Raw genomic sequence first — 114,338 nt, forward strand, 5'->3', positions numbered from 1 at the left:
AAGAGCCTGCAAACTTTTTGCCTGACTCACCGGATGTTTTTGCCAAAAATGAAGAGGTAGTGACTGCAACTACTTCTCAACCGGTTCAAAGAACGAATAGTAAAAAGTTTTTGATCTATTCTTTAGTCGTCATTATTTTTATATGCTTTTTAGTATGGTTAGGGTTGTTTTTTATTAATGCACCTTCTAGCGAAAAGATTAAACAGATCACGGTTAATAAGGTAGCAAGCACGTGGAATATTGGCAGCGAGGTTCACCCCGAGGTATCTTCTGATAAACAGTTTTTAGCTTACACTAATATAGAACCTGAAAATGACGTAATGCATGCATTTGTTAAGCGTCTTTCAGATCAGCGAGAGATTGAAATTACCTATCCAGGCTTTCAGGTGTCTATTTTATCATGGCAGTTAAACCAGCACTCAGTGCTATTACAAGCTACCAATTTAAAGCAGCAAAAGTGCGAAATGGTACTTGTTGATTTAAGCCAGTTTCCTGTTATAGGGGAGGCTACCTCTATTAAAAAGTGTGACCTTAGATATACAGGTTATGCGCAAGTAGACGAAAGTGGTGAACATATTTATTACACCGAATATAAAAATGAGCATGAAGGTTCAGGTTTATATAAATTTGATTTAGAACTTAAAAAAGAATTCATAGTGATCCCACCACCAGGGGTAATGTATGGCGTAATCATGCCGCGTTTATCTCATTCTGGTAATAAAATAGCATATATACTTAGTCAAAAGGATAAGCCTTTTTCTGTATTTAGTTATAACTTTGAGACCCATGAAACCAAGCGGTTATTTAAAGCAGAAAAAAGCACGATTAGCTTTGCATTTGATTGGCTTGCTGACGATAAAGGCGTGATTGTATTTGAAGGTTCTGAGCTTTCAACCATTATGTTTGATGAAAAAAACATTGTTAAACATACGCTAACAGTAACCCCAAAGATAAATCCTTATTATATAGCGGTTCACTCTGCCAATAGTCTTTTTTATTCAGAGAATAAAACCCAATCATACTCGCTAATTAAAGCAACAGACCCTTTTGGCGATACACCTAAGTATGAAACACTCTATAAAAGTGATAAAGACGACTACAACATTATTGAAATAGTTAATAAAGAAGGGCCTGCGCATGTTTTCGTATCTGAGCGTTCTGGCAGCAGTCAATTATGGCTCTCTCAAAATGGTTTTACAAAGCAACTTAGCTTTTTTAATTATGATGATGCCCCTTCGATTTTTGCATTAGGAATGCTCAGAGCTTCTCCCAATAAGCAGCTCATAATGTTCATAAAAAATAAAAGCTATTCACTTTATGACGTAAACGCTCAAAAATTTTATCCGTTAGAAGAATTTAATAAGCATAAAATAATAAGCTATATTTGGTCAAAAAATAACGAAAGCATTATTTATATTAAGCGACTTGGTTCAAAAAATATATTGGCAGAATTTAATTTACTCACCCGCGATACACGCGTGATAGAAGGAATAAAAGCGAATAAACTCATTTCAGATAGTAAAGGTAACGGATACGTAACTAATGATAATCAATTAATTCGCCTTTCAGATAGGCAAAGCTGGGAATTACCTAAAAATGCCAAAAAGTCAGTTGCATATGGCATTAGCAAAAACTATTTCTATTATTCAGATTCTATTTCTAGAATCGCTAGGCTAAATTTACAAGATCAAACCATACAAGATACACACGTGGACTTTCGACCTATTGGTTTTGAGGTAAACGAAAGCAATGAAATATTGTTTACGGGATCTAAGTATAAAGATATGCAAATAGTACAAATTAGTTGGGGCGAATAGCGCTATTCATTATGCCGAAAAAGCCAGCGCGCGTGCAGAAACTACATTAAAAGCAGTTTATGATGCGGTTGGGTTTATTCCACGCCCATAAGCGCGTTTATTTGCAGATACAAAAATGCCGCTAATTTAGCGGCATTTTTTATATTTTAATGTTTTGTAGCAGAAATACCGGCAGACTCACAGGCTCTAACTATAAATTGATAACCGTAAGGCATGCTTTGATCAGGCGTTATTTCAATAATTTCGTAATCATTGAGCTCGATTGACTTACTCTCTGTTGATTTCTTACAACGTGAATAACTGTCTGCTTCATAACTATAGGCAAACATGGCAATTAAGCGCTTACTACGTTCAAAGTAGCCTTTAGTATCTAAAAACTGCCTAACCGTTTGAGTGTTCTCATCTTCGCCTTCTAAGTGAATACCAAATGTTTTTGTCTGAGCGCCGTCATTGTCTGAAGAGGGGAGTTTTTTCTCTATTTGCTCACTCAATTTTTCTATGGCTTGCTCTTGTTCAGCGGGGGATTTATTTGCGAGCGATTGGCTATTTTCAAAGCTATTTACTATATCGTTTAATACTTTTTCAGGCGGTTTTTCATCAATAAATGCAATCAGACTTACAAACACTACCGTCGCTAAAAAAAAGCGGGTTAATGCAGTTAGAAGTGGTGAGTAGCTTTGGCTAATAAACTTTATGCGATCAGATCCAAATGGCTTGATTAGTAATAACACTATGATGTAAAAAGGAAAAATAAGTTGTAAGCCGAGCAGTGTTGCCAGAGTTATTCCTAGTGTCCAAGGCGGTAAATATAATAAAGTGGCAAAGTTATGGGTGTAATTAAAGTGATTAGCTGATACCTGAGTGACTTCATTTACAATGCCACTAGCACTTGCTAAAACAAAGTTAGCAATACTGGCATAAAATACCAAAATAAGTGCTTTACCGGCGAGTGAATTCCATAGTTGATTAAACTTAGGCCAAAATTCTATGATCAGCGCAATAATAGTAATAGTGGCACATAGCCACGTTAACTTAAAAATGGCTAGAGTTATAAACGCAAGCAGATAAAGTTTTTGCGCGGTGTTAAGGTTAAACCATATGCTTTTTATATGGCTAAGCAGTTTAACTTGGTGTGGTTGCCAGCTTTTTTGCTGTTGCTTAAACTGCTTATTAGCACGCCATTTTGCAATTTTTAAATACCTTAACACCGACTTTCCTTATCTAAAGCGTATTACCGTTATTTATTTAATAACGGTTTTAAGTAGTGCCCAGTATGAGAGCGCTGGCATTCAGCCACTTCTTCTGGTGTACCTGCAATCAGTATTTCACCGCCGCCAGCACCACCTTCAGGGCCTAAATCAACGATCCAGTCGGCTGTTTTGATTACATCTAAATTGTGCTCAATCACTACAATGGTATTGCCATGATCGCGCAGACGATGCAGTACTACTAATAACTGCTCTATATCTGCAAAGTGCAGGCCTGTTGTTGGCTCATCTAATATGTATAGCGTTTTACCGGTATCACGCTTAGAAAGCTCACGTGCTAACTTAATTCGCTGTGCTTCACCACCAGAAAGTGTTGTAGCGGCTTGGCCTAAGCGGATATAAGAAAGTCCAACATCCATTAGGGTTTTAAGTTTGCGTGCTATGGCCGGTATTTTATCAAAGTAGTCATGGGCATCTTCAACGGTCATATCGAGCACTTGGTTGATGTTTTTGCCTTTATATTGTACTTCTAAGGTTTCGCGGTTATAACGTTTACCTTTACATACATCACACGGCACATATACGTCAGGTAAAAAGTGCATTTCTACTTTAATAACGCCATCACCTTGGCATGCCTCACAACGCCCACCTTTAACATTAAAGCTAAAGCGACCTACTTTGTAACCACGTGAACGGGCTTCTTGAGTACCCGCAAACAGTTCACGAATACCGGTGAAAATACCGGTATAAGTTGCAGGATTTGAACGCGGTGTGCGGCCAATAGGACTTTGGTCAATATCAATCACTTTATCAAAGTGCTCAAGGCCTGCAATTGACTTGTAAGGGGCCGCTTCTGCGGTTGTGGCACCATTAAGCTCAGTGTGAGCGAGTTTAAATAAGGTGTCGTTAATGAGTGTAGATTTACCTGAGCCCGATACACCGGTAATACAGGTCATTAAGCCAAAGGGTATTTTTAAATCAACATTTTTTAAGTTATTACCGGTAGCGCCAAACAGCTCTAACCATTTATCGTTAGTAGCATGGCGCTCTTTAGGTACTTCAATTTTACGCACCCCCGATAAAAACTGACCGGTAACCGAGTCTTTGCTCGCTAAAATATCATCGCGTGTACCTTGAGCAATAACATGGCCGCCATGGACACCAGCACCCGGACCAATATCAATAATATGATCTGCCGCGCGGATCGCGTCTTCATCATGCTCTACAACAATAACGGTGTTACCTAAATCACGTAAATGCACTAAGGTTTTTAATAAACGGTCGTTATCACGTTGGTGTAAACCAATTGAAGGTTCATCCAGTACATACATAACACCCACTAATCCAGCGCCAATTTGACTCGCTAAACGAATACGCTGTGCTTCACCGCCAGAGAGCGTGTCGGCGCTGCGCTCAAGTGATAAGTAATTTAGGCCAACATTTATTAAGAAAGATAAACGATCGCGAATTTCTTTTAGAATTTTTTCGGCGATTTGGCCTTTTTGCCCAGTCAAATGCAAACCTTCAAAAAAGCTCATTGCCTCACCAATACTCATATGTGTGATGGTTGGTAAGTTAGTTTGACCAATAAATACGTTACGTGCTTCTTGGCGAAGGCGCGAACCTTTACAACTAGGACACGCTTGACTAGTTTGATACTTAGCTAGCTCTTCACGCACAGAGTTTGATTCAGTTTCGCGGTAGCGGCGGTTCATATTATTTAACACGCCTTCAAATACATGATTACGTGTAATTAAATCACCGCGGTCATTACGGTAATTAAATGCAATTTTAGTATCACCCGAGCCATCTAAGATAATTTTCTTATGTTCTTTTGCAAGCTCTTGATAAGGAACATCTAAATCAAAGTCGTAATGTTGTGCAACTGCTTGCAACATTTGATAGTAGTAAAAGCTGCGTTTATCCCAACCTTTAATTGCACCGCCAGCTAAACTTATCTCAGGGTTATGAACCACGCGATTAGGGTCAAAGTATTGCCTTACACCTAAACCGTCACAGCTTTGACAAGCCCCGGCTGGGTTGTTGAACGAAAATAGACGCGGTTCAAGCTCTGTCATCGCATAGCCACAGGTTGGACAGGCAAAATTTGCTGAAAACAGCATTTCTTCAGCATTGCTATCGTCCATAAACGCAATGTTGGCAACGCCGCCTGACATTTCAAGTGCTGTTTCGAATGATTCCGCGAGACGTTGTTGCTGGCCGTCTTTGACTTTAAAGCGATCAACCACGACTTCAATTGTGTGCTTTTTATGTAGATCTAGTGGTGGTGGATCAGATAGGTCGCACACTTCGCCATCAATACGTGCGCGAATGTAGCCTTGGCTTGCAAGCTGCTCTAATAGCTTTACATGTTCGCCTTTACGGTCTTTAACAACAGGGGCCAAGAGCATTAGCTTTGTGCCCTCAGGCAGCGCCAGTGCGGTATCGACCATTTGGCTGATTGTTTGCGCCGCGAGCGGTAAATCATGAGTCGGACAGCGAGGTTCGCCAACGCGTGCAAACATCAAGCGTAAATAATCATAGATTTCAGTAATAGTTCCCACGGTTGAACGTGGGTTATGCGAGGTTGATTTTTGTTCTATGGAAATAGCAGGAGAAAGGCCTTCAATATGATCTACATCGGGCTTTTCCATTAATGACAAAAACTGCCTTGCATAAGCAGAGAGTGATTCAACATACCGGCGTTGCCCTTCTGCATACAGCGTATCAAATGCAAGTGATGACTTTCCTGAACCAGATAAGCCAGTAATAACAATTAGTTTATCACGTGGGATGGTTAGGCTGATGTCTTTTAAATTGTGCGTGCGGGCGCCTCGGACTTCAATGTTTTCCATGCTATCTCGTTTATTGCCAAAATTATTTGCTCAGTATCGCATAATACGCTGCAATATTAATCCTTGATCATCGAAAAAATCCTTAGTTATAGACGATTAATTATTGCCAAGCTTGTGATAGAATCCTTGCCTAATTTTTTAACACAGTAAGATCACGCAAATAATGACCGCATCTTCACTTAATTCACGAGAAAAACGCGCCGCCGTATCGTTAGCGAGTGTGTTTGCATTTAGAATGCTCGGCTTGTTTATGCTGATGCCTGTTTTAGCTATTTATGGTCAAGAGCTTGAAGGCTTTTCACCTATTTGGATTGGTTTTGCAATTGGTGCGTATGGTTTAACTCAGGCCGTATTACAAATCCCAATGGGGAGACTTTCCGATAAAATAGGTCGTAAAAAAGTCATAGTCGGTGGTTTGGCGGTATTTGCTTTAGGTTCGGTAATTGCCGCTTTGGCAGAGTCTATTCAAATGGTGACGGTAGGGCGCGCATTACAAGGCATGGGAGCTATAGCCAGCGCATTATTAGCGTTTGCATCAGATTTAAGCCGTGATGAACAGCGCCCCAAAGTTATGGCGGTGATTGGCATGAGCATCGGTATGAGCTTTGCGTTTGCGATGTTATTAGGGCCTATAGTGGCAGCTTCGTGGGGCATTGCAGGCGTATTTTGGCTAACGGCTATTTTGGCTGTGTGTGGTATTTTTATAGTCACTATGCTCGTTCCCAGTGCAATAAATAAAGCCCCTAAAGGCGATACGCTTGCCAGTTTTAGTGACATCAAAAAATTGATTAAACACCCACAGCTGGCACGTTTAAATGCAGGCGTATTATTGCTGCATCTAACATTAACGACTATTTTTGTAGTATTACCAAGCCAATTAATTAAAGATGGCTTAGTGGCCGAAAACCATTGGCAGCTTTATATTCCGGTTTTATTTTTGGCGTTTTTTTTAATGGTGCCAGTAATGATAGTGGCGATTAAAAAAGAGAAAGAAAAACAAGCCTTTATTGGTTCTGTTATGGTTTTAATAGTCAGCATGTTAAGTATGTCTATGTGGGCAAACAGCGTTGTTGGTATTGCGGTTTGTATGCTGTTATATTTTGTTGCGTTTAACTTTTTAGAAGCCACTATGCCGGCTCTTGTGTCGCGTATTGCTCCAGCAAGCCAAAAAGGCTCAGCCATGGGGGGGTATTCATCGAGCCAGTTTTTAGGCGCTTTTTTAGGCGGCATGCTTGGCGGGTATGTAGCACAAACAACTAGTACGCAAGCTGTGTTTGCGGCGGCGGCACTTGTTGGGGTAATATGGCTTATTATTGCGTGGAAAATGCAAGTCCCACCGAAAAGCAAAGTTATTAGTTTAATGACCCAATTAGATTCTGAAGAGCAGGCACAAACACTGGCTTCTCAGTTAGTTGCTTTACCCGGCGTAATAGAAGCAACCGTAGTTCGCGATGAAAGTCGTAGCTACTTAAAGATTAATGATAAAGAATTTGACCTAGACCAAGCCCGAAGAGTGGCTGGTTTAATCTAACGTTTATAGGAGATGGTTCCATGGCACGCGGTGTGAACAAAGTAATTTTGGTTGGTAATTTAGGGCAAGATCCTGAAGTTCGTTACATGCCTAATGGTAATGGTGTAGCAAATATTACCTTAGCAACTTCAGATAGCTATAAAGATAAAAACACTGGCCAAATGGTTGATAAAACTGAGTGGCACCGTGTGGTATTTTTTGGCAAGTTAGCTGAAATTGTGGGTGAATACTGCCGCAAGGGATCACAAATTTACGTAGAAGGTAAACTTCAAACCCGTAAATGGACTGATCAACAAGGCCAAGAAAAATACACCACAGAAATCGTTGTCGATGGCTTTACGGGTCAAATGCAAATGCTAGGTGCACGCGGTGGCGATCAACAAAGTGGTGGCTATCAAGGTAACCAAGGTGGTCAACAAAGTAGTGGCTATCAAGGCAACCAAGGCGGGCAACAAAGCGGTGGTTATGGTCAAAATAACCAAGGCCAAAATAGCCAGCAAGGCAGTTATGCTCCACAGCAGCAATCTGCACCTGCTCAGCAGCCAGCACCGCAGCAAAACAACCAATACCAGCCACAGCAGCAAGGTGGTTTTGCACCACAACAAAATAGTGCACCACAACAGCAAGGCGGGTTTGCACCTAAGCCACAAAATGCACCGCAAGGCGGCGCATCAAACCCTATGGAACCAACAATCGACTTTGATGACGATATCCCGTTTTGACCTAAGACAAAAAGCAAAATGTTTAAAAGTTTTCTAGAAAGCCGCTATTAAGCGGCTTTTTTATTAAAAAAATGACCGTATTCCATTTCTACAGTTTTTAAATCTGAATAAACACTTCCTAAAGTAAACATATGAATGTGTAAAAAGCACTGTGATACTGGTGTTTTTATTTTTTAAGCCAAGCCCTCCTTTGTTCAAACTAATATATAAATAATGACAGCTGTTTAGTTAACTAATTGAAGGCTAAATATAATGTTTATAAACATTAAGTACTAACTTTTAAACCTTCGCTAAACTTTTATTGTTGGCTTGTACAATTGCAAATAGTAGACAACACTTTAATAACTTATTTGATGTGCCGGTGGGTTATGAAAGTCAGTAAATTTCACTTTACCAATTATTCAAATGCTTTGTTTTATGCTCTGTGTATCGCCTTGCTAGTGATTATTAATAGCGGTTTAAGTTTGGTTTTACAGCATCAAAACGAGCAAGTTGGTTTAAAGCTAGCGAAGCAATTGCAACAGCCATTGGCCAATGAAAAACAACTTATTGCAAATACGCCTTTTACGCTCGCCCCTAATAAAAACTCTATTTATATAGAAAAACAAAAACATTATTTTAGCGCTAACTCAAAAGGAATTTTGCTCTACTCATGGCCAGTTTGGTATAGCTATAGCTATTTGTTTTTAATAATAAACGCGGTTCTTTTGCTCGCTATGCTTTGTATTCGACGTTTTAAAAAGCCTAAAACAATAAAAAACAGCACAATGACCTCTAAACGTCAGCAGCACTTTAATAATAAGAAAGTACGTTATGCACCCAAAGTGAGTTCTTTACAGCTCGCTCCCATAGCGACAACTAATGTGCAGGAAGCAATTAAATATAATGTATTTGCACTTATTCAGTGTGAATGCCATTTTGATGCAAACACTGACTTACAAGCGACTCTTAAAGTCTTATTGGCAAAAGACTTTATTAATACGACTGAAATATCCGTTAAGTTATTAACTGCAGGCAATTTCGCTTTTACTCTCAAAGGGATTGATGCAATTGATAAACTCAATTGCGCTAAATATTTACATCAATGCATTGTAAGTGCCGCTCATGTATTGGCGCCAAGAACTGCACAGAGGCATGTAAAAGTAGGTTTATGTACTTATTATTCCGAGGCTGATCAGGTTATGGTGTATCAGTTGGCAAAGTCGGCACTTACTCTCTCGCAGCAAAATCGAGTTAAGCATTATCACCAATTAGCGTTAAATTATGGTCATGTCCAAAAGCTCGATAGACACTCAATATCACAACGAATTAAAAAGCAAAAATTAGCTATTTTATTTCAACCAGTATACGAGCTCGATAGCGGCGCTATTATTAAGCATTACGTATCAATTAAAAGTAATGACAGGGGAAATAAACAATTACTTAATCAAGAAAGTATCAGTCAATTTTATAGCGAAGGTGAGGCGCTGTTGCACGATCAAGCGGTAGTTATGCAAGTTAAAAAACTATTGCTTATAGATAAATCATCGTCAGTTATTAGTATTAAGTTACATCCTAAAAACTGGTTTAATAACGAGTTTTGGAGCTGGTTAACTGCTTATATCAATGACTTAAAAAACCAACATACACTGCAATTTTCTATAAATGAATCAGAATTCTTAAATAATCAATTACGTTTGCAAGGCGCTTTTGCAGCAATAGCGGCACTAAACTGCAATATTGTAATTAATGATGTGAGAAACAGTAAAAATATTTTTAAGTTTACGCTTAATAAACAAATATCAGGACTTAACTTAGCTTCTGAACTTGTCCATGGGATAGAGCGCAGTAATTCACAACAAAAATACGTTAGGGGGATTGTGCATATAAGTAGATTATTGAGCTTGTCAGTCTTTGCACTTGATGTAGAGACGCCTCAGGAGCTACAACTTTTAAAAGTAATAGGCATTAGCGGCGCGCAAGGAGGATATTTTTCTAAATTACTCCCCAATTATACTCAAGTCGCATTTCACTAATGCTAAGCAATTAACAAGTTAAATATACTCTACACTAATTTGCGATATTTTAGCCCTTCTAAACCTTGCAACCCACCAGTATGTATTGCAATAATTTTGCTGTTAGGGGCAAAGTAATCATTATTGATGAGCTGCCAAAGTGCGTACATCATTTTACCACTGTAAATAGGCTCCAAGGGTAATTGATGTTGATGCTGCATGTGTTGGCAAAACTGCCATAACTCAGCTGTAAAACGACCATATCCACCACCGTGAAATTGCGTAAGTAGTTGCCAGTTATTTTGTGATTTTGCTTTAGGGCTAAGAGCGCGTATTTCGTCCCGCAGGTAGTCGGCTTGCTTTAAAACAGCAATCCCTAGTAGGTTGATTTTATTTGAGCTGCCCTCTATCAATCCAGTCAAGGTGCCGCCACTGCCAGTTGGACAGACTAAGTAGTCGTGCTCAGGTAAACTCTGAGCAAGCTCTTTACATCCCTCTATAGCAAACTCGTTAGTGCCTCCTTCAGGTAGAATGTATGCGTTTGGAAAGCGTGCCTGTAATGCGGCTAAATAGGCTTCATCATGTCGTTGTTTGTACTCTATACGATTGACTGCATGTAACTGCATACCACATTGCTGTGCAAATTTTAGAGTAGGATTATTTAGATCAAGCTGTGGGCCGCGCACAATTGCGTGGGTTGTTAAGTTAAACTCTTTACCAGCAGCGGCGCACGCATGAATGTGATTTGAAAAAGCACCACCAAATGTAAGTAATTCAGATTTACCCAGTTGTTGCATACGAACTAAATTGTATTTGAGCTTTCGCCATTTATTACCGCTGATAAGTGGATGCAATAAATCATCGCGCTTAATAGTTAAAGTTATTTTCTTGTTTGTTAGTAATTCACTGGTAATTGTTTGTAAATAGCTATGTTCATTAATACTGAATGGTATTGGCATTATCACTCTTTTTCATTAGTTACATGATGAATGTGCTGTGTAATAGCGTTATTTTGACTCAGTTTTTATTACTTAAGCAAACTAAAAATATGAATACGCGGCTAAATTGGCATCTTAATAGCGTAAAATGCAGATAAATCTCGGTGTTGTTAAATAAATTAGCTATTTAGTACAAATGAAACGGTTATTTACTGGCATGAAACGGGATAATAGTTGTAAACTGAGATAATAAATGAACAAAGCTTGTGTTTTGTGCTTCAAGTACATAGCATAAGGTTTTATTATAAAAAATAATAATAACCAAATAATTGCCGCTTTTTTGGGACTGGAATATATGCGAATTGCTCCTTTATCTCTGTTAATTTCTGCTAGCTTTTTTGCAAGCACAGTATTTGCACAAGATACAACTACTGTAAACAGAATTGAATCAGAGATTAATACGAAACAAACAGAATACACTCGTTCAACGACGATGCTCGACAAATATTTAAAAGAAGAGAATCAACTTCAAACACAACTTGAATTGCTGAGAACGCGTTCCACACAGCTTGATAAAGAAAAAAACCAAGCGTTGGATGCGATGAATGATATGTATCGACGTTTAATTGATAATCCGTCGCTAGACATTACCTCTGCACAATCGCGTTATCAAAAAGCCGTTGTTGATCAAGAACAAAATAAAAATGATATTTCTATGCAATTGGCGGCAATTGCATCCCATCTAAAAGATATTGAGCAAATTCGCGCTGATAAACATGCACTTCAAAACACGATTGAAAGCTTAAAAGTGCAATATACTACGGCGCGTGTAGAGCGATTACGCAATGAATTTACCCGAGAGGGTACGCTTGAAGTTGACCATACCATTAACTGTAAGCGCACTGAAACACTGGCGGCATGTGAGCAGAGCGGTCAGCAAATAGGGCTGAAAAAGGCAACTAAACGTTTTTTAGATCAAATATTTGAAAATCTTACAGAAAAACGTCTTGTTGAACCTAAGCGAGACATGGCAGGGGCACAAGTACAAATTTTAAGTAGTCACGTGATTAAGAGCGCATTTAGCGGGCAAGGTGATTACAACGTCAATTTAAGCGTTACTATGCGCGGAGATGTAAACAGCAGTCGTTTATGTCACTTACTTAGTGTGAATAATAGTTTTTGTTTAGAGTATGGTACCCCGCTGGCAAATACTTATCAGCCAGCTTATAGCACTACTTTCTCTGATAGTCAGTTAACATTCAGCGATAATGGGGATAATAAAGCCGCTGCCGTTGTCGCTAAAACAGTTAATAAAAAGCCTAAAGTGGTCGCTGAGAACAAGAAAGATCAATTAGTTCAGTTAACCTTACGCTCTAATGTACACGGCGATGAAGTATTTATTAATGATATTCGAGTAGGTTCTACTCGTTTGGTGACGAACTTACCACGTGGTTTGCATAAATTAGAAATACGCAAAGAAGGTTACATCCCTTATAAAGCGCGAATTGACTTAAAGAAAACGCGAACGCTTTTTGCTCAGTTGGAAAAAAAGTCAGAGTCGATTGCTGCACCGACTAAAAAGCGAGAGCAAATAATACAAGCAGATTGCCCAAAAGGAATGGAAATTGATACACGCCCACCTATGGTGGACCCATCAGCAGTGATGATCCCCGTTGGTAAATTTAAAATGGGTGATATAAACGGCAATGGGCTTGAAAATGAACGCCCCGTGGTTGAAAAAACGATTAGTGAATCTTTTGCTATGCAGAGCAAAGAAGTGACTGTTGGCGCATTTGAAGCGTTTGTAAACGAAACGCAATATAAAACCGAAGCTGAAAAAGGCAAAGGTTGCGCATATTACCTCAACGGCGAACCTGTTTGGGAAGCAAGCTTAAATTGGCGTGCTCCAGGATTTGAACAAACCAATGAGTTTCCAGCTGTGTGTTTGACAAAAAATGACGCTATTGCTTACGCCGAGTGGTTTTCTGATAAAACAGCGCAAACGTATCGTTTACCCACTGAGGTTGAGTGGGAATATGCGGCGCGTGCAGGCACTGAGACAGAGTACCCATGGGGTAACGAAATTGGTAAAAACCTAGCTAACTGTGGTTGGTGTGGTAGCGAGTGGTCTAATAAACGCACGGCTCCGGTAGGGTCTTTTTCTGCAAATGCATTTGGCTTATACGATACTGTAGGCAATGTATGGGAATGGACTAGTAGCACAGGGAATAAAAAAGATGCCGTTGTTCGCGGAGGTGCATGGAATTTTGCCCCTAGCCTTGCTCGTGCATCAACGCGTTTAATTTTAGCGCCAGATTTTAGAGCTAATTATATTGGCTTTCGCTTAATGAGCGAACGATAATATTTTATGGGGAAGCGGTGCTTCCTCTTTTTAATGATTACAAAGACGGCTGCGCTTTACATTGCTCATTGTGTTGAGAATGTTAAAGTAAGCGCAACTACAATAAGAACGAATTTCAAAGGTCATCCAGCCTCATGTTTAAAAAACTCCGTGGTATTTTTTCAAACGATCTATCGATCGATTTAGGTACAGCCAACACACTAATTTATGTAAAAGAAGAAGGTATTGTATTAAATGAACCTTCAGTTGTTGCTATTCGTCAAGAACGTGCTGGTGGACCTAAAAGTGTTGCATCTGTAGGTACAGAAGCTAAGCAAATGTTGGGCCGTACGCCAGGTAACATAAAAGCCATACGTCCAATGAAAGACGGTGTGATTGCTGATTTTTATGTTACTGAAAAAATGTTACAGCACTTCATCAAACAAGTGCACAATAATAATTTTATGCGCCCAAGCCCACGCGTGCTTATTTGTGTTCCTTGTGGAGCCACCCAAGTTGAAAAACGTGCTATTCGTGAATCAGCGATGGGTGCAGGTGCTCGCGAAGTCTACTTAATCGAAGAGCCAATGGCAGCTGCAATTGGTGCCGGTTTACCTGTGTCTGAAGCAACGGGTTCTATGGTGGTTGATATTGGTGGCGGTACAACAGAAGTCGCTATTATTTCACTTAATGGTGTTGTGTACTCATCATCAGTACGTATTGGTGGTGATAAGTTCGATGAAGCCATTATTAATTATGTACGTCGTAACTTTGGTAGCTTAATCGGTGAAGCCACCGCTGAGAATATTAAACACCAAATTGGATCGGCATTTAAAACAGACGAGCCAGTAGAGATAGAAGTGCGTGGTCGTAACCTTGCAGAAGGCGTACCTCGTTCATTTACGCTCAACTCGCATGAAATCTTAGAAGCATTACAAGAGCCACTAATGGGGATTGTAAGCGCTGTCATGGTGGCGCTTGAGCAGTCTCCACCTGAGCTGGCATCTGATATTTCAGCGCATGGTATGGTGTTAACTGGCGGCGGCGCATTACTTAAGGATTTAGATCGCCTGCTAATGGAAGAAACGGGCATTCCAGTGGTTGTTGCTGATGATCCACTTACGTGTGTTGCACGTGGCGGCGGCAAGGCCCTTGAAATGATTGATGTGCACGGTGGTGACGTTTTTAGTTACGATTAATGAAATCAATGTTTGAAAAAACGGTTTCTTTGCAACTGCGACTTTTTGTCGCAGTGCTTTTGAGTATCGTATTGATCCTTGGAGACAAGTACACGCAAGGTGGCGAGAACATTCGTACTAGTTTGAATACGTTGGTTAGTCCACTTATTTATGTTGCTAACCTACCTTACGAAGTATTTAGCTTTAGCGCCAAAAGTTTGCATACCCGTGAGCAGTTACTAACCGAAAACGAAGCACTCAAAAAGAAGCAAGTATTGCAAAGTGAGCAAATCCAGCAGTATGAGTTTTTAGCAAAAGAGAATCAAAAACTTCGTGCATTACTTGGCTCTTCCTCTAAACACACCAATCGTAAAATTATTGCTCAAGTACTTTCTGTTCATTCAAATCCTTATAGTCACCAAGTGGTGATAAATCGGGGAACCACCGATGGTTTAAGCGAAAGCCAAGCGGTGATTGATGATATGGGGTTAGTCGGGCAGTTGACTAAAGTTGGTTCAACAACCTCGCGGGTGCTGTTAATTACAGATACCACCCATGCAACACCGGTGCGTATATTACGAAACGATGTGCGCACAGTGGTTGAAGGTATCGGTAAAATTAACGTGCTAAAGCTATCACATGTGCCGCATAGCTTAGATGTGCGTATTGGTGATGTGCTGGTGACATCTGGCCTAGGAGGTACCTTTCCTGAAGGTTATCCGGTAGCGGTGATCACCGAAATAACTCGTGATGAAGGCCAACCTTTTGCGCAAGTATTTGCTGAGCCGATAGCTCAATTAGATCGAATTCGGTTATTAGTGGTGTTATGGCTAAATCAGCAGGAGTTGATGGGTGATGATTAACCGTCATATGCTTTTAATCGCATTAAGTATTTTCTTTGCATTAGTAATGGCGCTAATGCCGTTACCTTTTTCACTTGAACCATTTCGTCCTGATTGGGTGCTATTGGTGCTTATGTACTGGTCTTTAGCTTTACCGCATAGACTAAATATAGGGACTGCTTGGGTTGTTGGGTTATTAATTGACTTAGCAACAGGCTCCTCATTGGGTGTTAATTCCTTAACTTATTCAGTGTGTATTTTTGTTACTGCAAGTAACTTCCAAAAAATTCGCAATTTTTCATTGTGGCAACAAAGCCTACTTATAGGCTTGTTCTTAACGCTTTACCACTTAATGCAGTTTTGGTTAAATCACTTTTTACTTGGCGTTTATTTTAGCCCACATTACTTATGGCCTGTATTAACAGGCATGTTGAGCTGGATATGGGTATTTTTATTACTTCGAAAATACCGTAGACATTTTAGGATCAGATAATGACTTGCGCAGTATATTTAGCCTCCGCGTCTCCCCGTCGTAAAGAGCTTCTAACCCAATTGGGTATTGAATTTTCACAGTTTAGTGTTGATGCCGATGAAAGTCAGCTTGCTAATGAGTGCCCGCATGACTATGTAGAGCGTTTAGCGCGTTTAAAGGCGCAAATGGGCGTAGAGCAAGGTTATACTGACCGGCCAGTGCTAGGTAGTGATACTGTGGTGGTGATGGATAACCAATCATTATGTAAGCCTCGAGATAAAGACGATTTTACTCAAACCTTAAAGCGCTTATCAGGGAACACGCACCAAGTGTTAACTGCCATCGCTTTTGCTACATCAGGTAAAGTACTCAGTTGTGTGGTCAGTACAGATGTCACCTTTAAAACGCTCAGTGATGAAGAAATACATGCTTATTGGCAAACGGGCGAGCCTCAAGATAAAGCCGGTGGTTACGGTATCCAAGGGTTAGGTGGGCGCTTTGTAACGCATATTTCGGGTAGCTATTTTGCCGTTGTCGGCTTACCTTTATATGAGACAGAACAATTATTAAATACATTCTTAAGAGGGTAGCATGAGTACAGAACTACTGATCAATGTCACGCCAAGTGAAAGTCGCGTTGCCCTAATCGAAAACGGTGTATTACAAGAAATTCAGCTAGAACGTATTGGTAACTTAGGTATCGTGGGTAATATTTACTTAGGTAAAATAAGCCGCGTGTTACCAGGTATGCAAGCCGCTTTTGTTGATATAGGCCTAGAGAAAGCCGCCTTTTTACACGCTTCAGATATCGTTAATAGTGCCTCTATTGTTGAGGGCGTTGACGACGAGCCGATTAAAAAAGTCCAAGATATTCGTGAACTGGTTCGCCAAGGTCAGTACATTATGGTGCAAGTGGTTAAAGACCCTTTGGGTAGCAAAGGGGCACGTTTAACCACTGATATCACGATACCTTCACGGTATTTAGTGTTTATGCCTGATGCGACACATGTTGGGGTGAGTCAGCGTATCGAAACGGAAGAAGAGCGTGCAAGGCTGAAAAAAATTGTAGCCGAATACGGCGATGAAAACGGTAGTTTTATTGTCAGAACAGCTGCTGAAGGCGCAAGTGAAGCGGAGCTGAGACACGATGCAGCTTTTTTAAAAAAGCTCTGGGATAAAATTGTCTCTAGACGCCGAAAAACCAGCAAAGCCAGTATCTTGCATGAAGATCTTACACTTGCCTTTAGAACGTTACGTGATTACGTAGGTGAAGATATGGAGCGCATTCGTGTTGACTCTAAGCTTACCTACCAAGAGCTTAAGCTGTTTACTGAAGAGTTTGTGCCTTTGTTATCACAAGTGCTTGAGTATTACCCAGGTGAGCGCCCCATTTTTGATTTATTTGATGTAGAAAGTGAAATTCAAAAAGCACTGCATCGTAAAGTTACTTTAAAATCGGGTGGTTACTTGATCATAGATCAAACTGAAGCGATGACCACTGTTGATGTAAATACCGGTGCTTTTGTTGGTCACCGTAACCTTGAAGAAACTATTTTTAATACCAATGTTGAAGCAACCTCAGCTATTGCTCGTCAACTAAGGCTGCGCAATTTGGGCGGTATTATTATTATCGACTTTATTGATATGGTAAGCGATGAGCATAAACGCCGTGTAATGCACTCATTAGAATCTGCACTCGATAAAGATCGTGCCAAATCTAATATCAATGGTTTGTCGGCATTAGGCTTAGTTGAAATGACCCGCAAACGTACCCGCGAAAGCCTAGAGCATGTATTGTGTGATGTATGCCCAGCATGTTCAGGGCGTGGCTCACAAAAAACAGTCGAGACAGTCTGCTATGAAATTCTTCGTGAAATAGTACGTGTTAATCGCGCTTACGATGCGGATAAGTTTGTAGTGTATGCTTCGCCTGCAGTATGTGAAGCGCTATTAAATGATGAGTATCATAACCTCGCCGAATTAGAACTATTTATTGGAAAGCAGGTCAATATTCAAACCGAAAGTTTATACAGCCAAGAGCAGTTTGATGTGGTAATGATGTAATGAAATTTAAAGCGGCCTGTTTTTATTGTGTAAGAAAATTATGGCAAATAAGTGCTGTAATTTTAGTACTACTGGCCGTGATTGTTTCTATTTTAAAATACACCTTACCCTACGCGAACGATTATAAAGGAGATATAGAAAGCTACCTTGATGATAAGTTTGATATTAGTTTATCTATAGGTGCTATATCAGCAAGTTGGCAAGGCAGTGGTCCCGCTTTAGTACTCGAAGAATTATCATTTAAAGACAACCAAACAGCCCCTATCTCTTTAACCATAGCTAAAACCAGTTTAGAGCTAAACCTGTGGGAAAGTTTAAAGTCGCTGCAGCTTAAATCAAATTACTTTGTGATCAATGGCTTTCATACCAAGGTTAATGTCGCTAATTTATTTGCTGGTAATCAAGATGAAGTTTCATTTGAGCAAAAAGAACTAATAGAAGGACTGTTTTTAGGCGAAACCGGTCACTTTGCAATAGAAAACTCCAGCATCAGCTTTGTACTAGAAGATAACAAAGAACGTAAACTGTTATTAGAAAACATTGTATGGCAAAACCAAGATAAACAGCATCTTGGTAGCGGTAGCCTAGCGTTACCGGGTATTTCTGTGGGTAATTTTGATGCCCGTATTGCGCTCAAAGGTGAAACCTTAGAGCAAATGGTGGGCGATTTATATGTGCAGGCTAATCAAGTTGATGTGTCAAATTGGTTGGCCCAGTATATAAATACTCAAAAGCAGCAACTGCATAGTGATTTAAACTTACAAGCATGGCTTAGGCTAGAGCAAGGCTTAGTAAGTGACGTAAAAGTACAGTGGTTACCGAGTGCGGTAAATTGGCAACTCAATGATCAAACACAAAAGGTCAGCCTAAGTGAAGGGGGATTTCATTTATACCCTGAGCAAAATAGCTGGCGGTTAAAAAGTACCGGCTTAGCGTTTAGTACCAACGAAATAACGTGGCCTAGCCTCGAATTTGAAGCTTTATTAGGCAAGCAAAATAAAATATGGCTACAGCAACTCGATTTAGCCCTATTAAATGATTTAGCAGAATTAACTAATTTTACTGATTTAACTCCTTTTTTAGTTCGCCAACCCAGTGGTGAAATAAAAAACGCGTATCTAGAGTTTGCCGATGCAAAGCAATGGCAGTTGTGGTTTGAAGCCGATGAAATTAGCTGGCAAGAAAAAAACGCCGTACCCGCCGCTCAATCTTTAAGGATTGATGGATTAGTTAATCAGCAATATGGCCGGATCACTATTTTTGGTGAAAACAGCCACTTAATTACAGGTGCTAGTTTTAGTAATAATATTGACTATAACCAGCTAAACATCGAATTAGATTTAGCTAAGCGTTCAGGCGATTGGCATATTAGCAGTGATAACCTGTGGTTTGATAACAATGAAGTGACCTTAAGCGCGCAGATGCAATTAAGTTTAGGTAAGACGCCTCGCTTAGATTTATATGCCGAAGCATTTGCCCCCGATGCCAGTATTGCCGGTCATTATTTTCCTTTAACATTAATGAGCCCTGAGTTAGTTAGTTATTTAAATGGCGCAATAAAATCAGGTGAAGTAACAAATGCTCAGGTGTTATTTTCTGGTCCATTATCAGGCTTTCCATTTGACAATGGTTCTGGGCAGTTTGATGTTTTAGCGCAAATAGATAATGCTACCTATCAATTCGATCCGGCTTGGCCAGCAGTCACAAATGCCAGTGTAAAGCTGCATTTTGCAAATGAGCGAATGGATATTTATAGCCAGCAAGGCCAACTGGTAAACCTTGACGTTGGCAGTAGTGTACACGTGAGTATTGATGACTTAATGGGCGATGCGCCATTGGTGGTTAGTATTGATAAGCAAGCTGAGCTTGAAAAAATGCACGATTTTTTTGTCGCCACGCCTTTAGCAAATCCATTAGCTGATATTTTTAATGTTGTGCAAGGACAGGGGCTTGCCAGCGCAAATATTGAATTGCTAATCGGTTCACAATTTGAGGGCGGAGCGAGTGTAACTGGTAAGGTTAATTTACTCGACTCACCTCTTTATATTTCTGCTCCCGGTATTTCGCTTGAGCATTTAAAGGGTGAACTTAGCTTTAATAATCAACAAATAAACCTCACCGATGCTACGGCTACATGGCTAGGTATGCCATTAACGATTAACTACACTAGTGACGCAAACGCAGAGGATTATCGCGCTAATATAAATATAAATGCTCAGCTTGATGCGCAAACACTCATAAACCATGGTCAAGGTATTTTAGATGGTTACTTAAGCGGGCAAAGTGACGTTGATATTGCTTTAGAGCTTAATTTTACCGAGCAAGGGTTTAACTATCGTGCCGAAGTTGAATCGCCACTTATTGGCTTAAATAGTTCCTTGCCAGGAGTATATACAAAAAGCAGTGAGCAAATTTGGCCTCTGAGTGCGGTTATTCAAGGTGATGATATCTCTAATCTGATCACTGCAAATATTAATGAGTTATTTTATTTCAATGCCATTCTAGACAATACTCAATCGCAGTTTACCAACGCTCATTTTATCATCGGTGAAAAAGACTTAGGGCTTAACTCACAAAATTTAGCGGTGAGTATTAATTTAGTGCAGAGTGAGTTATTACCTTGGATTGATTTAATTGATCAAATTATTAATGTAGCTAAAGCGCAGCCTGACAGTGCCTCGCCGGGCGTGATGCCGCCTTTACATGAAGTGGTTGCGAATATTAACTCTTTTAACGTGAGTGGCATGCAGTTTAATGATTTTGATATGCGTTTATCGCCCCTAAATAATAATTTGCAATTAAAGCTCAATGCCAAAGAGTTAAGAGCCGAAGTATTTATACCTAGCGGGCAATCAAGTCAGCCGATTCGAATTAATAGCGATTATTTAAGGCTTAATTTTTTAGATACAGAATCAGAGCAACCGAGCGAAAAATCAACCCCTGAACAACTTGCATGGCTTACAAAATTACCGGCTATTGAATTTGAATGTGCCGATTGTAAAGTAAGTCATTATCAACTTGATAAGGTAAGCGCCTCATTGTTAGGCGATGGTAAAAAGTTGCTTATTTCTGAGCTAGTGGTTGATAAGGGCGACCATATATTACGGACTAAAGGGCAATGGCAGAATGGCCTAACGGCGATGAGCGGTGAACTTAAAAGTGATGATATTGGCGCCTTATTTAATGAGTTTGATATTACCACCACTATTAAAGATTCAAACGCCAATCTAAATTATCAGCTAAATTGGCAAGCGGCACCTTATGATTTAGACATTGCCAGTTTAGATGGCGAAATTAGCTGGGATTTAGGCGAAGGTCATTTAACTGAAATCAGTGATGGAGGTGCACGCGTATTCTCATTACTGAGCCTTGATTCATTAGTGCGTAAGCTAAAGCTTGATTTTAGAGATGTATTTTCTAAAGGTTTTTTTTATAACAGCATGCAAGGCACCATGCAGATAGATAAAGGCATTGCCTATACCCAAGATACTAAAATGGATGGGGTACCTGCCGATCTCTCTATAAAAGGGTATGCAAATTTAAATACTCTCGAAATTGACTACGACTTAGCCGTGGCACCACAAGTAACCTCGAGCATTCCGGTGATTGTGGCTTGGATGGTTAATCCAGTAACGGGGCTTGCAGCTTTAGCAATTGATAAAGTGATTCATTCTGCCCGAGTGATCTCAGAGATCAACTTTAAAGTAACAGGCAAAATGAACGATCCTCAGGTACAAGAGTTAGATCGTAAGAGTCGAGAGGTGACTTTACCGCAAGCAGCACAAAACCAGCCACAAGCATCCTCAGAGTTAAAACTTAAAGATGCCGAGGTTAGCGCCACACAATGAATAAACAACACATAAACTCATCTCTTGCGATTATCGCATTGCAAATGTGCTCTGGCTTAAACCCTGATGATAACATTGCACTTTTAAAACAAGCATTAGCTGCTCTGCCAAACACGCGACCTTTGTTAGTATGTTTACCTGAAGCGTTTTTAGTGTTTAGTAAACACGCTGGTGATACGTTGTTAGTGTCTCAACGTATTGAACAATATAAACAGCAAATCAGTGAATTGTGCCGTAAACACAACATTTGGTTAAACGCTGGCACGTTACCAGAGCCCTATAACCAGCATAAGTATTACGCCGCCTCTCATTTATTTAATAATCAAGGCAATATTGTTGCAAGCTATAACAAAATACACTTGTTTGATGTTGAGGTAGATGACCAGACCGGCAGCTACCGAGAATCCGATTTTACTCAAGCCGGCGATGAGGTTGTGGTCGTTGATTCGCCCTTTGGTAAAATTGGTTTAACAGTGTGTTATGATTTGCGTTTTGCTGGTTTATTTAATGCCTTAGTTCGCAAAGGCGCCGAAATTATATTAGTACCCAGTGCGTTTACTGTTCCAACAGGTAAAGCGCATTGGCAGCCGCTACTTGCAGCGCGAGCTATAGAAACGCAATGTTATGTTATTGCTGCAGCGCAATATGGAACGCATGAAAACGGTAGGCAAACTTATGGTCACAGCCTCATGTTATCGCCTTGGGGTGAAGCATTAAGTGAAAAATCAACAGGGCTTGGTTTTATTAGTTGCACCGTAGATTTAAACCAGTTACACAAAATTAGACGAGATATGCCGCTGCAATCTCACCAACGATTTAGAGAGCCATTATTATGAATTCGGTTGAACAGCATTTATTACACGACAGCCAGCTAAATCGAGAAGAACTCGAAAAAACATTAGCTTATATTCACCAGCACAAAGTTGATTATGCCGACCTTTATTTTCAATCGAGTCATCATGAGTCTTGGGTATTAGAAGACGGCTTAGTGAAAGAAGGCTCTTATAACGTTGAGCGTGGCGTGGGGGTGCGGGCTGTAAGCGGTGAAAAAACCGGTTTCTCGTATTCAGACGCAATCAATCTTGAAGCGTTAAACAAAGCAGCCACGGCAGCACGAAGTATTGCCGATGCCGGTGAAGATAAAGCGGTTAAAGTATTTAGTGACGTGGCTGCAAAGCAGCAGTTTGCACCGCATCAACCAATTTCTAGTATGAGCGATACCGATAAAGTTAATTTGTTACGTGAGCTTGAAAATTATATTCGCGAATTAGCCCCTGATGCTGAGCAAGTTATTAGCTCAATGTCTGCGGTATACGAAGAAGTATTAATTGCAGCCAGCGATGGCACCTTTGCTACCGATATTCGCCCACTGATCCGTTTAAACTGCTCTGTATTACTTGAAAAAAATGGTCGTCGTGAACGTGGCGGTGCTGGTGGCGGCGCCCGCCTAGATTATGGTTACTTTAAAGAGCTTGTTGATGGCAAGCCGCGTTGGATGGGTTTTGCAGAAGAAGCCGTTCGTCAAGCTAAAGTAAACTTAGAAGCTATTGATGCCCCAGCGGGTACTATGGAAGTGGTATTAGGTAATGGCTGGCCAGGCGTGTTGTTGCACGAGGCCGTAGGTCATGGCCTAGAGGGAGACTTTAACCGTAAAGGCGCGTCTGCGTTTAGCGGTAAAGTAGGTCAAAAAGTTGCTTCAGAGCTATGTACTGTGGTTGATGATGGTACTATGGCTGATCGTCGTGGTTCACTTAATGTAGATGATGAAGGTACGCCTGCAGCCTATAACGTACTTATCGAAAACGGTATTTTAAAAGGCTATATGCAAGATAAAATGAACGCGCGTTTAATGGGGGTAAACCCAACAGGTAATGCTCGTCGTGAATCATACGCGCATTTACCTATGCCACGTATGACCAACACTTACATGTTAGGCGGTGAGCATAGCCAAGCTGATATTATCAGCACGGTTAAAAAAGGCGTGTTTGCTCCCAATTTTGGTGGCGGCCAAGTGGATATCACCTCGGGTAAGTTTGTATTTAGTGCCTCAGAAGCTTACTTGATTGAAAATGGTAAAATTACTCAGCCAATTAAAGGGGCAACATTAATTGGTAATGGTCCTGAGGTTATGCAACAAATCTCTATGGTAGGTAATGATTTAGCGCTTGATAAAGGCGTCGGTGTTTGTGGTAAAGACGGTCAAAGTGTACCAGTAGGCGTTGGCCAACCAAGCCTGAAAATAGATAACCTAACAGTGGGTGGCACGGCTTAATTTTATTACTGCCAAATACAATAAATAAAACCTTAGAAGTGCATGCTTTCAAGGTTTTTTTATTCTAAATTTCAGCTATTACTAGAATAGCTTGTTACATTTTTATTATTCACTTTACCTTTATCTCGCCCTAGAATAGGTACTTAGTTGAGTTTGGCTATCTTAGGAAAAATAATGTCTAGTCGTTACTTGTTTTTACTGTTTTTCATATTGCTATCAGGATGCTCTTCTTTGTCTCAGGATGAATGTATACAGGCCAATTGGACAAATTTAGGCTTTAGTCATGGTGAGCAAGGGTATACATTTGAACATGGCAGAGAAATCATATCTGCTTGTAGTGAATTTGGCATCACTGCAAAATTAGATGATTATCAAGCTGGTTACAAACAGGGGCTCGCAGCCTTTTGTGAGCCTGAAAATGGCTTTACCCTAGGTTTACGAGGCGATGCGTATAACGGGATTTGTAATGACACACAGTTTAGAAAAGCATGGCAAGAAGGTAATGAGCGTTATCAATTTGAAGCAAGGAAAGCCGAGATAGATGATCGACTTAATAATATTAATTGGCGGCTGCAATCTATTAGTGATGAATTAACGAGTGATAAACCGTCAAGTAGCCAAAGTAAAGAGTTACGCCGAGAGCGAGAACAGTTGGAGAGAGAGCGTCGTGATTTAAGAAAAGAAAAAGCACTTCTGCCATTACTCAACAAGCTTCCATCATGGCATTTTGAGTACGAACTATAATTTATAACGTGTTCTTTTAAGGTGATTAATATGAAAGTAATGTCAATTTTAATAACATTTCTGATCCTCAGTGGGTGTGCGTCAAAAGAAATGCCAGAGGGTTATGGAGATGAAGTATTTGCAGAGCATGAGTGCTTAGGTGGTGAAGTTGAAACAGACTATAGCTACACAATTTTTAGTTCTGACGAAGATGAAAGCAATAAGAGCACGGTGAAGTCGACTTGTCATCCAGTGAAAACGCAGTCTGAACTTGAACGAGATATAAGAACGGGTGGTTGATAGAACAAAATAAAAACCCACTATAGAGTGGGCTCTGTATTTTAAGAATTAAAGCTCAAAAGGAGCAACACCGACAGCTTGCATTGTGTAACCTACTTGGGCGATTTCGCCAGACCAAGTTTGCGTTTTAATAATACCCGTTACAACAATCGCATCGTATAAGCTATCGATAGGGACACCGCCTTTAATGGTCACATGAACCAGCTGATTTGGCGGCGGCGGGGGCACATGAATACAGGCACCAAAGTAAGGGACTAATAAAAACTCGGTGATAAGTTCGCTATCGCCTTCAAGAGGTACAACAAAACCAGGTAAGCTAACAGACTGCCCATCAAGTGCTTTAACAACTGGCGCGTCTAAATCAGGTTGTACCCAGTTTTGTTCACTGCCTTCGTGATTAGCTTGTGCTTGAGTATCTATTTGTACATGGCCCTCGGGTATGAGGTCTTCCCAAAAAATTTCCTTGGGTGGATTTGCAACGCTAGCAAAGCTAATTAGCACTGCGCTTAATAGCATTAAAGAGTGTGTAGTTACTTTAAACAATGTCATGATCATCCTAAAGTTTATATTTTTATACTCATACCATCACTGAGAGAATAAAAGTAAGCGCGTGTTGCGGGGATCAAACCAATAATGAATCCCGCAGCCATAATAACGCCAATCAAAGTGAGTTCATAGTCAGAGAGCATACTGATATTAATGCTAACCCCTGCTTGGCTTTGCAAGTAACCCGCCGTAGTGCCCATAAGTGCATAAAATAAAATACACCCTATCAAACAGCCTAAAAAGGTGGTGAGCAGTGATTCCATACTGATCAGCGAAAATAACTGCCAAGGGCGAGCACCCACAGAGCGTAATATTGCCAATTCTCTGCGGCGTTGATTAAGGTTAGCAAGTAGTGTGGTTAACATACCGAGCAAGCTAATAATGACCACCACAAATGAAAATAACAGCAGTATTTTTTCTATTATTGCCAGCATTTCCCAAAGCTCTTTTAAAGTGACTGTGGGCATAATCGCTAATAGAGGCTCTTGTTTATATTGGTTAATGTTGCGCCTAATTTGTAGCGTATAAAGCGGTGAGTCGAAGCCCATTAAAAAGGCGGTAATTTGTTTTGGGTGCCCAATTAATGCATGGCTCGAGTGATCATGATGATCGTCATGATCATGATGGCCGCCACCATGGATCAGCTCAATTGCCGCCAGTGGCACATGCAAGGTTTTATCCACTGGGGTACCGGTAGGCTTTAAGATACCGACCACTTTAAAAGGGTTATCATCATGATGATGAAAGCTAGTATTGCCCATACCATGAGAAATAACGATTTCATCGCCAATTTGATAAGCTAATTTTTTTGCAACCTCACTACCTATAACAACTTCATTGATGCTAGAAAAAGCCTGTCCTTGTTCAAATACTAAGGGCTGTTTTTTGGCAAATCGGTAGTGCTTAAAATAATCGAGTGTGGTGCCTAAGACTGCTTGGCCTTTGTGGCTATCTCCAAGGCTGATAGGAATGCTCCACTTAACCCCGCGCTGTTTTGTTATGTATTGATAGCTTTGCCAACTCACCCCATTGTTGGTATGGCCAATCCTAAACACCGAGGAGAGTAGTAATTGAATATCGCCAGTACGTGCGCCAACAATTAAATCGGTACCCGAAATGGTATTACTAAAACTACTTTTGGCATCCACGCGAACGCGCTCAATACTGAGTAATAACATGACGCTAATCGCGATAGTGAGCAATGTGAGTAATACGCTGGCACGTCTATTGAGCAAACTTTTATAGGCGAGTTTAAATAAAATCATACATCACCTTGTAAATTTACTAAGTCGATTGTGCGGCTGAAGAGTGGCTTTAGTGTTTCATCGTGGCTGACAAAAACAAGGGTGCTGTTACTTTTTTTTGCTTGTTCAAATAGCAGCTTGATAAAGCTTTCACGATTTTGTGTATCAAGCGCCGAAGTGGGCTCATCGGCAATGATAAGTTCAGGGCTGCCTATAAATGCCCGCGCTGCAGCAACTCGCTGTTGTTGCCCAATACTCAAAGTGGCAACATTTTGATTATGAAAGTGCGCCTCTAACCCCAGTGCATTGAGTAATCTGGCTGCTTCACTCTCTAAATTATCGGCTTGGCTGAGCACGTGTTGCTGACGTTTTTTTGAAAATTGGCACCCTAAACACACGTTTTCTAATGGGGTTAAATAAGGTAGTAAATTAAAGTTTTGGAAAATATAGCCAACATGATCAGCTCTAAATGCATCGCGCTGTGCGTTGGTGAGCGCACTGAGGTTTTGGTTTAAAACACAAAGTTGGCCGCTAGTGGTAACATTAATGCCTGCCAGTAACGCCAGTAAGGTAGATTTACCACTGCCGCTTGGACCATGTAAAAAAACATGTTCCCCGGCATTAATCGTAAGCTGCTTAATAGCGAGAGTCGGGGGGACTGCGCTTTTTTGCCATTTGAAAGAGACATTCTCAAGGTTGATCATAACGGCTTACCAACTCCAATAGTTAAGTCTTTTGCGCATTTTAAATTGTCTAATAAAATTAAGCGGTTTAGCTTTGAGCTTTTCATCACTATGCAATAGTTCATTGGTTGCGCAAAGTACTCGTTGGCTTGACTTACCATCTGTGTATGGGTGTAACTCTTGGCAAAAAGCTTCAATATTATCTACAAGTTCTTTTGGGTAAGTTAGTGCGTAGTCTATTGCGGCTTCAACGTTATTTTTATCCGTAATATCAAGTAAGTGTTTTTCAGGTGCTTTATTGCAAAACGTTACAACCGGTTTTCGTTGTACCAAAAACATCAGTAATATGGATGAAGTGTCGCACAGCATTACATCAGCAGATTGTAATAAAGGAATAACATTGTCTGTTTCAACAAAGGTTAGATTGTCATTACTCAACGCTTTGTATTTATCAACCCACTTTTGTGCCATTTTAGGATGAAACTGAACTAAGAGTCGCCATTTACCGCTTTCACTAAAGTGTTTTATTTGTTCATAAAGTTTAGGTGCAAGAGATAAGCGTTTTGAGAATGTAGAGCAGATCAATACTGTTGGGCGAGAGTCTGTTTCATCAATGTGGCTAGGCTTTGAGTTACCGTTAAAAAATTGATCTAGGGGAGGCCAACCTGTTTCTACTACCTTAAAATAACCCAATTTTTTTTGTAACGCCGTAAATGGAGCCGTTGTATTTGGGCCTTGTGTACAATATAAATCAAAGCAGCCCCGCACTTTAAAGTGATCGTTTTGGCCTTTTTTATTTAGCTTTCCAGCATCAAAGCCGTGAAAAACAGCCACTTTCTTTCCGGGAAAAAATGTAGGGATAGAGTTCGCTGGTGCAAAGGTTGCGTCAGGCGCCCATTGATTTATTTCGTGGATGGAGCTTAGCGTTTTTTCATCACTTTTTAGAAAGTCAGGATTAACATTATCGCCTTCTAAAAACCATTTAACTTCCCCTCCTTGAGCTAATATTTCTGCTTGCAAAGGTCTTAAAATAGCGTAGGAATAATTTTGAGAAATATACATTAAATATTTCTTATTCTTAGTGGCAGTTAAATAGTTCAAGCTAGCTCCTTAGGGCAAGTAATCATGCAAGTTTACCCCAATGCGCCAGCTAGATAAATATACTGAGGTGATTTGTTTTTAGCCTAAGATTGAGCTTTGTGGTTGGCTAGATTATTATAGAGCGCCTAACCCCAATTCCATACTTTGCTCTTTGAGCATGCCAAACCCCGGAGATAGCATGACTAGCTATAAAGTTTTAGACGTAAACGATGACTTACCCATTCGTACCAAAGGTAAAGTACACAGTGGTAAAGTGCGTTCAGTTTATTGGTTAACCGATGCAGATAGCAAACGCTTAATAAATGAAAAAGGCTATAACGTTCCTGCCGATACTGAATTAGCCATTATGGTTATTTCAGACAGAATTTCTGCTTTTGATTGCATATGGCAAGGTGAAAATGGCCTAAATGGCGTTCCTGGTAAAGGGATTGCATTAAACTCAGTGGCTGCTCATTGGTTTAACATGTTTAATGAAGCCGGTTTGGCGGGTAATCATATTGTTGATATTCCTCATCCCTACGTATGGATTGTTCGTAAAGCCAGTACAGTTAAAGTTGAAGCGATTGCTCGTCAATATATTACCGGCAGTATGTGGCGCGACTACGCCAAAGGCGAAAGACACTTTTGTGGTTTGCAGCTTCCCGAAGGCTTAAAAGCGAATCAAAAGCTTGAGCAAGTACTTATAACTCCCTCTACTAAGGGTATTATAGAAGGGGTTGCTGATATTCCTGCCGTTGATGATGTAAACATCACTCGTGAAAATATTACAAACAACTTAGATGTTTTCAATTTTAAATCGGCTGACGATGTCACCAAATACGAAAAATTATTGGTTGAAGGGTTCGAGCTAATTAGTAATGAGTTAGCTAAGCTCGGGCAAATTTTCGTCGATACTAAATTTGAATTTGGTTACGTAGAAGATTTAAATGGTGCGCAGCAACTTATTTATATTGATGAAGTAGGGACACCAGATTCATCGCGTATTTGGGATGAAGTATCTTATAAGAATGGCAAAATTGTTGAAAACTCAAAGGAAGGCTTCCGTCAGCTGTTAATTAATAACGTACCAGAGAGTGATGTGTTATTAAATAAAGACCGTATGGCTGAGCGTGAGCAGCTAGCAAAAGATTATATTTTATCTGAGTCAGTAATGCTTGAAGTGTCTGACACTTATGTGGGTATCGCTAGCAAAATTATCGGTAAAGAGATCGTTATACCCAATGATCCGCGCCAAGAAGTGATTGCAATTTTAGATACTGACTACGGGTTAATCGTTAATTAGCGAAGTAAGTAGACAGGCATAGCAATGCTCATTTTTACTAGTAAAAAAGTATTTATTTTAACTAACTGAGCTATAATTCTTGCAATTAGTGCTCGTCTCTAATTAACTTAACCTATAGTGAATATTTAGGTGTGATTATGTTAGAGCGGGCAATGCAAGTTATTGCAAAACGTCGTTATTTATTAGTACTGGGTGCATTGTTTAGTGTGTCGGCCTTTGGCAATACTATTAATTTGGTTATTAAAGATCAGCATGACCAAGTATTGCCTAATGCTGTCGTAGAAATAAATCATTTACCTTCTTCAAAAACTACGGGCAATTTACCCACGGCGGTAATGGATCAAGTTGATAAACAGTTTTCTCCAGAGTTGCTTATTGTGCACCAAGGTCAGTACGTCGACTTTCCAAATAGCGATAATATTCGCCACCATGTTTATTCTTTTTCAAAAGCTAAACCTTTTCAATTAAAGCTCTATTCTGGCCAGCCAGAAGAACCTATTAAGTTTGATAATCAAGGTGTTGTTGTTCTAGGCTGCAATATTCATGACTCCATGGTGGGCTATATATATGTCGCTAACAGTAGTCATGTGTATACCAGTAACGAGCAAGGCCAGATAAAGCTGCAAGTAGACACTTTTCCTGTGCAAGCCAGTGTTTGGCATTCACTGCAAACAGCTCCCTTGGATAATAAAAAAATGTTTGATATAAAATCAACCAGCCCGGTATCAATCACTATAAATACGTCTACGCCTGCACCACGTAACACCTTTGGCAGTCAATTTAGGGAAGGTAATGGGCAATAATTTACGTAGCCGTATAACAACGCTATGCGTTGGCTTGGTGTTACTTACAACTTTACTCAGCTTAGTGAGTTTTTGGTGGTCTACGAGTAAGTTTCAGGCAGAAAAAGTACAGCAAAATATAACGGTTGCGCAAAGCGTTTATAAGCAATATTTAAAATCAAAAGAGAGCTTGCTATTAACTGCTGCAAAGGTGTTAACCGCTGATTTTGGTTTTAAGCAGGCAGTTGCTACTCGCGATGCAGCCACCATTAGTAGTGTATTATACAATCATAGCCAACGGATCAATGCCGATTTAATGCTGTTGCTCGATTTATCGGGGCGGTTAGTGTCTGCTAATGTGAATGCACAAAATTTTGCAGATAACCTACAGCCCTTGATGGATGAATTATTAAATAATTCTGAACAATCGAGCTTTGTAGTATTAAATAATCAGCTCTATCAAGTAATATTATTGCCAGTTAAAACCCCCAGGACTATCGCTTACAGTTTAGTCGGGTTCAAAATCACATCGGCTGTGACTACTGAGCTGAAAAGCTTAACCGGTATGGAGGTTAGCTTTGTTGCGCAATTAGATAGTTTTGCAGCAAGCTCGTTTGCACCTCAACCTGAAAAATTTCAACCTATAGAATACTTTGAAAATAAAACTACAGCTCGTTTTTTTGCTGAATATTTGGCCTATGAAAATCAACAAATAGCTTTACCATCTTTGCAATCACACCCGGTCACCTTACTACTAAGTGCTGATTTAACCTCAAGTTATCGAGATATTGAGCAACTATTGCTAACGCTAGTTACATTGGCCGTGTTAACCATGTTATTTGGTGTGATCACCAGTAGTTTGCTTGCCAATAACTTAACCAGCGGACTTACACAGTTAGCGGTTATCGCAAGGCAATTTGCCAAAGGTGACTACCGTTTTAAATTTGAAGGTAAAAAACAAAGCAGCGAAATAGCAACGCTAGTCAGCGCCTTTAATAACATGGGTAATGATATTAATAAGCGTGAGCAGCAAATCAGTTTTCAAGCACATCACGATAACTTAACAGGGTTTTATAACCGTTCAGCTATGTTAGATTTATTGGCAAAGCAGCTCACTAAAGATAGATGCTACACGCTTGTTGCTATTGATATAAAAGGCTTAAGACACATAAACGACAAGCTTGGTCCGCAAGTAGGAGATGAGTGTTTAATTGCGGTGGCAAACCGTATTCGTCAATTTTCTGATGAGCTTGGTGGATTTCATGCACGAATTGGCGGTGATGAGTTTTTAACGGTTTACCCCAGTGTGGAGGCTGACCAAGTAAAATGTGCTGTAGCCGATTTGATTGAGCAATTACAGGCACCTTATCAGATTAAAAGCTTAAAAATAAGTTTGCGTTTTAACGCTGGGATTGTGCAGTACCCTGGACAAGGCGTTAAAGCGGACGATTTAATGCGGCGTGTACTCATTGCTGTTGATGCGGCTACAACAAGCCAACAAAGCTTACATTACTACCAAGATGGTGAAGATGAGGCGCACTTAGACCGTTTAATCATGCTTGATGAGCTCAAACAAGCGATTGATGATGATAACGGGCAACTGTTTATGACTTATCAGCCTAAGTTGAATATTAAAAGTAAGAAAATTGATAAGGTTGAGTCACTTATTCGTTGGCAACGTGATGATGGGAGCTGGGTTTCGCCTGAAGTGTTCATTGATTTAGCTGAGCAGTCAGGATTAATAGTAGAGCTGACCGCTTGGGTTGTCGAGACTGTGATTGCACAAATAGCCGATTGGTCAAAAAAGGATATTCATTTACAAGCCGCTATTAATGTTTCTGCCCAAGATATTGCTCATTCAGGTTTTCACGCTTCGTTGGTAGCCACCTTAAATAAATACCAAGTAAACCCAAGCTCTGTCACTATTGAACTGACGGAGCGCGATATGATTGAAAATGAAGCCCAAGGTATTAAAGCGTTAGAAGATTTAAAAACTATTGGCGTTAAAATCTCATTAGACGATTACGGTGTCGGGCAAACATCACTAGGACGGTTAAAAATGTTACCTATTGATGAGCTTAAGTTAGATAAATGCTTTATTTTAACCCTGCACGAATCACAAAAAGATCAATACATAGTGCGCTCTTCAATCACACTGGGTCACCAATTGGGGTTTTCTGTTGTGGCTGAAGGGGTAGAAACCGCTGAGTCTTTATCAATGCTTCACGAAATGCAATGCGATCATGCGCAAGGTTATTATTTAAGTCGTCCTTTAAAAGCACAACAATTAGAACAATGGTTAGAGGAATATCAGGGTGTACATTAAATTTTTACTGAGCATGACACTCTTACTTTGCAGTACGCTAACTGTAGCTGCAACGGGAAAGCTATTAGCAACACCGGGCGTGTCTCAAGTTGAAGGTAGTGCAGGAGGAGGGTTAGTTCCTTGGGCGCAGCTAGCAGGTTATGCTAGTGAGGACGAATGGGCTGTTAATGGCTTTTGTAGTCGTGCTGATGTAACAGATTACCGCCTAGATGCCTGTGGTGTGCAGCTTAACCTATTTAATCGTGTTGAACTGAGTTATGCAGTGCAGCAGTTTGATGTGCCTGCGCTCAATACAGAAATAGAGCAGTCAATTTCTGGGGCAAAAATTCGTTTATATGGTGATATAGTATACAGTAAGTGGCCCCAGCTAAGCATGGGTGTACAGCATAAATCACTGGATGATGGCACAGTTGCAAAGTTGGTTGGCGCAAAAAATACCAGTGGTACAGATGTGTACCTAGCAGCCAGTAAATTACATTTGGGCGCACTTGCTGGATACAACTGGTTTTGGAATGTGACCACCCGTTACAGTAAAGCCAATCAGTTAGGGCTTTTAGGATATGGAGGGGCTAATGAAGGTAGCCATATTTTACTAGAAGCAAGTAGTGCGGTGTTTGTAAGTCGTGAACTTGCTATTGGCATTGAGTATCGACAAAAAGCCAATAACCTAGGTTTAGGCGAACAAGATTGGCGCGATTTATTTATAGCGTGGATGCCTAATAAACATGTCAGTGTAACGGCGGCCTATTTAGACTTAGGGCGGATTGCTGGTGTTGATAAACAAACCGGCTGGTATTTATCCGTAACGGGGTATTGGTAATGAAAATTAGAGTATTTATTTTTTGTTGTTTAAACTTACTTGCAGGGTGTACAACCCAACCCAACACCTCTTTGTATCACCAGCTTGGCGAACAAGCTGGGCTTGAGAAACTAACTGATAGTTTTATTACACAAATAGGTAATGACAAACAAGTGTTTCATTACTTTGAGCACAGTAATATCAGTCATTTTCGACAAGGGTTTATTAGCCATTTATGTTCGCTGGTGGAGGGCCCTTGTGAATATAAAGGTGACTCTATGGTTGCTATTCATACTGGCATGAATATTAACGAAAAAGACTTCAATCACGTTGTCGATTTATTAATAAATGCAATGAACGAGCAAAATATCCCACATACAGTGCAAAATAAAATTTTAGCTAAAATGGCGCCATTGCGTGGCGAAATTATTAAGATTTAATTTTATAATCAAATGCATACATTTAAAAATATGCTTGGTATTACTCACTTGTAATTTTGACAAGATCCGCAGTTTTATATCGTCTTTGCATATGAATACTCGATCTATGAATTAAATTTCTGATAAATGTACTGCGGTTTGAGTGCGAACCTGCATTAGCGCTTGTTATTTCACTAATAAAGCTTCGATCTTCGGCAACCGGGTAGGGTTTTATGCCAATCATACTTAGCCCTACTTCTGTGTGAAATTGCATATCGACATCTACGGGTCTAAAAAATGGTTTTCTTTGCAGTAGTTTTTTAGCCCCACTTAATGAAATGATGTAGCCTTGAGTGCCATTTGGTGCTTTTTTATAATTACCGACTGTTAGATTATTTTCTAATGGGGCACTGTCAATAAATGGAAAATTTCTGTTGTCAGATAATTTTATTAAATCCCAGTTTTTCAATTTAATTGCCGCATCAACAACATCTTTAAGCGAAGCCTCAATGAAAAGGTCATCCTCTAATACAACACAAAAAGGCATGTTTTCATTAACCATTTTTTGCCAAAGGCGCATATGACTTACATAGCAACCAATTTCACCTGCAGATAGATTGCGATTGTAACGTTTTTTATTTTTTTTCGGGCAATACCACTTGAGGGTTTCTTCTTCACTAAGGTTTTTGCCAATGGTCGCTTCAAAACGTTCAGCATTTAAGTGTAGACTGGTAAGTCGCTTTAGGGTTGTTTCCCAACGGTCTTCGCAGCCTTGCATATTGATAATGTAAAAAGGGATTGGCATAATTTTATTTTATTTAGAAACCTCAAAGCAGCTATTTTAGCATTATTATAATTTGTAACCAGTCTAAATTCTGTTTATAAACAGGCTGTAATAATATATAGCTATTTCATTTCCTCAAATTTGGAAAGACGATGAAAAACATGGTCAGTGCACAATGGTTACATGCTCGCTTAGAGCAAGCTAACCTGGTTATTTTTGATGCGGGTATGTTACGTCCCTCAGCTGCGGGGGAGTACTCACCCGTTGCCATGCTTCCTAAAGCACAACGGTTTGATATCAAAAAAGAACTCGCAGATACCTCAAACCCATTGCCTAATACCTTGTGTAGTGCAGAACAATTTACTCAAGTGATGCAAAAAGCGGGAGTGAATCACGATTCACTTGTGGTGATTTATGAAGATGCAGGGTTATTCAGTGCAGCTAGAGCTTGGTGGATGTTTAAAGCCATGGGGTTTGATAACGTAAAAGTCCTCAGTGGCGGTTTAGCCAAGTGGCTTGAACTCGGGCTTCCGATTGAATCAAACTATACACAAGCATCATTAAAAGGCGATTTTATTGCTCAATACCGGCCTGATTACTTTATTAATAAAAAACAGGTGCTAAGTGCTACTGAGGATGCCAATACAGTTATTTTAGATGCACGCGCTTATGAGCGCTTTACCGGCAAAAGTAGTGAGCCAAGAGCCGGAATGCGCAGCGGCCATATTATTAATAGCTATTCGCTACCTTTAACTAGTCTATTAGAAAATGGTGAAGCAAAATCACTCGACTTTATACAGGCAAAGTTTAGTGAATTAGTCGGTAATGCAACCCACTTACAATTTAGCTGTGGCTCTGGTGTTACTGCCTGTGCGCTTGCGCTGTTTGCCGATGAATGCGGCTATAGTAATTTAAGTGTGTACGATGGCTCGTGGAGTGAATGGGGCGCTGATAACTCACTGCCTATTGCTGTGTGTGGCTAATTTAGCTATAAGGGCAATTTTTACAACCATTTTTGCAGCAAGTACCACGCTTTAAAAAATACCACTTACTAAACACCATGTAACTATTTTGCATGGTGTAATCTAACCCTTCAATTAAATTATCATGGCTTCTAAATTGTTTAGCAAAAGCGATTTGAGCTTTTATTGGTTGGGTGTATATAGTCTCTAAATAGCTATTTATTTTAGCAAGAGAACATGATCGGCATAAGCAGCTGGTTGCTGTATCATCGAGTGGTAAAATAGCGGGTAACTGATAACACCAACATGCGGTTATATCATTAACATTACAGTTAAGCGTTGTATTACATTGGCTGCAGTTTATCTGGGTCATTTTAGGTCTTATTAACAGTAGAGCAGCAAGAATAACAAACATTATGAATATACAAAAAGCATTGGCTGAATTTATTACATTTGGGGAGCAAAGAGACGAAGCAATCTCAGTAATAGTGTCAAGCTCTGCGCACAATGCTAAGCCACTTTATAAGTTAACGACACCCGTATTGATTGATGTGCTTAAGCGCTGTGTAAGTAATGAAATAGATCTCGATGATCTCGCGCTTTGGGCCAACGTCATTGAATCAAGAGCAGATATAGATAGCGCTGAGCATGAAGGGGTTATTTATGCGCTGAGCAATAGCGAACAAATGGGCGAGTTTAGCCATACAAAGCTTGAACAATTATTAGCATTATTAAAGGACTAGATTTAGGCTAACTCAACTCTTTTAGATGCGAGCTTACTGCGGTTTTATGTAACGGATAAATAATACTAAGCCGCATTTAAGTTAAATCCGGCTTAGTATTTTCTGACAACTGACAACTGACAACTGACAACTGACAACTGACAACTGACAACTTGTTTACTTATGATAGCTCAAGCAAGTTTCTACTTCGTCTTTAGAGCCTAAAATAACCGCAACACGCTGATGGATGGCATCAGGCTGAATATCCATAATACGCTCAGTGCCTGTTGAAGCAATACCACCTGCTTGCTCTACTAGCATTGCCATTGGGTTTGCTTCATAAAGTAAACGCAGTTTATTAGGCTTATTAGGATCTTTAGTATCAGTTGGGTAAGTAAATAAGCCACCACGGCTAAGTACACGGTGTACATCGCCAACCATTGCAGCAATCCAACGCATATTGAAGTTTTGAGCACGAGGGCCTGTATCTCCCGCAAGTAAATCATTAATGTAGTTTTGCATCGCCGGTTCCCAGTGGCGCTGGTTTGAGGCATTAATTGCAAATTCATTGGTTTTAGCAGGAATAGCGGCAAAATCTTGGGTAAGTAAAAAGCTACCTTGGGTTTTATCTAAGGTAAACATGCGTGTACCTTTACCCGTTGTTAGCGCAAGCATGGTCGATGGCCCATACAGTACGTAACCTGCAGCTACTTGTTGATGCCCAGGTTGCATAAAAATCTTTTCATCAGCAGCATCAGAGCCCACCGGCGCTTTCATAATAGAAAATATAGTGCCTACTAGCGAGTTAATATCGGTGTTTGACGAGCCATCAAGTGGATCAAATGCAACAATGTACTCGGCATCTGGGTTACCGGCAACAGTATAATCTTCTTCTTCAGAGGCGATCGCTTTAACTGTGCCTGACTCCAGCAATATATCTTTTAATAACTGATTAGACAGTACATCGAGTTTCTTTTGTGTTTCGCCTTGAATGTTTTCATCGAGGGTTGAGCCTAATACGCCCGATAATTCACCTTGACCGACGCGAAATGAAATTTCTTTACATGCCGCTAAAATAGTACGAATTAACGACAAAAGTTCTCTTGAACAGCCATCTTCTAGTAATACTGGTGGGAGTCTACGCATTCTTTTTTCCTGATAACGTGTTAAAACTAATCATAATGTGAGAGAGATTAGTTTAGAGCGCTGAAATTCGTCTTAAATAACTGTATTGTATAAATAACCCCCTATAATGGGATACCTACATCGCATTTAAAACGCTAATAACAAAGATAAGATTATGCAAAAAATATCACGATTAAGTTACATACTCTTTACTGTGCTGCTCTGTATGATAACTCAAGCGCACGCAGCAATTAAGTCTATTGACGAATTTACTGAAAAAATGAACCATTTCCCGGGTTATTTTTCTTTCTTTTACGATACGCAAAACGGCAATGTGTATTTAAAGGTTGATAAACTTGAACAACAATTTTTATTACAACACAGCTTACCTTATGGAGTAGGGTCTAACGATATTGGTTTAGATAGAGGCCAATTAGGCGGTACTTATTTGGTACAGTTTGAGCGCTTTGGCAATAAGGTTATGTTGCGCGCTGTAAATACTTACTACCGTGCAAACACAAGTAATCTAGCAGAGCAGCAAAGCGTTAAAGAAGCGTTTGCATCCAGTATTTTGGCGGGTTTTAAAGTTGTCGCGCAAGATGACAATGCTGCATTAATTGATTACACCCCCTATTTACTAAGCGATGTACATGGCGTAAGCCGTACTTTAGCTGCGCGCAAGCAAGGGCAGTTTAGCCTTGATGAGTCACGCAGTGCGGTATTTATGAATCGCTCAAAAGCATTTGTAAAAAATACTGAACTTGAAGCCATTCTCACCTTTAAAGGGTCTAAACCAGGTGAATATGTGCGCCAAGTGAGTGCTGATCCATACGCGCTAACCGTGCATATGCACCATTCATTAATCAAATTGCCTGATGACAATTACACGCCACGTAAATTCAGCCCGCAATCGGGTTATTGGAGTGTGGAGCATAAAAATTATGCAGCAGGGCTCGATGAGTCTATGTATGTGCGTTACATTCCACGCCATAGGTTAATAAAAAAAGATCCGAGTCTGGCTGTAAGTGAACCGGTCGAACCCATTGTGTATTACTTAGACCCTGGCGTACCTGAACCAGTAAAAACGGCTTTATTAGAAGGCGGGCAATGGTGGAATAACGCCTTTAATGCAGCAGGATATAAAAATGCATTTGAAGTTAAAGTGCTACCAGATAATGCTGATCCTATGGATGTGCGCTACAACGTTATTCAATGGGTGCATCGCGCAACTCGTGGTTGGTCTTATGGCAGTTCAATTATAGACCCACGTACAGGCGAAATTATTAAAGGCCATGTCACACTAGGATCGCTACGAGTACGCCAAGATATTTTAATTGCTGAATCACTGGCAGCGCCTTATTTAAAAGGCAATGAAGTAGCAAGTACCTTACATGCAATGGCACTTGATCGTATTCGTCAACTCAGTGCTCACGAAATTGGTCATACACTGGGTATTGCGCACAACTTTGCTGCGTCAGTAAATAATCGTGCTTCGGTGATGGACTATCCGCATCCGTTGTTAAGTTTTGCTGATAATGGTCAGTTAGATGTATCTGATGGTTATGCTAAAGGCATGGGGGCATGGGATACCCAAGTGATCAAATATGGCTACAGCGACTTTACCGGACAAGATGAAAGCGCAGCACTCGCTGCTATTTTACAGCAAAATAAAGCGCAAGGTTTGGCGTTTATTTCTGACAGTGATGCCCGTGCCAAAGGTGGGGCGCACCCTACAGCGCACCTTTGGGATAACGGCAGTAATCCAAGTGAAGAATTACTTAGAGTGCTTGATGTGCGAAAGCAGGCGCTTGGGCAGTTTGGTATTAATAATATAAAAACTGGGGTTGCGCTATCGCAATTGGAAGAAAAGCTAGTACCGCTTTATTTGTTCCACCGTTATCAAGTTGAAGCGGTTGCTAAGCTTATCGCGGGCGTTGATTATGACTATGAGATACGCAGTGATGCACCCGTTAAAGGCGCCCAAGTTGTAACTAAAGAGGCTCAACAACAAGCGGTTAATGCCATTTTAGCGACCCTAAAAGCAAGCAACTTAACGCTTCCAGAGTCGATACTTTCCTTAATCGTGCCTAAAGCGTATGGCGAGTCTAAATCACGAGAAAGTATAGTGGGGCGTACCGGCTTAACCATGGATGCACTTGCATTACCTGAAGTCGCCGCGCAGCATAGCTTATCGCTATTACTTAATGCTCAACGATTAAATCGTCTAGCGCAGCAGCAAGTGCGAGATAACCGCTTTTATGGCTTAGATGAGCTGCTTAAACAATTATATAAGCAGGTGTTTAATGTATCAGCGCCTGCCACTATGACAGGAAAAGTAACGCAACGAGTACAGTACTTAACGGCAAAAACTATGGCTGATCTTGTCGCTAGCCAAACACTAAGTCCAGAGGTGCAAGCGCAACTGCATTTTTACCTAAATAAACTAGCGGATGAGTTTAATCAACACTCTTTACTGAGCCATCCTGAAGTAGGTGACAGCGCATTTAAAGACTATTTAGCGGCGCAAATTAATCAGTTTTTAACAACAGGCCAGTGGCCTGATAACTTTAAAGCGTTACCCATACCACCAGGCTCACCTATTTAATAGTACAAGCCAGAGGATAAAGGCGCTGTATAAACGTTACGTTTCATGGTGCCTTGTTTTTAGGGTGTTACTTTTGCTTGCATAAAGTTGGTTTTTTGTTAATCTAGCCACCCCCTATTTTAGTCTTTTTGAGGTGTTTATGGCGTTTTTATCTCGTTCGATATTGGCGTTATCAATGGCACTTTTAAGCTGCAATGCAATCGCACAAAAGCAATGTGATGTTGAACTTCGTCATGGTTTAATTATTACCGATGATGTGATCCGTATTGTTGATAAAGGCCAAACTAGGGTGCAAATTAACAATAATAATCAACTGTTTATTCGAGGCTACTGGGTCGATTTAAGTACCGACGAAAGTAAAGTGCTAGAACAATTTAGCAATGGTATTCGTCAAACGGTTCCTGAGCTAGTCGATTTAGCGACTGATGGTGTAAACCTGGGACTCAGTGCTATTGAGCATGTTGTTGAGGGCATGTCAGATAAAGAACCCGAAGTGCTAAAAACGCAATTACAATATGTAGAGCGTGCACTTATGGATAAGTTTAAGCGTGGCGACGACTTCTTTTTTATAGCCCCTCAATCGCTTTCCCAAATTGATGATTTTTTTACTAAAGAAATTAGCCAAAAAATACACTCTGCAGTACATGGCTCTTTGGGTGCTATTTTAATGTCGCTCGGGGATGCGTTTAAATCTCGAGAAGGCAATATAGAAGACCGCATGAACGACATGGGGCAACGCATGGATATCATTACCAAAGAAATCGATAAGTCGTTGCAGAAAAAAGCCCACCAATTAGAACTTAAAGCTTCTGAATACTGTGAATGCTTAAATTCTCTAGATATTACTGAGTCTCGTCTGCAAGCGATTGTACCCGGAATGACAGACTTTGATTTAGTACAAATTAAATCGTAAGAGCAGGTTTTAGACGCCAGGTTTCAGAAAGGGCTGCGGTCAGTTTGAAGCTGTTTTCCTAATACCTAAACAGCCTTACAGTTTTATCTCTGCGGCGGTTAGTGGGCGGTATTCACCTGCAGCCAGATCTTCACCTAACTTTATACCCGCAATTTGTTCACGATGTAATTCAACTACCTTGTTATCTACCGCTGCTAGCATACGTTTTACTTGGTGATACTTACCCTCAGAAATAGACAAGCGTAAACCATAATTCCCTAAGCGCTCAGCAATAGCCGGGCGAGTTAAATCTTTTTCATTGTGAAGCTGCACACCGTCGCGTAATTGCTGCAGTGCAGCATCGGTAATCGGCTCTTGAGTTTCAACCAAGTAGGTTTTAAATTTATTCTTTTTAGGCGAGGTAATTTTGTGTGACCAGTCGCCATCGTTAGTAATAAGCACTAGGCCTGTCGTGTCTATGTCTAAACGCCCAGCAACATGGAAATCGCTCAAATTTGGCTCATCGAGTAAGTCAAATACGGTTTTGTGTAACTCATCCGAATTAGCGCACACATAACCTACCGGCTTATTGAGCATAAAGTAGCGTTTACCTAAAAAAACTAATGGCTCGTCATAAAACAGCACGTCATCTTGTTGGCTAACTTGAAAGTCGAATGCAGTGATCACCTCACCATTTACGGTTGCCGCCTGACTTTTTATTGCCGCACGGGCTTTTGAGCGCGGTAATTCTGCTAAATGGCTAATAAATTTATCTAAACGGCAAGGAAATTTCATGTTGTTCACATTTTTAGTCGGCTACAATGGCCGCGAGTATAGCGGATAGTGAAATACCATGACAGAGCCCAGCACAGAAATTTTAAGCCTGTACCACCGCAAAGTTTCATCAGGAGAGCTTGTTTTTGATGCGGCGCAGCACCAAGCCGTGAGTGCGTTACAGTCTTTGAGTGAGCAATTAAATCAGCCAACAAGCTGGTGGCAAAAAGCACGGTTAATCAAAGGGGTATATTTATACGGTCCTGTTGGCCGAGGTAAATCTATGCTAATGGATTTATTTTATAAAAACTTACCCACAGAAAAAAAGCAGCGCCTGCATTTTCATCACTTTATTGAAAAAATTCATGCTCAATTGGCCAAGTTACAAGGGGATAAAAATCCGCTACAAATAATAGCTAAACAGTGGGCCAAAGAGATAAAGGTACTGTGCTTTGATGAGTTTTTTGTTAGTGATATTGGTGATGCCATGATCATGGCTCGGTTATTTAACGCTTTGTTTGAACAAGGCGTGGTACTAGTCGCAACCTCTAACGCAAAACCCGAGCAACTTTATTACAACGGTTTGCAACGCGCGCGATTTTTACCAACTATCGATTTAATAAATGCGCATTGTCATGTAATTAACGTAGCGGGGGAGGAAGACCACCGCTTCAGGTACGGTAGAAGCAGTCGTCATTATTTTATTAACTTGCCCCACGCGGAATTTGAGGCTGGGTTTTTATCCGCATACCCTCAAGCAACGCGTGATAATACAATGACTGTGCATGGTCGAGCACTTCCCTATTTATTAAAAACTAACGATGCACTACTGATTGATTTTATGGCACTGTGCGCAGGTCCTCGCAGCGCCAATGACTATATGTTTTTAGCAGAACAGTTTTCGGTAGTATATATCGCGAATGTGCCAATAATGGGCAAAGAAGCAACCGGTAAGGTTATTGTGCATGGTATAGAAGATAGCTATCAGCGAGAAAAGCAGCAATTGGATGAGCATACGCTCGATGATGAAGCACGGCGTTTTATTGCCTTAGTCGATGAGTTTTACGATTGCCACAAATTACTAGTAATTAATGCCCAGGCCGACATAAACGAGTTATACCAAGGTAAAAAGTTATGTTTTGAATATGCGCGAACCCAGTCACGGATTGTAGAAATGCAAAATTGGTAAGTACAACATTAAAACACCGTATTTAATTTAAATGCGGTGTTTTAATTTTAAGCTGATAACTTAAAGAAGCCTTTATGACTTATATCCATTTGGATTATTTGATTGCCAGCGCCAAGTATCTTGCATCATGACATCAATACCACGCTCTGCTTGCCAACCTAGTTCACTAAGGGCTTTTTCTGGCGCAGCATAACAGGCTGCAATATCACCTGGGCGACGAGGTGACACCGCATAAGGGATTGCTTGGTCGCTAGCCTTAATAAACGCATTGACCATTTGTAATACTGAATAGCCGTTACCTGTACCAAGGTTATAAACAAGCGCACCGGTTTCTGCGGCTATTTTATCAAGTGCTTTTAAATGCCCTAGGGCTAAATCTACAACGTGAATGTAATCACGAACGCCAGTACCATCAACCGTATCATAATCGTCGCCAAATACAGCAAGTTGTTTTAATTTGCCAACCGCAACTTGTGAAATGAAAGGCAATAAATTATTAGGAATACCATTAGGGTCTTCACCAATCAAACCTGACTCATGTGCACCAACAGGATTAAAGTAGCGCAAAATAGCAAACGCGAAGCGCTCATCTGATTTAGCGATATCTTGCAACATCATTTCAACCATTAGTTTAGACGTACCATATGGATTGGTTGTACCGCCAACGGGGAAGTCTTCGCGTATTGGTAAGCTTGCTGGGTCGCCGTATACAGTGGCGGATGAGCTAAATACCAGTTTGAATACACCTGCATCACGCATAGCATCAACCAGTGTTAGTGTACCTTGTACATTATTTTGATAATACTCAATGGGTTTTACGACCGATTCTCCCACGGCTTTTAGGCCAGCAAAATGAATAACACTTTCAATGGTATGCTTGGCAAATACCGAGTCTAAAAAGGGTTTATCTAAAATATCACCTTGATAAAAAGTAATTGCTTTGTCAGTTATTTTTTTCACTCTTTCAAGTGACTCTTCAGAGGAGTTACTTAAGTTATCAATCACGATAACGTCGCTGCCTTGCTGTAAAAGTTCTAAAACGGTGTGTGAGCCAATATAGCCTGCGCCACCGGTTACTAAAATTGCCATGAATGCTCCTTGGAAACCTCTGTTCAATTAAGTTAATTTCACCATAAATACTGAGCTTTTACATGTATTATTTTGTTTGTTTTGCAATCGTAACATCGCAAGCTGTACTTTTGATTACATTTTGTGCAATTTTAATAACACCGCAGTAGAAAGATTAAGTTATAGTTCATATGTAATTGCTAAAGTAAGGTATAGCAATTTGTAAAATATTTAGTTGATTATAATGATCAGCATACTCGTTGGAGAAACGTATGAACTCAGTTAAAAAAATAGCAATGTTGATATTTATTGCACTACCGAGTGTTGTTTGCGCGGGTGAGGCACAAGTGAAATGGCATGACTTTAATGATTATCGCGATGTACGCCCATCAAACCAAACTAAAGGCTCATACCACAAGCAAATTGCCAAAAATATTGATGAGCACTTTGCAAAGCTCAGTGAGCAGCTTCCTAAAAATTATAGTTTAAAAATTGAAGTAACCGATTTAGATTTAGCTGGTGACGTGCGCTATGGCGGTGTTAACGAAATTCGGGTGGTTAAACCCATTCACTTTCCACGGATTGAATTTAACTATGTGCTTAGTAATGAAAGTGGTGTTGTTGCACAAGAAGACAACGTGAGCTTAAAAGATATGGGCTTTATGGATAAAATTAAAATAGGTCGAGACGAAGCATTTTACTATGAAAAACGCTTATTAACAGAGTGGTTTGGTGAGCAAATTTTACCGCGTATCTAGCTAATAATGCAAAGCATCTACTTTGGTAGATGCTTTGCAAAGAAGTCGCTCATTTTTATTTAAAGGTCGCTAACAGCGTTAGTAAATTTTGTAGTTTAATAACCGCTTTTTTTAGTTTTTCTTCATCCAAACCGTCGCTCGATAAGCTTTCTACATCAGCGGCAACGTCTAACACGTAAGGCTTAAAACGTTTAGCTTCGAAACTAAATCCAGCGTCCTCGGCAAATAAGGCTTTAAATTTTCCGTGACCTTGCTGTTGTAACTCATCGAGTTTTTTGTCAGCGTCAAGTGCCTGACGGTAAACAATTTTTAAGTTGGCGTTGAGTTGTTCAATTATAGAATCCATGGTTTTCCTAAAGCTTAGTGCAATGTTGCCGATAAATACTTAAGTGGGTTGGTAAAGTAATTTACCAATTCAGCGACTATAATACGTGTATTACAGTTAAATGTCAGGTGTGAGTTATGAATATATCAGGTGGAAATCTACCTACAATCCCTGGTGCAGGCCAAGGCGCAGAGGTTTTAACTGCTGCTTTATCTAAAAAGCAACAGCAAGCTGATGGCGCCGCTGCACTTGCGCTTATTGAAGGTGCTACACAAACCTCAAGTGCACAAACACCGGCTAAGTCGGTTACTGCAACACTTGGGAATAATGTAAACGTTTATGTTTAAACCAATTTGAGGTCAATAGGGGTTTTACTTTTTTGGCCCCCTATTTCTCTTACTAGTTTAGGCACTAAAAATCCTGGCAGGGCTTCTAAAAGCTCTGCCATTATTTTTATGGCTTGTGCCTCATCTATATCAAAATGACTTGCGCCTTCTACCTTATCCAGTAAGTGTAAGTAATAAGGCATTACGTCTGTATCAAACAAGGCTTCACTTAAGTTTATTTGCGCATCAACTGTATCGTTAACATCTTTTAAAATAACCGCCTGATTTAATAACAGTACATTGGCTTGTTTTAGCATGTTCATGGCGTTTTTAAAGTCACTATCTATTTCGTTAGCATGGTTAATATGATTCACGAATATAACTTTTAGTGGTGACTTTGCTAATCTTTCACATAATTGTTCAGTAATGCGTGCAGGGATCACAACGGGTAAGCGGCTGTGTATGCGCATCCGTTTTATTTGTGGTATTTGCTCAAGCTCATCTAAAAACCAACTAATAGCATCGTCTTTGGCCATTAGTGGATCGCCACCACTTAAAATCACTTCGTTAATATTTTTATCAGCTTGTATATAGCTCAATGCATCAATAAGGCTGCGTTTATTTAACTGGTTTTCTTGATAAGGAAAATGGCGTCTAAAGCAGTAGCGGCAATTTACCGCACAACCAGTTTTAAACATGACTAAAACACGTGATTTATATTTATGTAACAGACCTGGTTGATTGTTATCTTGCTCAAGTAGCGGATCTTTATTAAACCCCGACTTAGTTAAAAATTCTTGATGGCGAGGCATAACTTGCAGCAATAAAGGATCATTTGCATCGCCATGACGAATTTTTTTTATAAAAGGCAATGGCACACGAACAGGAAACAAGCTACGAGCTTTTATGTCGTTTTCATGGACTTGGCTCGATAAACCAACCATTTCTAACAACACTTTTGGGCAGGTAACTACATTTGCTAATTCTTTTTGCCAGTTTTTATGCAAATTTGCTTCATTTCTTTGTATCATTGGCACGTAGATTACTCGAAAAATATAAATAGAGGAAACGATGGCGAATTATAGCACCAACGAGTTCAAGGGCGGCCTAAAAATTATGATGGACGGCGAACCTTGCAGTATCTTAGAAAATGAAATGGTAAAACCGGGTAAAGGCCAAGCGTTTAACCGTGTTCGTATCCGTAAGCTTATCTCTGGCAAGGTACTTGAAAAAACCTTTAAATCGGGTGAATCGGTTGAAGGTGCTGATGTAATGGATACCGATTTAGCGTACCTATATACAGACGGTGAATTTTGGCATTTCATGAACAATGAAACATTTGAACAAATCGCTGCTGACGAAAAAGCACTGGGCGATGCTGGAAAATGGTTAGTTGAAAACGATGTATGTACTATTACATTATGGAACGGCAGCCCAATTGCTGTAACTCCACCAAACTTTGTTGAGCTTGAGATTACTGAAACTGATCCGGGCCTTAAAGGTGATACAGCGGGCACAGGTGGTAAACCAGCAACGCTTAGCACAGGTGCTGTAGTACGTGTTCCATTATTCGTACAAATTGGCGAAGTAATTAAAGTAGACACTCGTAATGGTGAATACGTGAGCCGTGTTAAGTAAGCAGCAACGCGTCTTATTAATTAAATCCCGGCTTAAGCTGGGATTTTTTTTGGAGAAAATATGTCAGCAGATCTTTGGAAGCCGAGTGCCAGCATAGAAATACTTAAGCAACGCGCAGCAATTATGCGCAGCATTCGGGAATTCTTTTATGAGCGTAATGTAATGGAAGTCGAAACACCGAGTTTAAGTGCTGCCAGTGTAACCGATGTGCATTTAGCCAGCTTTAATACTACATTTGTGGGCCCAGGCCATGCTGGTGGGCTACCCCTGTTTTTGCAAACATCTCCAGAGTTTGCGATGAAACGCTTGTTAGCGGCCGGCTCAGGCGCTATTTTTCAGCTTTGTAAGGCATTTCGAAATGAAGAAGCGGGCAGTCATCATAATCCTGAATTTACTATGCTTGAATGGTATCGGCCTGGGTTTGACGAATTTGCTTTAATGGACGAAATAGATGAGCTAATGCAGCTCATTCTTGAGGTTGCGCCTGCAGAGCGCGTTACCTACCAACAGGCATTTGAACGCGCGTTAGGGGTCGATCCATTAACTGTATCTATCACGCAGTTACAACAACTCGCATGCGAACATGGCTTTGCTGATATTGCTAAAAACGAGACTCATAAAGATACCTTGCTGCAATTATTATTTTGTATGAAAGTAGAGCCAACAATAGGACAAGATAAGCCATGTTTTGTGTATCACTTTCCGGCATCACAAGCGGCACTGGCACAAATTTGTGAGCACGATGAGCGAGTAGCAGGGCGCTTTGAGTTGTATTATAAAAATATGGAACTGGCTAACGGCTTTAATGAGCTCACTAATGCTAAAGAACAAGCAAAAAGGTTTAACGAAGACAACACCTATCGTGCTGCTAACGGCTTAAAGCAAGTTCCTATGGATACGCGTTTAATTGCGGCATTGGAACATGGTTTAGAGCAATGTGCGGGGGTTGCATTAGGGATTGATAGACTCGTGATGCTAGCAACCAATAAACAAAAAATAAAAGAAGTGATTGCGTTTGATGTGACCAGAGCTTAAAGCAGCTAATTGCTTTTAGCGGTCAGCTATCAGATAAAAAACACCGCGTTTGCATTAAACGCGGTGTTTTCTATTCTCGAACTGACAACTGGTTCGCTGTATTACAGATTAAGCGTAAACGTAACGCCGGCCACACGTGGCTCACCTAGTTGAATGTAAGTTTGACTTGTATAACCATCTAACGGGTTGTTACCAAATTCAAAACCGCGAGTTGGAACGGTTTCATCAAACACATTACGTGCCCATGCACGAACAGCCCAGTTTTCTGCTTCGTAACCAAGGCTCGCATTTACTAAGTTTGTATTTGGAGCTTGTGCATTATGGCTGTCTGAGAAGTAATAATCGTCTTTTCCTTCAACGCCTAACATTGCATATAGCTCATCAGTAACATTGTAGCGTGCACTAAATGCGTATTGGTATTTAGGCGCTTGTGCTTGCTCGCGGCCATCTTGGTTTAAGCCCGACTTAGTGACAAAGTCGTTTATTTTCGTATCTAAATAGCCAGCGCTACCGCTAATGAGTAAATTATCAGTAAGTAAGTAGCTGCCTTCAATTTCAAGACCGTAGTTGCTGCCAGAGCTGGCATTGGCGACATAACCGGTAAATTGTTGATCTGATACTTGCCACGACTTTAATTGAATATTATCGCGGTGCATATAAAATGCCGCTAAGCGCAGGGTAAACTTGTCATCTAGCGATGAACCTTTAACGCCAAACTCACCACTCCACAAGTATTCTGGATCAAAGCTGGTATGCTGTTTGAAAAAATCAGCATCTAAGCTTAAACCTTCATCTTTTGCTTTTGCTAGCGCTTCTGAATTAATACCACCAGCTTTGTAACCGCGGGTGATACTGGTGTAAATCATGGTACGGTCAATAACTTGGTATTCAAGTGCAATTTTACCACCGAGCATAATATCGTCAGTTTCTTCAATAAAACCGTTACTATCGGTGTAATCTCCTTGATATTGCTCAACTCGTAAACCAGTAATAAGCGTAGTTTTTGGGCCAATTGCTGTGGCTAATTGGCCATAAGCTGCAATGTTATTAGTTTCATAGGTTGAAGCAAACGGGTTGACTAACCACGTATATTGACGCTCTAAATCCACATCACGGTTTTGATAATAAATACCCGCAACCCAGTTACCTGCTTTACCAGTAAATTGCAGATCGAGCGCTTGATCATCACGATCGCGGCTATAAATATCTGTTGAACTATAACCATCAGGATGCAAACCGGCGGCACATAATTGCGGCTTATTAGTATCGTTACACACCCAGTCTTCATCAAAGCTATAAAAAAGTTCTGTATCAATGGCTGAAAGGTTTAAGTTGACATCAAAGGCATCAAAACCAGTGTAAGTATTATTCAGGCCAATAGCATAACTTTGTTGATTATCTTCGCCTGGTTGATCAGCAAGGCTGTTGCGAGAATTATCAAGAGTAAATGCATCGTAGCCGTTATTAATATCAATATAATGCAGGTTAAGTTCTGAATTTAAATGAGCTGTGAGTTGGCTGTTTAATTTAAAGCGTGCAACTTGCTCATCTTGATCTTGAGTGGGTTTATCTAAATAAAGGTTGTCTACGTAGCCGTCAGACTTTCTGCGAAAGTAGCTAACGCGGGCACTGGTGTCATCTGTTAAGCCTGTACTAGCGGCAAGGCCTGCTTCGTGGCTGTTATAAGTGCCAGCACCTAAATGTAATTTTAAGCTAGGATCGCTGGTTGCATTAGCTGATTGCATTTGGATCATGCCCGCCATGCCATCTGCACCAAAACGCGTACCTTGAGGACCACGGTAAATTTCTACTTGGTCAATATCAAACAATAATGAACTACCACCTAAGCCTGAATAATTAATACCGTCAATTACTAAGCCCACAGATGGGTTTATCGGGTCAACAAACTGCGAGCGTAAACCGACACCGCGAATTTGAATATAACGACCGCGAGACGCACCAGCAGCAAAGTTTACATTGGCTGCACTGGCTAACATTTCGTCTAAATACGTTGCACCACGTTGATTCATTTCATTTTCAGAAAATAAGCTGGCACTGGCGCTTAATGTTTGAATGCTTTCTTGCTGAAAGTCACCGGTAACAATGATTTTCTCTAGTTCGGTGTCATCTGCGTTAGCATATATAGGTGCTGCGAGCAGGGGTAATAACGTGGCTGTAATTAAAGACAAACGTAAGTTCATTAGGTTACTTAACTCCATTTTAGGGACTTGTATGGTAGCAATTATTTCAACACTTGTGCTATAAACGCGGCAATTATACGTTAAATAATTTGGATTACTAATATGACCTTTAAAGTAGACTTTAAGGTACGCGACTACGAATGTGACCTACAAGGTATTGTGAATAACAGTGTTTATTTTAATTATCTTGAGCACGCTCGCCACGAGTTTTTATACGCACACGGCGTTGATTTTGCACAACTTGCGAAAGATAAAATTAACTTAGTGGTGATACGCAGTGAAATGGATTACAAACATTCCCTATTGCCTGGAGATGAGTTTTATGTGGCGGTAGAGCCTGTGCGTATTAGTCGTCTTAAGTTTGCATTTAAACAAACGGTAGTGCGCAAAGAAGATGAAAAAATGATGCTCAATGCCTTAGTTATTGGTACATCGGTTAATGAGAAAGGTCGGCCATTTTTACCACCACAGATAGATAACTTATTCCAAGCAATTGCATAATTCCAAATAGCACTGCTTTTAAACTAGCTTAGAACAAAAATTTACATTTAAAACATGCATTTTTAACGGATAAACCTGACAAATATTGATACTATTACACTAATTAGACAATAAGTTAGTAGTAACATGAAATTAGCAGCAATACCGATGCTTGTAATCGGTTTATGTGTTGGTTGCGCATCAACAGGGACAGTTACCACTGAGCAGCTAAAATATACACAATGGCAATTATCAAAGGTTGATGGTTTGGCCATTCCCGCATCTTTTAAAGCATCAATGAGCTTTATAGAAGCGCTACAAATAAATGGCTTTGCCGGATGCAATAAGTTTTTTGGTGAAGGTTCGCTTGAAGATAGCAGCTTGAGCGTAAGTAAATTAGGTATGACACGCAAATCATGCGGCCCTGAACTGGATGAGTTTGAACAGCAGTTTTTACAAGCGCTTAAGCAAGGTGCCGAGCTTAACCTGCAAGACCAAAAATTGGTGATGCAAGGCGAGCAAAAATTTGTGTTTATCCCTAAGTAAATTTTACACATTTTGAAAAACAGCCCCTTGCAGGGAATTTTCAACTGGCGTACACTCATAGCAGATTTGATTAAAACATTATCAAATCAACGAACAATTTAACTACTTGTCGGAGTGCCTAAGTTTTATTTAGGCTGAGATCGCGAAAGCGGGATCCGTGAACCTGATCAGGTTAATACCTGCGTAGGGAACAAGCTGCCTAAACGGGACGCTTGTGCGTCTTTTTTTATGCGTACAACAACATCAAACCCGTCAATTTAGGCTGCAAAGTGGCATAAAGCTACTTTACGATCTTTCTCTATTCCATTGGAATATCTGGCAAGACAACCCTTAAGCAATAAGGTAAGTCATGTCAAACACTACAAACAAATCGTCGCGCCGAGAAACTCGTGCTGCTGCATCTGACTATATTTATAACCTAACGGGTCAACCATTTCCAAGCTCTCATAAAGTGTATGTTGAAGGAAGCCAGCAAGGCGTGCGTGTGGGTATGCGCGAAATAACATTAAGCGATACATTCATAGGTGGCACAGATGAAAACCCCGTGTATGAGTCGAATGAGCCGCTGCGTGTTTACGATACATCTGGCCCGTATACCGATCCTAATTTTGAATTAGATGTACGTAAAGGGCTTGATAAATACCGTGAGCAGTGGATTGAAAGCCGCGGTGATACTGAAGTACTTGAGTCAGTTACCTCACAGTTTGCGCAGCAGCGTATGGCTGACGATGGGCTTGATCATATTCGCTTTGAGCATTTACCAAAAATTCGCCGTGCAAAAGCGGGTCAAAATGTCACCCAAATGCATTATGCCCGCCAAGGGATAGTTACCCCAGAAATGGAATATGTAGCGATACGTGAAAACATGGGGCGTGCGCAAATACGTGAAGAGCTTCTCGCGGCACAACATAAAGGGGAATCGTTTGGGGCGAGTATTCCTGAGTTTATTACTCCTGAATTTGTGCGTGCTGAAATAGCGCGTGGTCGCGCTATTTTACCTAACAATATTAATCACCCAGAAACCGAACCTATGATTGTTGGTCGCAACTTTTTAGTTAAAGTAAATGCCAATATTGGTAATTCATCAGTTGGTTCATCCATAGAAGAAGAAGTTGAAAAAATGGTGTGGTCAACCCGTTGGGGTGCCGACACCGTAATGGATTTATCAACTGGGCGTTACATTCACGAAACCCGTGAATGGCTAGTGCGTAATTCGCCAGTCCCTATTGGTACCGTACCTATTTATCAAGCACTTGAAAAAGTAAACGGTGTAGCGGAAGACTTAACGTGGGAAATATTCCGCGATACTTTAATTGAACAAGCAGAGCAGGGAGTTGACTACTTTACTATTCATGCCGGCGTGCTTTTGCGCTATGTCCCTATGACAGCAAAACGCGTAACCGGTATTGTGTCGCGTGGCGGCTCTATTATGGCCAAATGGTGTTTAGCGCACCATAAAGAGAACTTTTTATACACCCACTTTGAAGATATTTGTGAAATTTTAAAACAATACGATGTGTGTTTTTCACTAGGGGACGGTCTGCGTCCGGGCTCTATTGCCGATGCTAACGATGAAGCGCAATTTAGTGAGCTTCGTACCTTAGGCGAACTGACTAAAATAGCTTGGAAGCATGATGTACAAGTGTTCATAGAAGGCCCTGGGCATGTGCCTATGCATATGATCAAAGCCAATATGGAAGAGCAACTTAAACATTGTGACGAAGCGCCGTTTTATACCTTAGGCCCACTCACCACAGATATTGCACCAGGGTATGACCATATAACCTCAGGGATTGGGGCTGCGCAAATAGCTTGGTATGGCTGTGCCATGCTGTGTTATGTAACACCGAAAGAACATTTAGGTTTGCCAAATAAAGAAGACGTTAAAGAAGGCCTTATCACCTATAAAATTGCCGCTCATGCCGCCGATTTAGCCAAAGGTCACCCCGGTGCACAAGAGCGAGACAATGCTTTATCAAAAGCACGCTTTGAATTTAGATGGCACGACCAATTCAACATTGGTTTAGACCCTGTTCGCGCTCGTGAATACCATGATGAAACACTGCCACAAGAATCAGGTAAAGTAGCCCACTTTTGCTCCATGTGTGGCCCTAAATTTTGTTCGATGAAAATAACCCAAGAAGTACGTGACTACGCCAAAGATCTAGAAGCGCGCGGTATTGATCCTAATAACGTGGGTGATGCCATTGAAATCAAAATGGTAGATGTAGAGGCCGAGATGAAAGCTAAATCTGAAGAGTTTAAACAAACAGGCTCAGAGATTTACCATAAAGCAATATAAAATAGGTTGCGAGTTGCTAGCATCGAGTAGCGAAATGTTTATCTTAACATCTTGTTGCTCGAAGCCAGAGACCCGCAGCTCGCAGCTAAATGTAGGAGTGTTTATGTTTTATGACATTGCTGTGGTGGGCTTTGGTTTAGCGGGGCGGTTGGCGGCGCTTGAGTTAAGTAAGCAGCACCGTATTACTGTATTTGAAGCTGATGATGAGCATACCCAAAATAGTGCGGGTAAAGTGGCGGCGGCTATGCTGGCACCGCTAGCTGAATCGGTTATGTGTGAACATGATTTAGCGCTATTGGGAGTAGATTCTATTGCTCGCTGGCCTGCTATTTTAGAGCAATTAAACAGTGAGGTGTTCTTTCAACAGCAGGGCACCCTAGTGGTTGCTCACCCGCAGGATAAAGGTGACTTACAAAGTTTTGCGCAGCGAATAAAGCCGTTACTAAATTTTAGTGCCAAAGCGGTTAATACGCAGCAAATAGCGGATTTAGAACCTGAGCTTACAGGGCGTTTTAATCAAGGGCTATTTTTACCCGGTGAAGCGCAAATAGATAACCAAGCCTTTTATAAAGCCAGCTTTAGGTTGCTAAATAAGCGCAAAGTAAAGTTTGTGTTTAATCAACGCGTCAGTATTTTTGATGACAAAGTCAATAATCGTCCGTTTGATTATATTATTGATTGCAGAGGGCTTGGCGCAAAAAAAGATCAGCCACTTCGAGGTGTGCGCGGGGAAGTGGCAAGGTTATACGCCCCTGAGGTTAACTTAACGCGGCCTGTGCGATTAATGCATCCGCGTTACCCTATTTATATTGCACCTAAACCTAATCATGAATATGTCATAGGGGCAACGGAGATCGAATCGCAAGATACAGGTCCTGCAACTGTACGCTCAACCCTTGAACTATTATCGGCGGCCTACACTATTCACAGTGGCTTTGCCGAAGCGCGATTATTAAATATTCAAACAGGCTTACGCCCAGCGTTTAGCGATAATCGCCCACAGATAAAAAAAACGAGCAAGGTTATCAGTATCAATGGCTTGTATCGCCACGGTTATATGTTGGCACCCGCGCTTGTGGCACAAGCATTATCGCAAATAGAGTGAGTATTAAATGAACATTACAATTAATGGTGAGCTTTTAAATGTGACTAGCCATGCGCTGCTGGAAATAGTAAAAAACGTTGGTGCAATGGCGCCTTATGCCGTGGCTGTAAATGGAGAGTTTATTCCTCAGAGTCGCCATAGCCATGTTGTTATAAATGAAGGTGACAGTATTGAGTTATTGTCACCTATCCAAGGTGGATAGTGCTATGCAAAGCAAAGACTGTTTAACAATTTATGGTGAGCCAATCAATAGTCGCTTGTTAATTGGATCTGCGTTATATCCGTCACCAGATATCATGACGCAATCGATTAAAGCCTCAGGTGCTGAGATAGTCACCGTGTCACTTAGACGACAACAAAACGCGGCGGCAGGGAATGATTTTTGGCAATTAATTAAAAACACCGGTTTAAAAATACTGCCTAATACTGCCGGATGCCACAGCGTCAAAGAGGCTATTAACCTAGCTAAAATGTGCCGAGAAGTATTTGCTACCGATTGGATAAAACTTGAATTAATAGGCGATGACTATAATTTACAGCCCGATCCCTTTGCATTACTTGAAGCCACAAAAATATTGATTGATGATGGGTTTAAAGTACTGCCTTATTGCACTGATGATTTAGTGCTGTGTCAGCGCTTGAATGGATTAGGCTGTGAGGTGCTAATGCCGTGGGGCGCGCCTATTGGCACCGGTAAAGGATTGTTAAATAGTTATAATTTAAAAACCATTAGAGAACGCCTGCCTAATACAACATTAATTGTTGATGCCGGGTTAGGTTTACCATCGCATGCCTGCCAAGCACTTGAATTAGGGTATGATGCTGTATTATTAAATTCAGCCATTGCAGGGGCGGGTTGCCCAGTGACTATGAGCCGTGCATTTAAAGCTGCGGTAGAGGCAGGGCGCTTTGCATACAATGCCAAAGCAATGCCCGAAAAAGACGTTGCAACCCCCTCAACCCCAACAATGGGTATGCCATTTTGGCATCAGCAGTAAGGAAATAAAAATATGACAAACGTAGTGTGGACAATTGCTGGCTCTGATTCTGGCGGCGGCGCGGGTATTCAAGCCGATATTAAGGCAATGCAAAGTTTTGGTGTACATGCTTGTACAGCAATCACCGCGCTTACCGCTCAAAATAGCTTAGGTGTAGAGGCTATTAATGCAGTGTCTACCGATATTATTGAATCTCAGTTGCTTGCACTTGAAAAAGACATGAAAGCCAAAGTGATAAAAATTGGCATGCTTGCCAATGTGCAGCAAATTCAGTTAATTAGTGAGCACATAAGCCACTACAAAACCAAATGGCCAACGCCGCCGGTTATTGTGTATGACCCTGTTGCTATTGCCTCAAGCGGTGACTTACTAACAGAAGAAGACACCGTAAGCGCGATAAAAGAATGTTTACTACCGCTGGTAGATGTAATTACCCCAAATACCCACGAAACACAGTTATTAACGGGTGTGTATTTAATTGGCCCTGCAGCGATTAAAGAAGCGGCGAGTAAGCTGATGGCGTGGGGCGCAAAAGCGGTGGTGATTAAAGGCGGACATTGGGATTACCCAAGCGGGTATTGCATTGATTACTGCACACAAAACGCTGAAGACTATTGGCTAGGTAATGAAAAAATTCAAGTTCCTCATAGCCATGGTACAGGGTGCAGTATGGCGTCAGTAATTGCTGCGTGTCTTGCAAAAGACTATCCGTTAAAAGATGCGTTTATTTTAGCTAAAGCCTATATAAACCAAGGTTTAAAGCAATCAGTTCGCTATGGCGAGGGCATAGGGCCAGTCGCACAAACGCAGTTTCCTACCGATTTAGCACATTACCCTCAGGTGATTGAACCGGGTAGCTGGTTAGGTGATGAGTTGGATTTTGATGTGCCGCTTGATTTTAATATGGCTGCTGATTTTGCAGCCTGTGAAAGTAAAAAGCTTGGCCTCTATGGTGTGGTTGATAGCATTGAATGGCTAGAAAAGTGCTTACAGCAAGGAATTAAAACAGCTCAGCTTCGTGTTAAAAATAAAACGCAGAATGAGCTAGATGAACTGATTGCCAAAGCGGTCACTTTGGGTGAGCAGTATAATGCGCAGGTATTTATAAATGATTACTGGCAACTTGCCATCAAACATGGCGCCTATGGGGTGCATTTAGGACAAGAAGACTTAGAGAGTGCAAACTTAGTTGCTATAAAAGAAGCAGGCCTGCGACTTGGTCTCTCTACCCATGGGTTTTATGAAATGCTACGCGCGCATAATTATCGCCCAAGCTACATGGCGTTTGGTGCTATTTACCCAACGACGACCAAAGACATGACAGGGCAAATACAAGGGCTTGAAAAGCTCAATAAATTTGTACCGCTTATGCAGAGTTACCCTACAGTCGCTATTGGCGGTATTGATTTAAGCCGCGCAACTGAAGTAGCAAATACGGGGGTTGGTAGCGTAGCTGTGGTACGTGCCATTAGTGAAGCGCCTGATCATGTTTCAGCAATTAGATCACTGCAAACCGCGATTAATACGAAACATGACTGATACGTTGCAAACGTTAAATGACAAAGAAACCTTGCGTTATAGCCGCCACATATTACTTGATGAAGTGGGGCTTGACGGGCAGTTAATGCTGAAACGCTCAACGGTTGCCGTAGTTGGTGCAGGTGGCTTAGGTAGTCCTGCGCTGCTGTATTTAGCGGCAGCTGGCATTGGGTCGCTTATTTTAATTGATGACGATGTAGTTGAACTGTCTAACTTGCAGCGCCAAGTGCTCTATAAAGTAAATCATTTGGGGCAAAACAAAGTTCGCGCGGCTGGAAAAGTGCTTGCGAGCCTTAACAATCAAATAAATATAATAACTCACACTCAAAAGCTGGATGATACCAACAGTGCGTTGCTCTTAAAAAACGCCGACATAGTGCTTGATTGCTCTGATAACTTTAGTACCCGTTATGCGGTTAATCGCTATTGCATTGCTAATAACACTCGCTTAATTACAGGGGCTGCGCTGGCAACTCAAGGGCAATTAATGGGGTTTGATTTTAGGCAAAGTGACAGCCCATGTTACGGCTGTGTTTTCCCTCAAAGTAGCGATGCACCGGTTATAAATTGTAGTAATGCCGGGGTAATTAGCCCTTTACTTGGGATTGTTGGGTCAATGCAGGCACAATTAACCCTCAATATGTTGTTAGGTCATTTTAAGGGGAATGTGTTTATAACGTTTGACGCATTAAGCTTAAAGCAACAGCATTTTAAGATGACTAAGGATTTAGCGTGTAAAGAGTGTGGCGGGTATGAGTAATGAAAAGCTTGGCTTTTAACGTGAGTAAGCTCTCCGTCTACAAGAAAAAAACACCGCGGTTATTGAAAATAAACGCGGTGTTTTTTTTAGCTCGAACTGACACTACCTATTAATCATCAATTTTTGCAAAGGCAGTGCCTAAACGAGTAACTACCTCTGGGAGTTGATCGTCTAATATTTCTGCTTTGTTCGCACCCCATGCGAGCACAACCGTTGAGCCTAATTTAAAGCGACCCATTTCTTCCCCTTTCTTAAGGGTGATCGCGTTTTCGCCTTTAGTTGGGTAGTTCCAGCTAAACACATCACTGCCAGCTGGTGGAGTCACTGTGCCAGCCCAAATAGTTTCTATGCTGGCAACAATGGTTGCGCCTACTAAAACCATAGCTAGCGGGCCAATTTCAGTTTCAAAAATAGCCACTACACGCTCGTTACGGGCAAATAAATTTGGTACGTTTTGAGCGGTAAGTGGGTTTACTGAAAATAAATCGCCCGGTACATAAATCATTTTGCTTAGCGTGCCATCAATTGGCATATGAATACGGTGGTAATCTTTTGGGGCTAAGTAAATAGTTGCAAATTTACCGCCTAAAAACGGGGTTGTGTCGTCTTGTGATCCACCTAACAATGCTTGTAAGCTGTAATCGTGGCCTTTAGCTTGAATAAGTTGACCATCAACAATGTCGCCTAGTTGGCTAATTGCGCCGTCTACTGGATGAATAATAATATCGTCATCTTCAACCATAGGACGCACACCGTCTTTTAACGGACGGGTAAAAAATTCATTAAAGCTTTTGTAATGAGCCGGATCTGAATATTTAGCTTCGCTCATATCTATTTTATATTGTTTAATAAATAATTTAATTAATGTGGTTGTTAACGCACCGGCTTTTGCTGCAGCAAGTTTACCTACCACACGAGAAATAAAGTGTTTTGGCATGGCATACTGCATGGCGATTTTAAATTTATCTAAACTCACAGGTTATTCCCTTATTATACGCGGGGCGCACGAGCGCCTGCACGGCCATCGGCCATGGTTTCTAAAATACGGTGGTAGCTTTCAAAGCGTAATTTTGAAATATCGCCATCGGCTACCGCTTGTTTAATTATACAGCCCGGATCGTTTAAATGTTTACAATCTCTAAACCGGCATCCGCCTATAAATTCTCTAAATTCTTTAAAGCACCAAGTGACGCGTTCAACATCTAAATGCCATAGGCCAAATTCACGAATTCCCGGTGAGTCAATTAAATTACCCCCGCTCGGTAAATGATGAAGACGCGATACCGTGGTGGTGTGCTGGCCAAGCCCGCTGTTTTCAGACACTTCTTTAGTCAAAATTTCAGCATCTGGCAGTACAGTGTTAACTAAGGTAGATTTACCCACGCCACTTTGACCAACAAAAATATTATTTTTGCCCGCAAGTACTTCTTTTAACTCATTAATGCCTTCGCCAGTTATATTACTAACTAGCAGCACCTGATAATTAAGCTTACGGTAAATGTCGAGGATTTGTTGTATTTCGTTTAAACCAGCTTCATCAATTAAATCAATTTTATTAAGTACTAAAATGGGTTCGATACCCATGTCTTCACAGGCAATTAAATAGCGGTCAATAATGCTCGGGGTAAACTCTGGCAGTACCGCTGAAACCATTAAAATTTGATCAATGTTAGCGGCAATCACTTTAACCCCATCATAAAAATCGGGGCGCGTGAGTTGTGAACGGCGCTCTTGAGTTGCTTCAATAACACCCGCTAAATCACCTTCACTTACTTTTGCACGGCGAAACAATACTTCATCGCCGCAAACCAAGTTCGATACGGTACGACGAATATTACAACGTAATACATCACCGTTTTGTGTTTCTACATCGGCATGTTGTCCAAAGCGGCTAATAACAATCGCATTTTCCACTTGACCTAAATTATCTGTTTGCCATTCTTGCGCGCCGACTTTTGCCGGTTTTGTATCGGCATTCGATAAGCGCTTTTGATGATTGGCCTTGATCCTACGGGATTGGCCTTTACTTAATTTTTTCTGTTTTGCCACTTGAGGCCTATAACCTGAGTTAAATGCCGAGTTTGCCAAAAAAAGCTTTAGCTCGACGGTTGATGCTAATATGATATATCGAAATGCGTTGGATCTAAAGAAAAGCACCGTTTAAGGTAATTATGACTATTAATAAATCAAATTTAATTTGGCTCGATCTGGAAATGACCGGACTTGAACCAGAGACTGACAAAATACTTGAAATTGCAACTGTTGTCACTGACGCTGATCTGAATATATTAGCCGAAGGCCCAACCATTGCCATTCATCAAAGTGATGAACTACTTGATGGTATGGATGAGTGGTGTACAACTCAGCATGGCAAATCAGGGCTTACAGCGCGTTGTAAGGCAAGTACTTTCGATGAAGCTTATGCCGTTGATCAAACCCTCGCGTTTTTAAAGCAATGGGTGCCAGCGGGTGCTTCACCTATGTGTGGTAACTCGATTGGCCAAGACCGTCGTTTTATGAATAAGTATATGCGTGAGCTTGAAGACTTTTTTCATTACCGTAATTTAGATGTAAGTACCATTAAAGAACTTGCTCGTCGTTGGAAACCAGATGTATTGGCTCAAGTGAATAAAAAAGGGTCACATTTAGCGTTAGACGACATTAAAGATTCGATTATGGAATTAAAGGTTTACCGAGAAAAGTTTTTTAATTTATAAAAAATACTTGCAAAGCACCCTAATTATTGTAGAATCCTGCCCCGCTCAAGACGATAACCCCCGCGGGGTTAGTGTGTTTGAGCTTTGACTTTTGAATGCGGCACTAGCTCAGTTGGTAGAGCGCGACCTTGCCAAGGTCGAGGTCACGAGTTCGAGCCTCGTGTGCCGCTCCAATTTCTCACCAAAGAAATTGTAGTTCAAGATGAAAAGTTAAAATTGATATAATGCGGCACTAGCTCAGTTGCCAGAATGTAGGACGCGACCTGTCGCGCACCAACGGACAAATTACTGACTATTTTGAATGCGGCACTAGCTCAGTTGCCAGAATGTAGGACGCGACCCGTCGCGCACTAACGGACGAATTACTGACTATTTTGAATGCGGCACTAGCTCAGTTGGTAGAGCGCGACCTTGCCAAGGTCGAGGTCACGAGTTCGAGCCTCGTGTGCCGCTCCAATTTCTCACCAAAAGAAATTGTAGTAGAAATAAAGATTCAAGATGAAAGGCGAAAGGAACAAGGTTTAATTTTGACAGAACCTAGGACCTAGAATCTTCATATAATGCGGTACTAGCTCAGTTGGTAGAGCGCGACCTTGCCAAGGTCGAGGTCACGAGTTCGAGCCTCGTGTACCGCTCCAATCTTATTTACTTTCCAGATATTCATTTTCAAATAGCAAACAATAATCCACATGTGAATCATTATAAATTTAATTTATATAATTTTTATTAGATTTGAAGTGCTCAATGGATGCGAACGATCTGTGTTGTAAAACCTAAAACCTAGCTCTAAAACGTTTCGCCTTGCAAAGTGGCAATAATACGCCTAGCCCCGCCATGGTCGCGATGTTCGCCTAAGTATATTCCTTGCCAAGTCCCCAGCGCTAATTGACCATCATTAATAGGTATCGTTAACTCGCAACCTAAAGTGCTGGTTTTGATATGAGCAGGCATATCATCATCGCCCTCATAGTCATGACGATAATAAGGCTGGCGCTCAGGTACAAACTGATTGAAGTGGCTTTCCATATCCATACGCACGGTCGGATCAGCATTTTCATTAATGGTTAAGCTGGCAGAGGTGTGTTGAATAAATAAGTGTAATAAACCTATTTTTAGTTGGCTCAGCTGTGGGAGTTTAGTCAGTATGTCGTTATCAATTAAGTGAAAGCCCCGCGAGCGAGGCTTTAATGTAATCGTGGTTTGCGACCAGCTCATAGCTTATCGAAGCTCACTTCAATGTTTGCATTACCTGCATCACTGGTAAATGGCATAATAATTTTTTTGCCGTCACTTTTATGCGTAATAGTATGGTTTTTACCAGACACAACAATGGGGGTTGCCATGGCAAAGTCATAGCCTTTTTCACCTAATAGGTTTTTAGCACCACCGGTGACCATATTGGTTATTTCGCCGACCATGTCAGTGACTTCTTCATTTACGCTGTCAGGTCGCTCACCTAACATACGTTCCATTATAGTCAGCGCTAAACTTTCGTCGAAGGTTATTGAAAATGAACCGCGAGTTTGGGGGCCAACCATACCAATTAATCCCGATACATCACCACAGGCTACTTCATCGGTTTTAATGCGAGGTTTACCTGGTTTTAACTGAGTTTGAGCCATGGTGCTCAATACATTCATCAAAGAAGATAAAAAGGGATTAATGAACTCTACATTCATATTATATATCCTTAAATTGGTACTGATAGAGGGTATACGTAAAGTATAGCTATAGTCGCTCAGCTATGCTCGACAAGCGTCACATTTACCGTGTGCTTCTATGGTTTGCCCAGAAACTACAAAGCCACTTTCGGCTGCTAAGTTATTGAGCTCATGTGAAATTACTGTTGAATGCAGCTCTTTAACAAACCCACATGTATCGCAAATTAGTAATTGAACAGGATGAATATGATCAAAGTGATGACACAACATGAATGCGTTAGTGCTTTCAATTTTATGAATAAAACCGAGTTCTGCTAAAAAGTCTAAAGCACGATAAATTGTCGCAGGTTTTGCGCCTGTTTCAGTGACTTTTAATTGCTCTAGCAAATCGTATGCACCCACACCACCTTGAGCGCTTGCTAATAAACGAAATACCTTTTCGCGAATAGGTGTGAATCGCGCACCACGGTTGTCGCATACTTGTTTTGCTTTACTTACGAGTGATTCTATATTCATCTTCTCTCATCCTTACTTTGCCGTGATATACTAACATACTGTATTGTAGTTGCAGCGTTTTATTAACCGCTTTTGTGAAAAGGTATTCATTAATGCATGAACTATTAGCCATATTTATTTTCTTTTTTGCAGTTATCGATCCAATCGGCACAATTCCGGTTTTTATCGCCGTAACTCGAGGTGATGACGACAAGTTTAAGCGTAAAGTAATTTTTAAAGCAGTGGGTGTATCTGCTTTAGTACTGTTATTTTTTGTGGTTGCCGGTGAGCAATTACTCAATGTGATTGAGATTCCACTATCGGCATTTCAAATAGCCGGTGGGTTGATCTTATTAATTTTTGCACTCTCCATGACGTTTGGTGAAAGTAAACCCGAAGCTGAAATTAAAAGTGTTCGCGATAGCACTGAAACCGCTATTTTTCCGCTGGCTATACCCTCAATTGCAAGCCCAGGCGCTATGTTAGGTGCGGTATTAATGACGCGTAATGAAGAATATACTTGGGTTGAACAAATGATTACCTCATCAATGATGCTGGCCGTTTTAGTGGTGGTACTTATTTTGTTATTACTTGCTACGCATGTACATAAAATAATAGGTGATAGTGGGGCAAGTATTATTAGTCGAATTATGGGGTTAATTTTAAGCTCAGTCGCAGTAACGAATATTTTAAACGGTATCGCACAATACTTTGGCTTGCAGGTGTTTGCTTAATATTGCTGCGCATGGGGCTTTTGTGTAAAATGCAGCGCCTTTTAAGCTGTGCTTAAATTATAAATTTTTGAGGACTACATTTTGGATAAACGTACTTTAAATCGACGCTTTTCTGTTGCCCCCATGCTCGATTGGACTGATAAGTAAGTATTTAAAGGGGGTTGTCGGTGCAAGGGTGACTATAGGAGCACCATTAATAAGTCGGGGTTCCCAGCAACCCTAAACATACAGGCCTGCTTAAGCGGGCTTTTTAATGCCTGTATAAATCCCCAGCTTGTTCAAAACTGAACAAAAACTTAATCTATAACATTAACCTAAAAGGAACTGTTATGGATTACAGCTATTATCAAAACGAAAACGGTAAATTCACTGCTAAAAAATTACCTTCTACCAAAGCAAGCAGCGTAAAAATAAAAGATGATACTGACATTACAGGCCTTAAATACGCACTCCAAGACGAAAACCCAAAGAACGTAAGCCAATTTAAAGCGCTACATGAAGAAGAGTTCAGCAGTCATTACGACTATGAGCCAGAAGTAGACAGCTTTAAAGATATGGTGATGGCAAACAAAAATAAAGTACTGGGCGAAGACCTCTGGATTAAACTCTATTGGCATGAGCTCAGTATATTCATTAATGATATTGAAGACCTAGAGCTAGACGAAGAACCGCATAGTGTAAGTGACGATTTTGCAAAGCACTTATTAGACGTAAAAGTAGTCGAAGAAATGCAAGAGTTAGATTATAAGGACTGGGAAAGCTATTTATCTTCAATGAAGTTGCCAGATATTAAAGTGATAGCAAAACAAGCAGGCTTAAAAGTATCTAAAAATAAAGCGGAGTTAATCCACGAATTAATACTGCTTGAAGAACAAAGCAACGGCACATTACAAAAGCCAAAACTAATTAAAGCATTACCACTAATGCTTGAGAAAATAGAAAACATACAACAAGTTTATATAAATGAAATTGAAAAAGGCTTAAAAGAATTTGAATATCCAGAAAAGTATAAAGCCGCTGTTTGGGTTTATGCTGCAGACTTCAACGAAGGTGATATAAGCGCCTTAGCAAAAGAAAAGCTGAGCGAATATAACCATATTTTAGAAGGAGACGAACAGGTTCTAGCATCCAATAAAGCTGCTTCAAACATAATTCATAATAGTGATCTAGGCCAACCAATAAATAACGAAGAGTCATGGATAGACGCTAAAACAAAGCACACACTTAAGCCGTCCATAAAAATCGCTTTTCAATACACAAATCACAACAAAGAACCATCAAACAGAGAGTTAAGACTAGATGCGATCATGTTCGATAATGGACTAACTTACTTTTATGGCTTTTGCTACAAAGCAAATGCCTCACGCACATTCAGAACAGACAGAATTGAAAAAGACATTGCCATTATTGAAACGGGTGAATTAATTAGCGTACAGCAGCTAGTAAATAAACAAATTGAAGGGCTGAACCAACATAACAACCCAGCAACCCCTTCATTAACTCAATCAACCATTAAAAAAGCAGCGCCAAAAACAGTTAAAAAAGAGAGCTTACTTAACAGCACAAAGCAAAAACCAACAAACAACCAAATAACAAAAAAACCAAGCACAATCAGTATCGTTATTGGTTGGTTCTTAGGTCTATCAGCAATAGGCGGAGTGATTTCAAATTTTGAAAATAAAGAGTTCTTAGCCGGAGTTGTAAGTTTTTTTGCTATTGGCTTTTTAATTCCGCCTTTACTAAACAAAATTAATTCAACCAATAAAAAAACAGCTGAGGAAAAAGGCAAAAGCCATTCAGACCTAACTCAAAAGTCAGCAAATATATTTGGATTTATTTTAATAATAATTTCAGCCGTTATTGGCAGTTAACAAGTAGCCCGCCAAGTGCGGGCTTTTTTGTGCCTGGTGTTTAGTTAACTAAAAAGACTTACCCGCAAACACCACTTTACCCACCAATGTGCAGTTGCCATTAATTGGTATTAATTGCTCAGGCCAGTTGGGGTTGGCGGCTTTTAGAAACTTTTGGCCGCTTTCAATAATTAGCTGTTTAAAGGTAGCTTCGTTATTATCGTCTAGGCGCGCTACTACGTAAGAACCATGGATGCAGTCAGCTTCAGGATCTACAAATATTAAATCACCGTCATAAAACTTCGGTTCCATGCTTACGCCTTGGACTTTTAGTGCAAAGGTTTTATCACTGCACTTAACTGGGCATAGATAGCGGTCGGCATCAAATTCACGTATTTCATTAATCTCAGACCATGCGCCAGCTTGCACCCAGCTAATTAACGGCACAGCTGCTTTAAGTGTTGGGCCCGGTGCAACGTTGCTGTTTTCACTTTCACCAATTCCAAAACGTAAAAACTCAGGAGTGCATTGGAGTGCAGTGGCTAATGCTTCAATGTCACGTGGGTTTTTTGTATCGCCTTTTTCTAGTCTTTGTATTGCTGTTTGTGCGATACCTACCAAATCCGCAAGCTGATATTGGGTAAGTCCCAGTTCTTTTCGGCGAATCTTAACTCTTTCTGCAATGCTCATGTTAATTCCTTTTATTTATTTTATAACTTTAAGTGATAATTATAAGGCGATTATCAGTGTTTCTGATACCTCCGTCAAATAAGCAAAACTTATATTTTTAATAACATAATGTTTTATTTTGCGTTGACAATAACTTTTTTAGATCATAGGATAAGTAAAACTTATATTTTAAGAGGTGTTTATGTCTGCCATTGAAAAAGCAGTTTGCCTAATTGGTGGGCAAACAAAACTAGCAAAGATTTTGGGGACAACCCAAACAGCGGTTTTTTATTGGATTAATCGCCACGGCCAAGCTCCTGCGAAATACATCCCGCGTATTTCAGAACTAACCAACGGTGAAGTATCGGTAGACGATTTACTCGCCGATCACCAAAAAACAAACAAGGACGATGCAGCATGAACATGACCTTTGCGCTATTGGCGCGTTACGAAACGCCCATTGTAAAGCTTAAAGATGTTTGCGTTGAGCATTTGGGCATACAGCCTAAAACCGCTGAGCAAAAAGCCAAAGCTGCACAGTTGCCGTTTCCAACCTTTAAAGCAACTGATTCAGAGCGTTCACCAACTTTGGTAAACGTGAGCGACTTGGGCGCGTATTTACAAACCCGCTACGAGCAAGGCCGCGCAGAGTGGCAAAGCGTAAACAACTAGGAGCAAGGCAATGACTACATATCAAGCATTTAGCAGAGAAACGTTAAGCAGTTTTAAAACCTTAGCAGAGCAATGCCGCTATTTATTGAGCTGCAAAATTAGTGCAACCGCAAGCGGTAAAGCACTACAAGCGCGTGTGGGTGACTTTTTATTGCCTGTTTTTTGCAATGGCGACGAGTACCAAACCATTCAAAAAGCAGTGCTGTGGCTAAAAACTCAAGCCGTAAACTATTTAAACGCAGCTAAACAGCAGGAGATATAACCATGGCAAATGCATTAGTTAAACAAACCGAAAACGCACAACCTGCGCCACTAAAAGCAGTAGAAGGGCGCCACATCCCAAAAGGCTTAGCGGAGATAAAAACATTAATGGGCAGTGAGCGCCACACACCAGAGTACGTTTACACCAAAGTGTTAAGCGAGCAAGAGCGCACTATTGTATGTTTTGCAGCAGGCTTAAAGCGCCATGACCTTGAAAAAGGCTTTGCCAATTTTAACGCTGATACCCGCCTAAAAATTCACAAAGCTATTTTGCAGTTACAAGCATTGGTTAAAGCATTTGTTGATGCCAACGCCATGGCACCGGCTAAGTTTGTTAAAAACGCCCCGCGCGAACATGCCAACACCGACTATTCACACTTAACCGTTAGTTCGCACTAAGGATTGATCATGAGCTCAACTAATCGCAGAACCCAGCGCAATGCAGATGATTACTACGTAACACCGCATTGGCTAATTGAAGATTTTTTAGCAGCATTTGCTGAAAATAATATGTTGGTTTGTTCACCAGATGAAGACCCAAGAGTGTTAGACCCAAGCGCTGGCGGTTGTGAGCAATACCCAATGAGCTACCCAACCGTATTAGAAGAAGAGGGCTTTATTGTTGAAAGCTGGGATATTCGCGAAGACTCACGCGCTAACTTAACAGGCGTTAATTTTTTAAACGTCCCTAGTTATGAATCGCGTAAATACGACATGATCATCACAAACCCGCCATTTAACCTAGCACAAGAATTCACTGAGCACGCACTTGAAATGGTTAAAGAGGGTGGTTTAGTGATCATGCTGCAACGCCTTAATTGGTTAGGTAGCCAAAAGCGAAAGCCTATGTGGCAAAAACTGCCATTAGCCGCGGTTTATGTGCATAGCAAACGCCCAGGCTTTGACCCGCTAAAACCAAGTAAAACCGATTCTACCGAATACGCCCACTTTGTATTTAGCAAAGGCTACGAACTAGCCCCTGAGCTTTTTGTAATTTAACGTTGGGAAATGCTGAAAATGAAACTACACCCAAAAGCAAAGACTGCTCTTAGGCATTTAATTGATTGTGAAAAATCACACGACGTTTACAAGATATTTTCTGTTGCTAACGAGATAGCAGCTGAGCAGCTTGAGAAATACGCGCCAGAAATATCAGCGCGGTTTGATTGCATTAACTCGCAAACAATAGAAGAGGCTGAGCATGCAGATGCTTGGTTTAACTATTCATATAAAGAATACATGATTCAAGATCATCACGATGTAAAACATGTAGAAGTTTTTCATCAAATACACCTACCCAACGAATTAAACGACATCCCGTTTTAACCCCAAAGGAATACTAAAAATGAACACTATCAAAGACCAAGATCACTCTAAAAAACAGTTAATACTCAATATTGTTTTACACGCAATTGAGCAAGCCAACTTTACAATCCGCCTTTTAAACAAACGTAGCACCGTACACATGCTAATGCAGTGCGAAGACACGTTGACTGATTTACTACCAATAGTAAAACTGATTGCTGACGACGACGTTAATTTTGAGCAAGTTTACAGCCAAATGAGCATTGCATTAAATGCCGTACAAATTGGTGGCGAGCCAATGGAAATAGAGCTGTAACCATGAGTTTATGGCCCATAACAAACTTTGACGTATGCACAGCGGCTTTAACCATGGTTAAAGCCGTTGACGATGTTGAGCATAGAGCATTTTTAATAAACGGCCTTAGCCGTTTTACTGCGTACGGCCAATATAAAATGGTTAAGCAGTATATGGCCAAAATTACCCTGCCTAGTGATGCCTGGTATAAAGACGAGCCCATAAACCCAAGCGAAAAAGCAAACGCTTGGCTTTATGATGAGCTTAAAGGTATTGAACACCGCATTGATGTAACCAACCTAAAAATTAGCGCACCGGCTAAAGCGGCACTTAAAAAAGTGCATAACAATAATATTCATAATTTTATTGTTAAAGATATTGTAGAAAGCAAACGTGCACCCAGCATACAAGCCAGCTTTGTGCGCCAAACAGCCAGCAATATGGAGTTTGCACAAAAGCAACGTAACGTAAAAAAGCAACAACCTGTAACCAGCCAGAATTTACAGCAGCAGGTTGGCGATCAGGTGTCTAAATCGGCAATGTCGGTTATTAACGCAATTGACGATGTTGAAGAAGTAAACTTTATTTACCAATGCCTAAGCAAAGTACCCAAGCCACTGCAAATGCGAGTGGCTAAGCGTTTTATTAATAAATACGACACCAACTTAAAAAGTGCGGGTAAAGGTAAAAAAGAAACCGACGAACAATATAAAAACCGCTTACTTAAAACCAGCCGTGGCCTTTATGACTTTAGCGGTAACAACACGGGCCACAAAAAGCAGCAGCTAACCACTAAAGCAATCCGCGCCCATTACGAAGCTAACGACTGGTTACGCCGCACGCTTAAAACATTAAAGCCACGCCTAAAAATACTCGAGCAAATAACAAGCGCTATGCCATTGCCTTGGCATATATTGGCTAATGCCGATAAAACTAAAAAGCATGCAAATGTATTGGCTATGCAATCGGCTGAAATAATTGCCGATATAGCTAAAGAGCAACCCACATGGGATGCCGCTGACATTTATCAAAAGGTGAGCGAGTACGCCGAGCAATTTACTGTGCAGTTACAGTTTGCTGAAAAGGGCGATTACCTAACCGTGCCGGATGCTGAAGTAGCACTGCTAAAAGTGCAAGATCATAAGTGGTGGGCACGTAAACTTAAAACTATTCGTAGCCGTTACCTAGAGCACCTAGAAATTGCCACCGGCGAAGTTGGCCGCGATTTATTTACCAGTACCGACCGAAAAGGTAATAAAAGCACCAAGCGCCAAGGCATAAATGCCTATTGCTCAAAGCAAGCAGTTGCTGAATACACCACCAATAGAGAACGCGGCCAGCGCTACTTAGAAAGCCTAGAATTAGTAAACGAGCAAAGCGATGTTATATCGCTAATGAAAGCGGTTGAAGCAGGCGTTGCCAATCCTGAAAACATGCGTAACGAATTAATGCTACGCATACGCGAAACCGAAGAACTAGCCGATGAAATGGGCTACACAGGTGGGTTTTATAACATTACAGCCCCGAGTCGTTTTCATGCAAACTCAAATAATTGGGATGGCTCAACCCCTAAAGACGCCAGCCTTTACTTAAATAAACTGTATTCACAAGCACGCGCTAAATTAGACCGCGAAGAAATACCGTACTTTGGTATTCGTGTAGCCGAGCCGCATGCCGACGGTTGCACTCACTGGCACATGCTTTTATGGATGCCAGCACGTTACTACGACAAAGTTAACCACATACTACGCCGCTACTTTACCCGCGACGACCGTGAGGTATTTTTTCAGCGTTTTAAAAACCGCAAAGCATTACGTGCACGCTATACAAAAGCGCGCCGTATTTGGGGTTTAAATAAATCAAAAGGTATTTATACCCGCGAACCTAAAAAAGACTACACACCAAGCGGCCCACGTTATACCGCCATTAAAATGCTACCGGCTACCGTAGATAAAGACGGTAAAAAGTCAGGCGGGGCAGCGGCTTATGTTGCTAAGTATGTAAGCAAAAATATAGATGGTTTTGCACTGGCTAACGAATACGATGCCGAAACAGGCGAAAAGCTAACCCAAGCGGTTAACCCAGTTAAAGCATGGGCCAGCACGTGGGGTATTAGGCAATTTCAGTTTCAAAAATCGCCCTCTATTACCATTTGGCGCGAGTTGCGCCGAGTGCGTGAAGAAGTGCAAGGCAACGAGCAATTAGAACAAATACGCCAAGCTGCCGATAAGGGCGACTTTAAAGCCTTTGTTACCTTAATGGGTGGTTTTGGTATTGGCCGCGATGCCCGTTTTAAACCTGCCTATCAACATACCGAATACGGCAACCAATACGCCGAATTTACTAAAACCCTAAAAGGTGTTGAAGACACCTTTGGACTTTGCACGTTAGTGACTCGCGTTCATACCTGGTCTAAGCAAACCATAGGCACCGCAGCCAATAACAACACCACCGTAATTGGTGGGCAGGATGCTAACAACGTCGGCGCAGCCGACCTATCTTGGACTAGTGGGAATAATCGTACGCCTTTAGCTGTAGGGCATACAGACGCATTATTGCTAGATATGATCGGTTTTACTTCAAAAGAGATCATTAACGTTAAAAAGGATCTGTTAGCAGGTAAGCGGGTTAAAAATAACGGCCTTATTTACCTAATAAAAGACGGCCATTTAGTCACATTAGACGAAAAAGCGCAGCGCCAAGAGCAGCGCCAGCACGCTATTGACTACATAGCCAATAGCGAAGCGCAAAAACACGCCCCAAATAACGAACAAACCACGGTTAAATGTAAAAACAAGCTTAGCGACTTTAGCCCTGCTCAAATTCAAGCGCTAAACCAAGGCGGCAACGTGATCAGCGGCAACCGCGTGTACTACATGCAAGAGCGAGAGCTACACAGCTTTGAGCAATTGAACATGCAAGCGCCAAAATCGGCTATTAAGCCAACCCCAACCGAAAAACATTACGCATATGCTCGCGAGCTTTACGACTTAGCATTTATGTATGCAGAGCTAGACGGACGCAGCGAACCGTCGAACACCCAATTTAAAAAATACCATGCAGACATTATCGGCGATTTAGATTTAGCCCGTTTAGTGCTTGCTGGTGAAGCATCAGCAATCAGCGACAACGATTGGTGGTCACTCGATTTAATGGCGTAGGAGAGAAAATGACTATTCAAATTTCAAAAGTACTCATGCCAAAGGCATGCATTAGTTGCCAGGCGTTTTGCCCAAAGGGGTATGCAGAGGATCAGCACAGCCCGTTTATTACTAAATTCGATAAGCCCGCGCCTAAAACCCAATACGGCCAATGCGGTAAAACCGATAACAGCGTATTTGCTACCGAAATTTGCACCGGCTACCAGCAAGAACCTAGCGCCGATGTATTTGCAGTAACTAACAGACCACAACCAAAACAACAGGAGAACAGTCATGCATAAAGAAAGTAAACACGATATACACAAAAATAAAATTTACTGTGGAACTGTCATTTTTAATGCGCTTAAAAAGGAAATGGGAGTTTTATATGGTAATGAGTTCAGATTCAAATCTGTAACGATTACCCACGACGGAATGTTACACCCAAGGCAAATGCTTACGCTTGATAAAGAGCTAAAACAATTATTAAAAGAGCTAGAAGTTAAATTTCAGGAGAATAGCCATGGCCACAGGTAAAGTAAAAGCGGGTGACGTTTTCAACAACTGGACAGTATTAAACGAAGACCGCCGCAACCGAGGAGTGCAGCATTTTATGTGTAAATGCGTATGCGGCACCACTCGCGTAGTACGAAAAGATAACTTAGGGCTTGTTCAAGGCTGTGGCTGTGATCGCAAAGCTTACAAAGCCCGCACGGGTGAAACCAAACCACGCACTAAAAAAACGCGCATTGTGTCACCAAAACCAGCAAGCACACCGGTAAAAATATCACATCATGAAAACCAAGAGCCACGGCCGCAATATATTGAGCGCAGCAAATCAACCCGCGAGCTATTAGAAGAGCGCCTAGCACAAAAGCAGTTAGAAAAAGAATTAAGCGAATTATGGTGAACCATGAAACCAACCGTTAAGCGCCGCAACTGGGTATTTCACTCAGTTGTTAAAACCAAAACATTAAATACAACATTAACCAAAAAGGAAACGCACCATGCACCAACAAAATAAACCACTCGACAAAGGCCGTGTAGCCTGTATTGCTGAAAAATACCAGCAAGGCAACACTACCAAAAACCGCTACGCCACATTAGGCCGCGCCACTAAATGGCCGAGCAACAACCAAGGCGGCAGCGAAAGCGTAGAGATAGAACTCGACACCATGCCAATAAATCACCAAGGCCCGTTAAAGCTGTATATTTTTTGGGATAGCGAAAACCAACAAAACCAAGAACAAAGCCAAGGCTACGCACCGCAGCAATACCAAGGGCAGTACGAACAGCAGCCACCGCCGCAACAATACTCACCACAGCAACCAGCGCCACAACAACAATATGGCAGGCAGCGCCAGTAAAAAATAAAAACAGCACCCACAAAAAAGCCCGTTTAATACGGGCTTTTTAATGCGTGAAATAAAGTAAAAGCTAAAGCCCAACTAATTCCAATTGTTGTTCGCGAGGTAGGCTTTTAATAAGTGCGGCGGCTAATTGTTGCGTGCTTTTTACAGGAGGATTTAAGAAGTGATCAAACGATTGGGTAATACGGAACGTGGCCCCGCATTGTTTTGTATTAGTACACGAGCAATATAAATTAACAACATGGGCGCTTTGCTTTTCGCGTGATGTAATTGTTGCTTTAGCTTCGCAATTTGGACAAGTAACCCGCGCCATAATAACCACCCATCGTTAATAAAATACACTGTTATTATATACAGTGATTTTGTGTATAACAAATAAGCATTTACAAATAAGGCTAATATACCTAAAATAAATTAATTATCACTTAAGTGATAATTAATTTAGAGGGTTTAGTATGCAATATTTGTTTAAAGGGTCGCAAACACAAGAGCGATTAAACTATTTATTCGCCATGTGTAAAATTAAAAGCGACGACATAAAAGCCGCTGCAAGTGATCATCTAGTCAAAGGGCTAAGTAAAAATAACGCGGCACTATTAAATAACGTGCCCGCGCCAAATTTAACGCGGGCATTAAAAACCTTAAATACCTATGCTGAACTAGTCGAAAAAATTAAAGAGCACGATGCCGCGCACAGCCAATATTAAGTACTCGGCTCTAAATCAAAATTTAGCTGTAGTTTACTGCCAATTTCAGGATCACGCGCTACTTCATCACTCATTAATTTAATAAGCGGTTTAGTCTCGTTTTTAAAATACATAGCATCGTATTTAGTCGGGTCGCCAAGGCCTGCATTGTTTGCCGGAATAATCCCCGCTAAGCCCGGTGGAAAACGATGGGCGTTGAGTATATCTTGCGCCGATACGTTTTTAACGTTCATAAACTCGTCTTTACTTTCAAAATTACCTACGGGGATTATTTGCAAACCCTTTTCTTTACCGTTGGGTATGTTTACAAACAACGAGCGGAAGTTACCCACGCCTTTACTGTCTTGAATTTTTTCTTTTATGTCGTCTTCAATGTCGGGGTCTAAGTTAGGATCAGTCGCGTACATAATAAAACCCATGTGTGCGCCGTTTAAAAAGTACTTACGGCGGAACAAGGTCGCATCTTCATTTAATAACGTGGCTTGTAACCCGCCTAAGTAATCGGCCAAGCCATACACTTGTTGCACGGGGTCGTATTGGCGAACCCAAATAATGTCGCGCTTTTTATATTTTTTAACTTGGCTATTACGCTCAAGAACTACCGCGCCACCATCACCGCCAACACGGGTACGGTAACTAGGCAGCGGAAACAACCTTACAATTTGCCCAAAGCCATTACGTATTTTAAGTAATGCTACATCGCCAAATTGCACCAAGTTTAAAAACCCCGCTTGTACTTGCTGCGCACTCATACCACCATTAATAAAACGGCTCGCGGCCATGTTTGCACGGCTTTGCACTATGCCGCCGTGCTGGGCGTTACGCCGTGTTAAGTTGGCTAATAAATGGCGGTCTACTGGCGGCTCCCAGTAATTATCCATATCGTTATAAAACAGCGAGTCGTAATCGGTTAGCCACATGTCGGGCATTACTTGCTCAGGCAAGCCAAACACAACGGGCGCATTTTGTTTATTTTGTTGATCGTGCGGCTGGTCAGTTAACTGCTCAGCGTTTTGGTCTAATTCTGCATGGTCCATCGTGATTTTCTCTTATGTGCATGGTTAAGGGGTTCGTTAATAACAGCGTGGCTAATAGCAAAAAATACATCTGCATGGCCTATGGTGTTATCGCGGCTGGCTTTAAATGTTATGGCGCCGCCCGAGTCGGTACTGGTGCGGCGTATTGATAGGCAGCTCATAGCAATGTCTTTGTGGGATGCATCCCATTCAAGTCGGCCACCTTCAATCAGGTCTATCATTTTAAGTACTAATCGGGTTTTACTGCCTACGCTGTAATGTATGGCGGTGGCTTCACGCGGGTAAAGTGTGCTTAATGAATCAAATACCCCCGCACCAATGCCGGTGGTATCTACACCAATATAAGTAACGCGATACTTAGCGTATATTTTTTGAATTTCGCTCACGTGGTGCGAAAAGTTCATCCCGCGCCAATAGTGCTTTTCAAGTATTCTAAATTTTTCGCCCGCTATTTCAGGTGGGGCAACCACCACCAGTGCAGCGTTATCGCGGGTGCGTGATGGGTCGTAACCTAACCACACCTCACGGTTACCGAATGGCTGCACAGCATTGGGTTTGTGATCTTGCCAGCGGGTGGCATCAACCATGGCTTTTTCAAGGTCGCTGAATTTAAATATACTGTCGGCATCGTCCACAAAAATGCACATAAACAGGTTATTAAAATCATCGGCGTTGTATTCATCGCGCAGTTCTTCAATGTCGAACAACTCACAACCACCGCGTAGCGCATCTTCAATAGTAACTACATAGCGCCATTGTTTATCGGGGCACAGCCTGCCGTTATCGCGTAATTCATCAAAGCTGGGGAACTCAATTTCTTCACGTTCGGCACGACCTTGTCGCCAGTGATCACCCGTCCAAAATGTATAAGCAGGGTGCGCTTTAGTTGAAGGGGTCGAAAAATACGTTTTACGCCACTTTTTATGCGTGGCCATGGCACTGGCTAATTTGTTTAGCTCGTTAAACTTACCAATCCAAAAGTATTCATCTACATAAACATGGCCGTGGTAACTTTGCGCGGTTTTGCTGTTGGTACTTAAAAACCGTAATTCGGCATCACCGTGGGCAGTGTGCAAAGTAATGGGGTTACCGGTGAGCTCTATTTCAAAAAACTCTTGCGCAATGGCAATTATATAACTGCGGAACACCTCAGCTTGCGCACGACTAGCAGAGAGGAATATTTGCGGGTCGCCACTTAATACCGCATCTTTAAACGCTTCACCTGCAAAATAGTAAGTAGCCCCAATTTGGCGGCTTTTTAGAATATTACGAATACGCTGGTGCAAGTTTTCGTGCATGGTTTTTTGGTAACCAAATAACGAGTCGTACCAGGTGCCAAAGTCTTCAGCGGTTAAATGACTAACATCATTTTTTCGCTTACGGCCTTTGCTTTTTTTACTGTCTGTGCCGCCGCTATTATTGTTTTTATTACTGGGTTGGTTAGTGCTGTGGGGTTGTTCGGCCTGTGCTGCTTTTTCTTGCTGGGCGCGCTGTTTTTTAAGCTTAACGTGCTTTTCTATCAGCATGTCGAGCTCTTTTATTTGGTTGCCTGTTTTGTCGCTTACATCGGTAAGTATTAAAATGCGCCTTGCAATGGCTTCGTCTACGTCTTCTTCGCGCAGCATATCGCGCCAATTGTATTTATCGGCCCAATAGTAAATAACACGGTTATTTGGTAACGCCAGTTCCGCGCGTATTTCGTCGGGGGTGTGGTGGCGCAAATAAAGCCGTTTTGCTGCTTCGCGTATTTCGGGTGAATAAGCCATTACGTGGTATAAGTCGCTCATAAAATTAATAACTAGCCACAGTGTATTGGTTTACAATAAGCTTATAACCGCATAAAAACCCTCACGTTTCCTAAAACCCCAATCTAGGAATTACCAAAAAGCTAACCAATGTATTCAGCCTTTTTTTATGGCTATGCTGCGTTTAAATATTAAGTAACGCTGGGCTAAGTAATGGCAAAACAATCAGGTTGGGTAATAGCAGCAACAGAAGGTGCAACGGTAGACGGGCGCACCATTTCAAAAGAGTGGATCACTCAAATGGCTGCATCGTATTCGGTTGATGAATACACCGCGCTTATTTGGCCTGAGCATTTTCGTTCAAGTTGGGGCCCAAGCGAGGGCAAAAACTGGGGCACTGTTGACGAAGTAAAAGCCGCTAAACAAGGGGGCAAATTACGCCTGTTTGTAAAAATTACCGCTAACGACTACCTACTAGCTGCCAATAAAGACGGCCAAAAGCTGTTTATGTCTATCGAGCCAAACCCCGATTACAAAAGCGAAGGGCGCTGCTACTTACAAGGCCTTGCTGTTACCGACTCGCCAGCCAGTTCTGGCACCAGCCGCTTAAAATTCTCTATTGGTGATAACGAAGTAAATCACGAATATAGCCAACTCGAAACGCTACAACACAGTGACTTTATTACCACCAATAGCGAACCAACTACCCCAAATAGCAAACAAGCCAAAGCGCAAAGCTTAATGGCGCAACTATTTAGCTTATTTTCTAGTGATCAGCAGCCAGCCGATCAGCAAGATGAAATCACCGAGGAAGACACCATGAAACAAGAACAGTTTGACGCCCTCATGGGCAAGTTTGACGGATTAGAAACCAAGGTGACCGACCTTGAAACTAAATTCAGCAAGCCACCAAAAGCCGAAGAAACCCCGCCAGTTGAAGAGCCAAAAGACGACGAGCCTGAAAACGATAAAACCGCAGCAGGCGTAACCGCTGAGCAGTTTAGCCAGCTAATGGAAAAAATGGACGGCTTTAGCAAAAAAGTAGACGGCATAGAAACCAAATTTAAAGCCCTTAGCGAAGAGCAACAAGGCCAAGAGCCCGACCCAGTAGGCGGCGAAACTATAGACCTGGTTTAACCAAGCGCTTAACCACGTTTACCTTTATTAATGCATAACAGAGCGAGATAACGCATGCAATTAAATCAAATAGCCGCTGGGTTTTTAAAACAATACTCAACGCAACTAGCTAAAACATTCGGTGTTGAAGACGTAACTAAACAGTTTGCAGTAACAGCACCAATGGAAACCAAACTACGTTCCGCGCTTTTAGAGTCGGTCGAGTTCCTGCGCATGATCACCACCATGCCAGTCGATCAACTAAGTGGCCAAGTAGTAAAAGTAGGTAACTACGGCATTGCAACAGGTCGTAAAGCCGGTGGCCGTTTTACATCAGGTCAAGGCGTTGATGGCTTTAAATATCAGTTAACAGAAACCGATTCATGTTCAGCGCTTACATGGGCGCTGTTATCTGCATGGGGTAATGCCGGTAACCAAAATGAGTTCATGAAAAAAATGAACGACAACGCAACGCACCGTTTTGCACTCGATATGCTGCGCGTTGGTTTTAATGGTACATCAATCGCCCCTACATCAGACCCAGTAGCAAACCCATTGGGCGAAGATGTAAACAAAGGCTGGCATCAAATCGTTAAAGAAAATGCGGCAGACCAAATTGTAACTGACCCTATTTACTTTAACCCAGACGCAACCGAAGCGCTTAAAGATGGCGAATACAAAACATTAGACGCCATTGTTACCGAGCTTAAAAATACGCTTATTCATCCGTCATTACGTAACGACCCACGTTTAGTGGTGCTAGTTGGTAGCGACTTAACGGCCACTGCACAAACCAAGCTAATGAACCAAGCTGACAAGCCAAGTGAGCGCGTGGCCGCTCAGCAAATGGATAAAAACATTGGCGGTATGCGCGCCTACACACCGCCGTTCTTCCCAGGTAAACGCATTGTAGTAACGATGCTAAGCAACTTGCATATTTATACGCAGCGCGGCACATCACATCGTAAGTCTGAAAATGTTGAAGACCGTAAGCAGTACGAAGACAAGTACTGGCGTAACGAAGGCTACGCAATTGAAGAGTTTGAAGCGTACGCCGCAATCGACGAAGCCAACATGAACATTGGCGCAGCACCAGCCGCGTAAGCGCGATTGGTAAATGCATTGCTAGGTTAACCGCCTAGCAATTAACCCATTTATAAAAGGTAAGTGCCATGAGTGCCATTGCTAATTTTAAAAAACGCCGCCTAGCTGAAAAAGCCAAGCAAAATGCGGTGGCTGAAACAGGCAAAAAGCTTGTTGATACGATGAAAGGTTTGGCTGATGAAGCCAAAGAAACCACCGCGCTTAAACTTCTCGCGCAGTTAATAGGTTGTGACGAATCAAAAGCCATTGAAACCGCGCAACAATACGTTGACCAAAACATTAAACACTTTGATTTAGGTTTTGATCCCGCCGTTGAGGGCGAAGACAAAACCGCTGTTGCTGAAGTAACCCTTGATGAAAAAGGCAACATTGAAAACATTGATGTTTCACCCGTTGAAGATGCAACCGACGAGCTAAACGAAAGCATTAACACAGCAAGCAATGCCGCAGGCGACATTGAAAGCGCCGCAGATAAAGCAAGCGATGCTGCCAGCGATTTAGCCTACCAAGCCGACGATATTAACGCCGCAAATAGCGACTTAAAAGACACGGTTGAAGAACTAAAAAAGCCGTCGGCGGCGCAAGAATCCTCCAATTCAAAGAGCAAAGCCAAGCAAAAAAACAGCTTGAAAAAGTAAGCCTAACAGGCAAAGGACAATACGCCCCAAGCCTGCACTTACAGCTCATTGAATTAGAAGACGACTTAAAACGCTTAAAAAGCTATGTAACCCGCGCCGACAAAGTCGCTCACAAACGTGATGTGTTATTGCCAAAGTGGTTACCCATTGTTGAAGACTACTTAGCAAAAAAAGGAAAGCAAAATGAAGACAACCCGATTTATGCTTATTGCACTGTGTGGCTGTTTGACGTTGGCAATTTCGCTCGCGGTATTGAATTTGGGTTACGGGCCATTGAGCTTAACCAGCCCATGGCTAGCAGCATTCGCCGCCAGTGGCCTGGTTTTATCGCCGACACTGTTTTTGACTGGGCAAGCACCCAAGCAGAAAAAGGCAACAGCATTGAGCCTTATTTCGGCCAAGTGTTTAAGTGCGTTGCGAACACATGGAAATTACCTGAGCAAGTTACAGCTAAGTACTACAAGTTTGCGGGCCTTGCGTTACTGCGCAGAAAAAACGGCGACGTTTCGCCATCGCATGTGGGCGACGTGCAGCGCTTACAACAAGCAGATGGCTACTTAGCCAAAGCCGCCGAACTGCATAAACACGCACAAGTTAAAACAGTAAGAAACAAAATAGCCATGAGATTAAGAGCCATTGCCGAGCTAAACGCTCAGTAATAGCCAAAGCTCCAAACCCTCCAGTGCACTAGCCGAGCGTTTAACGGGCGACCGTTAATAACCGCGTCGACGCTAACTGCACTGAACCCAAATTGAATAGGTATGTGGTATGTCATTTGGATACGAAGCAACAGCACAAAACAGCATTGAAATAGATGCTCAAAGCGGCTGGCCAGAACTAAGCACTGGCGAGTTTCGTGATCATCGCCGCATACCTGAGTTTTACGAAGAAACCGTAATAGCCGACTCGTTAAACCGCAGCGCATTAGAAGTACAACAACAGCTAAGTAACTTTTTCATGAAACAAGCAGACACGGACGTCACTTTTACGCTTGTTAATGGTGTGCCTAATTTTAACGATAAACAACAAAGTGTTTACCGTGGCGCCGTGTATGCCCGTTCGCATGCCGATTTAATGGGGTACTTTTCAGCGGTTGACCAAAAAGACGCAGGCAACAACAAAGCCGATAGCGTTGATCAGCAAGATGCCATATTAGCGCAGTCTAACCGCAGTATTCGTTTATTGCTTGGCCTTGGCCGCGCCGGAGTGCACACGCTATGAGCCAAACTATTACCCAATTACAGCAACTAACCGACTTTTTAAACACCAGTTTAAAAGGGGCTATTCACACCAACAACATAGATGCCTGGCAAGAACGTGGCACCTTAATAATAAGCGGTGAAGACAAAGGGCAAGACGGTTACCTAGTTGCTAAGTGGAAACACACCGGCGTAATAGCCATTGAAAAATTTCCACATCGCAAAATAAACCCGTACAACTTGCTTGCCCTTATTGCCGCATTTTTAACAGATAGCAACTGGCCACGCGACGAATACGCCCTAGACGACCCTGAAATAGACATAGACGTAGTAAGCAAAGACAACGCCACCGTACTGATAGACGTGCAACTACTAGACGACATTGAGCTAATACCCGCCGACAACGGCCCTATTTTATTTAATGGCGCGCGTTATTACGTATCGCTAGCGCCAATTAGCATTGCCGAAGACGTAGACGTAAATATTAAGGGGCAATCATGAGCGGCTTATATTCACCCATTTTAGAACAAGCAGGGTTTTTAAAGCGCAAAGCCGCTGATGCGCAACAAACTGAGAATTACACTTGGTTTAATGCCGATTTCACATGGAGCAAAACAGCTGATGCGCCACAAACTGAAAATTACACTTGGTTTGATGCCAATTTCACATGGAGATAAATAATGAGCAACGTAGTTAAATTTACAACGAACAACGTACCTGCTGGGCTTAATTCAATGTATGTAAGGGTTGAAGAAGACGTATTGACGCAGGGTGTACGTAGCGTCTTGTATTCAGGTGTTGCGACTGTGAATGGTAACGCTATCGAAGTAAATATTGGTGAGAATGGCGTGGTTGGTAACGGTGCTATTGTATCCGCTGATAACTACACATCGGGTGGTGCGGCGTTTAAAGCTGTATATGGGCATACAGTTATTGAAGCTGGCGGGGGCGTAGTACCAGTTCTTAAAACTTACGATACCGTTGTTGGTGTTGGTGATTCAATTACTGCTGGGGAGTACGATCTTTCTGGCGGTCAATACGATAACCCATATAGAGGTATAAATTTCAGAACTGGCGCACAATACGGAACCACTCTTTTTCAAATGATAGAAAATGTAACAGACTTCACCAGCCAAGCAGAAGGGAGAACGTTATTTATTGTTAGAGCAGGTATAAACGACTGTAACACTTACCTAAGTGCTGGAGGTGTTGGTGATGGTGATGCTGGTAGCGTGCTGGCTTGGAGCGACTTATCTCCATCAGATCAAGAATTAACACTTAATAGGTATCGACAACTAATATCCTTACTTCAAGAAGTTGGTGATGTTGCACTGAGTACTATTACATATTGTGACGCCAAAGGACAATTACTGCCGCTACCAGACAAAGGAAGATATTTACACAGTGGTAGCTGGAATGATAACACTACAGTACCACTCTGTCAGGAATTAACCCCAGATTGGTTTAATCTAGAAACAGGTAGACCTATTTTAGATTATTATCAAGTTACATATGATAATCCAAACTCACTAGATAGTGATAATTTGCATTTCTATGATGACCGTACTTTTATTGTTCCAGAAGGCTTAGGGTATTCTGATGGTCCAGGATCTTACACAATAAGAGAGGAGACATTAAAACAGCTTGGTGAAAACACAACAATGTCACCAACCCCATTTGATAACAGCAGGTACGCCGACAGGATTCTTGTCAACATAGGAAGGGGTAATGGACTTGATGGAAGACCATCATTTCAAAGATGGGCAAATAATTTAACCGTTAGCTCTGCAAATGAACTGTATGAGAACTTGCAGTCTTATAATGGTGCAACATCAATAAGTATGCAAGTTAATTTTAGCAGTAACGGATCATTGAGAACTAATCTATTCACAGAAGAGCAGGTTTGGGATGAAGGAGCTGGAGATACGAATTGTTGTAGCTCTGGCATAGGATCAAATAGTTCTGGTAATCATATAATTGAATTTAACGGATTGACAAAGGGTACTGTCAGTGTGGTTGGGATAGATAGCTCTGAAGGTAATGGAAGTTTTTATGACCCTACAGCAAGGACTGTTTTTGAAATAGTTGATGACAATGGACTCAGAACTATCGAGGTAGGTAGTTCGATAAATGGACAGTCAGTTACTATACAAGATTGCATTGCTAACGTTGATTTTGACTCTTCAATAAATGGATTTTTATCTATAAGACCAACGCCTTCTACTGGTTCAACATATGGATCGCTGAATGCTATCTGCATAGATTTAGAGTAAACAAAACCCACCGCATTAATTTGCGGTGGCATTTAACACATTGAGGAATTAACCAATGTCTAAAAATAGACCAAACATTACGGTTAAACCAAATATAGCTAACGACGTAATAGCCCTACTTAATGCACAACAAGGGTGGGATGCCGTGCCGGTAGGTACAGCGTTGTTTATTCAAAACAAAGGCAGTGTGCCTATTTTTGTTCACGAAACAGCAGGCGAGCCCACATCGTTTGATGGCGGCATAGGTATTTATTACACCGGCTGGGGAATCGAAACAGATGCCGACGCGCCAGGTGTAAAAATTACCTTTAAAGGCACAAGCGATATAACCGTAGGTGTAAAGGTAATTTAATGAGCCTAATTATAACGCCCAATAGCAAACAAGCATTAAGCGCTAAACAACAGTTGCAGCTACTGGCGTTACCACCGGCTAAACGCATTAGGCTATTAAAAAAATTAGGCCGCTATGAGCGTAAGCTTGCGCGCCAACGCATACGCATACAAACCACGGTAAACGGTAAAAAGTTTGCAGGGCGCAGCGACGGCAAAAAAACCAAAGTGCTTAAACGCATGGGTAAAACACTAGAACCCTATGTAAAGGGCAGTAACCGCCTAGAGCTTAAACATAAATCACCTTTGGTGGGCAAAGTTGCAGCGCTACACCAAGAGGGTGGCACAGAGCGAATGACTGCCAGCCGCATGGCCCGTATTCATGGCAAACCAGATTACAAAGCGCCGTGTACCCGAAGCCAAGCAAAAGCGTTAGCAGCTGAGGGTTACAAAGTACGTAGGGCAAAAGGCAAAGGCTACCGCCGCGCCACTATTAAAGAAATTACAGGCAGCTTAACTCATGGCAAAGCCACATTAGTGTTAAGTGAGTTACGCGGCCAAAAAAGCCGTAAAAGCTGGCAAATACCGGTAAAAGCGCGACCGTTTTTAGGCGATACAACCACCAACGTACAGCGCGAACTGGCAACAATATTAAACCAACTCAATAAACGAGGATAAACACATGTCACTAGGTAAAGTGCAAGTTAACAATTTGAATTTAGGGCAAGGTGACATCCAAGGTGTTGAGCGACACTTCTTGTTTGTTGGCCGTGCAGGTTCGGTTGATGAAGAAAGCCAATTATTTAGCATTGGCGCTAAAACCGACTTAGAAAAAACCTTTGCAGATAGCCCACTGCGCGATCAGCTTATTGCTGCGCAATTAAATGCAGGCCAAAACTGGACAGCAGCGGTTTACCCAATGGCCGAACAGGAAACCATTGTAGATGCTATTGACCGCGCCAACGAAGTACAAAGCTTTGAAATGGTGGTGGTATGTGCTGAGCAAACAGCAGGCGCAGAAATCACCGCTATTCATGATCACTTAGAATCATTAAAAGCCAAACTTGGCCGCTTTGTATCGGCATTGGTTGCCGTGCCTGGTATTGATGCAGCTACGCAAACATGGCCAACCTATGAAGCCGCAACCATTGCATTGCAAGCCGATATTGCGGCGCACTTAGTGGTGCCCGTACCGCAATTACACGGTAATAACGTTGGCGTATTAGCAGGGCGATTATGTGATCGCAGCGTAAGCATTGCCGACAGCCCCATGCGCGTAGCAACGGGCAGTGTGTTAGGCCTAGGCGCGGCACCGGTTGACAGCGAAAACGAGCCGCTATCTCTTGCCACACTAGAAACCCTAGCAAATAAACGCATGAGCGTACCGCAGTGGTACAGCGATTTTGAGGGTGTTTATTGGAGCGATGCCCAAACGCTCGACGCCGCAGGCGGTGACTACCAATACCTTGAGCATTTACGCCCCGTGCATAAAGCCAGCCGCGAAGTGCGCGTGTTAGCTATTCGCCGTGTTGCAAACCGCGCGCTTAATTCAACGCCTAACAGCATTGAGCTAAATAAGTCATATTTTATGAAACCGCTGCGCGCTATGAGCAAAAGCACCACCATTTTAGGCACACAGTTTCCGGGTGATATTAAGCCGCCAGTAGAGGGCGATGTAAATATTGTATGGACCACAAACAAAGCGGTGGTTATTTACTTGGTTGTTCGCCCTTACAACTCACCGAAAGAAATTACCGTCAACATCATGCTTGATTTAAGCAGCAACTAGGAGCACTAACCATGCGTTTATCTGGAATTAATTTTAACGTGAACTTGGGTGACATTATGGTCCAAGTTGACACGGCATCACTGGCTATTACCGACAATAGCGCCGTGAGCCAAACAAGTGGCGTGCCTGATGGTTTTGTTGATGGCGATGTAGCGGCCAGCGGTGAGCTGTCGGTTAACGCAAGTAACTTTGCGCTTATATCGGATGCGGCAAAAAGTGCAGGTTCGTGGCGTGGCATGGAACCGTTCGACATTATGTTTTATGCAAAAACCAGTAAAGACGAGCTAAAAGTAGAAGCGTTTGGTTGCCGCATTAAGCTAAGCGACATTTTAGACATAGACAAAAAAGGTGGCCAAGCCAGCTTGTTTAAAATTCCGTTTGATGTAACCGACCCCGACTTTGTAAAAATCAACGGTGTGCCGTACTTACGCGCCGAAGAAATTGAAAACATAGTGCAATAGGGTAGTTAGTAAATGGATGATCTAGACCACCTAGTAATTGCACAGGAACGCGCTGAAAAACGTTTTGTTGATCAGCGCTTAAACGGACTTAACAACAGCGGCGTGCTCAGTGCAACGGATTGCATTGATTGCGGCGACCCAATACCAAAAGAGCGGCAAAAAGCGATAAAAGGTGTGCAGCGCTGTGTACCGTGCCAATCGTTAAGCGAGTAGCAAAATGAACAATATCAAAGTGAATTTTAAGTTTATCGCCGCACTGGAAGGTGGCCCACAGCTATCTGGCTATGTGCCCGATCCTAAACATTCTAATTCGGGGGTTACTATTGCCACCGGCTTTGATATTGGCCAATGCGATGAAGCGGCACTTAAGTACTTATTGCCCGAATTTATTGCTAATAAATTAAAGCGTTTTTGCTTATTAAAAGGCGAGCAAGCATTAAAAGCATGTAAGCAAAACCCGCTTAACATTAACGAAAATGAAGCAACCATTATTGATTTATGCGTTAAGCAGCAATCAACCGATTACCTAGTTGCTACTTACAACAAGCATTCAGCCATTAAGTTTGAGCAACTGCCAGAACCTATGCAAACCGTTATTGCGTCGGTGGCATTTCAATATGGCAATTTAGCAAAGCGTTGCCCTAACTTTTGGCGCACGGCCATAACCCAAAATACGCAAGCCATGATTGACGAACTGGTTAACTTTGGCGACCGATACACAACGCGCCGCTGGCGTGAAGCTACTTATTTACAACAAGCGGAGTGCTGATCATGGGCTGGTTTTCAAAAGTATTTAATGGCAACCCAATAGAAGCCATTGGCAAAGCGGGTGATGCGTTATTCACATCAGACGAAGAACGCCAGCAGCTAAGCAACGATTTAGCAGAGATTCAGCAAAAACCCCTGCTAATGCAAGCGCTAGCAAATACCCATGCAGCACAACACCGCTCAACCTTTGTAGCAGGTGCTCGGCCATTTTTACTCTGGGTGTGCGGTTTTGGCTTTTTGTTTACCTTTTTAATAAACCCTATTTTACAATGGATTATGCCAGAAGCCGGAACGCCAGAACTGCCAACCGATGTAATGATGGAGTTAACGCTGGCTTTACTTGGCTTAGCAAGCTTAAGGACAGTCGAAAAAATTAAAGGAGTAGCTAAGTAATGGCAGAAAATAAAGCTGATGGCTGGCATGTAAAAAAAGAAGTGAATATAGCGCATGTGCTAACAACCTTAATTGTGATTGTTAGCGGGTTTTGGTTTTTTGCTGATTTAGATAAACGCATCGACACCAATGCACAAGAGCTAAAGCACGTAAAACTAATGCGAGCCGAGTCTCAAAAAATGTTTGAGAAACGGCTAGATAGCATGGATGCAAAGTTAGACAAGCTGTTAGAAAAAATGTAACGAATTAAACACTTAAAATATTAACTAAATCTAAGGAATAACCCATGAAACAAGCAATTATATTAACCATCGCCGCGACTGATTTTACTTTCAACATGACAGTGCAAGATCACAGCGACTTTGTAGACTCGGTAGCACGTGGCGGCTCTATGACTGCAGCATCACACAACATGGTAATGCGCACCATTGCCGACGAGCAAAAGCCAGCGCTTAAAAAAGTGCTTGAAGCGTCGCCAGGTTCTGAGCTGCAAATTGCATCAACGCTAAAAGCTGAGTTTTCGCCAGTGTTGGAAATTGCCGTAAAAAAATAGAAGGGCTGATTGATTCAATCGACTCGAATCAGCTTGAACAACTGTTTATTTTACGCCGTCATTTATTACCGCATGAAAATGACGACGAGCAAAGTTTAGCCCGCGCTGGTTGGTTGTATAAAAACCAGCGCGAAAACTTAGAAAACGTAATAACCAATGCTGTGTGCAAAGCCTTTGGGGGCAAGTAAATGAGTTTACCGCAACCGCTAATGTTTACCGTTGGCATGATTGACCAAATAACAAAGCCTATTGCCAAAGTAAGCAATAGCTTAAATGGGTTAACCAACGACTATCAACGCGGCACCATGAAAATGGCGTCGGGCGTTGCGGGTATTGCGGCCAGTGGTTATGCACTACAAAACGCACTCATGCCAGCCATAGAAATGGATCGCGCATTGGGCGAGGTTAAATCGCTTGGCGTGCGCGAATCGGCACTAAAGCAACTAACCGATACCTCTTACGAATTTGCGCTTAAGTACGGCAAGTCGTCGACTGAATTTGTTAAATCTAGCTACGACATACAAAGCGCCATTGCAGGCCTTAACGATGCTGACTTATCAGCGTTTACGTTATCAGGGAACGTGCTTGCTGCAGCCACCAAAGCGGACGCTGCCACCATCACAGATTATATGGGTACCATGTATGGCACATTTAAAAATGAAGCCGAATCAATGGGCAAAGGCGAATGGGTACAACAATTAACAGGCATGACAGCTACCGCAGTTCAAGTATTTAAGACTGACGGTAAAAAAATGGCTGATGCATTCAAAGGAATGAGTGGCGCATCCAAAGAAGCGTTAAGCGATCAGATGGCAATACTCGGTACGCTACAGTCAACACTTGGCGGAGGTGAGTCAGCAACACAATACAAAGCATTCTTGGGCGGAGCTGCAAAAGCTCAAGAAAAGTTAGGGATGAACTTTACTGATCAGTATGGAAAGTTATTACCAACAATAGAAATATTAGAAAAATTAAAAGGTAAGTATGGTGATTTAACAATAGCTTCAGACAGGCTAGAAATAAAAGAGGCATTTGGAACTGATCAAGCATTAGGGTTTATTGATTTGCTTTCGAAAGATACAGATGCATTAAGAGTAAATATGGACGCTTTGGGTAAAGTTAAAGGTATGGAGCAAGCTGAAAAAATGGCTTCAGCAATGACCGACCAAAGCGAGCGTTTAAGCCAAAGTTGGTATGTAATACGTGCAGCGTTAGGCTCTGCGATTTTGCCAGCCTTTAACGACTTTGTGGGCTTAATTGCCGACATGGGATCAGGCGTCTTAAGTTTTACAGAAGAGTTCCCAACATTAACAAAATGGCTTGGTTATGCCGCTGTTGGTGTGCTGGCATTCGTAGCCGCAGGCGGATTAATTTCTGTTGTAATGGGAGCTTCAATAATGGCCATGACTGCGTGGAGCGCCATCATAAAAACAGGGAAATGGCTAAATGCTGCGTGGACTGCATCAGTAACGGTCATGCGAGCCGCAATGTTTGCTTTAAACCTAGTAATGGCCGCAAACCCTATTTTATTAATTGTTGCGGGAATTACTTTAGCAATAGCCGCCGTGGGCGCACTGATTTATTACTGGGATGACCTAAAAGCCAGCTTTGCTGATATTAGCTGGGTAAACGTGTTACTCACTGGCCTTGAATACGCATGGAAAGCCGTAGAGTTTTTATTCGCACCATTGCTATGGGCAATTGAAGAACTAGCAAGCCTAGCGGGCATTGAAATAGACACCAGTTTTGAAGGTGTAAAAGGTTTAATTGGCCTAGAGAAAGTGCCAGCCACACAACCACAAGCTAGCAGCATCCCAAGCATTGCGGCCATTTCCCCAGTGCAAAGCAGAGTTGAACGCGGCGGTATTACCCAGCAAATTAGCAACGCTAACCAACAAAAATCAACTCACATTGCCAGCGTAACGATTAACCCAGCCAAAGGCGATACCAATTACATGAACTTTGTTGAGATGCACTCATGAGTATTTACCGCGATTTACAAATTAAACATGGCGACGTGGTGTTAGATGCAGGGCACAACCCCATGTATTTAACCGATCGTGATGTGATTGCCCAAGACATTGTGCACGCAATTTTAGACACAGGCCTTGCAAACTTATTAGTAAGCGAGCGAGGAACAGGCGTTACACAAGATACCCAAACACAAATAAAGCTACTGGTTGAAGATGATGTGCGCATTATGCCAGGCACGGTAAAAGTTGAGCAAAACGAGAATCAAAAAGGCCAATGGTGGGTACATGCTAAAACCATCGAATTTGGCGCTATTTCATCATTGATCATAGAGGCGCAATAATGGCTGATTTAACCCCAATAATTGACTTTAAACGCATTGTAGAAAAAGCGGGTATACCCACCACCGAAGAGGGCTGGAAAACGCTATTTAAACAAGACGTAGATGAAAGCGGCAGTATTATTGCTAACGACTCGCCTTATTCACCATTTTGGCGACTTATTAGCGCGATTGTGGCAAAGCCTGCCACATGGGTAGTGAACAAAATATTAATTGAAAAAATACTCCCTAATCTGTTTTTGCAAACGGCCACTGATAGCGAGTTTATTGAAGCCAAAGCATGGGAGCACGACCTAACGCGTAAAAGTGAAGAGCGAGCACATGGCAAAGTGCGATTTAATCGCGCAGCAATTACAGGCCCAGGTTTATTAATTAGTGCTGGCACGGTAATACAAACCGACGCGATAAATGGCACAGTTTACCGTGTGCTAACGGTTGATGATGTAATTTTACCTGAAAACCAAGCAAGCGTATTAGTGCCTGTTGTTGCCGAAAATGCAGGGTCAGCATACAACCTAGGCGCAGGTTATTACCATATTTTACCTGAGTCAGTAACGGGTATTGCCAGTGCAGTTAATGATGAAAACTGGCTTGATGCGCTTGGCGCTGATGCCGAGACAAACCAAGATTTAAAACTACGCACCCGTAACGCATTTACCGCTGCAGCGCCTTGGCACATTGACGCCGTTTATCGCGCTATTTTAACCCAGCGCAGTGGCCTTGATACCGACAATATATTTTTTGAACACGATGCACCGCGTGGCCCTGGTACTGCCAATGCCTATATTTTGTTAGACACAGGTACACCCAGCCAAAGCTTAATTGATGATTTAAACGAATACGTAATGGAAAAAGGCTTCCATGGTCATGGCGACGATTTACAAGTAATTGCCATGCCAGGTGTAAATGTGAGTGTAGGTGTAACTGTTTACCCGCATGGCTATTTATTAGCGACCCAAGTAACCGCATTACTAACAAACGTTGAAAACTTTATACGCAGTGCGTTTAGAGAAAACACAGATTACACAGTGACTAAAACACAGCCAGCCAGCCGCTTTAGCTTTAGCCGATTAAGCCAAGAGTTACATAGAGAGTTTGACGGTATTGACTCACTAAATTGGCATCAAACCGATATAACCAGCCAAAACAATGTACCGCGCTTAAACACGTTAACCATTGAAAACGGTAATGCACTATGAACATAAACTGGCAAGCGCTAACTAAAATGCCGTACTGGCTAGCTCGTCCAGCAAGTGAGCTGGATAAACTACGCCAAGCCGCTGTTATTTATTGGCAGCGTGTAGCCGACATGCTGGCATGGCCTGCAAAGCAACTTGACCCAATGACCGCCGAACTTGAGTTGGTTAATTTGCTCGCATGGGAGCGAGACATTACCCAAATACCTAACGAAACAGAGCTGATGTACAGAACGCGCGTTAAGTATGCTTTGCCATTTGCTAAAGGGGCAGGGAGCAAAAGCGGCTGGCTTGATATGTTTGAAAAGCTCGGTATGCCATGGATAACCATTGATGAGCGAATAAGCGTTGCAGATTGGGACGTTGTAAGCCTGCAATTGCTAGATACAGACTTAGGCGAACGCCAAAATTTAATAAATGCATTATGCCGCCAATATGGGCGAACGACTCGTCGTTATGAATACGTGACTATTGCAAAGCAAACGCTAGTTGCACCAATTAGATATTTTGAAGGCGATAGTGACTTTTCTGTTGCCACGTTATGCACAAACTTATTACCAGCAAACCGATTTATGACGATGGACAGCCAAGCTGAATTTACCGTCGCGCATGTTAAACAGGAGTACTAAACCATGGCACAAGTTATAACGATTGCCGGCGAAAAGCTATTTGCAGCAAAGGCGCAAGCGAATCAGCAATTAGATATTGATACGTTTATTTTTGCGAACGTGGCTGGGCAAGACTCAACCGCTGCAATTGATCGCAATGAGGAAATTCCAACTGGTTCCGTTGTTTTTCAGCAGGACGTTCAACAAACAGGCCGCATTAACGATAATGTAGTTGTTTACTCTACTGTGTTGGATAGCTTAACGGGTCCGTTTGAATTTAACTGGGTAGGCTTATATTCATCAGTTAACCAAACATTAGTTGCTATTAGCCATGTACCTACCGTTGCAAAAACGATTACTGCGCCAGGTAGTGCTGGTAATACGCTAAATCGTAACTTTGGCATTGAGTACTCAGGCATAGCTGATTTGGCAGGTATTAGCGTATCGCCAGAAACATGGCAGCTTGATTTTAGTGCCCGTTTAAGCGGCATGGACGAGCTAACTCGCCAGCTAGCTAGTGATATGAACGGCAAAGATTGGTTTATTGATGATGGTTTTAAAGTAGTTTCGCGCTCAACCGCCAATACATTTAGCGTAACACCGGGCATAGGCTATGTAAGTGGCCTGCGTGTGGAATTAAAGAATGAGCAAATATTAACTTTGCAAAGTTATCCGCAATTTGTATATGTAGATGCCTACTTTGATGGAAATGCGTCTAGTACATGGAAACCAAAAGTTGCGTTTACGGTTTCTGATGCGGAAATAGATGATTACATTGATGTGAATGGCACACAGCATTATGTACTTAAGATAGCGAAGATAACTGCTTTAGATGCGATTGACGACCTGCGAAATATAAATGGGTTAAAACAGCAAATTGAAAACCATATTAATGAAACTGAAAGCGCCCACAAAGCAAGCGCTATCTCTTTGGCTGTTAAAGCAAATGTGACTGTGAAACCCACGACGCTACAAGACACACTTGATTGGTATGGTGTGTATGTGGCGCAGTTTATTCGTTTGGGTGATGAAACGATAAGTGATGCGTTTAACAGAGCGTTAGATTATTGCCGAAGTGTGCCGTATAAAGGCACCCGCATTATATTCCCAAGAGGGCAGCTTTATAAATACGATGATGATCACAGAATCGGAAACTTGTCTCACTGCGTTATTGATTTAAACGGCAGTAAAGTACAAAGGCGTAGTGCTTCTACATTCTCGTCGACAACAACACAAATAATACCATCTGGTACGAGTTTAAATGCGCGAGAAATTTATGTAGCCGATGCGAGTAAGTTTAAAGTTGGTGATTTTGTTTATTCCATTAAGGGAGTTGGTTTAGACAATATAAGCTCGGATGCACGTGAAATATTGAGCATTGATGGTAATAAATTAACTATATCTGGTGCCTTTTATTACAAAGGAACTGAATATGGCAGTAATACGCCGACTGGTGCGATTATTTGTAAGCGAGTTAACTTTATTGGCAGTGGAGGTAGTTCGTTTGAAAGTACTATAAATGATAAGTTTGTAGTGTGTAACGGCGAAATAGACGGAAACGCAGCAGGCCAACCCTCTCAAGCATGGGTATTTAATTCTGAGATAGTGCTTATGTCTAATAAGGGCGCTATCCATAACATGACGATTCGTAATACAGCTGCTGAATGTATTGTTGGCCACGGTTTAGATGTAAGCAACAATCAGTTTTTCGATTTGGGCGGTTCTTGTTTTCATACTTCTGTACATGACAATGGATTACCAATTACAGGTGGTTCATGGTTTAGAGAAAACCAGTGTGAAAGAACGAACCTTGCAACTCAGGCTGTGAGTGGCCATGCGGAAGGACTTGTAACATTTAGTTGGGGAGCCGGCCGCTTAGTTGTAGCTAATAATATTTGTAAAGACGGAACGGAGCCGTTTTTAGGTACATTTGGCTCGCCAGCAGAAGACAACCCCGATAAGTATTTGGTTGTTCATAATAATATAGTTGAGCGATTCCCAACGTTTATGAACTATTTGGCGGCAGATGCTTTAGGCGTTTCACTTACAGACAATATACTGATAGAAACAGGTGTTAAGCCTCAAGTTCAAGAAGCTATATACGCTAACCCTTCTATTAAATGTAGCGGTAATATTTCTGTGGGTAGTAATGGGCGCCCTACACTTGAAAACGTATCTCGCGATGAGCGGTTGGCAATTGGTAATGATGTACAATTGCAAGCTAGACAAAGAGCGGTAATTAGTGACCCAGGCGCACATGAAGGGCTAAACTTGGCTTACACGCCAAACCCTATTAACGCACAGTTTGTATTACAGGGTTTTAATACAATTACGGAAGATGCAGTGCGTGTTAACAGAAATTACAAAAGAAGTTTATACACGGCGGGAGGGAATGCATCAGGCACGTTTACTGAATATTGGACGGATGAAGATCTTAACCTTGGATACCTTATAAACCCGAGTTCGGGTGCGGGCGGTAATTTTTCATGGGCTACTTATAATGGTGGTGTGCGTAAACACTTATCGATTGATGATGAAGGTGTATCTTTTAATGGAATGCAGTATGGGCGAGCTACTTATTATGGAGAAAAGGATGTTGATGGTAGTTGGCGTGTGATGATATTGGGAGGAGATTTAGTTCATCAAAAAAGAGTAGCAGGGAACTGGGTAACCAAACAAACTGTTGCTGGACAATAGTTGATATGCTTACCCTTAACTCGCTATCAATAACACTTAAGTCACTTCGCATTACGGCAAGTCAAGAGCTTGCCAGCGAAGACGCCAGTGGCCAATCATCAAGTACTGATCAGGCTGAAACCGGTATTAAGGCTAAAACGTTGGCTGTGAGTGGTTTTTTACCTTTCACTATGGCTGATAACTTGGCCGATTTGTTTAATTTAGCCGAAGCGACTGAGGGCGGAGCGCGTGTTATTTATCGTATAAGTAATCGCACAGCAAATACGCTGGGGGTTAAGCAAGTGCGTTTTAGCAGCAAAATTGAAGCGGTAGAGCAAGAAACTACCCGACAATGGGCAGTGAACTTTACGCTTAGTGAGTGCAGGTCGGTGCCTGAAAAAGTAGAGGAACGTGCTCCCCAAGCACAAGCTAATCAGCAAGGCGGTGAAAGCGAAGTGCAATACGCTAATTTACAACAGCACCTTCAAGATAACTTTGCAAAACTGAGAACTGCATAATGGCTACCGCTAATGCTCGCTTTATTGCTCGCGCTCATATCAATAGTAAAAAAGTTGATATGAAAGATCACTGGGTTGTGCTGCAGGCATCAACACCAGGTAACTGCCAAATAACCGTTAATCAAAAGGTTGATAAGTTAGCACCGGTGACGGTTGATTTAGGTTGGGGCGATATGATTGACCGCGTATTTAACGGCTATGTTGAACGTGTACTACCTGCAGTTAATGGCTGGTTTACGCTTTTTTGCCGTGAGTGGTCGGCATCACTCGCTTATAATTTAAGTGTAATGCTAAGGCATCCAACTATGCGCCAAGTGCTTAATGAAATAACAGCACAAACGGGTGTTGAGTTTGTAATACCCGATAAAACCTATGCTGATACGGCCATACCGTGTTTTTACTCTGATAGTTCAGGCTATGCCATGTTAAACAACATAGGCCGCGCGTTCCGCATTGCTGATTTTGTGTGGTATCAACAAGGTAACGGCAAAGTGTTTGTTGGTAGCTATGCTGATTCGTTTTGGTTTGATAAACCTGTGACAATAGCAAAAGAACTCATGACCGATCATCAAGCTGGCAAAACCGCAAAAATGCCAGCCGCTCCAATGATACGCCCAAACGTTACAGCCAATAACGAACGTATAACCGCCGTTGAGTTTCAAGGCACAAACATGCAAATAAGTTGGTAACAATGGAAAAAGCGATATTAAGAATTGTGCGTCGGTTGTTTCCAGAACTAACCGGCCAATTACATTTACCGCGATGGGGTAGAGTAGTTGCTTTGCCAGAACTACCGGCCATCGATGGCGAACGCGGTAGCGATGCATTCTACCCACGTTATGCGGTAAACGTGCAGCTCATTGACGAAAACGGCACAGACACCAAATCAAAACCACTTCAAGCCGTGCCACTTCCATTACCAGGTGCAGGCGATAAAGCAGGGCGACTAGAACCGCCGGCTATTAATTCAATTGTAGAAATTGGCTTTGCCTATGGCCGAGCCGATAAACCATTCATTAGAGCTGTATTGCCCTTTGGTTGGGACTTACCTGCAATCAAAGAGGGTGAAACCCGTACTCAAGTACGTGAAGGTGTTTATCAGCATATTGATGATCAAGGGAACTTTGAAAACAAAACAGATGAATCATTAAAAGAAATCATTGGCAAATTAGCAGAGCTACAGTGTGAAACACGCAAAGTAATAGCAACCAAAGAGCAAGAGCATAAGAGCCCTAAAACGTGGGTAGGTAGCGACAGCGAGAACGTACTTAAATTACTATCAGAACTAATGGCAACAGTAAAAGATATAGCAACAGAATGCGCAACCCATAAGCACACAACCACAATGCCCCCGCCGATAACTGCAGCAGTATTCACAAGTAAAGCAGGTGAGGCAAGCGGTCAAAAATCTAGGCTAGACCCAATAACAAAGTAACATACAAGCAACCCAAACAAGCCCAGCAACACGCTGGGCTTTTTAGTGTCCGCCACTCGCTGCAGTAAAATTATCCCTGTCTATGTTGGCCAGCGATGTTCTAGCCACGGAAACTAGCCCCACACAGAATGTATGCCACGAAATCCGCACTCTTCCTCACCCTCCTGCGCGCTCTTTACCGTTATTTTTTTACAGTTTTAAAGTGCTTCATTTAAACCGCCAGCCAGCGCCCTATATAAGGTTCTTAGCAGATCAAGGATCTGAAAAGATCGTGATTAATTTCACTGTTTTACAGTTTAACCGACTGTAATTTATAAAGAATTAAAAATAATGAAACTAATAAACAATAACTTAGCTCGTTTACGTGAGGTTTTAAAGATCAGAGTGGTTTTTGTAAGTGTTAGTAAAATCATTACAAAACAATAAGTTAAACAAAAACAAAAATGAAATTTAAAAAGGCGAATTTGCGTAAGAAATTTACACGTTATTCATCAGATGAAAACTTATCATGCAATTTATGCGGGAATAATTGCGTATAAACTTGCCATAAAATATTTAAATTACGGTGGCCTGTTACTTGGGCCACTTCCTCTATTGAATAACCTTTTTCGAATAAACGGCTAGCACCTTCGCGACGTAAATCATGATAGCGTAAATCCTCAATACCTAACGAATTACGCACACGTTGGAAACCAGCAGTAACCGATCGTGAGTTATACGGAAATATCAAATCATCATTTTTAGGCTGTTGCATAACAATATCAAATGAGCCAGCAAGCAAAGGCACAATCATGTGATTGCCTTCTTTTTTACGTGGGTCTTTTCTATCGCGGACTAAAATAGTTTTGTGATCTTCGTTTAAATCTTCCCAGCGTAGCTTGCAAACTTCACCAATACGCATGCAGGTTAAAATACTAAAATCTAAAATATCTAAAAAAGGAATCCGTACTTTACCGTTTGGCCTGTAGTCCATGCGTTCCTTTAAGCCTTCACGCAATTTATCTAATTCATTATCAGTAGGGCGGCGTGTTCGCTTTTGGCTTTTGCCAACTAACCCCATTTCGATTAGCACCGGCACTGCGTCTTCAAATATTTTATGGTTAGCATCAATATTCCATACTGGCCCCGCCTTTTTCATAACGCTGCGCAAATATGCAATATCATGATAAATAGTCGCTGGCCCTGCACCAGCGCTACGCCTATTTTTACAATGCTCAATTAAATCACTAGTGCGTAACTCATTTGATAAAACCGATGCTATGTCGCAATCAATCAGCATCTTAATAACAAACTGTTTAGTACGCCCCGTAGCATTCCATAAATCATGGTTTTCATAATACATATTCATGAGGGTGCCTAGGGTGACCGCTTGTTTTGTTTCAGTCACCCTCGATTGCTCAATATCGTTAACTTGTTTCTTGCCCCAACTCTCAGCCAACACTCTTTTACTGAATGTTTTACTTTCATTGTGTATAATCTTACCCTTAGATTTCTCGCGTACTACGCACTTATAGCGGTAGTCGCCTGAAGCAAGACGGCGTTTTTCGATATTATATGAAGCCATGATTTAACCCTAAGTTATTGATCAGTCCAACCCCGCAAGGGTGACTATAGGGTGACTGTATATCGAAACTCGCGGCGGTTCAAGGCAATTCAAGGCAATTCAGACTATATGAGTAACACACTAAATAAGGGCTCTAGCCCAGTAATAGCAAGTAATACAGGGTTTAGACGCTTTAGCGTGGCACCGATGCTCGATTGGACTGATCGCCATTGTCGTACGTTTCATCGTAAAATGACAAAGCACACCGTGCTCTACACTGAAATGATCACCACAGGTGCTATTTTGTTTGGCCGTGGCGACTATTTGCACTTTAATCAACATGAAGGCCCAGTAGCGCTGCAGCTGGGGGGCTCAGATCCGCAAGCGCTAGCACAGTGTGCCAAGCTTGCAGGTGAGCGCGGTTATGATGAAATAAACCTTAACGTAGGTTGTCCGTCTGATCGTGTGCAAAATGGGCGTTTTGGTGCCTGTTTAATGGCAGAGCCCGAGCTTGTGGCAGAGTGTGTTGCTGCAATGAAAAGTGAAGTCAGTATTCCTGTTACGGTAAAAACGCGCATTGGTATTGATGAGCAAGATTCCTATGAATTTTTATGTGCGCTTATTGAAGCATCGCATAAAGTAGGCTGTGATGATTTTATTATTCATGCCCGTAAGGCATGGCTAAAGGGGTTGAGTCCAAAAGAAAATCGCGAAGTTCCTGAGCTTAACTACCCCCGCGTTTATCAGCTTAAAAAAGATTATCCACAACTTGATTTAAGTATTAATGGCGGTGTTAAAACCATTGAGCAAAGCCTTGAGCATTTACAGTACATAGATGGAGTGATGGTTGGCCGAGAGGCTTACAGCAATCCATTTATGCTAAATGAAGTTGATGAAAAAATATATGGTGATGCTGCTAATACTCAGTCACGTCATGATGTTGTGCGCTCTATGTATGATTACATTGAAGAAGAGATGCGTTTAGGCGCTAACTTTTGGCATGTTGCTCGCCATATGTTGGGTATTTTTCAGGGACAACCCGGTGCGCGTGGTTTTAGACGCCATTTATCTGAAAATGGCCATGGCAAGCAAGCTGATTTGAGTGTTATGGATAAAGCACTAAGTTACGTACCCGAATAACAGATCCTCTGTATAGAAAAAAGCCACCTCAGGTGGCTTTTTTTGATCCCAAATTTTGGTCAAAAGTTTAATTTATTAGCCAATTCGACTTAATTTCATTCAGTGGTGAGTCATTAATTTACCTACTTAAAATAACTTAACCACATGATATTTAATGAAAATAAAACCATTTTAAGTTGTTGGCATAACTCTTGGAATCCTGTTGATGTATAAATAAAAATCATCAGGAGAATAACATGGGCATATTTAACCGCGTAAACGACGTCATTCAAGCAAATATCGTAGCTATGCTTGATAAAGCAGAAGACTCAGAAAAGTTACTCAATTTAATGCTTACTGAAATGCAAGAAGCGCTTAATGAGTGTCGTAGTACGGCAGCTGCACTTTTATGTGAAGAAAAGAGCATTAAACGTCAAATAAGTAACAAACAGCAAGCGCTCGCAAATTGGCAATTAAAAGCTGAGCATGCTGTGGCAAAAAATCGTGACGATTTAGCTAAATCAGCATTAGCCGAAAAACACACAGTTGAACAAAGCATAGGGTGCTTGCAAACGCAGCTTGAAACATTGCAGCAATCAATTGTAAAAATCACAGAAGACTGCGAGCGCTTACAACAAAAAATGATGCAGGCAAAAGCAAAACAAGCACAACTTACAAAGCGTGAAAACGTAGTTGAAGCAAGGGCAAAAATAAATACGCAACTACAAAGCGATAAAGTGGCTTTTGCCTTATCACGATTTGAGCAAATAGAGCGCCGCGTTGAAAGTGTAGAGTCGCAAGTTGAAGCGTATGAGCTCACAGATACTGCGAGCAATACAGCTATGCAAATTGAGTCACTGGTTAAAAACGAAAAAATTGATGCAGAACTGGCTAGTTTAAAAGCAAGTTTAAATACTGCTAATAAACAAACAGCTTAAGGAGATTGTTATGAATAGTTTTAATACACACCGTCGTTGGTACAAAAATACGCTTAACAAAAAAATATCAGGCGTCTGTAGTGGGTTAGCTTACCGACTAGACTTTCCGGTATGGTCTACTCGCTTAGTGACTGTTTTATTATTTTTAAGTTTTCCGTTTGCAGTGGCGCTAGGTTATTTAATTGCTCACTGTTGCCTTGAAGAAAAAGCAGTGTAAGGAGAGTAGCATGAAAACATTCGCCGTGTGCCTAGTTATTGTTGCGTTGTTTTTAATTAATAGCGGTTCAATTATTCACTTTGATGTGTGGCAGTTTCCGCTATGGATCTCAGATATTAGCTGGACAGGTATAGAGCTCATTGGTGCATTAGTTGCTATTATCGTTGTTATTGCGATTGTTGCTTTAGTGACGATGGGGTTAGTTGGCGCGGCGATGGTGGCACTGGCTGGTACTATTTTAGCTTTTTTATTCGGATCATTGATGATTGCTTGGCCGTTATTGTTTGTAGCAGGGCTGTGTTGGTTAATCGCAGATAACAAAAAAGTCGTCTCTTGAGCTTAAATTAGCTGCCTAACATAAGGGAATTATGATAAATTTGAACTATATTTTTTTGTTTTAACAAGGATTTTACTGATGATTAAACAATGTATTTCGATAGCAAGTGCATTAATGGTGGGTGTTTTTTCGTCTTCGTTAATGGCGCACGAAGGACATGAACACGATAGTGTTGTTGCGCAGCTACAAGTAACACATGCGCAAGTAAGAGAGTTTTTGCCGGCAACCAAAGCCAGTGTGGCTTACTTTAGTATTAAAAACCACAGCAATGTACCAGCAACGTTGACTAAAGCGACAATTGATGGCCTAGGGCGTGTTGAAATTCATGAGCACGTTCACGCTGACGGTATGATGAAAATGCAAAAAGTCGAATCATTGCTTATTAAAGCTCACCAACAACTCGATTTTAAGCCAGGCAGCTATCATTTAATGGTGTTTGAACCACAAGAACCGTTAAAAGTAGGTCAAGAACGTAAACTCACGCTATATTTTGAAGACGGGAACCGAGTATTTACCAATGCAAAAGTCGTTTCGTTAGCCTCACAAGCAGAGCCGGTAAAAGCATCGAAAGATCATAGTCATCATTAGGAGGATAAATGTCACAGCATAAAGGAAAAATAATAACGGCACTGGTACTGTTATTTGTCGTGTTTTACGCCATTGCAGTGTACTGGAGTATAGAGCCTTCACGTTTTGATGTTGTGCAAAATGCTAAGCAACAAGCGCAGCAACGCAGTGAAAAACTAGTCACAGGTTATGTAACAACTTCAACACTCATCACTGTAGCTGATACGCTTTTAACTAAATCAGGCGGTTACTTATCAAATGATGTGCTACCACCGAGCGTAATAATGGACAATATGCCGGCCTGGGAGTATGGTGCGCTGGAAATGGTGCGTGATTTAGCGTTGTCTATGCGAAAAGATTTTAGCCGCTCACAATCGCAATCAACTGAACACGAAGCGCTCAAAAAAGCTCAGCCACAATTTAATATCAGCTCTGAAGCATGGGCATGGCCAAGTGCTGAGGGTGAATACCAAAAAGGGATTGATTATTTAATGGTATATCGTTCTCAAATAGCCAATCAGCATGAGCGCGATAGCCAATTTTACTCTCGTGCAGATAACCTACGCAGTTGGTTAAAAGAAGCTGAAAAGCGTTTAGGCAGCTTAAGTCAGCGTTTAAGTGCAAGCGTGGGTCAAGATAAGGTTAACACTGACCTCGCCGGTAACTCTTCAAATACACAGGCCACCTATACGCCTTTACAACAACAAATAAAAACATCATGGTGGGAAATTGATGATGTATTTTATGAGTCACGTGGGGCCACTTGGGCTTTACTGCACTTTTTACAGGCGGTTGAATATGATTTTGCCGATGTGCTTGATAAAAAGAACGCCCGTGTCAGCTTGCAACAAATTATACGCGAGCTTGAAGCAACCCAAGAAACGGTATGGAGCCCAATGATTTTAAACGGTAATGGATTTGGTTATGTCGCCAACCATTCACTTGTTATGGCAAATTATATTTCTAGAGCCAATGCGGCACTTATTGAACTCAGCGAATTATTAGCGCAAGGATAAAAAATGAAAAAGTATTGTATAGCAGCAGCCTTATCAATGGCATGTTTAGCCCCTGTAGCACAAGCCGACACTGTATTGGGCTTATATGTAGGGGTTGATGGTTGGAAAGCAGATAATGACGGTAGCTTTTCTGATAACAATAACGCCCTGCAAAACTTCAACTTTGAAGATGAAACTTTTGTAAGTTATTACGCTGCGCTTGAGCACCCAGTGCCATTAGTGCCAAATTTAAAGTTAAAATACACTGAGCTTGAATTAAACGGATCAACAGTGCTTGAAGACACATTTAGCTTTAACGGTACTGATTATGTTGTAGGCACTGATGTTAATTCAGTGACTGACTTATCGCATATTGATTATATTTTTTACTACGAGATTTTTGATAACGATTTAATCTCAATTGATTTAGGTCTTAATGCTAAGCAGTTTGATGGTGAGCTTGTTGTAACAGGTACATCACAACAAGGTGGCGCTAACTTTACTGAAATCGAAGAGTTCTCTGGTGTTGTGCCGTTAGTATATGGACGTTTTGAAGCGGGTTTACCATTTAGTGGTTTAAGTGTTTTTGCTGAAGGCAGCTTTTTAGCCATAGATGACAGCAAAGTACAAGATTACCAAATGGGTATTGCTTGGGAGTTTATTGATAACCTAGCGGTTGATGTTGCGGTTAAAGCGGGCTACCGCTCTATGGTTTTAGAACTTGATGATGTAGATGATATTAATACTGATATTGATGCATCAGGGCCATTTGCGGGCATACAAGTTCACTTTTAAGCACCGATTAGTTTAATGAAAAGCCACCTTGTGTGGCTTTTTTTAGTTATTTTGAAGTGTGCCACACTAATTCAAACTCCCCTTCAAATGCTGAACCAATTAACTGTTTGTACACCTTGTTAATCGGGTAGTTCATTAATCTAAATAGTTCATCACCTGTTTGAGTAAACTTATAATAGCTAAGCACCAAATCGTTACTTTTTGCTTTTAAGGTTAGTTTTTGTGATAAAAAGGATAGGGTGAACTCTTGTCCTACTTTTAATGCCGCTGACTCTATTTCTTTACGATACAGCAAGTTTAAATCCATTAAAGTTAGTACGTCTGGAAAGCTCACGCCGCTTTTACCTATGCTTAATGACACTTTATTACCTTTACCTAGTAAATCAAATAACGAGGGTTTTTTGTAATACCCCAAGAATATTAGGTGGCTGCTATCCTTTTCGTTATACCCAGAAATAGACACGCACTTTCTTAATGAATCGGCTTCGCGCTGGGTCATGTGCTTGAGTGTTTGTAAACTTTTAATAGAAAAAGTACCTGGGCTAATGGTTTCGCCAGTAAAAATTTTTGCCCATAACACTTGCATAGATTGATTTGAGGTATCTTCACATAAGGCTATAAAGTGCTCTACCCAATCAGCATCGGGCTGTTTGGCGCAAGCAACATCAGGACAAAACTCCATTGCTAAGGCTAAAATAGTCTCAATATTTTGTTGCTGTTTAATCAGTAGTAAGTCTTGTCTTTTTTGAGCACGCGCTAAAATTGAATGCTCGCTATTAATACTATAAAGCGATTTGGCTTTACCTTGAGGATTATAGGTTTTTTCATCAATGGCAGGCATATTACTCACTTTTGTGACCGAGTAACCTAGCAGTGACTCAATAATATTGGCAAGTTTAATCCTGGCTTGTGCGGTTTTGACTGTCATGGCTTTCCATTATTGCTTGTGCATCACTGAGTTGAGCGACCGTTTTTAAGTTATTTAGCCCTAGGGTCACTATATTACCTAATATATTTTCAGCAAATATAGCAACGTACCCAGAAATAAGCGGCATCGTTGCTTGTCCTTCTATATGCCACGTGACGGTTTTTGTGTGCGGGCTAAATAGCAATTTGCTAGTGATAATATGCTCTTGATTAAATAACACACTAAATACAACTTCATTATCGCTTAATGACGATATTGTCATTTCGCCTTTGCCCCATTTACCTTCCCAAGATTGGTAGGCTCCTGCGCCAGAGCTCGGTTCTCCAATATTAAACTTAATATTAGGGTCTATTTGTTGCCACGGCGACCATTTATACCACTGGGTAAAGTCCTCAACTAATGACTTTATTACGGGAGCGCGTGCGTTAATCTTTATACTTTTTTGCACATGATAATTTTGTGGTAACAATAATCCAACGACAACAAAAACCAGGAGTAAAATGATTGAAAACTGCATTATTTTTTTAAGTAGTTTAATAGGTATTCCTCATCTATTTTAATTTACAGCGTCTATCAATTATTAATTATTTAATAGTTTAACGAAGTCGCGGTTGCTTTTGATCTATTTTATCTACCTTGTATTATTCCAAAAGCAGACATTAGCCGTAATAAGTTTAGATGATTTATTAGTTTTAGTAATGCCATAAAGGTAAACAATTTTTAATCAGCGCTTTCATTTTGTGCTATATCAACGGGGATGTCGATAGGGTATAATTCGCGCCTTTTGTTATTGAACGGCCAATTTTATGAGCACATTAAAAGCTGAACGCGCCTTATTCTCATACCCCAAGTATTGGGCTGAGTGTTATGGCACAGCTCCATTTTTACCAACAACACGCGAAGAAATGGACGCGCTTGGCTGGGATAGCTGCGATATTATTATTATTAGCGGTGATGCTTATGTAGACCATCCTAGTTTTGGGATGGCCGTAATTGGCCGAGTGCTAGAAGCGCAAGGTTTTAGAGTGGGTATTATTGCTCAACCAGATTGGAACTCTAAAGATGCGTTTATGGCATTGGGTAAGCCTAACTTATTTTTTGGTATTACAGCCGGTAATATGGACTCGATGATCAATCGTTACACCGCTGAAAAACGAATGCGCCATGATGACGCATACACACCAGGAAATGTCGGCGGTAAACGCCCAGATCGCGCAGTGATCATTTATTCACAACGCTGTCGTGAAGCCTACAAAGATGTGCCATTAGTGTTAGGGGGCATTGAAGCCAGTCTGCGCCGTATTGCTCATTATGATTACTGGCAAGAAAAAGTACGTCGTAGCGTATTATTTGACGCTAAAGGCGATATTTTAATTTATGGTAATGCCGAACGCCCGTTAGTTGAAGTAGCGCATCGTATCGCTGCCGGTGAAACCATCGATACCATACAGGATGTTAGAGGCACGGCAGTTATTCGTAAAGAGCCTTTACCTGGTTGGCGTGGCAGTGACTCAACAGCCATTGATAAAATTGGTAAAATAGACCCTATTCCTAATCCTTATGGCGCGGATGATGTGGGCTGTGCTAAATCAGAATTTAAGCAAGCCGGCATCGATTTACAAGCAGAAGCTGCAAAACCAATTACCATCCAGCCTGCTCGTCCTAAGCCGTGGGAAAAAACTTACGTTAAACTGCCGGCATTTGAGCAGGTTAGCGTTAATAAGCCTTTGTATGCCCATGCATCACGTATTTTACATCAAGAAACCAACCCAGGTTGTGCAAGGGCGTTATTTCAGCGTCATGGCGATCGTTCTATTTGGGTGAATCCGCCGGCTTATCCGCTTGAAACTCAGGAAATGGATGACGTGTTTGGTTTACCTTACCAGCGTATACCACATCCAAGTTATGGCGATGATAAAATCCCTGCTTACGATATGATTAAAACGTCGGTAAATATTATGCGCGGCTGTTTTGGCGGCTGTTCGTTTTGTTCTATTACCGAGCATGAGGGGCGCATAATACAAAGCCGTTCTCAAGAATCGATTATCGAAGAAATTGAACAAATTAGAGATAAAGTGCCGGGCTTTACGGGGGTTATTTCTGATTTAGGTGGGCCAACTGCAAATATGTACAAACTGCGTTGTACCAGCAAAAAAGCAGAGAGTACGTGCCGTCGCTTGTCGTGTGTGTATCCTGATATTTGTAAGCATATGGATACCGATCACACACCCACTATCGACTTATATAAAAAGGCGCGTGAGGTTAAAGGGATCAAAAAGATCTTAATTGCTTCGGGCGTGCGTTATGACCTTGCAGTACGTGATCCTCGTTACGTTAAAGAGCTAGTAACCCATCATGTTGGTGGATATTTAAAAATAGCACCTGAGCACACAGAAGATGGCCCATTATCAAAAATGATGAAACCAGGTATGGGCGCCTATGATGAATTTAAAGCGTTATTTGATAAGTACTCAAAAGAAGCGGGTAAAAAGCAGTATTTAATTCCATACTTTATTTCTGCTCACCCGGGGACTAAAGATGAAGACATGGTAAACATGGCTTTATGGTTGAAATCGAATGATTTTAAGCTTGATCAGGTACAAAATTTTTATCCATCACCGATGGCCAACGCAACCACCATTTACCACACAGAAATGAACTCGCTACGTAATATTAAAAATAATACGGAGCAAGTACCTGTGCCTAAGGGAGCGCGCCAACGTCGTTTGCATAAAGCGATTTTACGCTATCACGATCCTGCCGGTTGGCCAATGATCCGCGAAGCCCTGCGTAACATGGGCAAAGCCAAGCTTATTGGTAAAGGACCTAACTGTTTAGTCCCTGAAGAAGGACGAGATGAAAGACAAACCAAAGGCGGAAAAGGTAACAAGGGCGGTCGTCCTGCGCTGACTCGTCATACTGGCTTTAGCCAGTTTAAAAAAGCCAACACTAAACCTAAGGTAGGTGGTAATCGCCAACGCGCTAAGTAGCCTTAACTTATGTAAAGTAACTATCGGCTTAAACAAAAACACCGCGTATTGATGCGGTGTTTTTGTTTATAAAAAGATTAAATCAATAACCAAGTCGCAGTACCTAAGAAGGCAAATATACCAACAATATCAGTTACCGTGGTTAGTACCACACTGCCTGCAAGTGCTGGATCTATTTTCATTTTTTTAAGCAATAGTGGGATACTAGCACCCGCAATACCTGCTGCAACTAAATTCATAAACATAGCAAACGCTAAAACACCACCGAGTTTGAAATCCCATTGCCAAAGCGCAACGACACCGGCAATTAGGATAGACCAAACCATACCGTTAATCGCGCCGATAGCGAGTTCTTTTAATAATAAAAAACGTTGGTTAGTTTGGTTGATATGGCCCACCGCGATACCGCGAATAACCAAAGTTAAGGTTTGGCTGCCTGCAACCCCACCCATTGACGGGACAATACCATTGAGCACAGCAAGAATTGGTAATATAGCTAAGGTGTTTTCAAAAAAGCTCGCCACAATTGCAGCCAGCAATGCAGTTAGTAAGTTTACACCCAGCCAAATTGAGCGCTTTTTAGAGCTTTTCAACACAGGTGCAAAGGTATCTTCTTCATCATCTAAACCCGCTAAACCCAGTAAACTGTGCTCAGCGTCTTCACGAATAACATCAACGATATCATCAATGGTGATCCGCCCAAGCAAGTGTGCGTTGTCATCAACAACCGGTGCCGATATCCAGTTATGACGCTCAAACAATTGTGCAACTTCGCTCTCATCCATTGAAATAGGAATAGACTCACAGTCTTCATCCATTAACTCATGAACAATTTTTTCAGGGGGATTAGTTAATAAAGTACTCAGCGATAGGGCGCCTAAAAAGCAGTTATTTTCATCAACCACATATAAGTCATCTGTACCCTCAGGTAATTCGCCGCGTAAGCGAATATAACGCAGTACCACATCTAGAGTCACATCGGGGCGAATAGTAACGGTATCTATATTCATCAATGCGCCAGCAGAGCGCTCTTGATACGATAAAGCCTGCGTTGCACGTTCTCTATCTTGAATATCCATAGCGCTAACAACATCTTTATAAACGGTGTCAGGTAGGCTACGTAGTACTTCCCCTAAGTCATCATGGCCCATGTCTTCGGTTGCGGCAGCAATGTGCTCGGGTGCCATTTGCGCAATAATACCCAAACGTACATCTTCAGACAGCTCTTCAAGCACATCACCTTGTACATCAGGATCAACAAGCTGCCAGAGCATACGGCGAATTTTATGCGGGGATGATTCTAAAAGAAGTGCGGTATCACAAGGCGCCGTTTTTGCCAGCATGCGTCTAACTTGAACAAATTGACCACTATTTAGTGACTTAGTCACCTGTTTTAGTTGTTGTAGTGGAATATCTTGTTCTAAAGCTTCAGGCATTGGCGTCCTTAATTAAATTGTATTACATGCTGGAAGGGTATAAATGCTATTCAATTTTAGTTTATCTTACTTTATGTGAGCAAACTACCTCAACCACTATTAACCTAAGCTTAGGATGATGAGTTAATAATGAACTTTTTTATTCTTGCTCATTAAATCGTTGGTCAATTAGTTCACCTATTGCGCTAAGTGCAGGCTCAGCGTCGGGGCCTTCGCATACCACCTTAACTTCTTTGCCTTGGCTACTTTCGAGCAACATAAGTGCCAGCACGCTATCGCCAGCGGCCTGTTTGTCATCTTGAAATAAAGTGATTGTGGCATCAAATTGCACAGAAAGCTGAGCTAATACTGTCGCCGCTCTAGCGTGTAATCCTAATTTGTTTTTTATTAAAAATGTATTTTCTAAGCGCATGACATCTTCTCGCAAGCTTTATTCTTGTTCTCGGTGGCGAATTTTTACATTAGGATGGCTCATTGCAAAGCTTTCACCAATGGTTTGCGCTAAATAAACAGAGCGGTGTTGCCCACCAGTACAGCCAATTGCAATGGTTAAGTAGCTGCGGTTATTTCGTTCTAAATGCGGCAACCATGTTTGCACAAATGTTTGAATTTGCCATGTAAATTTTTGCACTATACTGTGACTTGCTAGGTAGTCTTTTACTGGTTGGTCCAGCCCTGTAAGTGGCTTAAGTTCAGGCTCCCAATGCGGGTTTGGTAAAAAGCGGGCATCGAATACGTAATCTGCTTCTTTAGGGATGCCGTGTTTAAAACCAAATGACTCAAAGGTAATGATCAGTTGTTTATCTTTTTTTCCGAGTATTTTTTCACGAATAGACTCAGCAAGCTGATGCACACTTAAATCTGTGGTATCAATCATATAATCAGCACGATTAATCAATACATCAAGCAGTTGTTTTTCTTTTTTTATGGCTAAATCAAGCGGCAAAGAATCAATAGATAAAGGGTGGAGACGTCGCGTTTCTGAAAAACGTTTTATTAATGTTTGATCGTCACTGTCTAAATAAAATACCGTTGGTTTAGTAAAACCAGGTAAATATTCAATGATTTCATTAAACTGCTGTTGCTCTTTAGGTAGGTTACGTACATCAACACTCACGGCAATTTTATTATAACTGTCGGAAACACTGCGCACTAATGATGGTAATAAATTAAGAGGAATATTGTCTACACAATAATAACCTAAGTCTTCCACAACGCGTAACGCCACAGATTTACCTGACCCTGAACGACCGCTTATAATTATTAATTCCATTTATCACCTTTCTTTGTTACTACGATTGACTGACGATAACCTGATATAGTTCGCTATCCGATTTGGCGGCGCGTAACTGTTTACAAAATTCTTTATCATTGAGCTTATCAGCAATCGTGGCTAGCGTCTTCAAATGCTGCTGATTATCGCCATCGGGAACAATTAACGCGACAAAAATGTCAACCGGTCGGTTATCAATCGCATCAAAATTAATAGCTGTTTCGCTCACTAAAATCAAAGCAAGGGGCTCTTGAGCACCACTCATGCGACCATGTGGAATAGCAATGCCTCGGCCAATGCCTGTACTTCCAAGCTTTTCTCTTGCAGTTAATGCATTAAGAATATCTTGTTGTGTTAAATAGGGCAGCTTATTGTGAGCCAATTCACTGATAAATTCTAAAATTCTTTTTTTACTATTAAAAAGGACCGCAGCTTTACTGCAGTCCTGACAGATAAGTGAGCTTAGTTTCATAGTGTTAGTGTCGAGCAAGTTTCTCTTTGTGTTTAATTACTTGACGATCTAGCTTGTCAATGAGCGAGTCTATAGCGGCATACATATCTTGATGCTCAGTAGAGGCAAAAATCTCAGCGCCACTAACATGAACGGTTGCTTCAGCTTTTTGGTTTAGTTTTTCTACATCGAGAATAACGTGCACATTCGTTATGTGATCAGTGTGCCTCTGTAACTTCGAAAATTTACTATTTACGTAGTCTCTAAGCGAGTCGGTAATATCTACATGGCGACCAGTTAAATTCAGTTGCATAAACATTTTCCTCTTTGTTGTACGCCTTAAATCAAACTTTTACGTTGATTAGACGGGGGAATAGCTAGAGATTCGCGATATTTTGCAATGGTTCTCCTCGCTACTTTAATTCCTTGCTCTGCCAATATATCTGCAATTTTACTATCACTCAATGGTTTAGCTGAGTTTTCTGCAGCGATTAATTTTTTAATTAATGCACGTATTGCTGTTGATGAACATTCGCCACCATTTTCAGTACTTACATGGCTTGAAAAGAAATATTTAAGCTCAAAAATGCCACGTGGTGTATGCATGTATTTTTGCGTAGTAACACGCGATATAGTCGACTCATGCATTTCCACCATTTCAGCCACATCGTTAAGCACCATAGGCTTCATAGCCTCAGGACCGTGTTCAAAAAAGGCCTGTTGCTGCTGCACAATACAGTTGGTTACTTTAAGTAGCGTGTCATTTCTACTTTCTAAGCTTTTTATAAACCATTTAGCCTCTTGTAAGTGCGAGCGAATAAATTGGCTATCACCACTTGATTTAACCGTACGCGACATAGCTGCATATTGGCTATTTACTCTGATCTTAGGCATGCTATCTGGGTTTAATTCAACTACCCAACGACCTTTAACTTTTTTAACCGACACATCAGGAATAACGTATTCAGACTCTTCTCTGACAATAGTGTCTGCCGGTTTTGGGCTGAGCGTATGAATCAACGTCATGATTTCTTTTAGCTCATCTTCTTTAAGCTTTGTTTTTTTCATTAACGTGCGATAGTCACGTGCAGCAAGTAAATCAATATGATCGGTTAAGATCATTTTTGTTTCGTTTAAAAAAGGTGTGTCTTTATCAAATTGATTTAGCTGAATACACAAGCACTCTTGTAAACTACGCGCGGCTATTCCCACTGGATCAAATAGTTGAATACGCTTTAGTACCGCTTCTATTTCGTCAAGTTCAACTTCATCTTCGCCGTCGTTTTCTTGGTTAAAGCTTTCTAATATTTCTTCACAGCTAAGGGTTAGAATCCCTGAATCGTCCACAGCTTCTACAATTGCAATAGCTATCGCTTCATCGGTAGGACTAAACGGCGTCAGTTGAAGTTGCCACATTAAATACTCATGCAGCGTTTCAGTCGAAGAGCCTTGATAAATAGATTCATCTTCTGGCATTGGGCCCGATGAAGAGGCAGGCGCAGCGCTCATATATTCATCCCAAGTAACATCCATAGCCATATCATCGCTAATGGTGTCTTTGGTCATTGCTTCGCCGCTATCTTGCTCATACTCGCTAGGTTTATCGTCAGCTGAGGCACTTAGCGTTAAGTCATCGTTATCGGCTTTTTGTTCGTTTTTACCTGCAGTGTCTTCGCTGTAATCGTGTTCTTCAACTTCAAGCAAGGGGTTGCTATCGAGCGCTTCTTGAATTTCTTGCTGGAGATCCAATGTACTGAGTTGCAATAAGCGAATTGCTTGTTGCAACTGTGGAGTCATTGTAAGTTGCTGGCCCATGCGCAGCTGTAATGATTGCCTCATGTATCTCTAACAATCCTTTTAAATTACGGTCTGTTGACCTTTACGGATTAAAATTTGTTCAAACTAGGGGCGGTTTAATTGCGGCGCGAGGTTTGTAACCTAGTGGGCTAAGTCAAAACCGAGCAACAAAGAGTAAATCGTCCCTAGGCAGAACCCGAAGGGCAGCGCCTGTTTGGCATTGATGCTGCGTTATCGCCTATTTATGGGGAATACCACACCACATAGGCTCTGCCTTGCCTAAATACCAAACAGACTGCTGCAAATTCAACCTTGAAAGGTCAACAGACCTAAGTATAATTAATCTTAGCAGATGCTTAGTGTAATAACACACATATTAGAGCTTGAACTGCTCGCCTAAATAAACATCGCGTACTGTTTTATCGTTTAATACATATTCTGGAGTGCCTGATGCAATTAACTCCCCATGAGAAACTATGTAGGCTTTTTCACAAACATCAAGAGTTTCGCGTACGTTGTGATCTGTGATAAGTACGCCAATTCCTCGGTTTTTAAGATGCTCTATAATCTTTTTAATATCTAATACTGAGATAGGATCAACCCCCGCAAAGGGTTCGTCTAAAAGGATAAATTTAGGGTTTGCTGCTAACGCGCGAGCAATTTCAACGCGGCGACGTTCACCACCTGATAAAGCCATACCTTGACTATCGCGGATATGCTGAATGCTAAATTCATCAAGTAAATTATTTAAGGTATCTTCGCGTTGTTGTTTATTTAATTCTTTACGTGTTTCTAAGATAGCCATTAAGTTTTGATAAACAGTCAGCTTTCTAAAAATAGACGACTCTTGCGGTAAATAACCAATCCCTAAACGCGCTCGGCTGTGCATCGGTAATAAAGTAATATCTTTATCATCAATTGATATTTTGCCTTTATCGCTAGGCACAAGGCCTACAATCATATAAAAAGTGGTGGTTTTACCTGCACCATTAGGGCCAAGTAACCCCACAATACTGCCAGCTTCAACCTCTAGGCCAACGTTTTTTACAACTTCACGACCTTTGTAGCTTTTAGCTAATAGCTCTGCTTTTAATGTGCTCATGGTTGGCCTTTATCATCTTCTTTTTTATTTTCAACAGGGACTAAAATAGTGTGTACACGGTCTGTTGAGTTTTCGTCTTTTTCTGCGCTAATTAACTGCTGCTCGATATCGTAAGTGATACTTTTAGCTGTTATTTTTTGACCTGCTTGAGCAATGCTTGCATCGCCGATTAAGGTTAAAAAACGCAGCGACACATCGTAACGCACTTCATTAGCACTGGCGCTCATTATGGTGCCATCAGCTTGTGTTTCTTCAAAATATGCAGGGCTGCCTGTGGCAATTAATAACTGTTTGTTATCGCCTAGGTCATCGCGTTTATGCACTTCTAAACGGTCAGCTGTGATACGGCGATTACCATGAATAATTTCAACATTTTTCTCAAAAATGCCTACGTTTTCTTTTAATTGACCTTCTTGCTTATCTGCACTAATTGAAATTTGATTTGCAGCGGGGGCTTCAGCAGGTTCAGCGCCATTACTGTTAAAAGCAATTAATAGTGAGGGAACAATTAAAATTTTAAATAGGTTATTGGTCATAATATAGGGTTCGCGTATGGTTAATAAGTTTAATCACCTCGGTTTTTAAATCGGCCTCAAGGCCTTTACCTGTGATTTTTAAATTAGGTCCTGTAATAACGACAGGCTGCTGTGATTGCATGGTTAATAGTTTTATATCAACATTGATGGTCTGGGCGGTGATCGTATCGATCATGGCGTTATCTACTAAATTTTGAGCGGTTACATTACCCTCTAACACCAGTTGACGGTCGTCGTAGAGTGTGGCTTCATCGGCGTTAATACGCCATGTTTGCTGCTCGTTGTATAAAGTGAATATAGGCTTTTCAAAAAAGGTAAAACCGAGTTGTTGATACAACTCCATTTTTACCGCAGTTACCTTATGGCTCACTTTACCTTGTTCATTATAAGCCGTTTGTTTTAGCTCAATAGCGGTATAATCAGGCTTAGCAATAACTTGTGTTTCTTCGCTTGCAGTTATATCAACCTTAGTAAAATAAGGATACCAGAGCCAAACCATACAGCTTATGAATAAAACGCTCAGTATAATGCGCGCTACATTCATGAACTCGTTCCTTGGCTAGTTAGTGGCTTGTTATTTTCGAGCATAAGTAAGTCTGTCAGCTCTCTTACCGCACCAAAACCGCCGGGCAGTTGGGTTACATAATGTGATAAACGTTTAATAAGTGGATGAGCATCGTTTACGGCTACCGCAAAACCGACTTGCTCCATTACTGGCATGTCTGGGCCATCATCACCTATATAAGCAATTTGCTCATCGCTAAGCGCTAATTTTTGTTTTAATTCTTGATAGGCTATGAGTTTGTCTTCTTGGCCTTGATATATATGTTGTACGGTTAAACTGCTCATACGTTGCTGCACTATATG

123 protein-coding genes, 3 tRNA genes and 1 riboswitch (2 of these 127 running past the window's edge) are annotated in these 114,338 nt (G+C 41.4%); of the genes, 89 read left to right on the forward strand and 37 right to left on the reverse strand.

The features are described 5' to 3' along the window. Positions 1-1,817 carry the 3' portion of a winged helix-turn-helix domain-containing protein gene (locus ABZP26_RS01570; RefSeq protein WP_368485268.1) on the forward strand. The gene continues 328 nt to the left of window position 1, outside the view, so the window shows 1,817 of its 2,145 coding nt (coding positions 329-2,145); its start codon lies beyond the left edge, outside the window; the stop codon is at positions 1,815-1,817. A gap of 146 nt (positions 1,818-1,963) precedes the next feature. Here ABZP26_RS01570 and ABZP26_RS01575 read toward each other — a convergent pair whose 3' ends face one another. Both ABZP26_RS01575 and uvrA read right to left on the reverse strand, forming a co-directional pair. Beyond that, positions 1,964-3,025: a hypothetical protein gene (locus tag ABZP26_RS01575; protein ID WP_368485269.1), complete on the reverse strand. Its 1,062-nt coding sequence runs from the start codon at positions 3,023-3,025 to the stop codon at positions 1,964-1,966. 29 nt (positions 3,026-3,054) lie between these two features. Beyond that, the gene (gene uvrA, locus ABZP26_RS01580) at positions 3,055-5,880 is read right to left on the reverse strand and encodes an excinuclease ABC subunit UvrA (RefSeq protein ID WP_024602149.1); all 2,826 of its coding nucleotides are present in this window, start codon (positions 5,878-5,880) and stop codon (positions 3,055-3,057) included. A 163-nt stretch (positions 5,881-6,043) separates the two neighbouring features. Between uvrA and ABZP26_RS01585 the strand changes: the two genes are divergently transcribed. From ABZP26_RS01585 to ABZP26_RS01595, 3 genes are all read left to right on the forward strand, one after another. Next, positions 6,044-7,411, forward strand: a complete 1,368-nt coding sequence (locus tag ABZP26_RS01585) for an MFS transporter (protein WP_024602150.1) — start codon at positions 6,044-6,046, stop codon at positions 7,409-7,411. 20 nt (positions 7,412-7,431) lie between these two features. After that, the gene (gene ssb, locus ABZP26_RS01590; protein WP_024602151.1) at positions 7,432-8,133 is read left to right on the forward strand and encodes a single-stranded DNA-binding protein; all 702 of its coding nucleotides are present in this window, start codon (positions 7,432-7,434) and stop codon (positions 8,131-8,133) included. Positions 8,134-8,501: 368 nt separating this feature from the next. Further along, the gene (locus ABZP26_RS01595) at positions 8,502-10,148 is read left to right on the forward strand and encodes an EAL domain-containing protein (RefSeq protein ID WP_013463918.1); all 1,647 of its coding nucleotides are present in this window, start codon (positions 8,502-8,504) and stop codon (positions 10,146-10,148) included. Between the two features lie 29 nt (positions 10,149-10,177). Here ABZP26_RS01595 and ABZP26_RS01600 read toward each other — a convergent pair whose 3' ends face one another. Continuing rightward, the gene (locus ABZP26_RS01600) at positions 10,178-11,086 is read right to left on the reverse strand and encodes a 1-aminocyclopropane-1-carboxylate deaminase/D-cysteine desulfhydrase (protein WP_368485270.1); all 909 of its coding nucleotides are present in this window, start codon (positions 11,084-11,086) and stop codon (positions 10,178-10,180) included. A 334-nt stretch (positions 11,087-11,420) separates the two neighbouring features. Between ABZP26_RS01600 and ABZP26_RS01605 the strand changes: the two genes are divergently transcribed. The 11 genes from ABZP26_RS01605 to ABZP26_RS01655 all read left to right on the forward strand — a co-directional run bounded on the left by ABZP26_RS01605 (position 11,421) and on the right by ABZP26_RS01655 (position 25,105). Continuing rightward, positions 11,421-13,427: an SUMF1/EgtB/PvdO family nonheme iron enzyme gene (locus tag ABZP26_RS01605; protein WP_368485271.1), complete on the forward strand. Its 2,007-nt coding sequence runs from the start codon at positions 11,421-11,423 to the stop codon at positions 13,425-13,427. 134 nt (positions 13,428-13,561) lie between these two features. Beyond that, positions 13,562-14,605 (forward strand): rod shape-determining protein, encoded by a 1,044-nt coding sequence (locus ABZP26_RS01610; protein WP_013463921.1) that lies wholly within the window; start codon positions 13,562-13,564, stop codon positions 14,603-14,605. Beyond that, positions 14,605-15,447, forward strand: a complete 843-nt coding sequence (gene mreC / locus ABZP26_RS01615) for a rod shape-determining protein MreC (RefSeq protein ID WP_016900309.1) — start codon at positions 14,605-14,607, stop codon at positions 15,445-15,447. The genes ABZP26_RS01610 and mreC overlap by 1 nt, the downstream gene beginning before the upstream one ends. Further along, positions 15,440-15,919, forward strand: a complete 480-nt coding sequence (gene mreD / locus ABZP26_RS01620) for a rod shape-determining protein MreD (protein ID WP_016900308.1) — start codon at positions 15,440-15,442, stop codon at positions 15,917-15,919. The genes mreC and mreD overlap by 8 nt, the downstream gene beginning before the upstream one ends. Next, positions 15,919-16,488, forward strand: coding sequence for a nucleoside triphosphate pyrophosphatase (locus ABZP26_RS01625; RefSeq protein ID WP_368485272.1), 570 nt, complete (start codon positions 15,919-15,921; stop codon positions 16,486-16,488). The genes mreD and ABZP26_RS01625 overlap by 1 nt, the downstream gene beginning before the upstream one ends. 1 nt (position 16,489) lies before the next feature. After that, the gene (gene rng / locus ABZP26_RS01630; RefSeq protein ID WP_013463925.1) at positions 16,490-17,962 is read left to right on the forward strand and encodes a ribonuclease G; all 1,473 of its coding nucleotides are present in this window, start codon (positions 16,490-16,492) and stop codon (positions 17,960-17,962) included. Next, entirely contained in the window at positions 17,962-21,810 is a 3,849-nt protein-coding gene (locus tag ABZP26_RS01635; RefSeq protein WP_368485273.1) for a YhdP family protein, read from the forward strand. Before rng ends, ABZP26_RS01635 begins: the two co-directional genes overlap by 1 nt. After that, positions 21,807-22,646 carry a carbon-nitrogen hydrolase family protein gene (locus ABZP26_RS01640; RefSeq protein WP_368485274.1) on the forward strand — a complete coding sequence of 280 codons (840 nt, stop codon included), beginning with the start codon at positions 21,807-21,809 and terminating at the stop codon, positions 22,644-22,646. The genes ABZP26_RS01635 and ABZP26_RS01640 overlap by 4 nt, the downstream gene beginning before the upstream one ends. Further along, complete coding sequence (gene tldD, locus ABZP26_RS01645; RefSeq protein WP_013463928.1) at positions 22,643-24,082, forward strand: metalloprotease TldD; 1,440 nt, start codon at positions 22,643-22,645, stop codon at positions 24,080-24,082. The genes ABZP26_RS01640 and tldD overlap by 4 nt, the downstream gene beginning before the upstream one ends. 174 nt (positions 24,083-24,256) lie before the next feature. Beyond that, positions 24,257-24,826 carry a DUF2799 domain-containing protein gene (locus ABZP26_RS01650; protein WP_081844594.1) on the forward strand — a complete coding sequence of 190 codons (570 nt, stop codon included), beginning with the start codon at positions 24,257-24,259 and terminating at the stop codon, positions 24,824-24,826. A gap of 30 nt (positions 24,827-24,856) precedes the next feature. Beyond that, positions 24,857-25,105, forward strand: a complete 249-nt coding sequence (locus tag ABZP26_RS01655; RefSeq protein WP_231485782.1) for a hypothetical protein — start codon at positions 24,857-24,859, stop codon at positions 25,103-25,105. Positions 25,106-25,153: 48 nt separating this feature from the next. Here the strand turns inward: ABZP26_RS01655 and ABZP26_RS01660 are convergent, their stop codons facing one another. From ABZP26_RS01660 to ABZP26_RS01675, 4 genes are read right to left on the reverse strand one after another with little or no spacing between them, the layout of a single operon-like run. After that, on the reverse strand, positions 25,154-25,654 hold the full coding sequence (locus tag ABZP26_RS01660) for a DUF3299 domain-containing protein (protein WP_138764592.1): 501 nt from the start codon (positions 25,652-25,654) through the stop codon (positions 25,154-25,156). A 14-nt stretch (positions 25,655-25,668) separates the two neighbouring features. Continuing rightward, on the reverse strand, positions 25,669-26,916 hold the full coding sequence (locus ABZP26_RS01665; RefSeq protein ID WP_036955792.1) for an ABC transporter permease: 1,248 nt from the start codon (positions 26,914-26,916) through the stop codon (positions 25,669-25,671). Beyond that, positions 26,913-27,599, reverse strand: coding sequence for an ABC transporter ATP-binding protein (locus ABZP26_RS01670; RefSeq protein WP_138764593.1), 687 nt, complete (start codon positions 27,597-27,599; stop codon positions 26,913-26,915). The genes ABZP26_RS01665 and ABZP26_RS01670 overlap by 4 nt, the downstream gene beginning before the upstream one ends. A gap of 6 nt (positions 27,600-27,605) precedes the next feature. Further along, a complete protein-coding gene (locus ABZP26_RS01675; RefSeq protein WP_368485605.1) occupies positions 27,606-28,640 on the reverse strand; it encodes a CDP-glycerol glycerophosphotransferase family protein in 1,035 nt (344 codons plus the stop codon). A 217-nt stretch (positions 28,641-28,857) separates the two neighbouring features. Here ABZP26_RS01675 and ABZP26_RS01680 point away from each other — a divergent pair, with 217 nt between their 5' ends. The 5 genes from ABZP26_RS01680 (at position 28,858) to ABZP26_RS01700 (ending at position 34,308) form a co-directional block, all read left to right on the forward strand. Further along, positions 28,858-29,961, forward strand: a complete 1,104-nt coding sequence (locus tag ABZP26_RS01680; RefSeq protein ID WP_138764594.1) for a phosphoribosylaminoimidazolesuccinocarboxamide synthase — start codon at positions 28,858-28,860, stop codon at positions 29,959-29,961. Between the two features lie 137 nt (positions 29,962-30,098). Continuing rightward, positions 30,099-30,764, forward strand: a complete 666-nt coding sequence (locus tag ABZP26_RS01685) for a methylamine utilization protein (protein WP_368485275.1) — start codon at positions 30,099-30,101, stop codon at positions 30,762-30,764. Next, the gene (locus ABZP26_RS01690) at positions 30,754-33,069 is read left to right on the forward strand and encodes an EAL domain-containing protein (RefSeq protein WP_368485276.1); all 2,316 of its coding nucleotides are present in this window, start codon (positions 30,754-30,756) and stop codon (positions 33,067-33,069) included. The genes ABZP26_RS01685 and ABZP26_RS01690 overlap by 11 nt, the downstream gene beginning before the upstream one ends. Then, entirely contained in the window at positions 33,059-33,889 is an 831-nt protein-coding gene (locus ABZP26_RS01695) for a DUF3034 family protein (protein WP_368485277.1), read from the forward strand. Before ABZP26_RS01690 ends, ABZP26_RS01695 begins: the two co-directional genes overlap by 11 nt. Continuing rightward, positions 33,889-34,308 (forward strand): group 1 truncated hemoglobin, encoded by a 420-nt coding sequence (locus ABZP26_RS01700; RefSeq protein WP_368485278.1) that lies wholly within the window; start codon positions 33,889-33,891, stop codon positions 34,306-34,308. Before ABZP26_RS01695 ends, ABZP26_RS01700 begins: the two co-directional genes overlap by 1 nt. A gap of 40 nt (positions 34,309-34,348) precedes the next feature. On the opposite strand, the gene ABZP26_RS01705 is transcribed toward ABZP26_RS01700, so the two are convergent. Continuing rightward, positions 34,349-35,092, reverse strand: coding sequence for a glycosyltransferase family 25 protein (locus ABZP26_RS01705; RefSeq protein ID WP_368485279.1), 744 nt, complete (start codon positions 35,090-35,092; stop codon positions 34,349-34,351). Positions 35,093-35,223: 131 nt separating this feature from the next. Between ABZP26_RS01705 and ABZP26_RS01710 the strand changes: the two genes are divergently transcribed. Beyond that, entirely contained in the window at positions 35,224-36,054 is an 831-nt protein-coding gene (locus tag ABZP26_RS01710) for a sulfurtransferase (protein ID WP_368485280.1), read from the forward strand. A gap of 1 nt (position 36,055) precedes the next feature. On the opposite strand, the gene ABZP26_RS01715 is transcribed toward ABZP26_RS01710, so the two are convergent. Next, positions 36,056-36,406 carry a cysteine-rich CWC family protein gene (locus tag ABZP26_RS01715; RefSeq protein ID WP_036955954.1) on the reverse strand — a complete coding sequence of 117 codons (351 nt, stop codon included), beginning with the start codon at positions 36,404-36,406 and terminating at the stop codon, positions 36,056-36,058. Between the two features lie 43 nt (positions 36,407-36,449). On the opposite strand from ABZP26_RS01715, the gene ABZP26_RS01720 reads away from it, so the two are divergent. Then, a complete protein-coding gene (locus ABZP26_RS01720; protein ID WP_036955823.1) occupies positions 36,450-36,776 on the forward strand; it encodes a hypothetical protein in 327 nt (108 codons plus the stop codon). A 156-nt stretch (positions 36,777-36,932) separates the two neighbouring features. Here ABZP26_RS01720 and ABZP26_RS01725 read toward each other — a convergent pair whose 3' ends face one another. Continuing rightward, on the reverse strand, positions 36,933-37,901 hold the full coding sequence (locus ABZP26_RS01725; protein WP_008115459.1) for a class 1 fructose-bisphosphatase: 969 nt from the start codon (positions 37,899-37,901) through the stop codon (positions 36,933-36,935). A 154-nt stretch (positions 37,902-38,055) separates the two neighbouring features. Between ABZP26_RS01725 and ABZP26_RS01730 the strand changes: the two genes are divergently transcribed. Further along, entirely contained in the window at positions 38,056-40,485 is a 2,430-nt protein-coding gene (locus tag ABZP26_RS01730) for a zinc-dependent metalloprotease (RefSeq protein ID WP_368485281.1), read from the forward strand. A gap of 139 nt (positions 40,486-40,624) precedes the next feature. After that, complete coding sequence (locus ABZP26_RS01735; RefSeq protein ID WP_008115461.1) at positions 40,625-41,398, forward strand: YggN family protein; 774 nt, start codon at positions 40,625-40,627, stop codon at positions 41,396-41,398. Positions 41,399-41,473: 75 nt separating this feature from the next. On the opposite strand, the gene rsuA is transcribed toward ABZP26_RS01735, so the two are convergent. Continuing rightward, the gene (gene rsuA, locus ABZP26_RS01740) at positions 41,474-42,172 is read right to left on the reverse strand and encodes a 16S rRNA pseudouridine(516) synthase RsuA (protein WP_013463946.1); all 699 of its coding nucleotides are present in this window, start codon (positions 42,170-42,172) and stop codon (positions 41,474-41,476) included. A gap of 58 nt (positions 42,173-42,230) precedes the next feature. On the opposite strand from rsuA, the gene zapE reads away from it, so the two are divergent. After that, positions 42,231-43,340, forward strand: coding sequence for a cell division protein ZapE (gene zapE / locus ABZP26_RS01745; RefSeq protein WP_013463947.1), 1,110 nt, complete (start codon positions 42,231-42,233; stop codon positions 43,338-43,340). Between the two features lie 72 nt (positions 43,341-43,412). Here the strand turns inward: zapE and galE are convergent, their stop codons facing one another. Beyond that, positions 43,413-44,429, reverse strand: coding sequence for a UDP-glucose 4-epimerase GalE (galE, locus tag ABZP26_RS01750; RefSeq protein ID WP_013463948.1), 1,017 nt, complete (start codon positions 44,427-44,429; stop codon positions 43,413-43,415). A 251-nt stretch (positions 44,430-44,680) separates the two neighbouring features. Between galE and ABZP26_RS01755 the strand changes: the two genes are divergently transcribed. After that, positions 44,681-45,166 (forward strand): DUF3016 domain-containing protein, encoded by a 486-nt coding sequence (locus tag ABZP26_RS01755; RefSeq protein ID WP_013463949.1) that lies wholly within the window; start codon positions 44,681-44,683, stop codon positions 45,164-45,166. Between the two features lie 55 nt (positions 45,167-45,221). Here ABZP26_RS01755 and ABZP26_RS01760 read toward each other — a convergent pair whose 3' ends face one another. Further along, positions 45,222-45,512 carry a hypothetical protein gene (locus ABZP26_RS01760; RefSeq protein ID WP_013463950.1) on the reverse strand — a complete coding sequence of 97 codons (291 nt, stop codon included), beginning with the start codon at positions 45,510-45,512 and terminating at the stop codon, positions 45,222-45,224. Between the two features lie 116 nt (positions 45,513-45,628). Here ABZP26_RS01760 and ABZP26_RS01765 point away from each other — a divergent pair, with 116 nt between their 5' ends. Next, entirely contained in the window at positions 45,629-45,838 is a 210-nt protein-coding gene (locus tag ABZP26_RS01765; RefSeq protein WP_013463951.1) for a hypothetical protein, read from the forward strand. Here the strand turns inward: ABZP26_RS01765 and epmB are convergent. Further along, the gene (gene epmB, locus ABZP26_RS01770; RefSeq protein WP_041695590.1) at positions 45,835-46,848 is read right to left on the reverse strand and encodes an EF-P beta-lysylation protein EpmB; all 1,014 of its coding nucleotides are present in this window, start codon (positions 46,846-46,848) and stop codon (positions 45,835-45,837) included. The two genes, ABZP26_RS01765 and epmB, sit on opposite strands and share 4 nt — an antisense overlap. A 40-nt stretch (positions 46,849-46,888) precedes the next feature. On the opposite strand from epmB, the gene efp reads away from it, so the two are divergent. Both efp and epmA read left to right on the forward strand, forming a co-directional pair. Next, positions 46,889-47,455, forward strand: coding sequence for an elongation factor P (gene efp / locus ABZP26_RS01775; protein WP_010390517.1), 567 nt, complete (start codon positions 46,889-46,891; stop codon positions 47,453-47,455). Positions 47,456-47,515: 60 nt separating this feature from the next. Continuing rightward, the gene (gene epmA / locus ABZP26_RS01780; protein WP_013463953.1) at positions 47,516-48,490 is read left to right on the forward strand and encodes an elongation factor P--(R)-beta-lysine ligase; all 975 of its coding nucleotides are present in this window, start codon (positions 47,516-47,518) and stop codon (positions 48,488-48,490) included. A gap of 101 nt (positions 48,491-48,591) precedes the next feature. Here the strand turns inward: epmA and ABZP26_RS01785 are convergent, their stop codons facing one another. Next, a complete protein-coding gene (locus ABZP26_RS01785) occupies positions 48,592-50,691 on the reverse strand; it encodes a TonB-dependent receptor (protein WP_368485282.1) in 2,100 nt (699 codons plus the stop codon). Positions 50,692-50,793: 102 nt separating this feature from the next. On the opposite strand from ABZP26_RS01785, the gene ABZP26_RS01790 reads away from it, so the two are divergent. The 8 genes from ABZP26_RS01790 to ABZP26_RS01825 all read left to right on the forward strand — a co-directional run bounded on the left by ABZP26_RS01790 (position 50,794) and on the right by ABZP26_RS01825 (position 58,421). Next, positions 50,794-51,192, forward strand: a complete 399-nt coding sequence (locus tag ABZP26_RS01790; protein ID WP_368485283.1) for an acyl-CoA thioesterase — start codon at positions 50,794-50,796, stop codon at positions 51,190-51,192. 126 nt (positions 51,193-51,318) lie between these two features. Then, the gene (locus tag ABZP26_RS01795; protein ID WP_013463956.1) at positions 51,319-51,717 is read left to right on the forward strand and encodes an META domain-containing protein; all 399 of its coding nucleotides are present in this window, start codon (positions 51,319-51,321) and stop codon (positions 51,715-51,717) included. 100 nt (positions 51,718-51,817) lie between these two features. Further along, positions 51,818-51,924: riboswitch (TPP riboswitch) on the forward strand. A gap of 142 nt (positions 51,925-52,066) precedes the next feature. Continuing rightward, entirely contained in the window at positions 52,067-54,019 is a 1,953-nt protein-coding gene (gene thiC, locus ABZP26_RS01800) for a phosphomethylpyrimidine synthase ThiC (protein WP_368485284.1), read from the forward strand. Positions 54,020-54,122: 103 nt separating this feature from the next. Further along, a complete protein-coding gene (locus tag ABZP26_RS01805) occupies positions 54,123-55,124 on the forward strand; it encodes an FAD-dependent oxidoreductase (RefSeq protein WP_368485285.1) in 1,002 nt (333 codons plus the stop codon). A 7-nt stretch (positions 55,125-55,131) separates the two neighbouring features. Continuing rightward, positions 55,132-55,326: a sulfur carrier protein ThiS gene (thiS, locus tag ABZP26_RS01810; RefSeq protein WP_033104272.1), complete on the forward strand. Its 195-nt coding sequence runs from the start codon at positions 55,132-55,134 to the stop codon at positions 55,324-55,326. A 4-nt stretch (positions 55,327-55,330) separates the two neighbouring features. Next, positions 55,331-56,122 carry a thiazole synthase gene (locus ABZP26_RS01815; protein ID WP_013463960.1) on the forward strand — a complete coding sequence of 264 codons (792 nt, stop codon included), beginning with the start codon at positions 55,331-55,333 and terminating at the stop codon, positions 56,120-56,122. Positions 56,123-56,134: 12 nt separating this feature from the next. Next, the gene (gene thiE / locus ABZP26_RS01820) at positions 56,135-57,661 is read left to right on the forward strand and encodes a thiamine phosphate synthase (RefSeq protein ID WP_368485286.1); all 1,527 of its coding nucleotides are present in this window, start codon (positions 56,135-56,137) and stop codon (positions 57,659-57,661) included. A 4-nt stretch (positions 57,662-57,665) separates the two neighbouring features. Next, positions 57,666-58,421: a ThiF family adenylyltransferase gene (locus ABZP26_RS01825; RefSeq protein WP_368485606.1), complete on the forward strand. Its 756-nt coding sequence runs from the start codon at positions 57,666-57,668 to the stop codon at positions 58,419-58,421. A gap of 109 nt (positions 58,422-58,530) precedes the next feature. Here the strand turns inward: ABZP26_RS01825 and asd are convergent, their stop codons facing one another. Next, on the reverse strand, positions 58,531-59,397 hold the full coding sequence (gene asd / locus ABZP26_RS01830) for an archaetidylserine decarboxylase (protein ID WP_016900290.1): 867 nt from the start codon (positions 59,395-59,397) through the stop codon (positions 58,531-58,533). Between the two features lie 14 nt (positions 59,398-59,411). Beyond that, complete coding sequence (rsgA, locus tag ABZP26_RS01835) at positions 59,412-60,470, reverse strand: small ribosomal subunit biogenesis GTPase RsgA (RefSeq protein WP_013463964.1); 1,059 nt, start codon at positions 60,468-60,470, stop codon at positions 59,412-59,414. A gap of 122 nt (positions 60,471-60,592) precedes the next feature. Between rsgA and orn the strand changes: the two genes are divergently transcribed. From orn to ABZP26_RS01855, 4 genes are all read left to right on the forward strand, one after another. Beyond that, entirely contained in the window at positions 60,593-61,138 is a 546-nt protein-coding gene (orn, locus tag ABZP26_RS01840) for an oligoribonuclease (protein WP_028834530.1), read from the forward strand. A 97-nt stretch (positions 61,139-61,235) separates the two neighbouring features. Next, positions 61,236-61,311, forward strand: a tRNA-Gly gene (locus ABZP26_RS01845). A 207-nt stretch (positions 61,312-61,518) separates the two neighbouring features. Further along, a tRNA-Gly gene (locus ABZP26_RS01850) sits at positions 61,519-61,594 on the forward strand. A 106-nt stretch (positions 61,595-61,700) separates the two neighbouring features. Next, positions 61,701-61,776, forward strand: a tRNA-Gly gene (locus ABZP26_RS01855). 148 nt (positions 61,777-61,924) lie between these two features. Here the strand turns inward: ABZP26_RS01855 and ABZP26_RS01860 are convergent. From ABZP26_RS01860 to ABZP26_RS01870, 3 genes are all read right to left on the reverse strand, one after another. Beyond that, on the reverse strand, positions 61,925-62,353 hold the full coding sequence (locus ABZP26_RS01860) for a secondary thiamine-phosphate synthase enzyme YjbQ (RefSeq protein ID WP_024601659.1): 429 nt from the start codon (positions 62,351-62,353) through the stop codon (positions 61,925-61,927). Then, positions 62,350-62,817, reverse strand: coding sequence for a chemotaxis protein CheX (locus ABZP26_RS01865; protein WP_013463966.1), 468 nt, complete (start codon positions 62,815-62,817; stop codon positions 62,350-62,352). The genes ABZP26_RS01860 and ABZP26_RS01865 overlap by 4 nt, the downstream gene beginning before the upstream one ends. A 63-nt stretch (positions 62,818-62,880) precedes the next feature. Further along, positions 62,881-63,315 (reverse strand): transcriptional repressor, encoded by a 435-nt coding sequence (locus ABZP26_RS01870; RefSeq protein ID WP_013463967.1) that lies wholly within the window; start codon positions 63,313-63,315, stop codon positions 62,881-62,883. Between the two features lie 92 nt (positions 63,316-63,407). Between ABZP26_RS01870 and ABZP26_RS01875 the strand changes: the two genes are divergently transcribed. Further along, positions 63,408-64,028 (forward strand): MarC family protein, encoded by a 621-nt coding sequence (locus tag ABZP26_RS01875; RefSeq protein ID WP_008115498.1) that lies wholly within the window; start codon positions 63,408-63,410, stop codon positions 64,026-64,028. A gap of 329 nt (positions 64,029-64,357) precedes the next feature. Further along, entirely contained in the window at positions 64,358-65,899 is a 1,542-nt protein-coding gene (locus ABZP26_RS01880; protein WP_368485287.1) for a WYL domain-containing protein, read from the forward strand. 48 nt (positions 65,900-65,947) lie between these two features. On the opposite strand, the gene ABZP26_RS01885 is transcribed toward ABZP26_RS01880, so the two are convergent. Further along, the gene (locus ABZP26_RS01885; protein WP_368485288.1) at positions 65,948-66,568 is read right to left on the reverse strand and encodes a LexA family protein; all 621 of its coding nucleotides are present in this window, start codon (positions 66,566-66,568) and stop codon (positions 65,948-65,950) included. A gap of 181 nt (positions 66,569-66,749) precedes the next feature. Here ABZP26_RS01885 and ABZP26_RS01890 point away from each other — a divergent pair, with 181 nt between their 5' ends. The 12 genes from ABZP26_RS01890 to ABZP26_RS01945 all read left to right on the forward strand — a co-directional run bounded on the left by ABZP26_RS01890 (position 66,750) and on the right by ABZP26_RS01945 (position 73,587). Further along, positions 66,750-66,968 (forward strand): YdaS family helix-turn-helix protein, encoded by a 219-nt coding sequence (locus ABZP26_RS01890; RefSeq protein ID WP_368485289.1) that lies wholly within the window; start codon positions 66,750-66,752, stop codon positions 66,966-66,968. Next, positions 66,965-67,219: a pyocin activator PrtN family protein gene (locus ABZP26_RS01895; protein WP_193050125.1), complete on the forward strand. Its 255-nt coding sequence runs from the start codon at positions 66,965-66,967 to the stop codon at positions 67,217-67,219. Before ABZP26_RS01890 ends, ABZP26_RS01895 begins: the two co-directional genes overlap by 4 nt. Positions 67,220-67,229: 10 nt before the next feature. After that, on the forward strand, positions 67,230-67,481 hold the full coding sequence (locus ABZP26_RS01900; protein ID WP_368485290.1) for a hypothetical protein: 252 nt from the start codon (positions 67,230-67,232) through the stop codon (positions 67,479-67,481). A 2-nt stretch (positions 67,482-67,483) separates the two neighbouring features. Then, positions 67,484-67,879, forward strand: a complete 396-nt coding sequence (locus tag ABZP26_RS01905; RefSeq protein ID WP_368485291.1) for a hypothetical protein — start codon at positions 67,484-67,486, stop codon at positions 67,877-67,879. A 9-nt stretch (positions 67,880-67,888) separates the two neighbouring features. Next, entirely contained in the window at positions 67,889-68,479 is a 591-nt protein-coding gene (locus ABZP26_RS01910; RefSeq protein ID WP_368485292.1) for an SAM-dependent methyltransferase, read from the forward strand. Positions 68,480-68,497: 18 nt separating this feature from the next. Further along, positions 68,498-68,806, forward strand: coding sequence for a hypothetical protein (locus ABZP26_RS01915; RefSeq protein WP_215522019.1), 309 nt, complete (start codon positions 68,498-68,500; stop codon positions 68,804-68,806). Positions 68,807-68,825: 19 nt separating this feature from the next. Then, the gene (locus ABZP26_RS01920) at positions 68,826-69,101 is read left to right on the forward strand and encodes a hypothetical protein (protein WP_215522020.1); all 276 of its coding nucleotides are present in this window, start codon (positions 68,826-68,828) and stop codon (positions 69,099-69,101) included. 2 nt (positions 69,102-69,103) lie between these two features. After that, the gene (locus tag ABZP26_RS01925; RefSeq protein ID WP_368485293.1) at positions 69,104-72,241 is read left to right on the forward strand and encodes a replication endonuclease; all 3,138 of its coding nucleotides are present in this window, start codon (positions 69,104-69,106) and stop codon (positions 72,239-72,241) included. An 8-nt stretch (positions 72,242-72,249) separates the two neighbouring features. Next, positions 72,250-72,522 (forward strand): hypothetical protein, encoded by a 273-nt coding sequence (locus ABZP26_RS01930; RefSeq protein WP_368485294.1) that lies wholly within the window; start codon positions 72,250-72,252, stop codon positions 72,520-72,522. Then, a complete protein-coding gene (locus ABZP26_RS01935) occupies positions 72,515-72,757 on the forward strand; it encodes a hypothetical protein (RefSeq protein WP_368485295.1) in 243 nt (80 codons plus the stop codon). The genes ABZP26_RS01930 and ABZP26_RS01935 overlap by 8 nt, the downstream gene beginning before the upstream one ends. Continuing rightward, complete coding sequence (locus tag ABZP26_RS01940; RefSeq protein WP_368485296.1) at positions 72,744-73,130, forward strand: hypothetical protein; 387 nt, start codon at positions 72,744-72,746, stop codon at positions 73,128-73,130. Before ABZP26_RS01935 ends, ABZP26_RS01940 begins: the two co-directional genes overlap by 14 nt. Positions 73,131-73,227: 97 nt before the next feature. Continuing rightward, positions 73,228-73,587 (forward strand): hypothetical protein, encoded by a 360-nt coding sequence (locus tag ABZP26_RS01945; protein WP_215522024.1) that lies wholly within the window; start codon positions 73,228-73,230, stop codon positions 73,585-73,587. 70 nt (positions 73,588-73,657) lie between these two features. Here ABZP26_RS01945 and ABZP26_RS01950 read toward each other — a convergent pair whose 3' ends face one another. Continuing rightward, positions 73,658-73,903, reverse strand: a complete 246-nt coding sequence (locus ABZP26_RS01950) for an ogr/Delta-like zinc finger family protein (RefSeq protein WP_215522025.1) — start codon at positions 73,901-73,903, stop codon at positions 73,658-73,660. A 142-nt stretch (positions 73,904-74,045) separates the two neighbouring features. Between ABZP26_RS01950 and ABZP26_RS01955 the strand changes: the two genes are divergently transcribed. After that, positions 74,046-74,297, forward strand: coding sequence for a hypothetical protein (locus tag ABZP26_RS01955; RefSeq protein WP_193050150.1), 252 nt, complete (start codon positions 74,046-74,048; stop codon positions 74,295-74,297). On the opposite strand, the gene ABZP26_RS01960 is transcribed toward ABZP26_RS01955, so the two are convergent. Together ABZP26_RS01960 and ABZP26_RS01965 are read right to left on the reverse strand one after the other, a co-directional pair. Then, positions 74,294-75,334: a phage portal protein gene (locus ABZP26_RS01960; RefSeq protein WP_368485297.1), complete on the reverse strand. Its 1,041-nt coding sequence runs from the start codon at positions 75,332-75,334 to the stop codon at positions 74,294-74,296. The two genes, ABZP26_RS01955 and ABZP26_RS01960, sit on opposite strands and share 4 nt — an antisense overlap. Next, positions 75,316-77,121: a terminase family protein gene (locus ABZP26_RS01965; RefSeq protein WP_368485298.1), complete on the reverse strand. Its 1,806-nt coding sequence runs from the start codon at positions 77,119-77,121 to the stop codon at positions 75,316-75,318. The genes ABZP26_RS01960 and ABZP26_RS01965 overlap by 19 nt, the downstream gene beginning before the upstream one ends. Positions 77,122-77,292: 171 nt before the next feature. On the opposite strand from ABZP26_RS01965, the gene ABZP26_RS01970 reads away from it, so the two are divergent. The 25 genes from ABZP26_RS01970 to ABZP26_RS02090 all read left to right on the forward strand — a co-directional run bounded on the left by ABZP26_RS01970 (position 77,293) and on the right by ABZP26_RS02090 (position 96,447). Further along, positions 77,293-78,216: a GPO family capsid scaffolding protein gene (locus ABZP26_RS01970; protein WP_368485299.1), complete on the forward strand. Its 924-nt coding sequence runs from the start codon at positions 77,293-77,295 to the stop codon at positions 78,214-78,216. A gap of 54 nt (positions 78,217-78,270) precedes the next feature. Continuing rightward, on the forward strand, positions 78,271-79,299 hold the full coding sequence (locus ABZP26_RS01975) for a phage major capsid protein, P2 family (protein WP_215522028.1): 1,029 nt from the start codon (positions 78,271-78,273) through the stop codon (positions 79,297-79,299). A 68-nt stretch (positions 79,300-79,367) separates the two neighbouring features. Beyond that, a complete protein-coding gene (locus ABZP26_RS01980) occupies positions 79,368-79,937 on the forward strand; it encodes a hypothetical protein (RefSeq protein WP_368485300.1) in 570 nt (189 codons plus the stop codon). 47 nt (positions 79,938-79,984) lie between these two features. Continuing rightward, a complete protein-coding gene (gene gpM / locus ABZP26_RS01985) occupies positions 79,985-80,596 on the forward strand; it encodes a phage terminase small subunit (protein ID WP_368485607.1) in 612 nt (203 codons plus the stop codon). A gap of 109 nt (positions 80,597-80,705) precedes the next feature. Next, complete coding sequence (locus tag ABZP26_RS01990) at positions 80,706-81,158, forward strand: head completion/stabilization protein (RefSeq protein WP_368485301.1); 453 nt, start codon at positions 80,706-80,708, stop codon at positions 81,156-81,158. Continuing rightward, a complete protein-coding gene (locus ABZP26_RS01995) occupies positions 81,155-81,637 on the forward strand; it encodes a phage tail protein (protein ID WP_368485302.1) in 483 nt (160 codons plus the stop codon). The genes ABZP26_RS01990 and ABZP26_RS01995 overlap by 4 nt, the downstream gene beginning before the upstream one ends. Then, positions 81,634-81,813: a hypothetical protein gene (locus ABZP26_RS02000; protein ID WP_368485303.1), complete on the forward strand. Its 180-nt coding sequence runs from the start codon at positions 81,634-81,636 to the stop codon at positions 81,811-81,813. The genes ABZP26_RS01995 and ABZP26_RS02000 overlap by 4 nt, the downstream gene beginning before the upstream one ends. Positions 81,814-81,816: 3 nt before the next feature. Continuing rightward, positions 81,817-83,409: a hypothetical protein gene (locus ABZP26_RS02005; protein WP_368485304.1), complete on the forward strand. Its 1,593-nt coding sequence runs from the start codon at positions 81,817-81,819 to the stop codon at positions 83,407-83,409. Positions 83,410-83,464: 55 nt separating this feature from the next. Continuing rightward, positions 83,465-83,761, forward strand: coding sequence for a hypothetical protein (locus ABZP26_RS02010; protein ID WP_368485305.1), 297 nt, complete (start codon positions 83,465-83,467; stop codon positions 83,759-83,761). Next, positions 83,761-84,417, forward strand: coding sequence for a phage virion morphogenesis protein (locus ABZP26_RS02015; protein ID WP_368485306.1), 657 nt, complete (start codon positions 83,761-83,763; stop codon positions 84,415-84,417). The genes ABZP26_RS02010 and ABZP26_RS02015 overlap by 1 nt, the downstream gene beginning before the upstream one ends. 4 nt (positions 84,418-84,421) lie before the next feature. After that, on the forward strand, positions 84,422-85,528 hold the full coding sequence (locus ABZP26_RS02020) for a DUF2586 domain-containing protein (protein WP_368485307.1): 1,107 nt from the start codon (positions 84,422-84,424) through the stop codon (positions 85,526-85,528). Between the two features lie 11 nt (positions 85,529-85,539). Then, on the forward strand, positions 85,540-85,989 hold the full coding sequence (locus ABZP26_RS02025) for a phage protein (RefSeq protein ID WP_368485308.1): 450 nt from the start codon (positions 85,540-85,542) through the stop codon (positions 85,987-85,989). 12 nt (positions 85,990-86,001) lie between these two features. After that, the gene (locus ABZP26_RS02030) at positions 86,002-86,202 is read left to right on the forward strand and encodes a TraR/DksA C4-type zinc finger protein (protein WP_368485309.1); all 201 of its coding nucleotides are present in this window, start codon (positions 86,002-86,004) and stop codon (positions 86,200-86,202) included. Between the two features lie 4 nt (positions 86,203-86,206). After that, the gene (locus ABZP26_RS02035) at positions 86,207-86,758 is read left to right on the forward strand and encodes a pesticin C-terminus-like muramidase (RefSeq protein WP_368485310.1); all 552 of its coding nucleotides are present in this window, start codon (positions 86,207-86,209) and stop codon (positions 86,756-86,758) included. A gap of 2 nt (positions 86,759-86,760) precedes the next feature. Continuing rightward, entirely contained in the window at positions 86,761-87,150 is a 390-nt protein-coding gene (locus tag ABZP26_RS02040; protein ID WP_089368145.1) for a 3TM-type holin, read from the forward strand. After that, complete coding sequence (locus ABZP26_RS02045) at positions 87,150-87,392, forward strand: hypothetical protein (protein ID WP_024603005.1); 243 nt, start codon at positions 87,150-87,152, stop codon at positions 87,390-87,392. The genes ABZP26_RS02040 and ABZP26_RS02045 overlap by 1 nt, the downstream gene beginning before the upstream one ends. Before the next feature lie 44 nt (positions 87,393-87,436). Further along, positions 87,437-87,703, forward strand: a complete 267-nt coding sequence (locus ABZP26_RS02050) for a putative phage tail assembly chaperone (protein WP_215522035.1) — start codon at positions 87,437-87,439, stop codon at positions 87,701-87,703. 188 nt (positions 87,704-87,891) lie between these two features. Next, positions 87,892-89,685: a phage tail tape measure protein gene (locus ABZP26_RS02055; RefSeq protein ID WP_368485311.1), complete on the forward strand. Its 1,794-nt coding sequence runs from the start codon at positions 87,892-87,894 to the stop codon at positions 89,683-89,685. Continuing rightward, positions 89,682-90,017 (forward strand): DUF2590 family protein, encoded by a 336-nt coding sequence (locus ABZP26_RS02060; protein ID WP_368485312.1) that lies wholly within the window; start codon positions 89,682-89,684, stop codon positions 90,015-90,017. The genes ABZP26_RS02055 and ABZP26_RS02060 overlap by 4 nt, the downstream gene beginning before the upstream one ends. Beyond that, entirely contained in the window at positions 90,017-91,213 is a 1,197-nt protein-coding gene (locus ABZP26_RS02065; protein ID WP_368485313.1) for a baseplate J/gp47 family protein, read from the forward strand. Before ABZP26_RS02060 ends, ABZP26_RS02065 begins: the two co-directional genes overlap by 1 nt. Next, on the forward strand, positions 91,210-91,839 hold the full coding sequence (locus ABZP26_RS02070; protein ID WP_290187297.1) for a hypothetical protein: 630 nt from the start codon (positions 91,210-91,212) through the stop codon (positions 91,837-91,839). Before ABZP26_RS02065 ends, ABZP26_RS02070 begins: the two co-directional genes overlap by 4 nt. Before the next feature lie 3 nt (positions 91,840-91,842). Beyond that, entirely contained in the window at positions 91,843-94,515 is a 2,673-nt protein-coding gene (locus ABZP26_RS02075) for a phage tail protein (RefSeq protein WP_368485314.1), read from the forward strand. Between the two features lie 5 nt (positions 94,516-94,520). Continuing rightward, a complete protein-coding gene (locus ABZP26_RS02080) occupies positions 94,521-95,012 on the forward strand; it encodes an adenine glycosylase (RefSeq protein ID WP_368485315.1) in 492 nt (163 codons plus the stop codon). After that, entirely contained in the window at positions 95,012-95,701 is a 690-nt protein-coding gene (locus tag ABZP26_RS02085) for a hypothetical protein (RefSeq protein ID WP_368485316.1), read from the forward strand. Before ABZP26_RS02080 ends, ABZP26_RS02085 begins: the two co-directional genes overlap by 1 nt. A 2-nt stretch (positions 95,702-95,703) precedes the next feature. Beyond that, the gene (locus ABZP26_RS02090; protein WP_290187293.1) at positions 95,704-96,447 is read left to right on the forward strand and encodes a hypothetical protein; all 744 of its coding nucleotides are present in this window, start codon (positions 95,704-95,706) and stop codon (positions 96,445-96,447) included. A 484-nt stretch (positions 96,448-96,931) separates the two neighbouring features. Here ABZP26_RS02090 and ABZP26_RS02095 read toward each other — a convergent pair whose 3' ends face one another. After that, positions 96,932-98,011, reverse strand: a complete 1,080-nt coding sequence (locus ABZP26_RS02095) for a site-specific integrase (RefSeq protein WP_368485317.1) — start codon at positions 98,009-98,011, stop codon at positions 96,932-96,934. Between the two features lie 108 nt (positions 98,012-98,119). Here ABZP26_RS02095 and dusA point away from each other — a divergent pair, with 108 nt between their 5' ends. The 7 genes from dusA (at position 98,120) to ABZP26_RS02130 (ending at position 102,958) form a co-directional block, all read left to right on the forward strand. Beyond that, positions 98,120-99,130, forward strand: a complete 1,011-nt coding sequence (dusA, locus tag ABZP26_RS02100; protein ID WP_368485318.1) for a tRNA dihydrouridine(20/20a) synthase DusA — start codon at positions 98,120-98,122, stop codon at positions 99,128-99,130. A gap of 236 nt (positions 99,131-99,366) precedes the next feature. Beyond that, the gene (locus ABZP26_RS02105) at positions 99,367-100,047 is read left to right on the forward strand and encodes a PspA/IM30 family protein (RefSeq protein WP_033104267.1); all 681 of its coding nucleotides are present in this window, start codon (positions 99,367-99,369) and stop codon (positions 100,045-100,047) included. A 10-nt stretch (positions 100,048-100,057) separates the two neighbouring features. Then, positions 100,058-100,264 (forward strand): PspC domain-containing protein, encoded by a 207-nt coding sequence (locus ABZP26_RS02110; RefSeq protein WP_013463970.1) that lies wholly within the window; start codon positions 100,058-100,060, stop codon positions 100,262-100,264. A 10-nt stretch (positions 100,265-100,274) separates the two neighbouring features. After that, on the forward strand, positions 100,275-100,601 hold the full coding sequence (locus tag ABZP26_RS02115; RefSeq protein ID WP_016900286.1) for a hypothetical protein: 327 nt from the start codon (positions 100,275-100,277) through the stop codon (positions 100,599-100,601). 78 nt (positions 100,602-100,679) lie between these two features. Further along, positions 100,680-101,189: a copper chaperone PCu(A)C gene (locus ABZP26_RS02120; RefSeq protein ID WP_024601351.1), complete on the forward strand. Its 510-nt coding sequence runs from the start codon at positions 100,680-100,682 to the stop codon at positions 101,187-101,189. Positions 101,190-101,197: 8 nt separating this feature from the next. Then, positions 101,198-102,184, forward strand: coding sequence for a DUF2333 family protein (locus ABZP26_RS02125; protein WP_013463973.1), 987 nt, complete (start codon positions 101,198-101,200; stop codon positions 102,182-102,184). A gap of 3 nt (positions 102,185-102,187) precedes the next feature. Then, the gene (locus ABZP26_RS02130; RefSeq protein ID WP_368485319.1) at positions 102,188-102,958 is read left to right on the forward strand and encodes a TIGR04219 family outer membrane beta-barrel protein; all 771 of its coding nucleotides are present in this window, start codon (positions 102,188-102,190) and stop codon (positions 102,956-102,958) included. Between the two features lie 46 nt (positions 102,959-103,004). Here ABZP26_RS02130 and ABZP26_RS02135 read toward each other — a convergent pair whose 3' ends face one another. Then, the gene (locus tag ABZP26_RS02135) at positions 103,005-103,886 is read right to left on the reverse strand and encodes a TIGR03899 family protein (RefSeq protein WP_215521916.1); all 882 of its coding nucleotides are present in this window, start codon (positions 103,884-103,886) and stop codon (positions 103,005-103,007) included. Continuing rightward, on the reverse strand, positions 103,855-104,403 hold the full coding sequence (locus tag ABZP26_RS02140; protein ID WP_028834533.1) for an SRPBCC family protein: 549 nt from the start codon (positions 104,401-104,403) through the stop codon (positions 103,855-103,857). The genes ABZP26_RS02135 and ABZP26_RS02140 overlap by 32 nt, the downstream gene beginning before the upstream one ends. A 289-nt stretch (positions 104,404-104,692) precedes the next feature. On the opposite strand from ABZP26_RS02140, the gene ABZP26_RS02145 reads away from it, so the two are divergent. Continuing rightward, positions 104,693-106,876 (forward strand): YgiQ family radical SAM protein, encoded by a 2,184-nt coding sequence (locus tag ABZP26_RS02145; protein WP_024601348.1) that lies wholly within the window; start codon positions 104,693-104,695, stop codon positions 106,874-106,876. Positions 106,877-106,953: 77 nt separating this feature from the next. On the opposite strand, the gene mgtE is transcribed toward ABZP26_RS02145, so the two are convergent. From mgtE to kdsC, 10 genes are all read right to left on the reverse strand, one after another. Then, positions 106,954-108,312 carry a magnesium transporter gene (mgtE, locus tag ABZP26_RS02150; protein ID WP_013463978.1) on the reverse strand — a complete coding sequence of 453 codons (1,359 nt, stop codon included), beginning with the start codon at positions 108,310-108,312 and terminating at the stop codon, positions 106,954-106,956. Between the two features lie 139 nt (positions 108,313-108,451). Then, positions 108,452-108,724: an HPr family phosphocarrier protein gene (locus ABZP26_RS02155; RefSeq protein ID WP_013463979.1), complete on the reverse strand. Its 273-nt coding sequence runs from the start codon at positions 108,722-108,724 to the stop codon at positions 108,452-108,454. 18 nt (positions 108,725-108,742) lie between these two features. Next, positions 108,743-109,585 carry an RNase adapter RapZ gene (rapZ, locus tag ABZP26_RS02160; RefSeq protein ID WP_010390558.1) on the reverse strand — a complete coding sequence of 281 codons (843 nt, stop codon included), beginning with the start codon at positions 109,583-109,585 and terminating at the stop codon, positions 108,743-108,745. A 19-nt stretch (positions 109,586-109,604) separates the two neighbouring features. Continuing rightward, positions 109,605-110,057: a PTS IIA-like nitrogen regulatory protein PtsN gene (gene ptsN / locus ABZP26_RS02165; RefSeq protein ID WP_013463980.1), complete on the reverse strand. Its 453-nt coding sequence runs from the start codon at positions 110,055-110,057 to the stop codon at positions 109,605-109,607. Positions 110,058-110,061: 4 nt separating this feature from the next. Beyond that, positions 110,062-110,349, reverse strand: a complete 288-nt coding sequence (gene hpf / locus ABZP26_RS02170) for a ribosome hibernation promoting factor (RefSeq protein ID WP_010390562.1) — start codon at positions 110,347-110,349, stop codon at positions 110,062-110,064. A gap of 26 nt (positions 110,350-110,375) precedes the next feature. Beyond that, the gene (locus ABZP26_RS02175) at positions 110,376-111,875 is read right to left on the reverse strand and encodes an RNA polymerase factor sigma-54 (RefSeq protein ID WP_024601344.1); all 1,500 of its coding nucleotides are present in this window, start codon (positions 111,873-111,875) and stop codon (positions 110,376-110,378) included. A gap of 334 nt (positions 111,876-112,209) precedes the next feature. After that, positions 112,210-112,935, reverse strand: coding sequence for an LPS export ABC transporter ATP-binding protein (lptB, locus tag ABZP26_RS02180; protein WP_013463982.1), 726 nt, complete (start codon positions 112,933-112,935; stop codon positions 112,210-112,212). Next, complete coding sequence (lptA, locus tag ABZP26_RS02185) at positions 112,932-113,471, reverse strand: lipopolysaccharide transport periplasmic protein LptA (RefSeq protein WP_016900279.1); 540 nt, start codon at positions 113,469-113,471, stop codon at positions 112,932-112,934. The genes lptB and lptA overlap by 4 nt, the downstream gene beginning before the upstream one ends. Further along, positions 113,461-114,015, reverse strand: a complete 555-nt coding sequence (lptC, locus tag ABZP26_RS02190; RefSeq protein ID WP_024601343.1) for an LPS export ABC transporter periplasmic protein LptC — start codon at positions 114,013-114,015, stop codon at positions 113,461-113,463. The genes lptA and lptC overlap by 11 nt, the downstream gene beginning before the upstream one ends. Beyond that, on the reverse strand, positions 114,012-114,338 hold the 3' portion of the coding sequence (kdsC, locus tag ABZP26_RS02195) for a 3-deoxy-manno-octulosonate-8-phosphatase KdsC (protein ID WP_013463985.1). Its footprint extends 225 nt past the window's final position; 327 of the gene's 552 nt are visible here — the last part of the coding sequence; its start codon lies off the right edge, out of view; its stop codon occupies positions 114,012-114,014. Before kdsC ends, lptC begins: the two co-directional genes overlap by 4 nt.

Origin of the sequence: Pseudoalteromonas sp. SD03, assembly GCF_040937955.1 — a bacterium.
Classification (GTDB): Bacteria; Pseudomonadota; Gammaproteobacteria; order Enterobacterales; family Alteromonadaceae; genus Pseudoalteromonas; species Pseudoalteromonas tetraodonis.

Bases quoted from the DNA above. Each gene is read 5' to 3' on its own strand.
- uvrA (WP_024602149.1), bottom strand. From the start codon at position 5,880: ATGGAAAACATTGAAGTCCGAGGCGCCCGCACGCACAATTTAAAAGAC.
- ABZP26_RS01585 (WP_024602150.1), top strand. From the start codon at position 6,044: ATGACCGCATCTTCACTTAATTCACGAGAAAAACGCGCCGCCGTATCG.
- ssb (WP_024602151.1), top strand. From the start codon at position 7,432: ATGGCACGCGGTGTGAACAAAGTAATTTTGGTTGGTAATTTAGGGCAA.
- ABZP26_RS01595 (WP_013463918.1), top strand. From the start codon at position 8,502: ATGAAAGTCAGTAAATTTCACTTTACCAATTATTCAAATGCTTTGTTT.
- ABZP26_RS01600 (WP_368485270.1), bottom strand. From the start codon at position 11,086: ATGCCAATACCATTCAGTATTAATGAACATAGCTATTTACAAACAATT.
- ABZP26_RS01605 (WP_368485271.1), top strand. From the start codon at position 11,421: ATGCGAATTGCTCCTTTATCTCTGTTAATTTCTGCTAGCTTTTTTGCA.
- ABZP26_RS01610 (WP_013463921.1), top strand. From the start codon at position 13,562: ATGTTTAAAAAACTCCGTGGTATTTTTTCAAACGATCTATCGATCGAT.
- mreC (WP_016900309.1), top strand. From the start codon at position 14,605: ATGAAATCAATGTTTGAAAAAACGGTTTCTTTGCAACTGCGACTTTTT.
- mreD (WP_016900308.1), top strand. From the start codon at position 15,440: ATGATTAACCGTCATATGCTTTTAATCGCATTAAGTATTTTCTTTGCA.
- ABZP26_RS01625 (WP_368485272.1), top strand. From the start codon at position 15,919: ATGACTTGCGCAGTATATTTAGCCTCCGCGTCTCCCCGTCGTAAAGAG.
- rng (WP_013463925.1), top strand. From the start codon at position 16,490: ATGAGTACAGAACTACTGATCAATGTCACGCCAAGTGAAAGTCGCGTT.
- ABZP26_RS01635 (WP_368485273.1), top strand. From the start codon at position 17,962: ATGAAATTTAAAGCGGCCTGTTTTTATTGTGTAAGAAAATTATGGCAA.
- ABZP26_RS01640 (WP_368485274.1), top strand. From the start codon at position 21,807: ATGAATAAACAACACATAAACTCATCTCTTGCGATTATCGCATTGCAA.
- tldD (WP_013463928.1), top strand. From the start codon at position 22,643: ATGAATTCGGTTGAACAGCATTTATTACACGACAGCCAGCTAAATCGA.
- ABZP26_RS01650 (WP_081844594.1), top strand. From the start codon at position 24,257: ATGTCTAGTCGTTACTTGTTTTTACTGTTTTTCATATTGCTATCAGGA.
- ABZP26_RS01655 (WP_231485782.1), top strand. From the start codon at position 24,857: ATGAAAGTAATGTCAATTTTAATAACATTTCTGATCCTCAGTGGGTGT.
- ABZP26_RS01660 (WP_138764592.1), bottom strand. From the start codon at position 25,654: ATGACATTGTTTAAAGTAACTACACACTCTTTAATGCTATTAAGCGCA.
- ABZP26_RS01665 (WP_036955792.1), bottom strand. From the start codon at position 26,916: ATGATTTTATTTAAACTCGCCTATAAAAGTTTGCTCAATAGACGTGCC.
- ABZP26_RS01670 (WP_138764593.1), bottom strand. From the start codon at position 27,599: ATGATCAACCTTGAGAATGTCTCTTTCAAATGGCAAAAAAGCGCAGTC.
- ABZP26_RS01675 (WP_368485605.1), bottom strand. From the start codon at position 28,640: ATGTATATTTCTCAAAATTATTCCTACGCTATTTTAAGACCTTTGCAA.
- ABZP26_RS01680 (WP_138764594.1), top strand. From the start codon at position 28,858: ATGACTAGCTATAAAGTTTTAGACGTAAACGATGACTTACCCATTCGT.
- ABZP26_RS01685 (WP_368485275.1), top strand. From the start codon at position 30,099: ATGTTAGAGCGGGCAATGCAAGTTATTGCAAAACGTCGTTATTTATTA.
- ABZP26_RS01690 (WP_368485276.1), top strand. From the start codon at position 30,754: ATGGGCAATAATTTACGTAGCCGTATAACAACGCTATGCGTTGGCTTG.
- ABZP26_RS01700 (WP_368485278.1), top strand. From the start codon at position 33,889: ATGAAAATTAGAGTATTTATTTTTTGTTGTTTAAACTTACTTGCAGGG.
- ABZP26_RS01705 (WP_368485279.1), bottom strand. From the start codon at position 35,092: ATGCCAATCCCTTTTTACATTATCAATATGCAAGGCTGCGAAGACCGT.
- ABZP26_RS01710 (WP_368485280.1), top strand. From the start codon at position 35,224: ATGAAAAACATGGTCAGTGCACAATGGTTACATGCTCGCTTAGAGCAA.
- ABZP26_RS01715 (WP_036955954.1), bottom strand. From the start codon at position 36,406: ATGACCCAGATAAACTGCAGCCAATGTAATACAACGCTTAACTGTAAT.
- ABZP26_RS01720 (WP_036955823.1), top strand. From the start codon at position 36,450: ATGAATATACAAAAAGCATTGGCTGAATTTATTACATTTGGGGAGCAA.
- ABZP26_RS01725 (WP_008115459.1), bottom strand. From the start codon at position 37,901: ATGCGTAGACTCCCACCAGTATTACTAGAAGATGGCTGTTCAAGAGAA.
- ABZP26_RS01730 (WP_368485281.1), top strand. From the start codon at position 38,056: ATGCAAAAAATATCACGATTAAGTTACATACTCTTTACTGTGCTGCTC.
- ABZP26_RS01735 (WP_008115461.1), top strand. From the start codon at position 40,625: ATGGCGTTTTTATCTCGTTCGATATTGGCGTTATCAATGGCACTTTTA.
- rsuA (WP_013463946.1), bottom strand. From the start codon at position 42,172: ATGAAATTTCCTTGCCGTTTAGATAAATTTATTAGCCATTTAGCAGAA.
- zapE (WP_013463947.1), top strand. From the start codon at position 42,231: ATGACAGAGCCCAGCACAGAAATTTTAAGCCTGTACCACCGCAAAGTT.
- galE (WP_013463948.1), bottom strand. From the start codon at position 44,429: ATGGCAATTTTAGTAACCGGTGGCGCAGGCTATATTGGCTCACACACC.
- ABZP26_RS01755 (WP_013463949.1), top strand. From the start codon at position 44,681: ATGAACTCAGTTAAAAAAATAGCAATGTTGATATTTATTGCACTACCG.
- ABZP26_RS01760 (WP_013463950.1), bottom strand. From the start codon at position 45,512: ATGGATTCTATAATTGAACAACTCAACGCCAACTTAAAAATTGTTTAC.
- ABZP26_RS01765 (WP_013463951.1), top strand. From the start codon at position 45,629: ATGAATATATCAGGTGGAAATCTACCTACAATCCCTGGTGCAGGCCAA.
- epmB (WP_041695590.1), bottom strand. From the start codon at position 46,848: ATGATACAAAGAAATGAAGCAAATTTGCATAAAAACTGGCAAAAAGAA.
- efp (WP_010390517.1), top strand. From the start codon at position 46,889: ATGGCGAATTATAGCACCAACGAGTTCAAGGGCGGCCTAAAAATTATG.
- epmA (WP_013463953.1), top strand. From the start codon at position 47,516: ATGTCAGCAGATCTTTGGAAGCCGAGTGCCAGCATAGAAATACTTAAG.
- ABZP26_RS01785 (WP_368485282.1), bottom strand. From the start codon at position 50,691: ATGAACTTACGTTTGTCTTTAATTACAGCCACGTTATTACCCCTGCTC.
- ABZP26_RS01790 (WP_368485283.1), top strand. From the start codon at position 50,794: ATGACCTTTAAAGTAGACTTTAAGGTACGCGACTACGAATGTGACCTA.
- ABZP26_RS01795 (WP_013463956.1), top strand. From the start codon at position 51,319: ATGAAATTAGCAGCAATACCGATGCTTGTAATCGGTTTATGTGTTGGT.
- thiC (WP_368485284.1), top strand. From the start codon at position 52,067: ATGTCAAACACTACAAACAAATCGTCGCGCCGAGAAACTCGTGCTGCT.
- ABZP26_RS01805 (WP_368485285.1), top strand. From the start codon at position 54,123: ATGTTTTATGACATTGCTGTGGTGGGCTTTGGTTTAGCGGGGCGGTTG.
- thiS (WP_033104272.1), top strand. From the start codon at position 55,132: ATGAACATTACAATTAATGGTGAGCTTTTAAATGTGACTAGCCATGCG.
- ABZP26_RS01815 (WP_013463960.1), top strand. From the start codon at position 55,331: ATGCAAAGCAAAGACTGTTTAACAATTTATGGTGAGCCAATCAATAGT.
- thiE (WP_368485286.1), top strand. From the start codon at position 56,135: ATGACAAACGTAGTGTGGACAATTGCTGGCTCTGATTCTGGCGGCGGC.
- orn (WP_028834530.1), top strand. From the start codon at position 60,593: ATGACTATTAATAAATCAAATTTAATTTGGCTCGATCTGGAAATGACC.
- ABZP26_RS01860 (WP_024601659.1), bottom strand. From the start codon at position 62,353: ATGAGCTGGTCGCAAACCACGATTACATTAAAGCCTCGCTCGCGGGGC.
- ABZP26_RS01865 (WP_013463966.1), bottom strand. From the start codon at position 62,817: ATGAATGTAGAGTTCATTAATCCCTTTTTATCTTCTTTGATGAATGTA.
- ABZP26_RS01870 (WP_013463967.1), bottom strand. From the start codon at position 63,315: ATGAATATAGAATCACTCGTAAGTAAAGCAAAACAAGTATGCGACAAC.
- ABZP26_RS01875 (WP_008115498.1), top strand. From the start codon at position 63,408: ATGCATGAACTATTAGCCATATTTATTTTCTTTTTTGCAGTTATCGAT.
- ABZP26_RS01880 (WP_368485287.1), top strand. From the start codon at position 64,358: ATGGATTACAGCTATTATCAAAACGAAAACGGTAAATTCACTGCTAAA.
- ABZP26_RS01885 (WP_368485288.1), bottom strand. From the start codon at position 66,568: ATGAGCATTGCAGAAAGAGTTAAGATTCGCCGAAAAGAACTGGGACTT.
- ABZP26_RS01890 (WP_368485289.1), top strand. From the start codon at position 66,750: ATGTCTGCCATTGAAAAAGCAGTTTGCCTAATTGGTGGGCAAACAAAA.
- ABZP26_RS01895 (WP_193050125.1), top strand. From the start codon at position 66,965: ATGAACATGACCTTTGCGCTATTGGCGCGTTACGAAACGCCCATTGTA.
- ABZP26_RS01900 (WP_368485290.1), top strand. From the start codon at position 67,230: ATGACTACATATCAAGCATTTAGCAGAGAAACGTTAAGCAGTTTTAAA.
- ABZP26_RS01905 (WP_368485291.1), top strand. From the start codon at position 67,484: ATGGCAAATGCATTAGTTAAACAAACCGAAAACGCACAACCTGCGCCA.
- ABZP26_RS01910 (WP_368485292.1), top strand. From the start codon at position 67,889: ATGAGCTCAACTAATCGCAGAACCCAGCGCAATGCAGATGATTACTAC.
- ABZP26_RS01915 (WP_215522019.1), top strand. From the start codon at position 68,498: ATGAAACTACACCCAAAAGCAAAGACTGCTCTTAGGCATTTAATTGAT.
- ABZP26_RS01920 (WP_215522020.1), top strand. From the start codon at position 68,826: ATGAACACTATCAAAGACCAAGATCACTCTAAAAAACAGTTAATACTC.
- ABZP26_RS01925 (WP_368485293.1), top strand. From the start codon at position 69,104: ATGAGTTTATGGCCCATAACAAACTTTGACGTATGCACAGCGGCTTTA.
- ABZP26_RS01930 (WP_368485294.1), top strand. From the start codon at position 72,250: ATGACTATTCAAATTTCAAAAGTACTCATGCCAAAGGCATGCATTAGT.
- ABZP26_RS01935 (WP_368485295.1), top strand. From the start codon at position 72,515: ATGCATAAAGAAAGTAAACACGATATACACAAAAATAAAATTTACTGT.
- ABZP26_RS01940 (WP_368485296.1), top strand. From the start codon at position 72,744: ATGGCCACAGGTAAAGTAAAAGCGGGTGACGTTTTCAACAACTGGACA.
- ABZP26_RS01945 (WP_215522024.1), top strand. From the start codon at position 73,228: ATGCACCAACAAAATAAACCACTCGACAAAGGCCGTGTAGCCTGTATT.
- ABZP26_RS01950 (WP_215522025.1), bottom strand. From the start codon at position 73,903: ATGGCGCGGGTTACTTGTCCAAATTGCGAAGCTAAAGCAACAATTACA.
- ABZP26_RS01955 (WP_193050150.1), top strand. From the start codon at position 74,046: ATGCAATATTTGTTTAAAGGGTCGCAAACACAAGAGCGATTAAACTAT.
- ABZP26_RS01960 (WP_368485297.1), bottom strand. From the start codon at position 75,334: ATGGACCATGCAGAATTAGACCAAAACGCTGAGCAGTTAACTGACCAG.
- ABZP26_RS01965 (WP_368485298.1), bottom strand. From the start codon at position 77,121: ATGAGCGACTTATACCACGTAATGGCTTATTCACCCGAAATACGCGAA.
- ABZP26_RS01970 (WP_368485299.1), top strand. From the start codon at position 77,293: ATGGCAAAACAATCAGGTTGGGTAATAGCAGCAACAGAAGGTGCAACG.
- ABZP26_RS01975 (WP_215522028.1), top strand. From the start codon at position 78,271: ATGCAATTAAATCAAATAGCCGCTGGGTTTTTAAAACAATACTCAACG.
- ABZP26_RS01980 (WP_368485300.1), top strand. From the start codon at position 79,368: ATGAGTGCCATTGCTAATTTTAAAAAACGCCGCCTAGCTGAAAAAGCC.
- ABZP26_RS01990 (WP_368485301.1), top strand. From the start codon at position 80,706: ATGTCATTTGGATACGAAGCAACAGCACAAAACAGCATTGAAATAGAT.
- ABZP26_RS01995 (WP_368485302.1), top strand. From the start codon at position 81,155: ATGAGCCAAACTATTACCCAATTACAGCAACTAACCGACTTTTTAAAC.
- ABZP26_RS02000 (WP_368485303.1), top strand. From the start codon at position 81,634: ATGAGCGGCTTATATTCACCCATTTTAGAACAAGCAGGGTTTTTAAAG.
- ABZP26_RS02005 (WP_368485304.1), top strand. From the start codon at position 81,817: ATGAGCAACGTAGTTAAATTTACAACGAACAACGTACCTGCTGGGCTT.
- ABZP26_RS02010 (WP_368485305.1), top strand. From the start codon at position 83,465: ATGTCTAAAAATAGACCAAACATTACGGTTAAACCAAATATAGCTAAC.
- ABZP26_RS02015 (WP_368485306.1), top strand. From the start codon at position 83,761: ATGAGCCTAATTATAACGCCCAATAGCAAACAAGCATTAAGCGCTAAA.
- ABZP26_RS02020 (WP_368485307.1), top strand. From the start codon at position 84,422: ATGTCACTAGGTAAAGTGCAAGTTAACAATTTGAATTTAGGGCAAGGT.
- ABZP26_RS02025 (WP_368485308.1), top strand. From the start codon at position 85,540: ATGCGTTTATCTGGAATTAATTTTAACGTGAACTTGGGTGACATTATG.
- ABZP26_RS02030 (WP_368485309.1), top strand. From the start codon at position 86,002: ATGGATGATCTAGACCACCTAGTAATTGCACAGGAACGCGCTGAAAAA.
- ABZP26_RS02035 (WP_368485310.1), top strand. From the start codon at position 86,207: ATGAACAATATCAAAGTGAATTTTAAGTTTATCGCCGCACTGGAAGGT.
- ABZP26_RS02040 (WP_089368145.1), top strand. From the start codon at position 86,761: ATGGGCTGGTTTTCAAAAGTATTTAATGGCAACCCAATAGAAGCCATT.
- ABZP26_RS02045 (WP_024603005.1), top strand. From the start codon at position 87,150: ATGGCAGAAAATAAAGCTGATGGCTGGCATGTAAAAAAAGAAGTGAAT.
- ABZP26_RS02050 (WP_215522035.1), top strand. From the start codon at position 87,437: ATGAAACAAGCAATTATATTAACCATCGCCGCGACTGATTTTACTTTC.
- ABZP26_RS02055 (WP_368485311.1), top strand. From the start codon at position 87,892: ATGAGTTTACCGCAACCGCTAATGTTTACCGTTGGCATGATTGACCAA.
- ABZP26_RS02060 (WP_368485312.1), top strand. From the start codon at position 89,682: ATGAGTATTTACCGCGATTTACAAATTAAACATGGCGACGTGGTGTTA.
- ABZP26_RS02065 (WP_368485313.1), top strand. From the start codon at position 90,017: ATGGCTGATTTAACCCCAATAATTGACTTTAAACGCATTGTAGAAAAA.
- ABZP26_RS02070 (WP_290187297.1), top strand. From the start codon at position 91,210: ATGAACATAAACTGGCAAGCGCTAACTAAAATGCCGTACTGGCTAGCT.
- ABZP26_RS02075 (WP_368485314.1), top strand. From the start codon at position 91,843: ATGGCACAAGTTATAACGATTGCCGGCGAAAAGCTATTTGCAGCAAAG.
- ABZP26_RS02080 (WP_368485315.1), top strand. From the start codon at position 94,521: ATGCTTACCCTTAACTCGCTATCAATAACACTTAAGTCACTTCGCATT.
- ABZP26_RS02085 (WP_368485316.1), top strand. From the start codon at position 95,012: ATGGCTACCGCTAATGCTCGCTTTATTGCTCGCGCTCATATCAATAGT.
- ABZP26_RS02090 (WP_290187293.1), top strand. From the start codon at position 95,704: ATGGAAAAAGCGATATTAAGAATTGTGCGTCGGTTGTTTCCAGAACTA.
- ABZP26_RS02095 (WP_368485317.1), bottom strand. From the start codon at position 98,011: ATGGCTTCATATAATATCGAAAAACGCCGTCTTGCTTCAGGCGACTAC.
- dusA (WP_368485318.1), top strand. From the start codon at position 98,120: ATGAGTAACACACTAAATAAGGGCTCTAGCCCAGTAATAGCAAGTAAT.
- ABZP26_RS02105 (WP_033104267.1), top strand. From the start codon at position 99,367: ATGGGCATATTTAACCGCGTAAACGACGTCATTCAAGCAAATATCGTA.
- ABZP26_RS02110 (WP_013463970.1), top strand. From the start codon at position 100,058: ATGAATAGTTTTAATACACACCGTCGTTGGTACAAAAATACGCTTAAC.
- ABZP26_RS02115 (WP_016900286.1), top strand. From the start codon at position 100,275: ATGAAAACATTCGCCGTGTGCCTAGTTATTGTTGCGTTGTTTTTAATT.
- ABZP26_RS02120 (WP_024601351.1), top strand. From the start codon at position 100,680: ATGATTAAACAATGTATTTCGATAGCAAGTGCATTAATGGTGGGTGTT.
- ABZP26_RS02125 (WP_013463973.1), top strand. From the start codon at position 101,198: ATGTCACAGCATAAAGGAAAAATAATAACGGCACTGGTACTGTTATTT.
- ABZP26_RS02130 (WP_368485319.1), top strand. From the start codon at position 102,188: ATGAAAAAGTATTGTATAGCAGCAGCCTTATCAATGGCATGTTTAGCC.
- ABZP26_RS02135 (WP_215521916.1), bottom strand. From the start codon at position 103,886: ATGACAGTCAAAACCGCACAAGCCAGGATTAAACTTGCCAATATTATT.
- ABZP26_RS02140 (WP_028834533.1), bottom strand. From the start codon at position 104,403: ATGCAGTTTTCAATCATTTTACTCCTGGTTTTTGTTGTCGTTGGATTA.
- ABZP26_RS02145 (WP_024601348.1), top strand. From the start codon at position 104,693: ATGAGCACATTAAAAGCTGAACGCGCCTTATTCTCATACCCCAAGTAT.
- mgtE (WP_013463978.1), bottom strand. From the start codon at position 108,312: ATGCCTGAAGCTTTAGAACAAGATATTCCACTACAACAACTAAAACAG.
- ABZP26_RS02155 (WP_013463979.1), bottom strand. From the start codon at position 108,724: ATGCGCTTAGAAAATACATTTTTAATAAAAAACAAATTAGGATTACAC.
- rapZ (WP_010390558.1), bottom strand. From the start codon at position 109,585: ATGGAATTAATAATTATAAGCGGTCGTTCAGGGTCAGGTAAATCTGTG.
- ptsN (WP_013463980.1), bottom strand. From the start codon at position 110,057: ATGAAACTAAGCTCACTTATCTGTCAGGACTGCAGTAAAGCTGCGGTC.
- hpf (WP_010390562.1), bottom strand. From the start codon at position 110,349: ATGCAACTGAATTTAACTGGTCGCCATGTAGATATTACCGACTCGCTT.
- ABZP26_RS02175 (WP_024601344.1), bottom strand. From the start codon at position 111,875: ATGAGGCAATCATTACAGCTGCGCATGGGCCAGCAACTTACAATGACT.
- lptB (WP_013463982.1), bottom strand. From the start codon at position 112,935: ATGAGCACATTAAAAGCAGAGCTATTAGCTAAAAGCTACAAAGGTCGT.
- lptA (WP_016900279.1), bottom strand. From the start codon at position 113,471: ATGACCAATAACCTATTTAAAATTTTAATTGTTCCCTCACTATTAATT.
- lptC (WP_024601343.1), bottom strand. From the start codon at position 114,015: ATGAATGTAGCGCGCATTATACTGAGCGTTTTATTCATAAGCTGTATG.